Annotated in this window: 125 protein-coding genes, 1 other RNA gene, 2 pseudogenes and 2 riboswitches (1 of these 130 only partly in view); of the genes and pseudogenes, 25 read left to right on the forward strand and 103 right to left on the reverse strand. The window is 40.6% G+C overall.

All coding sequences use genetic code 11. The annotated features are described in order from the left end of the window. Positions 1–28: 28 nt before the first annotated feature. Entirely contained in the window at positions 29–346 is a 318-nt protein-coding gene (locus RYX56_RS07015) for a YuiB family protein (RefSeq protein ID WP_317121378.1), read from the reverse strand. Positions 347–508: 162 nt separating this feature from the next. On the opposite strand from RYX56_RS07015, the gene RYX56_RS07020 reads away from it, so the two are divergent. Continuing rightward, positions 509–1,240 (forward strand): DUF421 domain-containing protein, encoded by a 732-nt coding sequence (locus RYX56_RS07020; protein WP_317121379.1) that lies wholly within the window; start codon positions 509–511, stop codon positions 1,238–1,240. A gap of 40 nt (positions 1,241–1,280) precedes the next feature. Here RYX56_RS07020 and RYX56_RS07025 read toward each other — a convergent pair whose 3' ends face one another. Beyond that, positions 1,281–1,418, reverse strand: coding sequence for a YuiA family protein (locus RYX56_RS07025; RefSeq protein WP_317121380.1), 138 nt, complete (start codon positions 1,416–1,418; stop codon positions 1,281–1,283). A gap of 219 nt (positions 1,419–1,637) precedes the next feature. Next, complete coding sequence (locus RYX56_RS07030) at positions 1,638–2,840, reverse strand: NAD(P)/FAD-dependent oxidoreductase (RefSeq protein WP_317121381.1); 1,203 nt, start codon at positions 2,838–2,840, stop codon at positions 1,638–1,640. A 356-nt stretch (positions 2,841–3,196) separates the two neighbouring features. On the opposite strand from RYX56_RS07030, the gene RYX56_RS07035 reads away from it, so the two are divergent. Beyond that, a complete protein-coding gene (locus RYX56_RS07035; RefSeq protein ID WP_317121382.1) occupies positions 3,197–4,189 on the forward strand; it encodes an NAD(P)/FAD-dependent oxidoreductase in 993 nt (330 codons plus the stop codon). 42 nt (positions 4,190–4,231) lie between these two features. Here the strand turns inward: RYX56_RS07035 and RYX56_RS07040 are convergent, their stop codons facing one another. Together RYX56_RS07040 and RYX56_RS07045 are read right to left on the reverse strand one after the other, a co-directional pair. Continuing rightward, the gene (locus tag RYX56_RS07040) at positions 4,232–4,585 is read right to left on the reverse strand and encodes a HesB/IscA family protein (RefSeq protein WP_317121383.1); all 354 of its coding nucleotides are present in this window, start codon (positions 4,583–4,585) and stop codon (positions 4,232–4,234) included. 79 nt (positions 4,586–4,664) lie between these two features. After that, positions 4,665–4,868 (reverse strand): Spo0E family sporulation regulatory protein-aspartic acid phosphatase, encoded by a 204-nt coding sequence (locus tag RYX56_RS07045; protein WP_317121384.1) that lies wholly within the window; start codon positions 4,866–4,868, stop codon positions 4,665–4,667. Positions 4,869–5,210: 342 nt separating this feature from the next. Here RYX56_RS07045 and mqnE point away from each other — a divergent pair, with 342 nt between their 5' ends. Further along, on the forward strand, positions 5,211–6,305 hold the full coding sequence (gene mqnE, locus RYX56_RS07050; protein ID WP_317121385.1) for an aminofutalosine synthase MqnE: 1,095 nt from the start codon (positions 5,211–5,213) through the stop codon (positions 6,303–6,305). Positions 6,306–6,346: 41 nt separating this feature from the next. Here the strand turns inward: mqnE and RYX56_RS07055 are convergent, their stop codons facing one another. The 4 genes from RYX56_RS07055 to RYX56_RS07070 all read right to left on the reverse strand — a co-directional run bounded on the left by RYX56_RS07055 (position 6,347) and on the right by RYX56_RS07070 (position 8,876). Further along, positions 6,347–7,294, reverse strand: coding sequence for an L-lactate dehydrogenase (locus RYX56_RS07055; protein ID WP_317121386.1), 948 nt, complete (start codon positions 7,292–7,294; stop codon positions 6,347–6,349). A 171-nt stretch (positions 7,295–7,465) separates the two neighbouring features. Then, on the reverse strand, positions 7,466–8,299 hold the full coding sequence (gene dapF, locus RYX56_RS07060) for a diaminopimelate epimerase (protein WP_317121923.1): 834 nt from the start codon (positions 8,297–8,299) through the stop codon (positions 7,466–7,468). Between the two features lie 25 nt (positions 8,300–8,324). Beyond that, complete coding sequence (locus tag RYX56_RS07065; RefSeq protein ID WP_317121387.1) at positions 8,325–8,564, reverse strand: hypothetical protein; 240 nt, start codon at positions 8,562–8,564, stop codon at positions 8,325–8,327. Positions 8,565–8,639: 75 nt separating this feature from the next. Further along, positions 8,640–8,876 carry a YuzB family protein gene (locus tag RYX56_RS07070; RefSeq protein WP_317121924.1) on the reverse strand — a complete coding sequence of 79 codons (237 nt, stop codon included), beginning with the start codon at positions 8,874–8,876 and terminating at the stop codon, positions 8,640–8,642. A 188-nt stretch (positions 8,877–9,064) separates the two neighbouring features. Between RYX56_RS07070 and RYX56_RS07075 the strand changes: the two are divergent. From RYX56_RS07075 to RYX56_RS07085, 3 genes and pseudogenes are all read left to right on the forward strand, one after another. Beyond that, positions 9,065–9,178 (forward strand): annotated as a pseudogene (locus RYX56_RS07075) (TetR/AcrR family transcriptional regulator); the annotation flags it as partial. A 459-nt stretch (positions 9,179–9,637) separates the two neighbouring features. Then, on the forward strand, positions 9,638–10,708 hold the full coding sequence (locus tag RYX56_RS07080; protein WP_317121925.1) for an NAD(P)/FAD-dependent oxidoreductase: 1,071 nt from the start codon (positions 9,638–9,640) through the stop codon (positions 10,706–10,708). Positions 10,709–10,733: 25 nt separating this feature from the next. Beyond that, the gene (locus RYX56_RS07085) at positions 10,734–10,877 is read left to right on the forward strand and encodes a hypothetical protein (RefSeq protein ID WP_317121388.1); all 144 of its coding nucleotides are present in this window, start codon (positions 10,734–10,736) and stop codon (positions 10,875–10,877) included. 290 nt (positions 10,878–11,167) lie between these two features. On the opposite strand, the gene RYX56_RS07090 is transcribed toward RYX56_RS07085, so the two are convergent. From RYX56_RS07090 to RYX56_RS07095, 3 genes and pseudogenes are all read right to left on the reverse strand, one after another. After that, complete coding sequence (locus tag RYX56_RS07090; RefSeq protein ID WP_317121926.1) at positions 11,168–11,473, reverse strand: YuzD family protein; 306 nt, start codon at positions 11,471–11,473, stop codon at positions 11,168–11,170. A gap of 60 nt (positions 11,474–11,533) precedes the next feature. Continuing rightward, positions 11,534–11,816, reverse strand: a pseudogene (locus RYX56_RS25815) (SDR family oxidoreductase). Next, positions 11,767–12,297 (reverse strand): SDR family oxidoreductase, encoded by a 531-nt coding sequence (locus tag RYX56_RS07095; RefSeq protein WP_317121389.1) that lies wholly within the window; start codon positions 12,295–12,297, stop codon positions 11,767–11,769. Before RYX56_RS07095 ends, RYX56_RS25815 begins: the two are co-directional and overlap by 50 nt. Positions 12,298–12,453: 156 nt before the next feature. Here RYX56_RS07095 and RYX56_RS07100 point away from each other — a divergent pair, with 156 nt between their 5' ends. Further along, a complete protein-coding gene (locus tag RYX56_RS07100) occupies positions 12,454–12,693 on the forward strand; it encodes a NifU family protein (protein ID WP_047973180.1) in 240 nt (79 codons plus the stop codon). 78 nt (positions 12,694–12,771) lie between these two features. Here RYX56_RS07100 and RYX56_RS07105 read toward each other — a convergent pair whose 3' ends face one another. From RYX56_RS07105 to yutH, 5 genes are all read right to left on the reverse strand, one after another. Further along, positions 12,772–13,002 carry a transcriptional regulator SplA domain-containing protein gene (locus RYX56_RS07105; protein ID WP_317121390.1) on the reverse strand — a complete coding sequence of 77 codons (231 nt, stop codon included), beginning with the start codon at positions 13,000–13,002 and terminating at the stop codon, positions 12,772–12,774. 62 nt (positions 13,003–13,064) lie between these two features. Continuing rightward, a complete protein-coding gene (thrB, locus tag RYX56_RS07110) occupies positions 13,065–13,985 on the reverse strand; it encodes a homoserine kinase (protein WP_317121391.1) in 921 nt (306 codons plus the stop codon). Beyond that, entirely contained in the window at positions 13,982–15,046 is a 1,065-nt protein-coding gene (gene thrC / locus RYX56_RS07115; protein WP_317121392.1) for a threonine synthase, read from the reverse strand. The genes thrB and thrC overlap by 4 nt, the downstream gene beginning before the upstream one ends. Before the next feature lie 2 nt (positions 15,047–15,048). Continuing rightward, entirely contained in the window at positions 15,049–16,344 is a 1,296-nt protein-coding gene (locus tag RYX56_RS07120) for a homoserine dehydrogenase (RefSeq protein ID WP_317121393.1), read from the reverse strand. 218 nt (positions 16,345–16,562) lie between these two features. After that, complete coding sequence (gene yutH / locus RYX56_RS07125; protein ID WP_317121394.1) at positions 16,563–17,600, reverse strand: spore coat putative kinase YutH; 1,038 nt, start codon at positions 17,598–17,600, stop codon at positions 16,563–16,565. Between the two features lie 143 nt (positions 17,601–17,743). Between yutH and RYX56_RS07130 the strand changes: the two genes are divergently transcribed. After that, positions 17,744–18,253, forward strand: a complete 510-nt coding sequence (locus RYX56_RS07130; protein WP_047974106.1) for a phosphatidylglycerophosphatase A family protein — start codon at positions 17,744–17,746, stop codon at positions 18,251–18,253. 109 nt (positions 18,254–18,362) lie between these two features. Here RYX56_RS07130 and RYX56_RS07135 read toward each other — a convergent pair whose 3' ends face one another. From RYX56_RS07135 to RYX56_RS07145, 3 genes are all read right to left on the reverse strand, one after another. Then, a complete protein-coding gene (locus tag RYX56_RS07135) occupies positions 18,363–19,130 on the reverse strand; it encodes a TIGR01457 family HAD-type hydrolase (protein WP_317121395.1) in 768 nt (255 codons plus the stop codon). A 61-nt stretch (positions 19,131–19,191) separates the two neighbouring features. Beyond that, a complete protein-coding gene (locus RYX56_RS07140) occupies positions 19,192–19,824 on the reverse strand; it encodes a helix-turn-helix transcriptional regulator (RefSeq protein ID WP_317121396.1) in 633 nt (210 codons plus the stop codon). 68 nt (positions 19,825–19,892) lie between these two features. Then, positions 19,893–20,342, reverse strand: a complete 450-nt coding sequence (locus tag RYX56_RS07145) for a DUF86 domain-containing protein (protein WP_317121397.1) — start codon at positions 20,340–20,342, stop codon at positions 19,893–19,895. A gap of 198 nt (positions 20,343–20,540) precedes the next feature. On the opposite strand from RYX56_RS07145, the gene glpX reads away from it, so the two are divergent. The 3 genes from glpX (at position 20,541) to RYX56_RS07160 (ending at position 22,198) form a co-directional block, all read left to right on the forward strand. Next, entirely contained in the window at positions 20,541–21,512 is a 972-nt protein-coding gene (gene glpX, locus RYX56_RS07150; RefSeq protein ID WP_047973445.1) for a class II fructose-bisphosphatase, read from the forward strand. A gap of 69 nt (positions 21,513–21,581) precedes the next feature. Continuing rightward, complete coding sequence (locus tag RYX56_RS07155; RefSeq protein ID WP_317121398.1) at positions 21,582–21,848, forward strand: DUF3055 domain-containing protein; 267 nt, start codon at positions 21,582–21,584, stop codon at positions 21,846–21,848. 53 nt (positions 21,849–21,901) lie between these two features. Continuing rightward, positions 21,902–22,198 (forward strand): hypothetical protein, encoded by a 297-nt coding sequence (locus tag RYX56_RS07160; RefSeq protein ID WP_047973447.1) that lies wholly within the window; start codon positions 21,902–21,904, stop codon positions 22,196–22,198. A 32-nt stretch (positions 22,199–22,230) separates the two neighbouring features. On the opposite strand, the gene RYX56_RS07165 is transcribed toward RYX56_RS07160, so the two are convergent. Next, on the reverse strand, positions 22,231–22,572 hold the full coding sequence (locus tag RYX56_RS07165; protein WP_439108469.1) for a YutD family protein: 342 nt from the start codon (positions 22,570–22,572) through the stop codon (positions 22,231–22,233). 112 nt (positions 22,573–22,684) lie between these two features. On the opposite strand from RYX56_RS07165, the gene RYX56_RS07170 reads away from it, so the two are divergent. Next, positions 22,685–23,323 carry a YhcN/YlaJ family sporulation lipoprotein gene (locus tag RYX56_RS07170; RefSeq protein ID WP_317121400.1) on the forward strand — a complete coding sequence of 213 codons (639 nt, stop codon included), beginning with the start codon at positions 22,685–22,687 and terminating at the stop codon, positions 23,321–23,323. Between the two features lie 629 nt (positions 23,324–23,952). Here RYX56_RS07170 and RYX56_RS07175 read toward each other — a convergent pair. Next, positions 23,953–25,245 (reverse strand): homocysteine synthase, encoded by a 1,293-nt coding sequence (locus RYX56_RS07175; RefSeq protein WP_317121401.1) that lies wholly within the window; start codon positions 25,243–25,245, stop codon positions 23,953–23,955. A 149-nt stretch (positions 25,246–25,394) separates the two neighbouring features. Continuing rightward, entirely contained in the window at positions 25,395–26,303 is a 909-nt protein-coding gene (gene lipA / locus RYX56_RS07180; RefSeq protein ID WP_317121402.1) for a lipoyl synthase, read from the reverse strand. A 197-nt stretch (positions 26,304–26,500) separates the two neighbouring features. Here lipA and RYX56_RS07185 point away from each other — a divergent pair, with 197 nt between their 5' ends. After that, the gene (locus tag RYX56_RS07185; protein WP_317121403.1) at positions 26,501–27,508 is read left to right on the forward strand and encodes a M23 family metallopeptidase; all 1,008 of its coding nucleotides are present in this window, start codon (positions 26,501–26,503) and stop codon (positions 27,506–27,508) included. A 35-nt stretch (positions 27,509–27,543) separates the two neighbouring features. Here the strand turns inward: RYX56_RS07185 and RYX56_RS07190 are convergent, their stop codons facing one another. The 29 genes from RYX56_RS07190 to RYX56_RS07330 form a co-directional block, all read right to left on the reverse strand. Next, positions 27,544–27,660, reverse strand: a complete 117-nt coding sequence (locus RYX56_RS07190) for a methionine/alanine import family NSS transporter small subunit (protein WP_082153780.1) — start codon at positions 27,658–27,660, stop codon at positions 27,544–27,546. Further along, positions 27,660–29,189 (reverse strand): sodium-dependent transporter, encoded by a 1,530-nt coding sequence (locus RYX56_RS07195; protein WP_317121404.1) that lies wholly within the window; start codon positions 29,187–29,189, stop codon positions 27,660–27,662. Before RYX56_RS07195 ends, RYX56_RS07190 begins: the two co-directional genes overlap by 1 nt. Before the next feature lie 340 nt (positions 29,190–29,529). After that, entirely contained in the window at positions 29,530–31,077 is a 1,548-nt protein-coding gene (locus RYX56_RS07200; protein WP_317121405.1) for a Na+/H+ antiporter NhaC family protein, read from the reverse strand. Positions 31,078–31,204: 127 nt separating this feature from the next. Next, a riboswitch (Lysine riboswitch) is annotated at positions 31,205–31,381 on the reverse strand. A gap of 70 nt (positions 31,382–31,451) precedes the next feature. Then, positions 31,452–32,195, reverse strand: coding sequence for a sporulation protein YunB (gene yunB / locus RYX56_RS07205; RefSeq protein WP_047974008.1), 744 nt, complete (start codon positions 32,193–32,195; stop codon positions 31,452–31,454). Positions 32,196–32,267: 72 nt separating this feature from the next. Then, complete coding sequence (locus tag RYX56_RS07210; RefSeq protein WP_317121406.1) at positions 32,268–32,753, reverse strand: dihydrofolate reductase; 486 nt, start codon at positions 32,751–32,753, stop codon at positions 32,268–32,270. After that, entirely contained in the window at positions 32,750–33,544 is a 795-nt protein-coding gene (locus RYX56_RS07215; protein ID WP_047974006.1) for a thymidylate synthase, read from the reverse strand. Before RYX56_RS07215 ends, RYX56_RS07210 begins: the two co-directional genes overlap by 4 nt. A 16-nt stretch (positions 33,545–33,560) precedes the next feature. Next, complete coding sequence (locus RYX56_RS07220; RefSeq protein ID WP_317121407.1) at positions 33,561–34,661, reverse strand: HD-GYP domain-containing protein; 1,101 nt, start codon at positions 34,659–34,661, stop codon at positions 33,561–33,563. A gap of 165 nt (positions 34,662–34,826) precedes the next feature. Beyond that, complete coding sequence (locus tag RYX56_RS07225) at positions 34,827–35,135, reverse strand: YunC family protein (protein WP_317121408.1); 309 nt, start codon at positions 35,133–35,135, stop codon at positions 34,827–34,829. Positions 35,136–35,215: 80 nt separating this feature from the next. After that, entirely contained in the window at positions 35,216–36,586 is a 1,371-nt protein-coding gene (locus tag RYX56_RS07230; protein ID WP_317121409.1) for a bifunctional metallophosphatase/5'-nucleotidase, read from the reverse strand. A gap of 12 nt (positions 36,587–36,598) precedes the next feature. Further along, on the reverse strand, positions 36,599–37,423 hold the full coding sequence (locus tag RYX56_RS07235) for a sulfite exporter TauE/SafE family protein (protein ID WP_317121410.1): 825 nt from the start codon (positions 37,421–37,423) through the stop codon (positions 36,599–36,601). 29 nt (positions 37,424–37,452) lie between these two features. Next, on the reverse strand, positions 37,453–38,301 hold the full coding sequence (locus RYX56_RS07240; protein WP_317121411.1) for a DUF72 domain-containing protein: 849 nt from the start codon (positions 38,299–38,301) through the stop codon (positions 37,453–37,455). Positions 38,302–38,466: 165 nt separating this feature from the next. Next, positions 38,467–39,864, reverse strand: coding sequence for a Fe-S cluster assembly protein SufB (gene sufB, locus RYX56_RS07245; protein ID WP_317121412.1), 1,398 nt, complete (start codon positions 39,862–39,864; stop codon positions 38,467–38,469). 60 nt (positions 39,865–39,924) lie between these two features. Continuing rightward, the gene (gene sufU, locus RYX56_RS07250) at positions 39,925–40,362 is read right to left on the reverse strand and encodes a Fe-S cluster assembly sulfur transfer protein SufU (RefSeq protein ID WP_317121413.1); all 438 of its coding nucleotides are present in this window, start codon (positions 40,360–40,362) and stop codon (positions 39,925–39,927) included. Next, positions 40,352–41,572 carry a cysteine desulfurase gene (locus RYX56_RS07255; protein WP_317121414.1) on the reverse strand — a complete coding sequence of 407 codons (1,221 nt, stop codon included), beginning with the start codon at positions 41,570–41,572 and terminating at the stop codon, positions 40,352–40,354. Before RYX56_RS07255 ends, sufU begins: the two co-directional genes overlap by 11 nt. Next, the gene (sufD, locus tag RYX56_RS07260) at positions 41,572–42,879 is read right to left on the reverse strand and encodes a Fe-S cluster assembly protein SufD (protein ID WP_317121415.1); all 1,308 of its coding nucleotides are present in this window, start codon (positions 42,877–42,879) and stop codon (positions 41,572–41,574) included. The genes RYX56_RS07255 and sufD overlap by 1 nt, the downstream gene beginning before the upstream one ends. Before the next feature lie 68 nt (positions 42,880–42,947). Next, entirely contained in the window at positions 42,948–43,739 is a 792-nt protein-coding gene (gene sufC, locus RYX56_RS07265) for a Fe-S cluster assembly ATPase SufC (protein WP_317121416.1), read from the reverse strand. A 221-nt stretch (positions 43,740–43,960) separates the two neighbouring features. Continuing rightward, positions 43,961–44,098: a YuzK family famiily protein gene (locus RYX56_RS07270; protein ID WP_317121417.1), complete on the reverse strand. Its 138-nt coding sequence runs from the start codon at positions 44,096–44,098 to the stop codon at positions 43,961–43,963. Positions 44,099–44,317: 219 nt separating this feature from the next. Beyond that, positions 44,318–44,701, reverse strand: a complete 384-nt coding sequence (locus tag RYX56_RS07275) for a carboxymuconolactone decarboxylase family protein (RefSeq protein WP_317121418.1) — start codon at positions 44,699–44,701, stop codon at positions 44,318–44,320. Between the two features lie 102 nt (positions 44,702–44,803). Continuing rightward, complete coding sequence (locus RYX56_RS07280) at positions 44,804–45,649, reverse strand: MetQ/NlpA family ABC transporter substrate-binding protein (protein ID WP_317121419.1); 846 nt, start codon at positions 45,647–45,649, stop codon at positions 44,804–44,806. A 13-nt stretch (positions 45,650–45,662) separates the two neighbouring features. Then, positions 45,663–46,331, reverse strand: a complete 669-nt coding sequence (locus RYX56_RS07285; RefSeq protein ID WP_317121420.1) for a methionine ABC transporter permease — start codon at positions 46,329–46,331, stop codon at positions 45,663–45,665. Next, a complete protein-coding gene (locus RYX56_RS07290; RefSeq protein WP_317121421.1) occupies positions 46,324–47,349 on the reverse strand; it encodes a methionine ABC transporter ATP-binding protein in 1,026 nt (341 codons plus the stop codon). The genes RYX56_RS07285 and RYX56_RS07290 overlap by 8 nt, the downstream gene beginning before the upstream one ends. Before the next feature lie 176 nt (positions 47,350–47,525). After that, a riboswitch (SAM riboswitch) is annotated at positions 47,526–47,638 on the reverse strand. 68 nt (positions 47,639–47,706) lie between these two features. Then, on the reverse strand, positions 47,707–48,981 hold the full coding sequence (locus tag RYX56_RS07295; protein WP_317121422.1) for an MFS transporter: 1,275 nt from the start codon (positions 48,979–48,981) through the stop codon (positions 47,707–47,709). A gap of 107 nt (positions 48,982–49,088) precedes the next feature. After that, positions 49,089–49,325 carry a YusG family protein gene (locus RYX56_RS07300; RefSeq protein WP_317121423.1) on the reverse strand — a complete coding sequence of 79 codons (237 nt, stop codon included), beginning with the start codon at positions 49,323–49,325 and terminating at the stop codon, positions 49,089–49,091. Positions 49,326–49,433: 108 nt separating this feature from the next. Next, complete coding sequence (gcvH, locus tag RYX56_RS07305) at positions 49,434–49,823, reverse strand: glycine cleavage system protein GcvH (RefSeq protein WP_317121424.1); 390 nt, start codon at positions 49,821–49,823, stop codon at positions 49,434–49,436. A gap of 97 nt (positions 49,824–49,920) precedes the next feature. Then, complete coding sequence (locus RYX56_RS07310) at positions 49,921–50,277, reverse strand: arsenate reductase family protein (RefSeq protein WP_317121425.1); 357 nt, start codon at positions 50,275–50,277, stop codon at positions 49,921–49,923. A 40-nt stretch (positions 50,278–50,317) separates the two neighbouring features. After that, positions 50,318–50,479 carry a hypothetical protein gene (locus RYX56_RS07315; RefSeq protein ID WP_317121426.1) on the reverse strand — a complete coding sequence of 54 codons (162 nt, stop codon included), beginning with the start codon at positions 50,477–50,479 and terminating at the stop codon, positions 50,318–50,320. A gap of 400 nt (positions 50,480–50,879) precedes the next feature. Further along, entirely contained in the window at positions 50,880–52,664 is a 1,785-nt protein-coding gene (locus RYX56_RS07320) for an acyl-CoA dehydrogenase FadE (protein ID WP_317121427.1), read from the reverse strand. Positions 52,665–52,696: 32 nt separating this feature from the next. Further along, positions 52,697–53,878: an acetyl-CoA C-acetyltransferase gene (locus tag RYX56_RS07325; protein ID WP_317121428.1), complete on the reverse strand. Its 1,182-nt coding sequence runs from the start codon at positions 53,876–53,878 to the stop codon at positions 52,697–52,699. 26 nt (positions 53,879–53,904) lie between these two features. Further along, positions 53,905–56,286, reverse strand: coding sequence for a 3-hydroxyacyl-CoA dehydrogenase/enoyl-CoA hydratase family protein (locus tag RYX56_RS07330; protein ID WP_317121429.1), 2,382 nt, complete (start codon positions 56,284–56,286; stop codon positions 53,905–53,907). 421 nt (positions 56,287–56,707) lie between these two features. Between RYX56_RS07330 and RYX56_RS07335 the strand changes: the two genes are divergently transcribed. Together RYX56_RS07335 and RYX56_RS07340 are read left to right on the forward strand one after the other, a co-directional pair. Further along, the gene (locus RYX56_RS07335; RefSeq protein ID WP_439108470.1) at positions 56,708–56,998 is read left to right on the forward strand and encodes a hypothetical protein; all 291 of its coding nucleotides are present in this window, start codon (positions 56,708–56,710) and stop codon (positions 56,996–56,998) included. Positions 56,999–57,010: 12 nt separating this feature from the next. Further along, entirely contained in the window at positions 57,011–57,352 is a 342-nt protein-coding gene (locus RYX56_RS07340) for a spore coat protein (RefSeq protein WP_317121430.1), read from the forward strand. A 56-nt stretch (positions 57,353–57,408) separates the two neighbouring features. Here the strand turns inward: RYX56_RS07340 and RYX56_RS07345 are convergent, their stop codons facing one another. Genes RYX56_RS07345 through RYX56_RS07360 form a run of 4 tightly spaced genes read right to left on the reverse strand, consistent with a single transcriptional unit; the run spans position 57,409 to position 62,604 of the window. Further along, on the reverse strand, positions 57,409–58,557 hold the full coding sequence (locus RYX56_RS07345; RefSeq protein ID WP_317121431.1) for a mannitol-1-phosphate 5-dehydrogenase: 1,149 nt from the start codon (positions 58,555–58,557) through the stop codon (positions 57,409–57,411). Position 58,558: 1 nt separating this feature from the next. After that, on the reverse strand, positions 58,559–58,993 hold the full coding sequence (locus RYX56_RS07350) for a PTS mannitol transporter subunit IIA (RefSeq protein ID WP_317121432.1): 435 nt from the start codon (positions 58,991–58,993) through the stop codon (positions 58,559–58,561). A 12-nt stretch (positions 58,994–59,005) separates the two neighbouring features. Beyond that, a complete protein-coding gene (locus RYX56_RS07355; RefSeq protein WP_317121433.1) occupies positions 59,006–61,114 on the reverse strand; it encodes a BglG family transcription antiterminator in 2,109 nt (702 codons plus the stop codon). A gap of 32 nt (positions 61,115–61,146) precedes the next feature. Then, positions 61,147–62,604 carry a PTS mannitol transporter subunit IIBC gene (locus RYX56_RS07360; protein ID WP_317121434.1) on the reverse strand — a complete coding sequence of 486 codons (1,458 nt, stop codon included), beginning with the start codon at positions 62,602–62,604 and terminating at the stop codon, positions 61,147–61,149. A 232-nt stretch (positions 62,605–62,836) separates the two neighbouring features. On the opposite strand from RYX56_RS07360, the gene RYX56_RS07365 reads away from it, so the two are divergent. The 5 genes from RYX56_RS07365 to RYX56_RS07385 all read left to right on the forward strand — a co-directional run bounded on the left by RYX56_RS07365 (position 62,837) and on the right by RYX56_RS07385 (position 65,463). Beyond that, the gene (locus RYX56_RS07365) at positions 62,837–63,199 is read left to right on the forward strand and encodes a GntR family transcriptional regulator (protein WP_439108475.1); all 363 of its coding nucleotides are present in this window, start codon (positions 62,837–62,839) and stop codon (positions 63,197–63,199) included. A 1-nt stretch (position 63,200) separates the two neighbouring features. Continuing rightward, entirely contained in the window at positions 63,201–64,076 is an 876-nt protein-coding gene (locus RYX56_RS07370; protein WP_317121436.1) for an ABC transporter ATP-binding protein, read from the forward strand. Continuing rightward, positions 64,073–64,762, forward strand: a complete 690-nt coding sequence (locus RYX56_RS07375; protein ID WP_317121437.1) for a hypothetical protein — start codon at positions 64,073–64,075, stop codon at positions 64,760–64,762. Before RYX56_RS07370 ends, RYX56_RS07375 begins: the two co-directional genes overlap by 4 nt. A 93-nt stretch (positions 64,763–64,855) precedes the next feature. Further along, a complete protein-coding gene (locus tag RYX56_RS07380; RefSeq protein WP_317121438.1) occupies positions 64,856–65,164 on the forward strand; it encodes a DUF3243 domain-containing protein in 309 nt (102 codons plus the stop codon). 119 nt (positions 65,165–65,283) lie between these two features. Then, on the forward strand, positions 65,284–65,463 hold the full coding sequence (locus tag RYX56_RS07385; RefSeq protein ID WP_317121439.1) for a small acid-soluble spore protein H: 180 nt from the start codon (positions 65,284–65,286) through the stop codon (positions 65,461–65,463). 41 nt (positions 65,464–65,504) lie between these two features. On the opposite strand, the gene RYX56_RS07390 is transcribed toward RYX56_RS07385, so the two are convergent. After that, positions 65,505–66,731, reverse strand: a complete 1,227-nt coding sequence (locus tag RYX56_RS07390) for a dicarboxylate/amino acid:cation symporter (RefSeq protein WP_317121928.1) — start codon at positions 66,729–66,731, stop codon at positions 65,505–65,507. Positions 66,732–66,878: 147 nt separating this feature from the next. Between RYX56_RS07390 and RYX56_RS07395 the strand changes: the two genes are divergently transcribed. Then, entirely contained in the window at positions 66,879–67,514 is a 636-nt protein-coding gene (locus tag RYX56_RS07395; protein ID WP_317121440.1) for a hypothetical protein, read from the forward strand. Between the two features lie 132 nt (positions 67,515–67,646). Further along, positions 67,647–68,780, forward strand: coding sequence for a zinc-dependent alcohol dehydrogenase (locus RYX56_RS07400; protein ID WP_317121441.1), 1,134 nt, complete (start codon positions 67,647–67,649; stop codon positions 68,778–68,780). 24 nt (positions 68,781–68,804) lie between these two features. Here RYX56_RS07400 and RYX56_RS07405 read toward each other — a convergent pair whose 3' ends face one another. From RYX56_RS07405 to RYX56_RS07420, 4 genes are all read right to left on the reverse strand, one after another. After that, positions 68,805–70,502: a glycerol-3-phosphate dehydrogenase/oxidase gene (locus tag RYX56_RS07405; RefSeq protein WP_317121442.1), complete on the reverse strand. Its 1,698-nt coding sequence runs from the start codon at positions 70,500–70,502 to the stop codon at positions 68,805–68,807. 200 nt (positions 70,503–70,702) lie between these two features. Next, the gene (locus RYX56_RS07410) at positions 70,703–71,620 is read right to left on the reverse strand and encodes an LCP family glycopolymer transferase (protein ID WP_317121443.1); all 918 of its coding nucleotides are present in this window, start codon (positions 71,618–71,620) and stop codon (positions 70,703–70,705) included. 94 nt (positions 71,621–71,714) lie between these two features. Further along, positions 71,715–74,717 carry a gamma-glutamyltransferase gene (locus tag RYX56_RS07415; RefSeq protein ID WP_317121444.1) on the reverse strand — a complete coding sequence of 1,001 codons (3,003 nt, stop codon included), beginning with the start codon at positions 74,715–74,717 and terminating at the stop codon, positions 71,715–71,717. A 727-nt stretch (positions 74,718–75,444) separates the two neighbouring features. After that, on the reverse strand, positions 75,445–75,768 hold the full coding sequence (locus tag RYX56_RS07420; RefSeq protein WP_317121445.1) for a hypothetical protein: 324 nt from the start codon (positions 75,766–75,768) through the stop codon (positions 75,445–75,447). Positions 75,769–76,039: 271 nt separating this feature from the next. Between RYX56_RS07420 and RYX56_RS07425 the strand changes: the two genes are divergently transcribed. Then, complete coding sequence (locus tag RYX56_RS07425) at positions 76,040–76,414, forward strand: LAGLIDADG family homing endonuclease (RefSeq protein WP_317121446.1); 375 nt, start codon at positions 76,040–76,042, stop codon at positions 76,412–76,414. On the opposite strand, the gene RYX56_RS07430 is transcribed toward RYX56_RS07425, so the two are convergent. From RYX56_RS07430 to rpoN, 15 genes are all read right to left on the reverse strand, one after another. Continuing rightward, complete coding sequence (locus RYX56_RS07430; RefSeq protein ID WP_317121447.1) at positions 76,411–76,632, reverse strand: hypothetical protein; 222 nt, start codon at positions 76,630–76,632, stop codon at positions 76,411–76,413. The genes RYX56_RS07425 and RYX56_RS07430 overlap by 4 nt on opposite strands. Positions 76,633–76,793: 161 nt before the next feature. After that, positions 76,794–77,130: a transfer-messenger RNA gene (gene ssrA / locus RYX56_RS07435) on the reverse strand. A gap of 135 nt (positions 77,131–77,265) precedes the next feature. After that, the gene (gene smpB / locus RYX56_RS07440) at positions 77,266–77,733 is read right to left on the reverse strand and encodes an SsrA-binding protein SmpB (protein WP_047972981.1); all 468 of its coding nucleotides are present in this window, start codon (positions 77,731–77,733) and stop codon (positions 77,266–77,268) included. A gap of 125 nt (positions 77,734–77,858) precedes the next feature. Then, positions 77,859–80,246, reverse strand: a complete 2,388-nt coding sequence (gene rnr, locus RYX56_RS07445) for a ribonuclease R (protein ID WP_317121448.1) — start codon at positions 80,244–80,246, stop codon at positions 77,859–77,861. A gap of 43 nt (positions 80,247–80,289) precedes the next feature. Next, positions 80,290–81,030 (reverse strand): alpha/beta hydrolase, encoded by a 741-nt coding sequence (locus RYX56_RS07450; protein WP_317121449.1) that lies wholly within the window; start codon positions 81,028–81,030, stop codon positions 80,290–80,292. After that, a complete protein-coding gene (locus RYX56_RS07455; RefSeq protein WP_317121450.1) occupies positions 81,011–81,721 on the reverse strand; it encodes an alpha/beta hydrolase in 711 nt (236 codons plus the stop codon). Before RYX56_RS07455 ends, RYX56_RS07450 begins: the two co-directional genes overlap by 20 nt. A gap of 138 nt (positions 81,722–81,859) precedes the next feature. After that, positions 81,860–82,090 (reverse strand): preprotein translocase subunit SecG, encoded by a 231-nt coding sequence (gene secG / locus RYX56_RS07460; RefSeq protein ID WP_047973492.1) that lies wholly within the window; start codon positions 82,088–82,090, stop codon positions 81,860–81,862. A 330-nt stretch (positions 82,091–82,420) separates the two neighbouring features. Continuing rightward, positions 82,421–83,710, reverse strand: coding sequence for a phosphopyruvate hydratase (eno, locus tag RYX56_RS07465; RefSeq protein ID WP_047973494.1), 1,290 nt, complete (start codon positions 83,708–83,710; stop codon positions 82,421–82,423). A gap of 25 nt (positions 83,711–83,735) precedes the next feature. Then, on the reverse strand, positions 83,736–85,265 hold the full coding sequence (gpmI, locus tag RYX56_RS07470) for a 2,3-bisphosphoglycerate-independent phosphoglycerate mutase (RefSeq protein WP_317121451.1): 1,530 nt from the start codon (positions 85,263–85,265) through the stop codon (positions 83,736–83,738). Beyond that, positions 85,262–86,017: a triose-phosphate isomerase gene (gene tpiA / locus RYX56_RS07475; RefSeq protein ID WP_317121452.1), complete on the reverse strand. Its 756-nt coding sequence runs from the start codon at positions 86,015–86,017 to the stop codon at positions 85,262–85,264. Before tpiA ends, gpmI begins: the two co-directional genes overlap by 4 nt. Before the next feature lie 21 nt (positions 86,018–86,038). After that, complete coding sequence (locus RYX56_RS07480; protein WP_317121453.1) at positions 86,039–87,220, reverse strand: phosphoglycerate kinase; 1,182 nt, start codon at positions 87,218–87,220, stop codon at positions 86,039–86,041. Positions 87,221–87,316: 96 nt separating this feature from the next. Then, on the reverse strand, positions 87,317–88,324 hold the full coding sequence (gene gap, locus RYX56_RS07485) for a type I glyceraldehyde-3-phosphate dehydrogenase (protein WP_317121454.1): 1,008 nt from the start codon (positions 88,322–88,324) through the stop codon (positions 87,317–87,319). Between the two features lie 106 nt (positions 88,325–88,430). Then, positions 88,431–89,456 carry a sugar-binding transcriptional regulator gene (locus RYX56_RS07490; RefSeq protein WP_317121455.1) on the reverse strand — a complete coding sequence of 342 codons (1,026 nt, stop codon included), beginning with the start codon at positions 89,454–89,456 and terminating at the stop codon, positions 88,431–88,433. 159 nt (positions 89,457–89,615) lie between these two features. Beyond that, complete coding sequence (locus tag RYX56_RS07495; RefSeq protein ID WP_047973456.1) at positions 89,616–89,861, reverse strand: glutaredoxin family protein; 246 nt, start codon at positions 89,859–89,861, stop codon at positions 89,616–89,618. 17 nt (positions 89,862–89,878) lie between these two features. Then, complete coding sequence (gene rpoN / locus RYX56_RS07500; RefSeq protein WP_317121456.1) at positions 89,879–91,219, reverse strand: RNA polymerase factor sigma-54; 1,341 nt, start codon at positions 91,217–91,219, stop codon at positions 89,879–89,881. 828 nt (positions 91,220–92,047) lie between these two features. On the opposite strand from rpoN, the gene clpP reads away from it, so the two are divergent. Continuing rightward, positions 92,048–92,635, forward strand: a complete 588-nt coding sequence (gene clpP / locus RYX56_RS07505; RefSeq protein WP_317121457.1) for an ATP-dependent Clp endopeptidase proteolytic subunit ClpP — start codon at positions 92,048–92,050, stop codon at positions 92,633–92,635. A 280-nt stretch (positions 92,636–92,915) separates the two neighbouring features. On the opposite strand, the gene RYX56_RS07510 is transcribed toward clpP, so the two are convergent. The 9 genes from RYX56_RS07510 to RYX56_RS07550 all read right to left on the reverse strand — a co-directional run bounded on the left by RYX56_RS07510 (position 92,916) and on the right by RYX56_RS07550 (position 99,847). Beyond that, positions 92,916–93,173 (reverse strand): HPr family phosphocarrier protein, encoded by a 258-nt coding sequence (locus RYX56_RS07510; RefSeq protein WP_317121929.1) that lies wholly within the window; start codon positions 93,171–93,173, stop codon positions 92,916–92,918. Positions 93,174–93,201: 28 nt separating this feature from the next. Next, on the reverse strand, positions 93,202–94,158 hold the full coding sequence (gene whiA / locus RYX56_RS07515; protein WP_317121458.1) for a DNA-binding protein WhiA: 957 nt from the start codon (positions 94,156–94,158) through the stop codon (positions 93,202–93,204). A 107-nt stretch (positions 94,159–94,265) separates the two neighbouring features. Then, complete coding sequence (gene mgfK / locus RYX56_RS07520) at positions 94,266–95,213, reverse strand: gluconeogenesis morphogenetic factor MgfK (RefSeq protein ID WP_317121459.1); 948 nt, start codon at positions 95,211–95,213, stop codon at positions 94,266–94,268. Beyond that, the gene (rapZ, locus tag RYX56_RS07525; protein WP_317121460.1) at positions 95,210–96,103 is read right to left on the reverse strand and encodes an RNase adapter RapZ; all 894 of its coding nucleotides are present in this window, start codon (positions 96,101–96,103) and stop codon (positions 95,210–95,212) included. Before rapZ ends, mgfK begins: the two co-directional genes overlap by 4 nt. A gap of 52 nt (positions 96,104–96,155) precedes the next feature. Beyond that, a complete protein-coding gene (locus tag RYX56_RS07530; protein ID WP_317121461.1) occupies positions 96,156–96,650 on the reverse strand; it encodes an NUDIX hydrolase in 495 nt (164 codons plus the stop codon). Between the two features lie 236 nt (positions 96,651–96,886). Continuing rightward, positions 96,887–97,828, reverse strand: coding sequence for a thioredoxin-disulfide reductase (gene trxB, locus RYX56_RS07535; RefSeq protein WP_317121462.1), 942 nt, complete (start codon positions 97,826–97,828; stop codon positions 96,887–96,889). Positions 97,829–97,936: 108 nt separating this feature from the next. Next, the gene (locus RYX56_RS07540; protein WP_317121463.1) at positions 97,937–98,995 is read right to left on the reverse strand and encodes a tetratricopeptide repeat protein; all 1,059 of its coding nucleotides are present in this window, start codon (positions 98,993–98,995) and stop codon (positions 97,937–97,939) included. A gap of 92 nt (positions 98,996–99,087) precedes the next feature. Continuing rightward, entirely contained in the window at positions 99,088–99,456 is a 369-nt protein-coding gene (locus tag RYX56_RS07545) for a type II secretion system protein (protein WP_317121464.1), read from the reverse strand. A 4-nt stretch (positions 99,457–99,460) separates the two neighbouring features. Further along, the gene (locus tag RYX56_RS07550) at positions 99,461–99,847 is read right to left on the reverse strand and encodes a type IV pilus modification PilV family protein (RefSeq protein WP_317121465.1); all 387 of its coding nucleotides are present in this window, start codon (positions 99,845–99,847) and stop codon (positions 99,461–99,463) included. A 44-nt stretch (positions 99,848–99,891) separates the two neighbouring features. Here RYX56_RS07550 and RYX56_RS07555 point away from each other — a divergent pair, with 44 nt between their 5' ends. Continuing rightward, the gene (locus RYX56_RS07555; RefSeq protein WP_317121466.1) at positions 99,892–101,262 is read left to right on the forward strand and encodes a prepilin-type N-terminal cleavage/methylation domain-containing protein; all 1,371 of its coding nucleotides are present in this window, start codon (positions 99,892–99,894) and stop codon (positions 101,260–101,262) included. Positions 101,263–101,304: 42 nt separating this feature from the next. Here the strand turns inward: RYX56_RS07555 and RYX56_RS07560 are convergent, their stop codons facing one another. The 18 genes from RYX56_RS07560 to uvrA all read right to left on the reverse strand — a co-directional run. Next, entirely contained in the window at positions 101,305–101,823 is a 519-nt protein-coding gene (locus tag RYX56_RS07560) for a DoxX family protein (protein ID WP_317121930.1), read from the reverse strand. A gap of 255 nt (positions 101,824–102,078) precedes the next feature. Then, a complete protein-coding gene (gene hisIE, locus RYX56_RS07565; RefSeq protein ID WP_317121467.1) occupies positions 102,079–102,711 on the reverse strand; it encodes a bifunctional phosphoribosyl-AMP cyclohydrolase/phosphoribosyl-ATP diphosphatase HisIE in 633 nt (210 codons plus the stop codon). Further along, positions 102,708–103,466 (reverse strand): imidazole glycerol phosphate synthase subunit HisF, encoded by a 759-nt coding sequence (gene hisF / locus RYX56_RS07570; RefSeq protein ID WP_047973437.1) that lies wholly within the window; start codon positions 103,464–103,466, stop codon positions 102,708–102,710. The genes hisIE and hisF overlap by 4 nt, the downstream gene beginning before the upstream one ends. A 6-nt stretch (positions 103,467–103,472) precedes the next feature. Then, entirely contained in the window at positions 103,473–104,201 is a 729-nt protein-coding gene (gene hisA, locus RYX56_RS07575; protein WP_317121468.1) for a 1-(5-phosphoribosyl)-5-[(5-phosphoribosylamino)methylideneamino]imidazole-4-carboxamide isomerase, read from the reverse strand. Further along, positions 104,194–104,838 carry an imidazole glycerol phosphate synthase subunit HisH gene (hisH, locus tag RYX56_RS07580; protein ID WP_317121469.1) on the reverse strand — a complete coding sequence of 215 codons (645 nt, stop codon included), beginning with the start codon at positions 104,836–104,838 and terminating at the stop codon, positions 104,194–104,196. The genes hisA and hisH overlap by 8 nt, the downstream gene beginning before the upstream one ends. Further along, on the reverse strand, positions 104,839–105,423 hold the full coding sequence (hisB, locus tag RYX56_RS07585; protein ID WP_317121470.1) for an imidazoleglycerol-phosphate dehydratase HisB: 585 nt from the start codon (positions 105,421–105,423) through the stop codon (positions 104,839–104,841). A 2-nt stretch (positions 105,424–105,425) separates the two neighbouring features. Then, positions 105,426–106,697: a histidinol dehydrogenase gene (gene hisD / locus RYX56_RS07590; RefSeq protein ID WP_317121471.1), complete on the reverse strand. Its 1,272-nt coding sequence runs from the start codon at positions 106,695–106,697 to the stop codon at positions 105,426–105,428. Next, a complete protein-coding gene (gene hisG, locus RYX56_RS07595; protein ID WP_317121472.1) occupies positions 106,694–107,332 on the reverse strand; it encodes an ATP phosphoribosyltransferase in 639 nt (212 codons plus the stop codon). Before hisG ends, hisD begins: the two co-directional genes overlap by 4 nt. A 1-nt stretch (position 107,333) precedes the next feature. Beyond that, a complete protein-coding gene (locus tag RYX56_RS07600; protein ID WP_317121473.1) occupies positions 107,334–108,515 on the reverse strand; it encodes an ATP phosphoribosyltransferase regulatory subunit in 1,182 nt (393 codons plus the stop codon). Between the two features lie 514 nt (positions 108,516–109,029). After that, complete coding sequence (locus RYX56_RS07605) at positions 109,030–109,518, reverse strand: acyltransferase (protein WP_317121474.1); 489 nt, start codon at positions 109,516–109,518, stop codon at positions 109,030–109,032. After that, positions 109,515–110,159, reverse strand: a complete 645-nt coding sequence (ppaX, locus tag RYX56_RS07610; protein ID WP_317121475.1) for a pyrophosphatase PpaX — start codon at positions 110,157–110,159, stop codon at positions 109,515–109,517. Before ppaX ends, RYX56_RS07605 begins: the two co-directional genes overlap by 4 nt. Beyond that, positions 110,149–111,096, reverse strand: a complete 948-nt coding sequence (locus RYX56_RS07615; protein WP_317121476.1) for a nucleoside recognition domain-containing protein — start codon at positions 111,094–111,096, stop codon at positions 110,149–110,151. Before RYX56_RS07615 ends, ppaX begins: the two co-directional genes overlap by 11 nt. A gap of 25 nt (positions 111,097–111,121) precedes the next feature. Beyond that, entirely contained in the window at positions 111,122–111,991 is an 870-nt protein-coding gene (gene lgt / locus RYX56_RS07620) for a prolipoprotein diacylglyceryl transferase (protein ID WP_317121477.1), read from the reverse strand. A gap of 35 nt (positions 111,992–112,026) precedes the next feature. Beyond that, positions 112,027–112,965 carry an HPr(Ser) kinase/phosphatase gene (gene hprK, locus RYX56_RS07625; protein ID WP_317121478.1) on the reverse strand — a complete coding sequence of 313 codons (939 nt, stop codon included), beginning with the start codon at positions 112,963–112,965 and terminating at the stop codon, positions 112,027–112,029. Positions 112,966–113,170: 205 nt separating this feature from the next. Beyond that, complete coding sequence (locus RYX56_RS07630; protein WP_317121479.1) at positions 113,171–113,512, reverse strand: phage holin family protein; 342 nt, start codon at positions 113,510–113,512, stop codon at positions 113,171–113,173. 2 nt (positions 113,513–113,514) lie between these two features. Next, positions 113,515–113,712, reverse strand: coding sequence for a PspC domain-containing protein (locus tag RYX56_RS07635; protein WP_317121480.1), 198 nt, complete (start codon positions 113,710–113,712; stop codon positions 113,515–113,517). Positions 113,713–113,763: 51 nt separating this feature from the next. Continuing rightward, positions 113,764–114,861, reverse strand: a complete 1,098-nt coding sequence (locus RYX56_RS07640) for a DUF4097 family beta strand repeat-containing protein (protein ID WP_317121481.1) — start codon at positions 114,859–114,861, stop codon at positions 113,764–113,766. 135 nt (positions 114,862–114,996) lie between these two features. Then, a protein-coding gene (gene uvrA, locus RYX56_RS07645; RefSeq protein ID WP_317121482.1) for an excinuclease ABC subunit UvrA crosses the window boundary here: on the reverse strand, positions 114,997–115,343 show its 3' portion. Its footprint extends 2,527 nt past the window's final position; 347 of the gene's 2,874 nt are visible here — the last part of the coding sequence; its start codon lies beyond the right edge, outside the window; it ends in the stop codon at positions 114,997–114,999.

Raw genomic sequence — 115,343 nt, forward strand, 5'->3', positions numbered from 1 at the left:
TTCCCTTAAATAAAAGGAAGACTTTAACTTAAAACATTTGATAGCCTCGTACACGAAGCATTTTAATGACAATTCCAGCAATGATTGCCCCTGCAAATCCACTTAATAAGATCAAGATATCAACAAGCTTCAAGGCTATAAACGTTTGACCAAGCTCAGTAAATGACGCAGCCGGTGAAATAAAGTAATCAAAGAATCCTACGCTATCAATGATTAAAATGACAATAACTGGATAGGCGACCGCCATAATCCATGTTGATCGCAATACCATATTTAATAAAAAGCCAATTCCAAAAAACAAAATAAGGAACAGAACCATAGAAATTAATAATTGTGGTAAGCTCACTACTTGCACCCCCGTATCATAGTTAGTTTACTGAATACTAGGGGCGACCGTCAACTCTCCTTCTCTTATTCTTTGTGGCAATATCCGCACATCTTTCTAAATAATCCTCTTTGAAATAACACATACTTGTAGCGAGTCATTCCTAAAAAGGATGTGAAAAATGTGGAGCTCACAAAAGAACTTCTAATTTTACTAACAAGGGTTTTAACGATTATTCCATTGATGTTGTTTATTACTTTAAAAATGGGAAGGCGTTCGATTGCTGAATTACCTGTATTCGACTTTCTTATTATTATTACATTAGGAGCTGTAGTTGGAGCTGATTTAGCCGATCCGAATATTGGTCATCTACATACAGCTGTAGCAGTGGTTATGATTGGCTTTTTTCAAATGGGGGTCGCTACGTTTAAGCTCTCTAATCGTGCATTTGGTAAGCTGATTACGTTTGAACCGACTATAGTAGTTCATAACGGTATCTTCTTGAAAGAGAATTTAAAACAGATCAGGTATTCGATTGATAATGTATTAATGATGCTTAGAGAAAGCGAGATTTTTGATGTAGAGGATGTTGAGCTAGCCATAGTGGAGGCAAACGGAAACTTAACCGTTCATAAAAAAACTGCGAAAATGCCCATTACACGCGAGGATATGAAGGTAATTAATCCCTCATCAGGCCTTGCTTTTCCTGTCATCATAGATGGTCATCTGTATAAAGATGTACTTGAACACCTTGGTATAAGTGAGGATTGGTTGCACAGTCAGCTAGATACACTAGGTGTAGCTCGGATTGACACGATCTTTTTTGCATCGATAAACGAACATAAGCAATTGCATGTCTCAATGAAAAATGTACAACTATCCTTTCTCCAATCCATCCCTCCAATCTATCACTAAAAGAAGCAGACACCATATGTCTGCTTCTTCTCGTCATACATTATTTCTTTTTATGGCTCTTTCCGTTTCCGCCACAGTAATCACAGGTTTCGCTTCCACCTAATAAAAGTTGAAAGTAGCCTGCTCCGTTACAATAAGGACATGTTCCATTCTCTGTATACTTTAATGAGCGTTTCATTCTCCTACACCCCTTTGTCATTTTAAAATGATTGTTCATTTATATTATCAGAATATTTATATAATTAAAACTTCACTTTGAGAACCTAATCATTCATGTAAGCGCAATCAAAATGTTTTATCTCCTTTTATCTCATTCTGTAGTATTATTCCTCTTTTTTTCAAACATAAAAAAACAAGTGCACATCTAGGATGTACACTTGTTTCCGTTTGTTATGACTTACAAAGGGTTTTTCCCTTTTTTAAGTACTAGTGCTGGGCCACCTAATAAGAACAGGTAACGGTTGTCGATCATTTTCTTCATGAAGTTAGCTTGAGCACCAAATAATTTACGTGTTCCAACTACACCAATCGCTTCTTTACCGCCAAGTGAGGCAACAGTACCCTTAATGTCAGGTGTAAACGTCTTAAGTGAAGCTCCACCTTTCATTAGAAGCTTAATGTTTTCTGCACATACTTCAGCCATTTGCATCGCAATTTGAGCTGTTGGTGGGTATGGACGGTTAATTTCTTCATTGATAAGAAGTGCACAGTCACCAATGATGAAGATGTCTTCATGTCCAGGGGCACGAAGGTCTGGATTAACTTTAATACGACCACGCATTGCTTCAAAACCAGATTTTTCGATGATCGAGCTTCCACGTACACCAGTCGCCCAAACAACAGTCTCAGCTTTGATTTCATCTCCACTTGCAAGCGTTACGCCAGTTTCTGTCACTTCTTTAATTGGACAGTTGATTTTGAATTCAACCCCACGTGACTCGAGAAGATTCATCGCATACTCAACAAGCTCAGGATCAAAACCAGGTAGAGCTGTTGGAGCTGCTTCAATGACGTACATCTTTACTTTCTCACGTGGAATATCATAGTGGCTGCAAAGTTCTGGCAAACGTTCTGAAAGCTCACCAATGAACTCAATTCCTGTGAAGCCAGCACCCGCGACGATGAATGTTAATAACTCGTCACGCTTGTCTTCTGTGTTATTGTATTTAGCAAACATATACTCGATATGATCTTTTACTTCACGTGCACCATTCACTGTCCATTTGCTAAATGCATGCTCATGCACACCAGGAACACCAAATGTTTCAGCCTCAGAACCTAAACCTACAACAAGGTAATCAAAATCAATTACGCTATTTTCAAGAATGACTTTCTTGTCTTCACGCTTGATTTCCACTACTGAATCTTTAATGAAATTGATCTTGTTAAGATCTAGTACATTTTTAATTTCCATACGCGTACGTTCTGGTGAAAGCGTACCTGCAGCTGGCTCATGTAACCACGTTGTTTGGTAATGGTAATCATGCTTGTTCACCAACGTAATATTGGCCTCATTATGCCCTAATTGTTTTGTCAAACGAGTCGCTGTGATCATTCCACCGTAACCAGCACCCAAAATGACGATATTTGGCTTTTTCAAACTCATCACTTCCATTTTCATATTTTTTACTTACTATCATTATACGTTAAACGCTGACATTGTGATTATTTTCACGAACTAAATTATAAAGAACGAATAAATAAAAGTAAGAATGTCGCAAAATATTCACAAATACATTTCTATCATATTGGTTTTTTCGCCATTTTTCAACTGCCTTTTTACCTTTTCTTAGTTTTTCCATAAAATAAGAAAGCGTTTTATCCATATCCTTTAAACTGTGCGATTCTTTAGAAATTATTCGCCCCTACATCACGCACCAATCCTTTCTTTTTATAGGTGAATATGCATATAATGGGGGTTGAGACTACAAACTTTTTCGGGGGTGGCAATTGAAAATGACAAATGAAGAAAATATGTACGATATTACAATAATCGGTGGTGGCCCTACTGGGCTTTTTGCTGCTTTTTATGCAGGAATGAGACAAGCAAAAGTGAAAATCATTGAAAGTATGCCTCAATTAGGTGGACAATTATCTGCCCTTTATCCGGAAAAGTATATTTATGATGTAGCCGGATTCCCAAAAGTTAAAGCACAAGATTTAGTAGATGGGTTAGCTAAACAGGCAGAACAATTTAATCCTACAATTGTTTTAGAACAATCCGTAACAAATGTAGACAAACAAGAGGATGAGACGTTTACGATTGTTACGGATAAGGAAACTCATTACTCAAAAGCCATTATTATCACAGCTGGAGTTGGGGCCTTCCAACCTCGTCGCCTGGAAGTAGATGGCGCTACTCAATATGAAGGTAAAAATCTTCACTACTTTATTAATGACTTAAGCAGCTTCACAGGTAAGCGTGTACTCGTTTGTGGTGGTGGTGATTCAGCACTTGACTGGTCATTAATGCTTGAACCTTTAGCAAAAGAAGTGACTCTGATTCACCGTCGCAATAAGTTCCGTGCGCATGAGCATAGTGTCGAACTCCTTCATCAATCCGAAGTGAATGTAATGACTCCTTTTGAAATTAAGGAATTGCATGGCAATGGTGATGCCATTAACAAAGTGACATTGCAAGAAATCAAAGGAGAGAGGGTAGAAACGCTAGAGGTTGATGCAGTCATTGTTAACTTTGGCTTCGTTTCTTCACTCGGCCCAATTAAACAATGGGGTCTTGAAATTGAGAAGAATTCGATTGTGGTGAATTCTAAAATGGAGACAAACATTAAAGGGATCTACTCTGCAGGAGATGTTTGTACATATGATGGAAAAGTAAAGTTAATTGCAACAGGATTTGGCGAGGCACCTACAGCGGTCAATAATGCCAAAGCGTATATCGACCCGAACGCAAAGCTACACCCTGGACATAGTACAAGCTTATTTTAAAAAGAAAAGTGCCTTCGCTTGATAGCGAAGGCACTTTTTGGATTAGCAATCTTCTGGCGTTCCGGCATTCGTGGCTGTTCTAAAAGATGATCCACACCCACATGAGGCAATGGCATTAGGATTATCAATGGTAAAGCCGCCACCCATCATGTTTTGTTTGTAATCAATGACGACACCTTTAATAATTGCAACACTTTCATTGTCAATTAGAATGGGTAATCCACTAATTTCAATCTTTGTATCTTCATCCGTCTTCTCGGTATCAAATCCCATACCATATGAAAGGCCACTACAGCCGCCACCCTTTACTCCAACGCGTAGCATTAGACCTTCTTGGTCCTCTGCTTTCATCATTTCTTTAATCTGACTTACTGCCGCTTCCGTTAATGTAATCATTTTATCACTCCTATTAACGATTGCTCTCAGTATACATTTTGTGCTCCTGAACCTCAAGAGACATGCGCTGATCAACCCTTCAAAATTGAAATACTTCTTTATTCCAATTTGTTTTTTCAGCACTACGGTGCATCATAGCAATGTTATGTGCACGATCTAATTTTTGACTATAATCTAATACGAGAGGGTGAGTCATGCCATATTTTTTTGCTGCATTTATCATTTGCTCACGTAAGTATTCAATTTTTTCCAGGCAAGCATCGTAAGTTAATGCTGTAGTCATCCCAAATCACCCCTCAACACTAATTTATTCTATAGACGTACGTACTTCTAGATTTGTATATTACTTACATTTTAAATAATTAACGTAAGTAAATCAACTATGAAATTACTAAATATAGATGATTTTTATTGTTTTTTACATTTTCTACACAAGATATTCAAACTCCTGCTACTTTTCCAAAAAGGTGCACTTTGTTTTCATTATCTCAATCTGATAGTATAATAGTGATTATTGAGCTATGTTGTTTCAAAATAACTTTTCTAAGGTTTTACACCTTTTACTTAGAGTTACGAAAAATATGTACTGTACGTCTACTGTAGACGGAATGGAGGATAAGGAAAAATGACTACAATCCTTACTGATACAAAATTACAAGGAATTGCAGAAAAAGTTCAGCACGGTGAGCGCCTTTCAATTGAAGATGGTCTTTATTTATTCGATTCACCAGACCTACTAGGCATTGCTCAATTAGCAAACCAAGTCAACTATAATAAAAATGGGGACAATGTGTATTTCATTCAAAACATGTACATTAACCCGACAAACGTCTGTGAAGCGAATTGTGGCTTCTGTGGATTCAAGCGTAAACCTGGCGAAGAAGGTGCCTACACGATGGATAGCGCCGCTCTCTTGCAATATGTAGAAGAGCGCTGGAATGACAACATTCGTGAGTTCCATATCGTTGGTGGTCATAATCACGAGGTTCCTTTCGATTACTATTTAGATACGATTCGCACTCTGAAGAAACATTATCCGGATGTAACGGTAAAAGCCTATACAGGTGCAGAAATTGAGTTTTTCTCACGTATTTCTGGTTTATCAATGAAAGAAGTATTAGAGGAATTGATTAAAGCCGGACTAGATACGCTACCTGGTGGTGGTGCTGAGATTTTAACTGAGCGTTATCGCTTAAAGATGAGTCCAGATAAAGCTTCTACAGACCAATGGTTAGAAGCGCACGAAATTGCTCATAATCTCGGCCTTAAAACTCACGCAACGATGCTTTATGGTTCAATTGAAACAAAAGAAGAACGTTTGATTCATATGGATCGTCTTCGTCAGCTTCAAGATCGCACAAATGGTTACATGGTCTTTATTCCACTTGCGATGCAACCACGTAGTATCAATGCTGGTCTAAAACGTCGTACAACTGCTTACGATGATATGAGAACACTTGCAATCAGTCGTTTAATGCTAGATAACTTTGATCACATTAAAGCCTATTGGATCAACATTGGGGTGCAATTAACTCAAATGGCCCTTACATTTGGCTCTAGTGACATTCACGGTACATTAATTGAAGAGCGTATTTCTCATTCAGTAGGTGCGTTAACTTCACAAGGAATTACACGTGATGAGTTAATTTACTTAATTAAAAGTGCTAACAAAATCCCGGTTGAGCGTGACACGTTCTACAATACGATTAAAACGTACTAAAACTAGGAAAAGAGACATTCCAACATTGGAATGTCTCTTTTCTATTTAAAAATTTGATGAATAGATTGCTTTAAGACCTGAGCCGATTGATCAAATTGCTGTTGTTCTTTATCAGTTAAGTTTAGTTCTACTATCTCTCTTATACCACTTGAATTAATAATTGCCGGAACCCCTATACACACATCCTGTTGACCGTACTCTCCTTCAAGTAAAGATGAGACTGGTAACACAGCATTTTCATTTTTTATGATTGCCTTTGTGATTCTAGCAAGACCCATTGCAATTCCATAATACGTTGACCCTTTTTTCTGGATGATGTCGTAAGCCGCATCACGCACACTTACAAATAACTCATCTAGCTCTTTAACTTCTGGCTTATTTGGATCTTGATAATCTTTCAATGGTTTGCCACCTATCGTAACATGACTATACACCGGGAATGAAGAATCGCCATGCTCACCTAATATGTAGCCGTGTACATTTCTTGCATCCACTTGGAATTTATCAGCTAGAGCATAACGAAATCTTGCTGTATCAAGAACGGTTCCAGAGCCAATCACGCGATGAGCAGGAAGGCCTGAATATTTCCAAGTCGCATATGTTAACACATCAACAGGGTTTGTCGCAATTAAGAAAATCCCTTTAAATCCTGCTTTCATCACAGACTCGGTAATGATTTTAAAGGTTTTTGCATTTTTTTCTAATAAGTCTAGACGAGTTTCTCCAGGTCCTTGATTCGCTCCAGCACAATTTACTACAAGATCAGCATCCTTACAATCTTCATAGCTCCCAGCCCAAATGTTCATTGGTGAAGAGAATGGCATACCGTGTAGAAGGTCAATCGCATCCCCTTCTGCTTTACCGTGGTTCAAATCAATTATGACTAAATCTCTCACAAAGCCTTGATTCAATAAAGCGAAAGCATAACTTGCACCAACAGACCCTGCCCCAATTAAAACAACCTTCATGCTTTTTAATTCATTAATCATCTAAAAAACCTCCCAAGGAAAATCTACATCTACCTTATTTACATCTTAAGTTTATTCCAAATAATCTCCAATATCTACCTCATTCCACCATAAGTTAAGGCTTATTTGTGAAATTTTTCACAAAGTTATTTTAAAGAGAAACTGGTATGAGCGATACCAGTTCCTACCTTACTACTTTCTTTTATATAAACCTTCACAAATCACTTCTGCAGCTCCGGTCATTAATACATCGCCGTCTTCTCTCCACTCAATCTCTAAATCGCCACCGAGTAAATGAACGGTTACTGCTGTTCCTTTTTTGGCATGATGATTTAAAATAGATGCAACGACGGCTGCACAAGCACCTGTACCACAAGCTTGTGTAATGCCAGATCCACGTTCCCAAACACGGAAATGAAGCTCAGTTTCACTGACTACTTCCACAAACTCAACATTAATCCACTCTGGAAAACGTGGATCCTTCTCAATAATTGGTCCTAACGTATCGACCGGAGCTTGGTTAATATCTTCTATAAAAAAGACTCCATGTGGATTGCCCATTGATACAGCTGTTAATTCAAGTTCTGTGTTAGCAACGTCAAATGGCTCCGCTACCACTTGATGACTCGCCTCTCCTTGCATCGGAAGGCTTTCTCTAGATAAACGTGGCTGCCCCATGTTTACAGTGACTGTATGTACACGCTCATTTTCTACATGAACCGTTGCAGTTACAAGTCCACCTAATGTTTCGATTTGAAAAGTCTCCTCATTAACGTATCCATGTTCATAAGCAAATTTAGCGACGCAACGTAGACCGTTCCCGCAATTTTTCGCTTCTGAGCCATCATTGTTAAATACTCGCATCTTTACCGGAGCTTTATCTGATGGACAGACTAAAATCATTCCATCTGAGCCAATTCCTTTATTTTTATCAGCCACTTCAATAGCAAGAGGTGCTAACTGCTCTTCTGATAGCGTTTCTTTAAATAGATCAACATAAATGTAACTATTACCAAGACCGTGCATTTTTGTAAAATTCAATCCTTACGCCTCATTTCCTTAATTTTTCATCCGCCCAAAAATAGTCTTCATCTGCTTCTAAAATCGTAATCTTACTATGGCAACAAGGCATAATAAGATGAGTCTTCACGCCATCTTTTGCCTGTTTATAATCACGTGCTTTCATATTCGTTAACACTTGCTCAGAGTCACAGAACGGACATGTACTTATATAAATATCCTCATACTGCCGTTCATAAGGCAAGGTATTTTGAAACGGAATCACATCCATTCATCATCATCCTTTTTTATATAATAGAAGGTTATATGTACAAAAGAAGCTTCTAGAATGACTAGAAGCCTACTATTAGAACATTGGATTTTCTTCTAAGTAACTATAAATATTTTCGATTAATTCTTCATTTGTTTCACCTGATATATATTCTCCATTTACAAGGGCAAAAGGAGTAACAGCACAGCTTCCACAATTTCCGAGACAACCATACTCAATAATATCTAAATTGGGATCACGCTCTAGCTCTTCCATCGCTTTTTGCGTGCCACTCGCTAAGTTACTTAAACAAAATTCGATAATTGGACGCATCACTTTCACCTCAAATTTCTTGTCTATAATCCTACTCGCAAGCTCCTTATAAGTCAATCCTCTCCCCTTAGCAATCCCTAAGAAATTTACTTCCTTCTACCTCTAAAAAAATTCACAAATTTGTTGTTATTTATCGTATAAGTCGTTATAATCAAAACTGACCAGGGTCATTTTTAAGGAGCGACGACATGAGCGAAAAAGCAAAGAAAGAACAAACTAAGATAAGAATCGAACAGGCAGCCAGAGAATTATTTCTTGAAAAAGGGTTTTCCCATACGACTGTTTTAGAGATAACAAAAGCAGCTAATGTCGCTAAAGGTACGTTCTTTAACTATTTTCCTACAAAAGAATCGATCATGCACTCGCTTGCAAATGAGCGCATACAAGCTGTCCTTCCTTATATTGAACAAAATCATTTAAGAAGGCTTCCTTTAGTTGTGCGTATTCGCTCCTACCTACAATTTATTTTAAGCGATTATGACATACACCCTAAGCTTACAATTCAGATTTGGAAGCATGTCATTGAAGATGAGCAATCCCTTCTTCCTCATTGGGAAATACTATTGACACAAGCAGAGGAAAAAGGAGATATTCACTCACCGATCCCCAATAAGACATGGAGTCACATTATCAATAGCCATGTGTCATATGGTTTACAAACATTTGCTAACGAACCAACAAAGGCTCAGCTAGTCAATAAAGTCATGGCATTGATCCATGCAAGCTTAGAAGCTATTACGGAACAAAGGAGACATTCACTTATGAAAAAACTTGTCATTTTAGGTGCTGGTTACGGCGGAATGCGTATTATGCAACGCCTTTTACCTAACGACCTACCAGAAGACGTTGAGATTACGTTGATTGACCGACTACCTTATCACTGTTTAAAGACTGAATACTATGCACTCGCAGCAGGAACCGCTGCCGACCATCATTTACGTGTCCAATTCCCAGAAGACTCTCGTTTGAACATTAAATACGAGACGATCACTGAAATTCATTTAGAAGAAAAGACGGTTGAATTAAGCAATGGAGAATTCGTTCCTTATGATACGTTGATTATTGGTCTTGGTTGTGAAGATAAATACCATGGTGTGCCTGGTGCACCTGAGCATACGTATGGCATTCAAACAATGGGAGCTACAAGACGCACATATGAAGCTTTGAACAACGTTCGTCCTGAAGGAGTAGTCTCAATTGTTGGTGCAGGTCTAAGCGGAGTTGAACTTGCCAGTGAACTTCGTGAAAGCCGTCCTGATTTAACCATTAAATTATTTGACCGTGGCGAGATCATCCTTTCCATGTTTCCTCGTCGCTTAAGTACGTATGTACAAAATTGGTTCATTGACCACGGTGTCGAAGTGATTAACAAATCAAATATCACAAAAGTTGATGAAAGTGCTCTTTATAATCATGATCAACGTATTGAAAGTGATGCTGTTATTTGGACGGCCGGTATTCAACCCGTTGAAGTTGTACGGAACTTAGATGTTGAAAAGGATCAACAAGGCCGTGTTGTCTTAACACCTCAACACTTCCTACCAACCGATGAAAATGTTTTTGTCGTAGGTGACTGTGCGAGCCTTCCGCACGCTCCAAGTGCACAGCTGGCGGAAGGACAAGCGGAACAAATTGTAACGATCCTAAAGAAACAATGGAACAATGAACCACTTCCAGAAGAACTCCCACGCATCAAGCTAAAAGGCGTTCTTGGATCACTCGGTAAAAAACATGGCTTCGGACTTATGGGCGAGCGTACCCTGCTCGGCCGCGTACCACGCGTCCTAAAAAGCGGCGTATTATGGATGTACAAACACCACTCCGGGTCGTAAGAAAAGCGGAGGTGAGTGGGCTGGCATGCGGAAATATAAGGGGGAGCGATATGAAGGTGCTTTATACCTTCATTCGATGCACCGTTATTTCCCGCAGGACAACGAGCCGAAGCTAGACAAGAAAAGCGGAAAGGCTCGTTCAGGTATGAGGGCGGTGGAGCTTTGGTAATAAGAAGCGCTTTTTGCTTCGTTTGACAAAGTGAAGCGACCGATGACCTGAGCCCTGAAGCTAGACAGGAAAAGTGGAAGGGCTACTGCAATTGCAGTAGCCTTTTTTTCGATATGTGCGCAAAATCTGGGTTATGTGCGATATTGCCAGGGGTATGTGCGAAATAATCGAAATATGAGCGAAAAGCTGCCTTTTATGTGCGCCATTTGCAATAAATGTGCGAACGACCATGATCCTCTACTCTTATGTGCGAAACACGCCCCACCAGCTCCTCCTCCGATTCCAAAACCTCAAATACTCGCTTCAATTTTTTCGTAAATTGTCTTCAATCTAGGATTGCCTTCACCTACTACTTCATCATTGAACACAATCAGTGGATAAAAGTATTCATCATCAAGAATGCCTTGTACATAGGAGCGGTGAGATTCATCAAAGCTGCCATGAATGTCAACATAATCTACTTCTACTTTATTATCTTCAAACTTTCTCGATAAAGCAGCTTCTAACCATTCTTTTGTTTCATAAGCAGTCGGTAAATTAATGCAGCTTGCACATTTTTCCTCTGCTCCGTACACAACTAGCTTGATCTCTCTCATCAAAAACACCTCTCCTCATCTTTAAAACAAGCATATATGAAACCGTGCAATAAGATCAATCTACTTTAGAGAAAGACCGCCATCAGCAATCAGATTATGTCCAATTATATAGGAAGCATCTTTGGAAGCTAGAAAATAAATAATAGATGCTATTTCATCAGGTGCTGCGCCTATTCTGCTTAGAATTTGCGTATACAAAAGCCTTTTTCCCACCATAAAGCAAATGAGCAAGCGGGGTATCTATTAGTTCCGATGATATCGCATTTATTCGAATACCCTGTTTGGCGTACCGACTAGCTAATGATTTTGTTAATGACACAAGTGCTGCTTTTTTTTGAGGCACTATAAGCAGCCAATGTCGGCAGGTGAGTAGTGACGCCCGTTGTGGCAGCAAGGTTTATGATCGATGCTCCTTTTTTACGGTCCATATGTTTGATTCCATGCTTCATCATCCATAATGTCGCTTCTACATTCGTATTAAATAATTTATGCCACTCATCTTCTGTAATTCTCTCTAGTTCCCCAGCTGCAGGTGGAGCAATCTCGCCATTATTGACTAAGACATCGATTGAGCTAAATGTCATTGAAAGCTCTTTATAAAACTGAATGACTTCTGTTTCATTCGCTATATCCGCTTGAAAAAAATCAACACATCCTATGTAACCATTCGAATCACTTTCTTGAAATAATTGCATCCCCTTAGTTTGAGATCTTCCACCAGAAATGACGTGATCGCCTTCTTTTACAAATCGATGAACGGCTGCTCTTCCAATCCCTGAAGTGGCCCCATCCCTACCACACTCCCACACATTATGCAAATCCATTATACATAACTTAAACAAAATATACACTTATTGGAGTATCTCATGTAAAATAAAATAAAAATAAAATATTAAGCCTAGTTTTAAATGATCATTGCAGATTCATGGATTTTTTTTGCGTTGGCTATTATAATATAGAGTAGAAAGGGGTTGTTAATAATGGCAACAAGTACTGAAATGGTTGAGCAAGTACAGGAAGTATTAGAGAAGCTTCGTCCTTTCTTGCTTCGTGATGGCGGGGACGTTGAACTTGTAGATGTAGAGGATGGAATTGTTAAAGTTCGTCTTCTTGGTGCGTGTGGTTCTTGCCCAAGTTCGACTATTACGCTAAAAGCAGGGATTGAACGTGCTCTTCTTGAGGAAGTTCCTGGAGTTAAAGAGATCGAACAAGTATTTTAATTTTAGAAATGAGTACCGATAGCACTCGATACTGAACCATATTAAAAAGCCCGCTTACGCGGGCTTTTTTTCTTATTACTACATCATATATTCATCAAACGATGCCTCTGCTTCTTCATAAGAGGAGAAGATTGCATCATCTTCTTCAATCGGATGATAATAATCAAATAATACAAGCGACATTTGTCCAGGATTCATTGGATCAAATGCGATTGTGGCCTCTTGAATAGCTGAGACTGTTGGTGTATGTGGATTGCGATAAATCACATACACTTGTTGTCCCTCATGTAACTGATTGACATCAAGCATGTTCGGACACTCCTTTTTTACATGATGGTACTGGTTTGCCCGATATTGCTTGATCTATTCATTTAAGCTTCTTTTAAAAAGCTTGGTACTTTCACTTGGATGCCATGTTTAGCAGGCGCTAATACATCTACATCAAACTCTGGAAAACGGCTTTCAAGTACTTTTTTAACAGACCCACCTTGATGAAGAGGTGCAAGACAGAAGATGGTTGGACCTGCCCCACTTAAAGCTGCTCCATACGCTTGTGTCTCTTCATTCACTACATGGATCACTTCCTCTAGATGAGGAACGAGTTCACCACGATAAGGATGATGGAATACATCAGAACCCATCATTTCTCCTGCTAACTCAAAATCACCTTGTAACAATGCTGCGACAAGAACATTCGCTACCCCACTCCCTCTAACTGCTTGTTTAAAAGGAAGAGTTTCAGGTAAAACTCCTCTTGCCTTTTTAGTTAGCAATTCATGTCTAGGGATGACCAATACGAGATCTAGATTAGGAACACCGCCATATAAAACGTGAGTAGAATCCACAGTGTGAGTTCCAATGACAAGCCCCCCGTAAACCGACGCACCGACATTGTCAGGGTGACCTTCCCATAAGCTGGCTAGGCGAACTTTTTCTTGTGGAGATAGACGATTTCCCATTTGTTGATTAGCAAGTTCAATTCCAGCAACAATCGCAGCAGCACTGCTGCCAAGACCTCTTGTTAGTGGAATGTCACTTGTCATCTCTACTTTACAAGGAGAAAGCTGATAATCAAATGTCTTTGCAACATGATTAGCTACTCTGCAAATTAAGTTTTCCTCACCACTCGGTATCCCTACTAAATCTGGAGATTCGGAAGAAAAGGACCATACCTCAGCTGGTTTGACAACCAAGTTTAAATAGCAATCAACCGCAAGTCCCACAGAATCAAATCCTGGACCAAGGTTTGCTGTGCTGCCTGGTACAGTAATCATAAAAGGCTCTAAACTCACAGCGTAACCCCTCCCTTAATATGAGAAAGAAAGACATCTTTTTCATTCGGGAGAACTGTAGGTTTAACAGTCACTGTATCCATAGCTGTACTTGGATCTTTTAAGCCATTTCCAGTTAGAACACAGACAATTTTTGCGCCTTTCTTTAATTCCCCTGATGCCAATTGTTTTTTGACGCCAGCCAATGAGGCACATGAAGCAGGTTCTGCAAATACACCTTCACGCTGAGCCAATAATTGATAGGCTTCTAGGATTTCTTCATCTGTTACATAATCAATGGCACCATTGGAATCTTTGGCTGCGCTCACTGCCTGTGACCAGCTAGCTGGATTTCCAATACGGATCGCAGTGGCAATCGTTTCAGGATCCTCGATGATTTCATCGCGTACAATTGCCGCAGCACCTTCAGCTTCAAACCCACGCATTTCAGGAAGACCTGTACCTTTTTTCTCGTTATATTCGTTGAACCCTTTCCAATACGCTGTAATATTACCTGCATTACCTACAGGAATCGCCAGCACATCTGGAGCTTGCCCTAGCGCGTCACACACTTCAAATGCCGCCGTCTTTTGTCCTTCAATTCGATAAGGGTTAACAGAATTTACAAGGGTAATAGGCTCCGTTTCACTAATCGAACGAACGATTTCAAGCGCATGGTCAAAATTCCCTTGAATTTCTATTACCTCAGCACCATACATAACAGCCTGAGCCAGCTTTCCAAGGGCAATCTTCCCCTCTGGAATGACCACTATACACCTCATGCCAGCACGCGCTCCGTAAGCCGCCGCTGCTGCAGATGTATTACCAGTTGATGCACAAATGATTGTGTCACTGCCTTCTTCTTTCGCTTTAGCTACTGCCATCACCATGCCGCGATCTTTAAAAGAACCTGTAGGGTTTGCACCTTCTACTTTTACATAGAGATCGACTCCCCACTCTTTTGAAAGATGTTCAAGAGGGATCAATGGTGTGTTGCCTTCTTGTAGTGATAATAGCGGTGTTTTTTCATTCACCGGTAAAAATTCTTTATATTCATGAAGTAATCCGTTCCATTTACTCATTTTTATTGTCCCCCTTCGACACGGTAACTGCTCTCTACGTTTTCTACTACTTCTAATGCTTGCAATCGGTCATATAATTCTTGGTAATTTTCTTTGCTTGTATGATGTGTAATCACAATAACTTCTGCTTCCTCTACACCTTCAAGCGGTAGTTGTAATAGCTTTTCAAAACTCACTTCATATTCCGCAAATAAAGAAGTGATCGCTGAGAATGTCCCTGCTTTATCGGTTACTCTCATTCGCAAAAAGTATTTAGAATCAATCTCTTTGTTCTCTTTTAACACCTTCTCATGAAGCGGTGCGTTAACAGCATGACCATTTACACCAAGGCGCATATTTTTCATGATCGTCACTAAATCCGATACAACCGCTGTGGCTGTAGGAAGAGAACCCGCACCTGGTCCATAAAACATCGTTTCTCCAACTGCTTCCCCATACACATATACTGCATTGTACTCATTATGGACGGACGCTAGAGGGTGTTCATTAGGTAATAATGTTGGCCCTACACTCACTTCAATTCGATCATCATCTCGCTTAGCTAAGCCGATCAGCTTCATCGTATATCCTAGCTGCTCACAATAATGTAAATCACGGTCTGTTACAGAAGAGATCCCTTTAACCGACACGTCATCTAGCTTTACATCCATCGAAAAGCCGAGTGTCGCTAAAATAGCCATTTTACGAGCAGCATCTAGACCTTCGACATCCGAGGTAGGATCGCTTTCTGCAAATCCTAAGTCTTGAGCCTGTGCTAGCACATCTAAGTATGAGCTACCTTCTTGAGACATTTTTGTAAGAATATAATTAGTAGTTCCATTGACGATCCCCATCATTTTAGTGATTCGATCAGAAGCCAAACCGTCGACTAAGCTTCGTAAAATCGGAATCCCACCCGCTACACTTGCTTCATAAAATAAATCACAGCCGTTTTTGGAGGCAAGATGTAGAAGTTCTGCCCCGTGCAATGCCATTAAATCTTTATTGGCTGTCACGACATGCTTCTTATGCTCTAGCGCTTGGATGAGTTGTTCTTTGGTTTCATCCACTCCACCCCTTACTTCAATGACTACATCAATATCAGGGTTCGCGCACACATCTTCAGGGTTTGTTGTTAATATGTCGTTATCTACAGTCACGCCTCGCTTTTTATCAAGATCACGAACAAGCACCTTAGTCACGTTAACTGAGCAGCCTACTTGATGCTTCAGCTCTTGTTGGTGCTGTTCAATAATTGAGATGACACCAGTACCTACCGTTCCGAGTCCTAGCAGTCCCACGTTGATTCCTTGTTTCATTTTTCTCCACTCCAATCCATCTATCTGGTTCTGTATCTCTAAAAAGAACATTTGTATTTGTATAAAGGACATTATAAGATGGATTACCAGATAAAACAAGGGGTATTTTGTAAATGTTCTAACAATTCTCATACATCATAACATAAGCACGAGTTACAGAGATTTTCTAAATAAAAACAAGATCACCTCAAGTTGTGAGATGATCTTGTTTAGTTCATTTATAACCATTCCACACTAGGGGTGCGTGATGATGTTTTTGGAATTCGTACCATCTCAGAAAATCCTTTTAAAAACTCTTCATTTGCTCCTTCGTGTTCAATTAAAGAAAAGAAGGTTTGACCATGCTCTTGTTTTTCTTCATTAATTTGAGATCGATAGTAATTTTCGATTGTTTCAAAGTAGTGGACTGGAAAGAGTAATCGAGCATAAGTAAGTCTCCACGCGTACGAGGAAAGAGGTTCATATTGCTCATACCCTTCAATAAATGAGTGAATATCATCCCACTGGCTACTCCTTGATTCCGTTAAATCGTAGCGCCTTTGTCTGACCCACTCAGCAATATCTCGACAAGGATGGTCATACACAAATTCAGTAGGACGTTTTATGATCCCCCCACGAGTAGAGGTAACTAACCATGTCTGATCCGTAAATCGTCTATGACAAACCGTCCCTTTTTCTTGGTCATGTGTTGGATCATCTAACCGAGCGTCCACTGCATATTGGATCGCATTTTCACTCAACCCCATAAAATAAGGATACGAATACAAAAAAGCCTCATCTACATAGGACCTTGGCTTCTCGTAATTAATCTGTTGATACCAACCCTCTAGCTGCTCAAGTCGTTTTTCCCACAATTTATGCCACTGGCCAAAATAATCATGAGACCGTTTTGTTAGCGGCATTTGTTTGCCATAATAATGAATGGTCGCCAAATGCTCTCCTACTTCATAATTGCTCTCTAAGTGAAGGCCTCCATTTCTTTCTTGAGGGGGTAATTCAAACAAATAAACTTCCTGCCCTTCTATTAATCCTACATTTCCACCTTGCTTTGTTTTTGTCACATTCAACATCGTGGAATCACCGATTGAACGATAATAATCTGCATAATCAAGCATCTCTTGTTCATTTGAAGCACATTCTTCTTTTGGAAAAAAAACAAAGGATTTTCCTCCAGCTTCAAGTCCTTCATAGTCACCTAAGGCAAACCGAGAATCACAATATAATCCATATTGATCATACACATTCCGCTCAAACACAGTCTTCCCTCCCTACCTACAGCTTCTTTTATCTAGTCTATGACCCATTTGCATAAAATGTGTATCTTTCCCGTAGACTAGTAATAATCATTTTGTCTCCACGCCAAGTGTTGATAAGGTGAATGAACGCTGGAGGGGATTTTATGTCAGAGAAGCAAGAGAAGAAAAATTACGATGAAGTAGAAGAAAGAGCACGACAGGCCTTAATAGAGCGCGGCGTAACCATTCAGGATATTGCTGACCTCGTTTACTTCCTTCAAGAAAAGTATCACCCACATTTATCCATGGATGATTGTATTCATAATGTCAACCGAGTGATCAGAAAGCGAGAAATTCAGAATGCGATTTTAACGGGTATTCAGCTCGATGTGTTAACAGAACAAAAAAAATTAGAAGAACCGCTTCAAGGAATTATCGCTCGTGACGAAGGCTTATACGGTGTTGATGAGATTATTGCGCTATCGATTGTTAATGTGTATGGATCGATTGGCTTTACCAACTACGGATACATCGATAAATTAAAACCAGGAATCTTAAAGGATTTAAATGATAAATCAAGTGGAAAATGCCACACATTCCTTGATGATATTGTAGGGGCAATCGCAGCTGCAGCTTCAAGTCGTTTAGCACACCGGGCCGCTAACGTTGAGTAACCACTCTTAACCTTTAGATTCGACTCCAATTCGGTTGGGGCAGTCGAATCTAGTACATATTGCCAAAAAAAAGATTCATGCAATCGCATGAATCTTGTTAAACAAACGTTTAATTAATCTCCCATTCAGCCAACGACTGAATGACATACGTTGGCTTTTCATCAACATCATTTAAATGTTTTTCTTCCGTTACACCTGTAAGCACCATCAGCGAATCAACATTCGCACGGATCCCCGCCAATATATCAGTATCATAATTATCACCAATCATTAAAGCCTCTTCTTTTCTAACACCGATACGCTCAAGTGCTTGTTCAATCATAATGGACTCAGGCTTTCCAATAAACGTTGGCTTAATCCCAGTAGATGTCGTGACTACTGAGATCAACGAGCCTGCTCCTGGCATTAACCCTCCTTCTGTAGGAAGTGCACGGTCCCCATTCGTTGCGATAAAAGTAGCTCCATTTCGAACAGCAAGTGTTGCTCTTGCTAATTTATCATACGTAATCTCACGGTCTAACCCCATCACCACATAATCAGGATCTGCTTCTACAATTTGATGACCATAGTCAAGCAAACTTTGTCTTAGCCCTTCTTCTCCTACCATCAAGACGCGAGCCTTTTGTTTTTCTTCTGTAATGACACTTGCAGAAGCCATACTAGTTGTGTAAATATGTTCGGTCGTTGCAGGAACTCCCATCTTCACTAAGACGTCTGCCACCTGATCAGGTGTTTTTGTTGAGTTATTGGTAACAAATAAATATGGATATCCTTTTTCCTCTAGCTTCTTCACAAAATCAATCGCTTCAGGAATCGGTTCAGTCCCTCGATACATTGTGCCGTCTAAATCAATTAAAAACCCTTTATACGTCTTCACTTTGCCCTCATTTCTAAACAAACAACCACCTTATTAGAAGGTGGCTATTGCTTTACGATTTTCACTTCGTTTCTTTCAGCCGATACACACAACTTGGTGTATTTTCTTTTGCCATACACTCTTCTCGCTCGATATCATCTGTGTTAAGCAATGTTTTGAAAAGTTTTTGTTCACAATTGCAAGCAACGGGATAAGCGGAAGCCACTTTTGCGATCGGGCAATTATATTCAATAAAACGGTAGGTGCCGTCATCATCTTTTTCAACTTCCACCATATAGCCATTTTCATTTTGAATACGTGCAAGTGTTTCCACCCGTTCATCAAAGTCTCCGTTGACCGACGATCCGTATTTTTGTTGCAATCGCTCCCGACGCTGTTCAAATAACTTCTCAATCACTTCCGTTCCACTTATCCTTTCAAGATCATGTAAGAATTCAAGCGAGAGATTTCCGTAGTTCCTCGGAAAGCTTTCATCTCCCTGAAGTGTTAAAAAATATTTATGTGTAGGACGTCCCATCGGCTGTCTTTCAAGCTTGGAATGGATCAACCCTTCTTTTTCTAACCCTTGTAGGTGTCTACGCACAGCCATCTCAGTAATCTCTAATTGCTGAGCCATCTCTGAAACAGTTAGTTCATGGCTCTTTTTAAGCATAACTAAAATGACTTGCCTTGTGGAGTTGGTATTATTACTCATGACCATCACCATCCTTCACCTTATTGTAAGCGATGATTCAGTCGTTGTAAATTTATGTGATAAGGACGCTATTTTTCTGATTCCGGTAAAAAGGCAGATACCGGTCCAAGTTCTTCTACTAAATACCGTCTAACATTAGCAGAAAAATGTGTTAGTGCGTTTATCTCTTGGTTCAGAACCAATGCGACTTCCTCATGTTTTATAGCCGTATAGTGGGTAACTAAAGGCTTTCTCAGACTAACAACTTTCTTTAATGATAAAGCATCCTCTTCCGTAATGACTTTTTCATCAAAAAGAATTTCTACAATATCTTCATAGCTGCCAGGATCACGCATGATAAACCCATCAATCATGCTATTTCCGACATCAATAATGGACTCGATAACAACGGTAGCCAATCTTTCAAAGGCAAGCTTGTCCTTAAGTGTCTCTAGTGCCCACTTTTGATCTAACTCGCCCACCATTAATTCCATATATGTAAGTGTTTCTTCAATTTTTTCGCGATTTACAAAATACATCTGAAGCACCTTCTTTTTTCAATTAGTATAACACATTAGATCGTTTTCAAAGATAAAGACAAACACATCAAAAGAAATGATTTATTCTTGACCTCATTTTTGTTATGATAAAGGACGTACATGATTCGACAAGGGCCTGAATGATTGTCGAACAAACGTAATACCCATATTATGATACACAATTGGAGGAGAAACAACTTGGATCGTGAACTAGCCTTAGAAATCGTCCGTGTAACGGAAGCCGCAGCCTTAGCCTCATCTCAATGGATGGGACGTGGCAAAAAAAATGAAGCAGATGATGCTGCCACAAGCGCAATGCGCACCATGTTTGATTCAGTAAACTGCAGAGGGACCGTCGTCATTGGTGAGGGAGAACTTGATGAAGCACCAATGCTCTACATTGGCGAAGAAGTCGGTAGTGGACATGGTCCTGAAGTTGACATCGCTGTAGATCCTCTTGAAGGAACGAGTATTGTAGCAAAAGGACACCCAAATGCGATGGCGGTTATTGCCGTTGCAGATAAGGGAACTCTCCTACATGCACCAGATATGTATATGGAAAAAATCGCTGTTGGACCGGAAGCAGCTGGCCTTGTTCGTTTAGATGACCCGATTGAAAAAACAATCGACATCATCGCTAAAATGACAAATAAACGAGTTCGTGATGTAACCGTCATTATTCAAGAACGTGAGCGTCACGCGGAACTTATTGAACGCGTTCGTCAAAAAGGTGCTCGTGTCACACTTTTTGGGGATGGTGATGTAGGTGCTTCGATCGCTACAGCCCTTCCTCAAACAGGCATTGATCTTTTTGTAGGTACAGGTGGTGCTCCAGAAGGTGTCATTTCAGCTGCTGCACTTAAAGCTTTAGGTGGCGACATGCAAGCCCGTCTTGTTCCTATGAATGACGAAGAATTTGAACGCTGCAAGAAAATGGGACTAGAAGATCCAAGGCAAGTACTGCAATTAAATGATCTTGTACGTGGTGACGATGCAATCTTCGCTGCAACAGGCGTTTCTTCAGGCGAACTTGTTGAAGGCGTACGCTTTTTAGGCGGCGACTTAGCTGAAACGGATTCAATCGTTATGCGCGCTAAAACAAGAACAGTTCGCTACATTAAAACTCATCATCATCTAGACCATAAACCACATCTTGTTATGAACGACTAACAATCGCGTTCCCTTTTCAGTCATGGTATGATTAGATAATAAAACTCATGTACTAAAGGGGGTTCATAGATGTCTGAGCGATTTTATTTATATAATGACGTGGAAGAAACACGCACTCGTTTCGTTAGCTTTATGGGCGAATCACAGCGTTTTGATTTAGCCATTATTAATTCTTCTCGCTACTACGGAAAACAACTTGTCCTAGATGTTCAATCTAATCGCTTCGCCATAATTGGAGCAGATGACTTGGAAGAACCTGGTTATCTAGAGCATGCTTATCAAATAAGTGAAGAGGATGCGAGTGAATTACGATCATTTTTATACGAAGTGGTCTAATAGTAAAAACCATCTCTTTTGGGGAAAGCTAATCCATAGGAGGTGGTTTTTTTATGCCAAATTCACGTGATAAAGAAACAGAAAATTATACTGATTTCTCTAACGTTGAGTCAATGCGTAACTTCATTTTGCCGGAAATTACACCAGAAGGACCATATGGCTCTCCGATCAATAAAGATACTCCAGTTGTAAATAAGAGTACACCATGGAAGCCAGGACAACGCTATTACAGCGCTTTCAATTATGAGTTTAAATCACTGCACCAGAACCTTCCTCGTAAATACCCAGGTGCTCATCCTACACACGATGACCCTAATAAAAATGAGGAACCACCTTATACGACGACTTAAACTAGAGAGCCCTTCCCATGAGGGCTCTCCATTTACTCTTCACCCTCTGCTTGTACAGATGAAGACTTTTCTTTGTCTTTTTCCTTTACTTTCCTTAAAACAAAATAAGCACAACCGAAATTACAGTATTCATAGAGATAATCAGGTAACGTACTTATCTTCGTATCAAACGTAGATTTTTTATGGCGGTCGCTAAAGAAACCGCGTAAACGCAACTGGTTGTAACCCCAGTCACCTACAATGTAATCATATTTGTTTAAAACATCACTGTAACGAGCCTTAAAGGCTTCTTCGTTCCAGCCTTCCTTTACATCATCAACAATCTCATATTGCATTCCTTGAATGCGAACCACTGGGCTCACCTCTCTTTTCATACCTTATTATACCACATCCATGCCTGCCAACAGTATCCTTTGTGCTCATCATTTTCTATCAGTAAAAAGTTCCTCTTTGGGTCATTCTGTAGATAGAGGGGGAATGAAAATTATGATAAAAAAATCAATGATGGTTACCGGTGTCGCAGCGTTAATGCTTATGACTGGCTGTCAAATGAATGATGTAGGGCAGCAATCGTTGCAACGTACTTCTAATCCAAATTACGGTCCAATGCAAACAAATCAAGGTTATTATCCGATGGGAATGGGACAAAATCAATCCACAGAATATAACAGCTATGGCTATACAAGATACCAAAAAGAACAAGTCGAAGCCAACGGAAAACAGCAATCTACTCCAATGTTTGACCGGACTGAACTTGCCGATACTGTATCTCGTATGGTTTTAACAAATGAAACGGTAAGCGAGGCAGCAACATTAGTTACTGATAAATATGTGCTTGTTGCTTATGATTGCGATACAAACGACCGTGATTATGTAGCAGACCAAGTAAAACGAAGTGCAATCTCCGTTGTGCCTCGTTACTACGAAGTGTATATTACTGATGACCATGAGCACTTTGCAGAAATCGAACGCTTCCAAAATGGCTCCACTACAGCCGGAAACCAAGAAGGGTCACTAAAGCAAACTATCCAAGAAATGCGCCAATCACCACAAGGAGCATACAACGAATCAACCGACGATAACATGAACGTCATGGAACAAAAACAAAAGAAACTGATGGATTAAACAGAAAGGCGGAGGCGAGTGGTTTGGCATGCGGAAGAATAAAGGGAAGCAATATGAAGTCGCCTTTTGACTTCATTTGATTCACTGTTTCTTCCCGCAGGACAACGAGCCGAAGCTAGACAAGAAAAGTGGAATTGGCTCGTTTAGGTACGAGGACGGTGGAGGTTTGACAATTAGAAGCGCTTTTTGCTTCGTTTGTCAAAGTGAAGCGGCCCGACTAACTGAGCCAATAAAGCTAGACACGGAAAAGCGGAAAGGCATGTTCTGGCATTCGAAAACTTAGGGGAGGCAATTAGAAGTCGTTCTTTGACTTCGTTTGACTCACAAAAGTTTCTCGAAGGACAATGCCGTGAAGCTAGACACTGAAAGGCTGAGGTGAGTGGTTTGGCATGCGGATGAATTATTAGGAATTTCGCTCATAAAAAATCGGATCGCTCATATATTAGAAATTACGCTCTTATATAAGATATAGCGCACATATCCATCCATATTTCGCACATAATGCCGCTACATTCGCTCAAAAATGGTAAATTCCGCACATACCGCCATACCGCCACAAACAACAAAACACCACCACTAAAAAAGGAGCAGCCACAAGGTCAATGACCTGATCGGCAGCTCCTTCTTTTTTATTCTTGGCTTTTTCCAATTGCTTGGCCAAGATCTTCTAAAATGTCTTCTATTGCTTCTGTTCCAATGGATAAACGGATCATACCAGGTGTAACCCCTGCAGCTAGTTGATCTTCTTCTGTTAATTGCTGATGAGTTGTACTCGCAGGGTGGATAATAAGTGATTTTGAATCGCCCACATTAGCGAGGTGTGAAAATAATTCAACAGAATGAATCAGCTTTTTACCAGCTTCTAACCCACCTTTTAATCCAAACGTCAAAATGGCCCCTTGCCCTTTTGGCAAGTATTTTTGAGCTAAGTCATAGGAAGAATGAGACTTTAAACCTGAGTAGGATACCCAATCTACAGACTGATGAGCCTCTAAAAACTTTGCGACTTCAAGTGCATTTTCACTATGCTGCTTCATACGAAGATGCAACGTTTCTAACCCTTGCAACAATAAGAAAGAATTAAATGGTGAAATGGTGGCTCCTAAATCTCGTAAAAGTTGAACGCGTGCTTTTATAATGTAGGCAATTGGTCCAACTGCTTCTGTATAAACGACCCCGTTATAGCTGGGATCTGGTGTAGTCAGACCAGGATATTTATCCGTTTTCGTCCAATCAAACTTCCCACCATCGACAATCACACCGCCAATTGATGTCCCGTGACCACCAATAAATTTCGTGGCTGAGTGAACAACTATATCAGCACCATGTTTAAATGGTTGTAGTAAGTAAGGACTTGGGAAGGTGTTGTCGACAATTAGAGGTAGGTCGTGATCATGAGCGATCGCTGCTACAGCTTCAATATCTAATACATCGCCCTTAGGATTCCCCACTGTTTCTGCATAGATCGCTTTTGTTTTATCAGTAATGGCAGCCTTGAAATTAGCAGGGTCTGTTGGGTCGACAAAATGCACTTTAATCCCAAGCTTTGGCAAAGTAGTTGAAAATAAATTATATGTACCCCCGTAAAGACTTGCTGCAGAAACAATTTCATCTCCTGCTTCGGCAATATTTAAAATGGAATATGTAATAGCAGCTTGTCCAGAAGCTGTAGCAAGAGCCGCTGCCCCACCTTCAAGTGCTGCCACACGTTTTTCAAATACATCCGTCGTTGGGTTCATCAGGCGAGTATAAATATTTCCAAATTCACTTAATGAAAATAAATTAGCCGCATGATCTGTATCTTTAAATCCATATGAGGTTGTTTGATACAAAGGAACGGCACGTGAAAATGTTGTAGGATCAATTTCTTGGCCAGCATGTATCGCTAATGTTTCAGGACGAAAGTGGTTCTCTTCACTCATCTTAATTCCCCCAAGTATTGTATATATTTATGAATAGATCATATTGATTCAATAATATTCACACTATTCCGACTTGTCAAGTTAGAGTAGTATTCCGCAATGTTCATTCTAGTCTCACAAAAGAAAAAAGAGCGCCGCGGCGCTCTTTTTTATGATTTAGCTACTTTATTAGCTTCTTCCCTTACTTGTGCTGCGTTTACTTGCTCATCAGCATGATAAGATGAACGAACTAGTGGACCAGACTCACAGTGGCTGAAGCCTTTTTCAAGAGCAATCTCCTTAAATTCAGCAAACTCTTCTGGTGTGTAGTATTTTAGAACCTTTAAGTGCTTCTTCGTTGGTTGTAAATACTGACCGATCGTCATGATATCGACGTTATTTGCACGTAGATCATCCATTGTTTCAATAATCTCTTCTCTTGTCTCTCCAAGTCCAATCATTAAGCTTGATTTCGTTGGAATCTCTGGGTTCATTTCTTTAGCACGACGTAAGAATTCTAATGTACGCTCATACGTTGCACGTGCACGAACTCTCGGTGAAAGACGACGAACGGTTTCAATATTGTGGTTCATAATATTTGGTTTGGCATCCATTAATGTTTTTAAGCTATCAAAATTACCTAGCATATCAGATGGTAAAACTTCAATTGTACAGAACGGACTTTTACGACGAATAGCACGAACAGTTTCAGCAAATACAGCCGCACCACCATCCTTTAAGTCATCACGTGCAACCGCTGTAATAACAGCATGCTTTAACCCCATCATTTCAACAGAGTCCGCTACACGTTCTGGCTCTTGTAGGTCAAGTTCAGTTGGAAGACCTGTCTTAACAGCACAGAAACGACATGCGCGTGTACAAACGTCACCTAGAATCATGAAGGTTGCCGTTTTTCTTACTGCCCAGCACTCATGAATGTTAGGACAGCGCGCTTCTTCACAAACTGTATGTAGATTCTTCTCGCGCATCATTTTCTTTAATCCTGTGTACGTTTCATTCGTATTTAACTTTATTTTTAGCCACTCCGGCTTGCGTAAATGTTCTTCTTTTTTTGCCACGCTACATCACTCCATCCGCTTTCCCATATTCTGCATACGAAAATCGACAAACCTCGCTGCATTTATCTTTCTATACTTTATCATGATTATTCGTAAATGACCAAACTCTCGCTCGAAATTTCCATTGATTCACTCATATTTTTCTCTAAAAACTTTGCACACTAGAGAAGAAGGGAATTCCTAGAGGAGGGAATAAAGTGAAGCGAGCAATACAACTATTATTATTGACCTTAATTATTATCAGTTCCACTCCACAACATACTCATGCTAACAATGAAGAACTGAGCCAAGAAGAGATTTTTAAAGGACGGATGGAGCTTTATCAAAAAATGGAGACAGTGACTCAAGTACCTTGGTATTACTTAGCTGCCGCTGACACATACGAGAGAGGCTTACGTCGAGCTCAACGAGATCGTCCAAGAGAAGAAGGATTAATCTCTATTTATTATGAGCCAGAAGTGTGGGCTGGACCAATTAACCCCAATAAAGAAGATACGGATCCTTTGTCCATTAGCCTCTTTAATGGAGTCGGGCTTGATGGGAACGGTGATGGGATCGCAAGTTTAAGCGATGATGAAGATGTACTCTATACATTTGCCAACTATTTAGAACAGTACGGATTTGATGAAGAAGATTTTAGGATTGCCCTTTGGGATTATTACCAACGCGAGCAATCTGTCTCGATCATCCACGGACACGCTACCGTTTATGAGCATTTTGGAAATCTTGATTTAGATGATCATGCCTTCCCTATTCCACTTAACCATAATTACAGTTATAAGAACACATGGGGAGACCGTCGTGGTTGGGGAGGCAGACGTATACATGAAGGTACGGATATTTTCGCTGGTTACAATGTACCTGTCCGGGCAACGGCTTATGGAAAAGTTGAGGTTAAAGGCTGGAATATGTACGGAGGATGGCGTATTGGAATTCGTGACTTAGATAATATTTACCATTATTATGCTCATTTAAGTGGCTTCGAAAAAGGAATTGAAGAAGGAAGCATCGTCTCACCTGGTGATGTGATTGGGTATTGTGGGAGTTCAGGATACGGAAAGCCTGGCACACAAGGTAAGTTCCCACCTCACCTCCACTATGGCATGTACAGAGATAATGGATATACAGAATGGTCATTTGATCCGTTTCCATCATTAAAGTCATGGGAACGAAAAGCCTATCAGGATCGCAAAAAGAAAAAATAAAGGAGTCAGCATTATGCTGACTCCTTGTTTGTGCCTTAAGATGATGCTTTCTTTTGTTTTGCTACTCTGACTGCATTTAAAATACTTAGAGCCATTCCGCCCCAAATGATTAGTATGCCAATAACCATCATGACAATTGCGCTTCCACTCATTATAGATCAGCTCCTTTATCATTTGAATCTGCTGGTACATCTAAGTCGTTCTTTTGCCATTTAAAGGATGCAAACACAAACCCGATCACAATGGCTCCAATTGCAACAACCCAGCCCCAGCTTACGACTAACGATGTTGGGTAGTCTTCATAATTAGAAGTAATATTGGTAATCGTATTCTGAATCGCCATGTACCCAAGAACAATTGGTGTAATGATGCTCAAGCAAACCTTCCACCATAGACCTGTTTTAAAGTCTGATACACCATTTGCATGACCTTGTAGTTCAGGAAGCTTACGAATGAACCAAGAAACAGCGATAACAGATACTAGACCTGCTAATGCTACACCAAACTGGTTGATGAAGTAATCAGCTGTATCTAAGAAGAAAAGTCCGCCCTGTGTAGCAAATAGTAAAGAAATAACGGCTGATAACCCTCCACCAAAGGCAACAGCTTTTGTACGAGAAAGCTTGAATTTGTCTTGAATGCCTGCAACAAATGTTTCAACAATTGAAATAAGTGAGGATAGACCAGCAAGCACTAATGATCCGAAGAATAAGACCCCGAAGAATCCATTCATACCTGGGAATGTATTAATGATTTCCGGGAAGACGACAAAGGCTAAGCCAATACCTGCGCTTGCTACCTCGTCTACACCAACCCCAGATGCTGTTGCCATAAACCCAAGTGCTGCGAATACCCCAATACCTGCTAACAACTCAAAACTCGAGTTACTAAAACCTGTAATAAAGGCATTGTTGTTAATATCCGATTTTTTCCCAAGGTAACTTGAGTAGGTGATCATGATTGCAAAGGCAATCGATAAACTGAAGAATATCTGACCGTATGCGGCTACCCACACCCCCGGCGACATAATCTCACTCCAGTTAGGAGCAAAGAATGCATCTAGACCAACTAATGCCCCTTCAAGTGTTATTGCACGAATAACAATTAATAAGAACATAACGACTAAAAGTGGGATGAAGATACGGTTAGCCATCTCAATTCCGCGTTTAACCCCTTTAAATAAAACTCCTAGCGTAACTGCCCAGACAACTAATAAAGGAATGAATACACCTGGTACAAGTGAGCCGACTTCACCAAGCGCTCCACCTGATAGATCAATGCGTTGAAGGTATTCTCCCATTAAGAATCCACCAGTGTCCTCACCCCAACTTTGATTGAATGCAAAGTACGTATAAGCAATCGCCCACGCAATAATAACGGCGTAGTAAGTTGAGATAACAAAGGCAATCGCTACCTGCCACCAACCAATCCATTCTGCTTTTTTGTGTAAACGAGCATAAGAAAGTGGTGCAGATCCACGGTATTTATGACCTAATGTAAACTCCATAATAAGTAACGGAATCCCCGCTGTTAATAGTGCAAAAAGATAAGGTAAAAAGAATGCTCCTCCACCGTTTTCATATGCAACATATGGAAAGCGCCAAATGTTACCTAAACCGACCGCTGACCCAATTGCTGCTAAAATAAATCCTGCTCTAGTCCCCCATTGCTCTCTAGCCATTTTCGTTAACTCCCCTCTGTTATGTGCTGTGTTCTTTAAATAGTATTCTAAAAATTCTGTAAATAGTATCCGCACAAAAATATTTTTTGTCAAAATTATTTGACAATTATTTCGACAAGTCAATTTAGCGCATCAACGTATGGTAGTATCGTTTTTTTTCAACCCCTCCACCTTTAGAGTTATCAGACTATTCATTTTTTTATTATAATGATTACCCTGGGGTTTGTCAAAATAAATTTAAGAAAAATGTCACATTTATTAAAGGTTTTATTAAATTAATCCATAAAAGAAGGTAATAAGACCCAAAAAAGGCTTCTGCTAGGATGCAGAAGCCACTTTGCTACGCTTCAATTGGCGTAGAGAGCTTTTTCAATATAAGAACGGTAATCACAAGTAAGACGAATGCCGTCAGCAATGTTAAGATCACACTTCCAGTTGCACCAAGTACAAGATAGGAAAGTAACGTAATTACAGCTGCCACAATCGCATACGGAAGCTGAGTAACTACATGGTCAATATGATGACTTCCTGCTCCTGTAGAAGAGAGGATTGTCGTATCTGAGATAGGTGAGCAATGATCTCCGAAAATCGCTCCAGCAAGAACTGCTGCAAGCATCGGAAGCATCATCGTAATATCAATAACGGCAGCCATTTCTCCTGCAATCGGAAGTAGCAAACCGAACGTTCCCCAAGATGTTCCAGTTGAGAATGCAGCAAAACCGGCAATTAAGAATAAAATCGCTGGCAAGAACATTGGGTGGATGTTTCCATCTACTAGAGAAGCAAGATATTGCCCTGTTCCTAAATCACCAATAATCGCAATAATCGTCCAAGCGAATAGTAAGATATAAATAGCTGGAAGCATGGACTTAATCCCAGCCCAGATTGTTGCGCCAAAATCACGTGCTTCAGTCTTCTTCATGAGATTAAGCACTAAAGCAACAGCAAAACCAATTAATCCACCATATAATAGTGATGTTGCGACATCTGTATTTTCAAACGTCGAAAGGATTGTCGCCGCACCTTCACTAGCTTGAATACCTGTAATAATCATGAATGCAACGGTCCCAACAACCAAAGCAACGATTGGCCACACAAGATCGCCTACACGTCCTTTGTCACTAACTTTCAGATCCTCTTGGTCCCCTGGGATTGCACCTGATTCAGGATCAACAAGCTCTCCTGTTTTTATAGCACGTTCCTCATGGACTCGCATTGCGCCAAAGTCCAATTTAAATAAGACGACTGCTAATACTAAACCAATGGCCACTAGTGCATAAATGTTCATCGGAACCATTAGCATAAAGGCTTGCAGACCTTCGTATTGCGTCACACCATGTGTAGTTAGAATCCCTGCAATAATCGTAATGATATAAGCACCCCAGCTCGATACAGGTGCAATAACACACATCGGAGCAGCCGTTGAATCGACTAGATAAGCAAGTTTAGCACGGGATACACGGTGACGGTCGGTTAGCGGACGACTGACATTACCTACTGTTAAACTGTTAAAGTAATCATCAATAAAGATTAAAATCCCCAAAATAACCGAAACCATTTGAGCGCCTACTCGTGTTTTTACACGTTTCATTGCCCATTCACCAAATGCACGGCTACCTCCAGAACGAGTAACAAGTGCTGCCATCATTCCAAGTAACAATAGGAAAAAGATAATATAAAGTTCCCAATCATTGATGGCCCCATCTACAACAAATATAGCTCCTACAATTGAAGCAATTTCAACTACACTATCGACTGGATTGTATCCATTTAGCATCAGTGCGCCAACAATAATACCGACACCTAGTGACAATAGAACTCGTCTCGTTAAAATAACCATAACAAGCGCTAGCACTGGTGGCAGTAACGATAAAATTGAACCTTCCATTCGGTCCATCCCCCTTTGATATAATATGTTGATACAGGGATGTTTCCTATACTCATCTGTATGAGAGTATAAAAAAAGCCAATAACGGTTACCCATTATTGGCTTTAATAAGCACAGGTATCCCCATCACAACAGTAGTTCTCCACAGCTAATCAGCTGTGACAGTGTTACATTTCTTCAATGCAACCCCAGCAGAAAAGTTCTGACTCCTCTTTCCCACTTCGGCAAATGAACCTTTTCACACTTCTCTACGTTGTCATCCTCCAAGTGCGTACTCTTTTACATTCGCGCCTCTACCCCACCATGTTGATGAGGCAACTCACATTATTAAGTTTGCCGAATTATCTTATCATAGTTTTACATGGTTGACAATGTTAATTATCGCCACCTCCTAAGGAAGAACCAGGTGCAGGTACAATCATTCCTCCCCCTTCAGAATAATATTCAGGTACGTCTCCTTGAATATTAATCAAACCAACAGGGATGGTCGTTTTAATCGCTTCTGTATTCGTTGCAAACGGGATAACAATTTTAACGTCGACTACTACATCAAAATTGACTGACATGGTCGTGTTATTAATGCCAGTATTAAATGTTTTCATATTAAGATCCGTCTTCACATCCCCAATCGCTGAGAATCGGACTGGAACTTGCGGACCGAGATGAGCGAGTAGAGCATTATTGGTTGCTTGCCCTAAAGGAATCGTGTAAATAATGCCTCCATCAGAGGTGAAAGCTTCCTCGTTCTCAAATGACACATCAAATGTTTCCCCTTGCTCAATCGCCTTTAAATGACGTTGAACTCGATTGGTGGCTTCTGACAAGATTCTATTATACATCTGCGTATTAAATTGAAGCGTATTATCAGCATCCCTTATAAATAATTCTCCTTGATCAAGATCCGATGCGATTTTTTTCGATACAGCATCATTAATCGCGCGAGTTGCGATGACTCTCGTTTCTGTTGTTGCAATGTGGACAAGTGTGGGTCTAATTCCTTTCTCAATAATCCAAAGTCCTTGCACAGTAAGGATCACAAATATTAAGAAGGATAAGAGCAGCACATACCGAAATGGTAAAGGACCTTTCCGGGGTCTCGATGGTTTACCGAATCTCACGTTGAAAACCCCCTTTGCCTAATGTATATGCAAAGGGGGTGGACAATTTGACTTGTATTTCTTTACAAACGATTACTTTTTTCTCTCATACACACAGAAAGTATGTGGGTAACGGTTCTTTTCATCTACAATGCCTTCATCTGCTGAGAGGAGTTTCCATTCTTCTTCCTTGATTTCAGGAAAGAACGTATCACCATCAAATGTTTCATCAATATGGGTGACGTATAAACGATCGACCTCATCCCAAAATAACGTAAAGAGCTCAGCTCCACCAATAATGAAGCATTCATCCTCTTCCTTGGCAAGCTTCACAACATCAGCGACTTGATGCACAACGTCGCATCCATCAGCTGTATATGCTGTATTCCTAGTAAGGATCACGTTTCGACGTTTAGGTAGTGGTCGTCCAATTGATTCATACGTTTTGCGTCCCATCACAATCGTATGCCCTGATGTGACTCGTTTAAAATGAGCTAAGTCTGCTGGCAAATGCCATGGCAAATCATTGTCTCGTCCGATTGTGCGTTCTTTATCCATTGCGACGATATAGGAGATCATACAGATACCTCACCTTTGATATGTGGATGAGGATCATATTCAGTAAGCTCAAAGTCATCGATGGTAAAGTCAAAAATAGATGTAACTTCCTTATTTATTTTCATTTTCGGCAGTGATCTTGGCTCTCTTGTAAGCTGTAGCTTCACTTGTTCCATATGGTTCGAATAAATATGTGCATCTCCAAATGTATGAACAAACTCACCAGGCTCAAGGTCTGTTACTTGAGCGATCATCATCGTTAAAAGAGCATAGGAAGCAATATTAAATGGAACACCGAGGAAGATATCAGCACTACGTTGATAGAGCTGACATGATAACTTACCATCATTTACGTAAAATTGAAACAAGCAATGACATGGTGCAAGTGCCATCTCATCAATTTCAGCAGGATTCCAAGCACTCACAATCAATCTTCTAGAGTCAGGATTCGTTTTGATCTGCTCCACCACTTCTGAAATTTGGTCTATTACTTTCCCATTTGCGCCTTCCCATGAACGCCATTGTTTACCGTATACAGGACCAAGATCTCCAGATTCGTCTGCCCACTCGTTCCAAATACGCACATTGTTTTCTTTTAAGTAAGCAATATTGGTCTCACCCTTTAAAAACCATAAAAGCTCATGGATGATGGAACGTAGATGTAGTTTCTTTGTTGTAAGAGCAGGAAAACCATCTCCTAAATCAAATCGCATTTGATAACCAAAGGTACTAATTGTACCTGTTCCTGTTCGATCTGACTTTTCTTCCCCTTCATTGAGTACATGCTCACATAGCGTAAGATACTGTTTCACTCTCGCTCATCCCCTTTTAATTTGCAGTTGCTAATGTAGTTTCCGTTTCAATAATAGTCGTATCCAAATACTCCATTAAGTCGATATCATACGTAAGTTTAAGTTTTCTTCCACTTTCGCTAAATACACGAATCACAGGTCTGGTACTCATTTGTTTATTTTGCCTAATCACTATCGCCAGGCGACCATCATTTAACTTTACGGTTAAACCGACTGGATAGAGCGCAATGGTTTCTCGAAATGTCTCGACAAGTCCTTTATCAAAAAGAATGCCTGCACCTGAATAAAGCAATTCAAGTCCTTCATGAGGGAGCATCGGCTTCCTGTATACCCGATGAGATGTAACCGCATCAAAGACATCCGCTATCCCAATAATTTTAGCATAAGGATGAATGAGATTGTCTGTTAGGCCTCTAGGGTAGCCATTTCCATCAAGTCGTTCATGATGCTGAAATGCGCAATGAGCGGCTAGCAGCGGGATATTAGGTACATCTCGTAGAAGATCAAATCCTGCTTTAGGATGTGTTTTGATCAGTTCAAATTCTTCCTTATTTAAGCGTCCTGGCTTATTCAACACTTCAATTGGAACGGCGATTTTCCCTACGTCATGCAATAGGGCTCCAAGTCCGATCTCATTTAATTGTTTTGAGGAATAGCCCAGCTTCGTCGCAAGTCCTAATGTGTAAATCGTTACATTGAGTGAGTGGGTGAATATGTAATGATCATAAACATACGTTTCTGAAAGCATAGCTAAAGCGTCTGGATTATGTTTAATGTCTGCTAGAATCGAATGAACAACCGTAGAGAAATTTTGGCTTAATTGATCAAAATTCACTGTCTTTTTTAAAATAACTTCTTCACTAATTATTTTAAACTCTTCTTTAATCGTTTTAATCGCCCGCTTCTTTGTCTCGTCACGTATAACCGAATCAACCATAATATCATTCGTCAATTCGTCCTCAATATAGATATAATGGATGCCCATTTCAACTAAACGAGTTAATAACCGCCCAGTTAATACCGCTCCCCTAAAAAGTAAAATTTGACTATTATCGTTATAAATATCTCGTCCTAACTTTGCCCCAGGCTCAACACTTTTAACAGCAACCAATCGCATCTAGCTCACCCTAATCCTCGTGTCATTTACACTTTTCTCTTACAAAGTGTAACGCAACTACGGGATAAGGTGAAGGGGATTTTATATGAATTAGCTTATATTTTATGAACAAAAAAGCCTCCGATACGCAACCAACAGTAGATTGTGCATCTAAGGCTTCATTTATTACTTGTACTTCATTTTTAAAAGAGCGTCTTTTCCCTTCATCCCAACCGTTATGCCCAACTCTTCAGCTTCAAGTGTCACCGACTCAAGCGGAGCCTCTAGCAGCTGCTCAATCGTTCTTACACCCACTGCACGCCCTGCAACAATCTTTCGTTCTTTAAGCTTTGCGTTTAGTAGACCAACATCAAGAGCACCGCACATAATATAACCAACATCATTCGTAACAGCCATAAAATTCGTTTTAGGCAGTTTTAACGTAACTGCTATAAACGTTTCATTTTTAATGGTAATAGGTGTCATTTCAAGCATGTTCTCTCACACTCCCCTTCTAGCAATCATCCGTATTCATTACTACGATATGACCTAGAAAAGAAATGAGTGAACATCCACTATGCCCAAATTTGTCCTAGCTTCCACCTGAGCACATCTCGTAACAATTCAGGCATGTAATAGGTCTTCTTTTTGGAATCGGCAATCGCTGGGTATAGATGGCCGAATGTATACATATCAAGTGTGGCAATCGTATAAATCTTGGTTAACTCAATTGGTCTTCCTTCAATCAAAATGTCGAGAACCTGCTCATTTTGATCCAGCTCCACTTCAATACCAGTGAAGATCATTCTCCCTAAAATCTTCCCGCGAAATCCAAAACCCTTTAATGCCAGAGTTCTCATCTCAGAAGAAAATGCTCGAATGATCGTCTTACGTAACGCTTCACCTGATAGTTCCACCACACATGGATTAATCGGGTGCGGGCATGATTTGTGAATATCACGTTTTGTTACAGGTCCTTTTTCAAACGTATCAAGAAGTACACCGGCATTCATCATTCCGATGCTCTCTTTGCACCATTCCGTCAAGGCATCACAAAGTAATTGAGGAGCTTCTGATTCGTCTTGCCAGGATACACGCAATGAAGTTGGTAAGGTCGCTACTTTTTCATTTAAAACCTTTTGAGCATCTATTAAGAGCTGCTCTAGCAACTCTACCGTTTGCGGGTCTTCTACTTCTAAACTCCTCGGGTCAATCAACTCTGCTTTATCTGCTACAACAGAGTGAGTCGTCATATCGACGTCAATGGTGATCTTCCCAAGAAAGGCCCCATGCTTTCCGGCTTGAGCAATTAACGTCCCATAACGTCTCTTCCCTTTTTCTAACACATGATGGGTATGGGCTCCTAAGATGACATCGATTCCTTCCACCTTCTCTGCTAACTCTTCATCTCGAAACAATCCAAGATGAGAAAGGACGACAACAACATCTACTTTGTTTCGAACCTCTCCGACCCATTCTTTAATGGCATCTATCGGCGGGGTAATCTCCCAGTTAAGCTGCTTATAAAATTGACTAAAAGGTGCCGTAGCTCCAATAAAGGCGATCTTCACTCCATTATCCGTATGATGGATTTCATATGGTTTTGCCCATTTCGGACGCTCGCCATTCCTTTTGAAGAGATTAGAGACCAATACAGAAAAGTTCGCTTGATCGTACAACGTGTCTAACTCCTCATGAGAAAAAGTAATACCTTCATTGTTACCAATCGTAGCATAATCGACGTTTGCTTCGTTTAAAAGCAACGTATTTCCCTTTCCTGCTGTAGCCTCCGTCATGAGATGGCTGCGGTCTGCATGGTCTCCTAATTCGAGATACACACTATTTGGATCTCGATGTTTTTTTATGTAGGCAACAAGCTTTGCCCATGTTTCAAATCCACTATGAATATCATTCGTGTGAAATAATGTAACTCTTTCTATAGACATTGTTGCTCCTCCCTATGCCCCGCTCATTCCTTGATAAATCAAACGTATTGCAGCAATAATTAAAAAGATTCGTAGTGCAAGTAATAATGCATTGCCAGATAAGCGTCTGTTAATCGCTGCTCCTGCTATTCCTCCGATGTACGCACCAGGAATTAAAGCTAGTGCATATAGCCAGTTCACATTCCCAAGTACAATATGCGAAATTGAACTCGTTAAAGCCGAAAGTAAAATCATAAACATCGATGTCGCAACTGCCATATGAGGAGGAAAATGAAAGAGAATGATCATCGCAGGCACCATTAGAGAGCCTCCTCCAATCCCAAATAGACCAGATAACATCCCTACAAAAAAAGCGATCATAATGGCAAGAACAGGACGGTAGCCATATACACGCTCCACCCCAAGCTCGTCTGTGTATGGATATTTCATTCCCTTTTCAGACAAGGGCCTTGGCTTTAAATAAGGACGAATAAAGAGCACTGCGGAAACGATAATCATAAAGATCCCAAAATAGATCATAAAAGGCTCGACTTCTAAAAAGCGATTCAACCATACTCCAACAAGCGCACCTGGACCACTTCCACAAAAAAAGAGTAATCCGCTTTTATAATCTACTTTCCCTTGTTTCATATACGCTAAGGTTGAAGATAACCCTGTGAAAATCATAATTAATAATGATGTACCAACAGCGACTTGCGGGGTAATGCCAGCTAATATACCAAGAGTGGTGCTTAAAATTAAGAGTGCTGGCACGACAATAATTCCACCACCCAATCCCAGTAAACTTCCAAATGTACCTGCTATAAGGCCGACAATGATGAGTACTATCCACTCCATAAAAAGGACCGTCCTTTATTTTTCTTTTATCATTCCGAAAATAAATCAAGTTGCCTAGGAGCAAGCCCTGTGTATTCAATGTCCATTAAAGAAATCATCTCTTGGGCATTGCCAGCAGCATCTCCCCCTGAGTTATTATTAAAAATCATGTAGATCGTTTTCGACTCGTTTTTAAGTTGTTCTAGGTTTCTCTTCCATTCCTCAAGTTCATGCTTTTTATACTGATATAAATAGCGTACATCTCGCCACTTTCCGTTCCCAGGATCATTCCAACCATGACGATTTCGACCGTGCATTCGAATTAATGTCTTTTCTTCATTAGTCGCATGCAACACGGTTGGAATTGAACCGATACCTGCCTGTGGCTCATCGCAAATGCTATGAATCCAATTTTCTTCTTTCATAAAGGAAAGGGTTCGTTCTCTCATGTCTGTTGTAAACCAAGTCTGGTTGCGGAATTCAAGTGCACAAGGGATATCCTTTAATTGTTCTTTGACATAACGTATGTAATCAACATGCTCTTTCTTGCAATCAAACCAAGGTGGGAATTGGCATAGAACCATCGCAAGTTTTCCAGCTGTTAGAAGAGGTTGAAGTGACGCGATAAAAGCTTGAAACATCTCTTCTCTTGTATCAAATGGGGCTGAGCCTTTCTGGTGTCCGGTCATTCCTTGATACGCTTTCACAATAAATTGAAAACCAGGTGGTGTCTCTCTTGCCCATTTTTCCATGTTACGCAATGGTTGAACAGCATAAAAAGAAGAATCTAATTCAACAATCGGAAAAAAACCTGAATACGTCTCAAGCTTAGCATGACTTGGTGTCCCCTCATATAAATCATCATGATCTCCCCAACCCGCTAATCCAATATATATCAACGAACTCACCTTTCCTTTTTGAAGAAGATAAAGTGTAATAATTGTGTTGCTGCTAGTAAATGACGTTTAATCGCCAAAGGCTGTAATATGTAGAAAAGAAAAGCGAATCCATTATGGACCCGCTTTTCATACGTGCAAAGCACGTTCTCAATCATAATCCAATCCTTAACCGATTGAACCTTCCATCTCGAACTTGATAAGACGGTTCATTTCAACGGCATACTCCATTGGAAGTTCTTTTGTAAATGGCTCAATGAAGCCCATTACGATCATTTCTGTTGCTTCTTGCTCAGAAATACCACGGCTCATTAAGTAGAAGAGTTGATCTTCAGATACTTTTGAAACCGTCGCTTCATGCTCAAGTGTAATATTGTTATTTAAGATCTCATTGTATGGGATCGTATCAGATGTTGATTCGTTATCCATAATCAATGTATCACACTCAATTTTCGATTTAGACCCTTCAGATTTACGACCGAAGTGACAAATACCACGGTATGTTACTTTACCACCGTGCTTTGAAATTGATTTTGAAACGATGGTTGAAGAACAGTTCGGCGCCAAGTGATGAACCTTTGCACCAGCATCTTGGTGTTGTCCTTTACCCGCGATAGCGATTGAAAGGATCGTACCTTTTGCTCCTTCACCACGCATAACAACTGCTGGGTATTTCATCGTAAGTTTTGAACCGATGTTACCATCAACCCATTCCATTGTTGCACCAGCATCTGCAACGGCACGCTTTGTCACGAGGTTGAAGATGTTTGGAGCCCAGTTTTGGATCGTAGTGTAACGGCAATATGCGTTTTTCTTAACGATGATTTCAACAACCGCACTGTGTAGTGAGTTTGTTGAATAAACAGGAGCTGTACAACCTTCTACGTAGTGTACAGAACTATCTTCATCCGCAATGATTAGCGTACGCTCAAACTGACCCATGTTCTCAGAGTTAATACGGAAGTATGCTTGAAGTGGCGTATCCGATTTAATCCCTTTTGGCACATAGATGAAAGATCCACCTGACCATACAGCAGAGTTTAATGCTGCGAATTTGTTGTCAGTTGGAGGAATAATTGTACCAAAATGTTCTTTGAAAATTTCTTCATGCTCGCGTAGAGCTGTATCTGTATCAGTGAAGAGAATACCTTGTTCAGTAAGCTCTTCTTTCATGCTGTGGTAAACAACCTCTGATTCATACTGAGCCGATACACCTGCAAGGTACTTTTGCTCAGCTTCAGGGATTCCAAGCTTATCAAATGTGTTTTTGATTTCTTCAGGAACTTCATCCCATGACTTCTCCGACTTCTCAGATGGCTTTACGTAGTACGTAATGTCATCAAAGTGAAGTTCTGATAGATCGCCACCCCATTGAGGCATAGGCATTTTATAAAATTGCTCTAACGATTTCAAGCGGAAATTAAGCATCCATTCAGGCTCGCTTTTCATACGTGAAATTTCTTCCACGATCTCACGAGTTAAACCACGTTTTGAACGGAAGATTGATACGTCACGATCCGAGAACCCGTATTTGTATTCACCGATTTCAGGCATTTTTTTAGCCATTTCGGAAAACCTCCTTTGATTGGTGCTTACTCTCACTATAACAAAAGCGAGAGTAAACCTCTATTCTTTTTCGTTTAGGCCTTTCTCCATTGCTTTCCATGCGAGTGTTGCACATTTGATACGCGCTGGAAATTTCGAAACCCCTTGAAGTGCTTCAATATCGCCTAAATCAAAACGATCTTCATCATACTCTTTTCCAAGCATCATGTTGGAGAAGATCTCAGACATTCCGATCGCCTCCTCAGCTGTTAACCCTTTTACGGCTTGAGTCATCATTGATGCAGAAGCTAGGCTGATTGAACAGCCCTCTCCTACAAACTTTGCTTCAGAGATACGATCGCCTTCTAGTTTCATTTGAATCTGTATACGATCACCACATGTCGGGTTGTTCATGTTGACTGTTAATGTGTCTCCATCAAACTCGCCACGATTTCGTGGATTTTTATAATGATCCATAATCACCTGTCGATACAAGGTATCAAGGTTATTAAAAGACATCGCCAAAGTACTCCTTTGTTTTTACTAAGCTCTCTTTGAGGGTATCTACATCTTCTTTTGAATTGTAAATGTAGAAGCTAGCTCGAGCCGTTGCTGTTACGTCAAGCCATTTCATGAGTGGCTGAGCACAGTGGTGACCTGCTCGAACCGCAATTCCCTCTGCATCAAGGACAGTTGCCACATCATGAGGATGAACATCATCTAAATTGAATGTCACAACGCCTGCACGATGCTTTGGTCCATAAATTGTCATTCCATCAATCTCGGAAAGACGCTCCATTGCATAGAGAGCTAGCTCATGTTCATGCTTTTCAACTTCATCTAGACCAATCTCATTGAGAAAATCGATGGCAGCACCTAGACCAATTGCTCCTGCAATAATCGGTGTACCGCCTTCAAATTTCCAAGGTAACTCTTTCCATGTTGATTCTTGAAGACCAACGAAGTCAATCATCTCGCCACCAAACTCAATTGGTTCCATCTTGTTTAGTAACTCTTTCTTACCATACAAGGCACCAATTCCAGTCGGCCCACCCATCTTATGACCTGAGAATGCGAAGAAATCACAATCTAAATCACGTACATCGACCTTCATATGAGGGGCACTTTGCGCTCCATCAACAACCATAATCGCACCATTACGATGAGCAATCTCTGCAATTTCTTTAACAGGATTAATCGTACCAAGTACGTTTGACACTTGCATCACTGAGACAATCTTTGTTTTTTCACTGATTGTCTCTTCTACATCTTTAAGATCAATCGTACCGTCGGGTTGAAGTGGCAAATACGTTAATGTTGCACCAGTCGCGCGCGCTACCTGTTGCCACGGGATGATATTGCTGTGATGCTCCATCGGCGTGATGACAATTTCATCACCTGCCGAAAGATTAGCACGACCATAGCTTCCTGCTACAAGATTTAGTGCAGTTGTGGTACCACGAGTAAAGATAATCTCTTCAGCTGATGTTGCATTAATAAACGTACGAACCTTCTCACGAGCTCCTTCATATTCATCGGTCGCCATTGTTCCTAGTGTATGAACACCACGGTGCACATTAGAATTATAACGACGATAATAATCATCAAGCTTCTCAATGACGGATGCAGGCTTTTGTGAAGTCGCTGCACTATCAAGATAGACAAGAGGATGTCCGTTTACATGTTGGTCAAGAAGCGGAAAGTGTTTCTTGATCTCAGCTACGTTCATTACAGAACTTTCCTTTCAATTGCTTCACGCAATTGCTCTTTTACTGACTCGATCGGTAATTGAGTGACAACAGGAGCTAAGAAACCATGAATAACAAGTCTTTCCGCTTCTTTACGAGAGATACCACGGCTCATTAGGTAGAACATTTGAAGTGGATCAATACGACCTACAGAAGCAGCATGACCTGCTGTTACATCATCTTCATCAATAAGAAGAATTGGGTTCGCATCTCCACGCGCTTTTTCACTTAGCATAAGAACGCGCTCCGTTTGTTCACCATTTGATTTCGTAGCACCATGCTCAATCTTTGTAATCCCGTTAAAGATTGCTGTTGCGGAATCACGCATAACACCATGCTTTAAAATATATCCTTCAGAATTCTTCCCGTGATGGAAGATCTGTGTTGTGAAATTTTGTTTTTGGTTGCCGCGACCAATGGTAACAGTTTTCGTATCAGCCCAAGAACCATCCCCTACTAGATGAGTTGTGTTCTCAGACACTGTGTTTCCATCGTTCATTTGACCAAGCGCCCACTCTAGACGTGCATCACGGTCAACATGTCCACGACGTACAACATACGTAGTCACATTGCTTGAAAGATTGTCCACTGCTCCAAATGCTACTTTAGCTCCTGGTGCTGCATATACTTCAGCGACAATGTTTGCTACTGTTGCCTCTTCACTAAGTGATACATAGTTTTCGACGTATGTGACAGAGCTATTCTCTTCTGCTACAACGATTACATGGTTGAATAAACCAGCATCCTTTGCACCAATCGCATAAACCGCTTGAAGAGGTACTTCTACTTCTACATTACGTGGCACATAGATAAATGCTCCTCCATTAAGTAACGCAGCGTGTAGAGCCGTTAGACGGTTCTCATCAACTTGAACAGCTTCACCGAAAAGATATTTCTTCACAAGGTCCTCATGCTTAGCTACAGCCGTTGCAAGATCTGTGAAAATAACACCTTTGTCCGTCAATTTTTTAGAAGTCTTCGTGTATACAGTTGAACCATCTTGTTGAGCGAGAAGGGTTTCTACTTTATCTTCTTCACCAACAAGGTTACGAATTCCCTCAGCAAGAGAAGCGATATTATCTGCTGCTTTTACTTCAGCAAGGTTATAGCTACCAGCTGTGAAATTCCATTTATCTATTTTCGTTTTTTCAGGTTTCGGAAGAGCAAGCGTATCAAAAAGCTCTGCTCCTTTTAAACGGATGTCTTTAAGCCATGTTGGCTCATTGCGTCCATCCGAGAATGCTTGAATTTGTTCTTTATCGAACGTTACTTTTGTCTCGATTGACATACATACCCACCCTTTACTGTTGATTCATTGATTTGCATCAATTCTTGATCGTACAGATGAAACTAGACTTAAGCTTCTTGGTTTACGTTTACACGCTCATCTTCAATGCCAAGCTCTTCTTTAATCCAATCGTAACCTTCTGCCTCAAGACGTTGAGCTAACTCAGAACCACCAGATTTAACGATACGACCTTGCATCATAACGTGTACTTTATCAGGCTTGATGTAATCAAGTAGACGTTGGTAGTGAGTAATGATTAAGCAACCAAATTCAGAACCACGCATTGCATTTACACCTTTAGATACAACTTTTAGTGCGTCAATATCAAGACCAGAATCGATCTCATCAAGGATTGCAAGTTTTGGCTCAAGCATCATTAGTTGAAGAATTTCATTACGTTTCTTCTCTCCACCAGAAAATCCTTCGTTCAGGTAACGTTGTGCAAACTGTTGATCCATTTCAAGAAGATCCATTTTCTCATCTAGCTTACGGATGAATTTCATTAAAGAAAGTTCTTCGCCTTCTTCACGACCTGCATTAATAGCAGAGCGTAAGAAATCTGCATTCGTAATACCACTAATTTCAGAAGGGTATTGCATTGCTAGGAAAAGACCAGCTTGTGCACGCTCGTCCACTTCCATTTCAAGTACATCTTCACCGTTCATTGTTACAGATCCACTTGTGATTTCATATTTAGGGTGTCCCATAATTGCAGATGCTAGTGTTGATTTACCTGTACCATTTGGTCCCATGATTGCGTGAATTTCTCCACCGTTAATTTCAATACTGAAGTCTTTAAGAATTTCCTTTCCTTCAATTGAAACGTGTAAGTTCTCGATTTTTAAGAATGGTGCTGACATCTCTATGACCTCCAATTTATTTTGCTTTATCTAAAAGCAGTGTGATTTCGAGTTATATCGAATTATTCTCAATCTATTCTCATTACAATCTTATAACAAATCCAACGTAAGTTCAAGGTAACAAGACTGTCATCTCTTCATTATATAGTAGAGTGATTTATACAGAAAGAGAGTGGCACCTATTTGGTACCACTCTCCTTATATAATTTTCTTCTTCTATTCTATGCGTGTTGTTGATTGAATTCTTTCGCAATCTGGTTGCAGCGTTTGTAATCTTCCTCACGAGCTTTTTCAATTTCCATTCTTTTGTCTAGACTTCGGTTGTACTCAGCATAACCTATTCCATGTGCAGAATGCATTGCTTTTTCCATATCACTCGTATACGCAGCGTCTAATGATTGGATAGTAAATCAATCCCTTCTCTTTTGATACACGTATCTTAACATGATCGCTTTAATTGACCAAAGTGCAAAAAAGAGCTTAAGACCCCTTAAATGGGATTCAGTTCACCTGCGACATTGTCAGAAAACTTACCATTACGATAACTCCGGATTACGTCATTTTTCAGCTCATCCCAATTATTGCTGCATTTGACTACCTTTGCCACTAAGGTCGGTCATCGCTTCTTGCACAAGGGTTACAGCCTGACTCATGGCAGCTCCACCACCAAAAGCCGCGGTCACACCTAGTGCTTCTAAGATCTCATCTTCTGTGCACCCTTGATCCAGACAGCCTTTTGTATGATAAATAATGCAATATTCATCTTGAGCAAACACACTAATACCTAACGCAATCATTTGCTTTTCTTTTTGCGAAAGCTTTCCTTTGGCAAAACAGGCCTCAGTGAACGCATTGTATTTCTTTGCAATGTCAGGCATTTTTTCAGTGAAGTGCCCTAAGCCTTCTTTATACTCATGTAGCGCCATTTGAATGGCACTTGATTGTTGTTGCTGCTGATCCATCTACAATCCCTCCTTAAGTTGATTCCATTTCAATGGTAGTATTCGAATCAATGCGTTCATTTATACAAAAAAAGAGCACCACTAAGGGCACTCTTTACTGTTCTATTCTTCAGTTAATGGAATAACAGCACCATCATACTCTTCATTAATGAAGTCTTGAATTTCTTGCGATTGTAGAACTTCAACAAGCTTCAGTACTTCAGGACGCTCTTGATCTTCAGCACGAACAACGATTAAGTTTGGCTGAAGAACTTCTTCGTCTTCAAAAGCAATTCCATATTGCTCAACATCTACTCCGCCTTCAAGTGCATAGTTCGTGTTAATCACCACTGCATCACCTTCGCCACTTTCAAATGAAGGAGCAAGCATACGCGCTTCAACTTGAGTTGATCCAAATTGAAGATTTTTAGGGTTTGATGAAATATCTTCAATTGTTGCTAATTGACCTTCTTCAACGTCTAACTCAATTAAGCCAGCACGCTCAAAAATCGGAAGGATACGACCGTGATCACTAATTGAATCACTCATAATGATGGTTGCACCTTCAGGAAGCTCATCTAAGCTTGCGTACTCTTGTGAATACACACCAATTGGTTCAGCGTGAATAGCACCCGCGCTAACGAAATCATAATCATTTTCTTCAATTTGCATATCTAGGTAACCAGGCGTTTGGAAGTAGTTCACATCGATATCTCCATCACGCAATGTTTGGTTTGGTAAAATATAATCTTGGAATACTTGTACTTGAAGGTCAATTCCTTCTTCAGCAAGCAATGGTTGTGCCGCTTCTAAGATTTCTGCATGTGGTACAGCAGAAGCCCCCACTACTAATGTTGATGATTCACCTTCTCCTGCATCTCCTTCAGTTGTTTCTTCCTCAGCACCACCACATGCTACAAGTGATACCGATAATGCTGCAGCTGCTACTACGCTTAAAAACTTTTTCATCTTTCTTTTCCCCCTACCTTTTATCTGTTTTATTTGTAAAATAATCACCTATCCATTGAATAACAAATACTACCAACAGAATAGCGATCGTTGCTACTAAAGTAATTTGACTATTGTTTCGTTGGAATCCTTCTAAGTAAGCGAAGTGACCAAGACCACCCGCTCCAATGACACCCGCCATCGCTGTGTAACTGACTAAAGCAATCGCTGTAACTGTAATACCAGAAATAAGGGCTGGTAAGGATTCTGGAATTAATACTTTGCGAATGATTGTCCAATTGCTTGCCCCCATTGATTGAGAAGCTTCAATAACTCCTTTATCAATTTCACGAAGGGCAATCTCGACCATACGTGCATAAAACGGTGCAGCTCCAATAATCAAAGCTGGTAGGGCTGCATTTGCCCCTAGCATCGAACCCGTTAATGCTCGTGTAAATGGAATGAGTAAGACGATCAGAATAATAAATGGAATCGATCTGAAAATATTTACAATAAAACCGGTAATCCCATTGACCACTGAATTTTCCCAAAGGTTACCTTTGCTTGTTAAATATAAAACCAGTCCTAGGATAATCCCTATAATAAATGTCGCTAATACAGAGATGGATGTCATGTAAATGGTCTCAAGTGTAGCATCCCACAGTCGATCCCCTTTTACATCAGCTAGAAATTGATCAAGCATACGTGATCACCTCCACTTCCACTTTCTTGCTTTGGATAAAGGCAATGGCACGTTCCACTTCTTCTTTTTGGCCATTTAAGGCAACAAATAATGTTCCATATGACCCTTCATGAATCTTGGTAATTTTTCCTTGAACAATATTAACTTCAACATCGAACGTACGGATAAGCTGAGTAATCAATGGACTCTCTGCTTCTTCCCCAACAAATGTTAATTGCACAATGTGTCCTTCTGGGTGATCAGCCAACATTTGCTTAATCGCATCCGTCGTTTCCTCAGGTTCCGTAATCTGTTTCACAAACTCTTTTGTCATTTCTTCTTTTGGCTTACGGAAAACATCAAGCACTGGACCTTGCTCAACGACTTTTCCAGCCTCCATTACAGCAACTTGATGACAAATTTTGCGGATGACATGCATTTCATGCGTGATGAGAACGATCGTTAATCCTAACTTCTCATTAATATCTACAAGCAAGTCCAAAATCGAATCAGTTGTCTTTGGATCAAGAGCTGATGTTGCTTCATCACAAAGTAAAACTTTCGGATTGTTTGCAAGAGCTCTTGCAATCCCAACACGCTGCTTTTGACCACCACTTAATTGCGATGGATAGCTATCTCCGCGTCCTTTTAAACCGACTAGTTCGATTAATTCATTGACACGCTTTTCACGTTCACGCTTTGCTACTCCTGCTATCTCCAAAGGAAAAGCAATATTATCGCGAACAGTACGAGACCAAAGTAAGTTAAAGTGTTGGAATATCATGCCGATCTCCTGACGTGCTCGTCTTAGCTCCTTTGTTGATAGAGCCGATAGCTTTTTACCGGCTACAGTAACGTCTCCCTCGGTCGGTCTTTCTAACATATTTAACATACGAATCAACGTACTTTTACCTGCACCACTATATCCAATGACCCCAAAAATCTCACCTTCAGCAATCGTTAAATCCACACCGTCAACTGCGTGAACCGGGCCATTTTTCGTTTCGAATCGTTTACGAATCGATTGTAACGAAATCATATTTAATCCCTACTTTCCTTCTATCCTTTCAATTCTACTCACCTCAATTAGTAGAATTGAAAGACGTTGATGCTCATCTATTCAGTGACAATTTGCCCTGTTGTCGTTCAAAAAATAACCATAAAAAAACCCTTCTGTTTTAAGATGAACAGAAAGGTGTATGTTAGATATCCTCTGTCTCATCTATCAAAGCTTATGCTTTGCAGGAATTAGCACCTTCTAAATCAAGCGTTGATTTAGTGGTTGCTGGGTTTCATCGGGCCAGTCCCTCCACCTCTCTGGATAAGAGATATAAAGTTGTTGTTTGCTTTTGCATGAGTGCATCATAGCATGGCGGATTTTTTGCTGTCAACGATTTTATGCTGAAAGATGAGATGAAGATTTTTCCGTTGCTTTTTTCTCTCTAAATACAAGGAAGAAATAGATCGAACCAATCAGATAAAGACTAGCCGTAATCGTAAACACGTAGGCATAACCATAGTAAGAACCATAGATCATAACAAGCGTGGTCGACACCGGTCCCATAACAGCCCACCCTAATTGAAAGACCATTTGCCCTACTGAATTCGCAAGACCTTTCATGGAATCATCGACTTTTCTCATCATTAAAGCCATTTGAATCGGATTCCCCGCATTCATTAACGCTTGCCTAAATAAAAATCCGATCACAGCGAGCCAGAGCACTTCTGTATAAGCCGTCAGGAGGAGAAACGGAAGGGATGAGAGCTGCAGAATCACTACAGCTTTCACTTCACCTACTTTTCGTACTACGGTTGGGCCGATCATTAAAGCGATCGCCGTCATCGCTTGACCTAAAGATAAGATAATGCCCACCACTGAATAACTTACGTCAAATCGATCTGTAAAATATAAGTTCAAATAAGGAATGACTAGACCAGACCCAAAACCAATTAATAAATTGGCTACGGCGAAAAGTCCAATAACCTTTAGACTTGAGCGATGGGTCGTAAACAATTTACCAAGAGAGCTAGCCCCTGTTTTCTGTTTGCGCACCTTTTGTTCCTCGCGAATCTTTATAATTGGGATTAAGGCGAGGAAAAATAAGCAAGCTCCAAACAGCAAGGTGATTCGCACACTCGTCAACATTGTTAATCCAAATACAGTATGAAAGAGGTCGGATAGCGTCCCACCAAGTGTATTCCCAATGACATTAGCAACCATAATAAGCGCAAAGTTAAAGCTAAATAGATGCACTCGCTCTTTTTCCGAGGAATTCTCAGCAAGCAAAGGGATAGAGGATACTTGAATAAAGGCCATAAACAATCCCGTCATAAAAGCTGTCGCAAGTAACATCGTCTCAGCTACCAGCACACCACGTAAAAGAAGGCTACATGCTGCAAAAATAGCCCCAACAAAGATCATTTTCTTCCTGCCTACTTTGTCACTCAGTAAACCAGCTGGTAAAAGTGCAATCGCACTTGCCATCGCCTGCATCGCTATGATTCTGCCGTTCACTTGATCTACATATCCTAATTCACGAATATAATAATTATAAATGACCATAAAAATACCCATGCCGATGTTGGCAAGGATAGATGCTATTAAAAATAAACGCACATTTCGATTATACGATTTCAGTTGCCCCGTCCAATCCTGAATGAGCTGAGCCATGTGACCAACACCTTGTTATTATTTCGGTACCCTAAATATAATAAATCATTTCCATATAAATAAAAAGCCTTTCGTCAAAGTTTTCAGACGAAAGGTAATAATAACTTTCAGCACCAGCCCTCTTCGCAGCTATCTACATACGAAGTGACTTGATTCGGATTGGCATTTTCATAACGATATACTTTATCTTCTTCAAAAACATACCCTGCACTCATTAAATGCTGGAGGCCAGATGCCGTTTCAGTTACTTGTCCTACGTGGGCATCATCTACATAAAGGTTCATATGGCCATTCTCATACTTACCCTTCACTTTGCTTGTTACATCTACTTTGACTAAGTCCAAACGAATCTCCTCCATCTTGTAGGATGTAGGTATAGTATTTGCTAATCCAACGTTCCTAGCCGAGGCAAATAAAAGAGAAGGAGGTAAAGTCCCCCTTCTCAACATTGATTAATCTTCGCTAATCATTTCAGCATATTGTGAATCGGTCATAAGCTTGTCCACTTCTGATGAGTCAGAAGGCTCGACAACAATCATCCACGCTTTTTCATAAGGTGATTCGTTTACAAACTCTGGAGAATCATCAAGCTCTTCGTTTATTTCAACCACTTTACCGCTGATTGGCGCATAAAGTTCTGATACAGTTTTAACTGACTCAACGCTACCAAAAGGCTCGTCTGCTTCGATGTCATCTCCAACTTCAGGAAGCTCAACGAAAACGATGTCCCCTAATTCTGATTGAGCAAAGTCGGTAATACCGATGCGAACTTTCTCACCTTCTACTTTTACCCACTCATGTTCTTCTGAATACTTTAATTCCTTTGGTAAATTTGCACTCATTTGGTAATCCCTCCATCAATTTGGTACATACTCACTTCATTATACCTTTTTTGCCATCCAAACTAAACGTTTCAAGCGACAATTTGTCTTCTTTTGTCTATTTCCACGTTTGTTCGAATTGTTCTTCCTTAAAGCCAACCGTTACTTGATTGCCATCTGTCGTAATCGGACGTTTAATTAACATCCCATCAGAAGCTAATAATTCCAGCTTTTCATCTTCAGACATATCAGCTAGCTTGTCTTTTAATCCGAGCTCGCGGTATTTCTGCCCACTTGTATTAAAGAATTTCTTTAAATCAAGTTCACTCTTCTTGTAAAAAGCTTTAAGCTCTTCTTTAGTAGGTGGTGATTCGACAATATGTACTTCATTTAACTCAACACCATTATCTTCTAACCATTTTTTCGCTTTGCGACATGTGCCACATTTAGGATAGTGGTAAAAGGTTACTAACATCCAAACACTCCTCTCCTATTGTTGATCTTTAACGCCATTATTACGTATTTTTTCTATTCCGACAACTAATACGCTCGCTTTTCGTATCACTTTCCCAGATTTGTTGAATGGCAGCTTGTGTTGAGTCCTCTGTTAACTCTTTTGAGAATTCTTCTACTCCTGTTAACGGAGCTGTATATTCAACCTTTTGCTGTTTCTTCATCTTTACGCACTCCCTTTTTATGATTAATGATCATAGGATGCTTCGGATCAAGAGAAACCATTCGCGTGGGGACAGCACTTGGGCGGTATGTGCGAAATATCAGTGGGTATGTGCGAGGGCAAGCAGGATATGAGCGAAATCTCTGATTTAGGTGCGTAATGTAGCGACTTATGTGCGCAATTTTTTAATTATGAGCGAACGACCATTATTTGTCCCTTTTATGTGCGAGATGTCAACTACGATTCGTCCCGGCCAATAAGCCGCACCAACGACAAAAAAGCCCTACCTTAGGGCTTTTTTGTACTAGAGAGGAGAATGCTTCATAAGAAAGGAGTTATATAATTTTTGGGGCGATTAAGCCCCAAAATTGGTAAACGTAATTAGATAATAAATTTAGCTATTAAACAACGTAACGCTCTTCTTTAAGAACTTCAGCTGCAATTTCACGCTTAATGCTTACTACATTAATTGGCGTGTGACGCGTTAATTTGCGTAGAATGGAAAGCATCGTACGAAGTGTATCTCCACTTTCCATAGCCACTAGAGACTCTTTAGCATGAGCCTCGATGCGGTTGAATGCTTCTTGGCAATAAACTTGTGTCATACGAAGCTTTTGAGCAGCTTTGTCTGCACCAGTCTTATTCATTTGCTTTTCAGTACGTAAGATCACTGACTCCATGTTGAAGACTTCACTTACGATATCAGCTACATTTGAAAGAAGCTCTTGCTCGTGCTGAAGTTTTTCACCATATTTTTGAGCGCCTGTTCCAGCAACCATTAAGAAGATTTTCTTTGCCATACCAAGCAAGTATTTTTCTTGCTCAAGTGGCTCTTCACCAACTTCTTGTGGCATCATCATCATTAATTCTTCTTGTAGAGCTGTAGCTTTTTGAAGAAGTGGAAGCTCACCCTTCATTGCTTTACGCATGATCGTACCAGGCACTAGAAGGCGGTTAATTTCATTTGTTCCTTCAAAGATACGGTTAATACGAGAATCACGGTAAATGCGCTCTACTTCATATTCAGCCATGAAGCCATATCCACCATGGATTTGAACAGCTTCATCTGCTACGTAATCAAGTGTTTCTGAACCAGATACTTTATTTAGTGAGCACTCGATTGCATATTCAGCAATCGCATTCGCTACAGCGCGACCATCTTTTTGATCTTCATCAGATAATCCACCAAGACGCTCTTCAAACAATCCACCTGTACGGTAAATAGAGCTCTCAGAAGCGAATGTCGCTGTTGCCATGTTTGCAAGCTTCTCTTGGATCAATGAGAACTTTGCAATTGGTGTTTTAAATTGCTTACGCTCATTTGCATACTTTGCAGCAAGTTCTAGTGCGCGTTTTGAACTACCAATACAACCTACTCCAAGTTTGTAACGTCCTACATTTAGGATGTTGAATGCAATAACGTGGCCTTTGCCAATCTCACCTAAGACATTTTCTTTAGGAACAAGAGCATCTTCTAAAATTAATGTTCTTGTAGAAGAGCCTTTGATACCCATTTTCTTTTCTTCTGGACCAGTTGATACGCCTTCGTAGTCTTTTTCTACGATAAATGCTGTGAATTTCTCGCCATCAATTTTTGCATAAACAACAAATACATCAGCAAATGCAGAGTTCGTAATCCATTGCTTCTCTCCATTTAATACATAGTGCGTACCAGCTTCGTTTAGAACAGCTGTTGTTTTTGCACCTAAAGCATCTGAACCTGAACTTGGCTCTGTTAATGCGTAAGCAGCAATACGCTCACCTGATGCTAAGTCAGGAAGATACTGTGATTTTTGCTCGTGGTTACCGAAAAATACGATTGGTAGTGAACCGATCCCAACGTGAGCACCGTGGCTAAGCCCGAATGCTCCGCCGCGAACAAACTTCTCAGAGATAAGTGACGAGCTGATTTTATCAAGGCCTAATCCGCCGTACTCTTCAGGTACATCTGCTCCAAGTAGTCCAATTTCCCCTGCTTGCTTTAAAAGCTTCACTGTATACTCAAATTCATGGTTTTCGATCTTCTCAAGAACCGGTGAAACTTCTTTCACTGCAAACTCTTCTGTTGTACGGCCAATCATGATTTGCTCGTCTGAGAAATCCTCAGGTGTAAATACCTTATCTGCCTCAATATCTTCTACTAAGAAGCTACCACCTTTAACAACACGCTCTGCTGTATTACTCATCGTAATTCCCCCTTTTAATTGGTTGATTCTTATTAACCGATTAGTTCAAACACACCAGCAGCACCCATACCGCCACCGATACACATTGTTACGACACCAAATTGCTCACCGCGACGCTTCATTTCATGCATAAGCGATAGTGTCAACTTTGTACCTGAACAACCTAGTGGGTGACCAAGTGCAATCGCTCCACCATTTACATTGACTTTATCAACATCAAGTTCTAAATGACGAATCACTTGAAGAGATTGAGAAGCAAATGCCTCATTTAATTCAAATAATCCGATATCAGATAAATCAAGACCTGCTAATTTAAGTGCTTTTGGAATCGCCTCAACTGGGCCAATTCCCATAATTTCTGGTGCAACCCCAGCTACTGCAAAGCTACGGAATTTAAGAAGTGGCGTCAGACCTGTAGCTAAAGCTTCCTCGCGATCCATTAAGAGAACAGATGCGGCACCATCACTCATTTGAGATGAGTTACCTGCTGTTACTGAACCTTTGGGATGGAATGCCGGACGAAGCTTTGCTAGCCCTTCAACGGTTGTATCTGTACGAACCCCTTCGTCTGTATCAAAAACAATCTTTTTCTCTTTTAATTTATGGTCAGCTCCAACTGAACGAAGTGTTACATCAACTGGAACAATCTCATCAGCAAAACGCTTAGACTCGATCGCAGCAGCTGCACGCTTATGACTTTCTACCGCAAACGCATCTTGGTCGGCACGGCTAATGCCAAAACGATTTGCCACCTCTTCTGCTGTATAACCCATTCCCATGTAATACTCTGGTTGCTCTTCAACAAGAGTTGGGTTTGGTGCGATGACATGACCACCCATTGGGATCATGCTCATTGACTCTGCTCCACCTGCAACGACTGCTTTTGAATGACCAAGCATAATGCGCTCAGCCCCATAAGCGATACTTTGCAAACCAGACGAACAGTAGCGGTTGATCGTAATCGCAGGTACTGTGTTTGGTAGGCCTGCAAGAGCAGAGATGCTACGAGCGACATTCATCCCTTGCTCTGCCTCAGGCATTGAACATCCAATAATGACATCATCAATGGCAGCAGGATCAAATCCTTCAGCACGTCTTAAAGTTTCTCTAATCGTGAGTGCTCCTAAATCATCTGGTCTCACGTTTGCTAATGTTCCACGTTTCGCTTTTCCCACTGGCGTACGTGCGCCAGCAACGATTACTGCTTCTCTCATTGTCGTATCCCTCCTACCTGTTTGAATTAGTTGCGTAATGGCTTTCCTTTTGTCAGCATGTATTGCATCCGTTGTTGTGATTTCGGTTCACTAACAAGGCTTAAGAACGCCTCACGCTCTAAATCAAGCAAGTATTGCTCATCTACAAGCGTTCCTTTAGGGACGCGACCACCTGCTAATACGAATGCAAGTTTTTCAGCTATTTTTAAATCATGATCAGAAATCATGCCACCAAATTTCATCGTTTTGGCACCAAGTAATAACGTTGCGTAACCCGTTTCACCAACAACAGGAATCTTCTTGCGCTCTGGCGGTCGATAGCCTGATTCTTCTAAATGAATGACTTGTTGTTTTGCACGATTAATGACATGTTCACCGTTTATGACAATGCCGTCACGCTCGCTTAAGAAACCATTTTCTTTTGCTTCATGAGCAGATGTTGCTACCTTTGCCATCGCAATTGTTTCAAATGTTTTGTTAGCAACGGCTTGAAGGTCAATCTGTGCACCTTGTGGCAGACTTTCTAAATTGCGAAGGTAAAGCTCTTTGTTACCTCCACCACCTGGAATTAGACCAACACCCACTTCAACTAGTCCCATATAGGTTTCATGTGCAGCTTGAATGCTCGCAGACGGAAGACAAATTTCTGCACCTCCACCAAGAGACATTCCAAACGGTCCTGTTACAACTGGTTTTGCTGAGTAACGTACATTTGCCATTGCTTGTTGGAACTGACGAACAACCATATCAACCTCAAAGAAGTTATCATCTTGCGCTTCCATTAAGATCATCATCAAGTTCGCACCAACACAGAAGTTCTTCCCTTGGTTACTAATGACAAGACCTTTAAAGTTCTTCTCTACTTCTGTAATCGATTTATTTATCATTTGAATCACATCAAGACCAATCGAATTATTTGGCGAGTGGAATTCAAGTAGTGCAACATCATCACCGATATCGATTAACGACGCACCACTATTTTTCATCACAACATTGTCTGGCTTAAGTGATTTCAAATGAATATTTTTTGGATTTGTTTCAATCGCTTTGTATTCACCTTCATGATAGAAGCTTGATCCTTTATAGAAGGTTTCATTTCCAGTTGATAGCATCTCTCTTACCCAACCAGGAACATTTTCCCCTTCAGCTTCCATACGCTCAACCGACTTTGCAACTCCGATTGCATCCCACATTTCAAATGGTCCTAATTCCCATCCAAAGCCCCAACGCATTGCTTCATCAACTGCTTTGATGTCATTAGCAATTTCGTAAGCCTTCTCAGCAGAATACAGAAGGACAGGCTTTACAAGGCTCCAAATGAGTTGTCCTGCACGATCATCTGCATAAGCGAGCGCTTTCAACTTATCACCAGGCTTCTTTGCTTGTTTCGCTTGCTCTGTAGAAGCTGTACGCAATTTCTTGCGTTCTTGGTACTCAAGCGTATTCGGATTAAGCTCCAAAATTTCGCTTCCTTTTTCGGTACGTTGTTTCACGAAGAAACCTTTACCAGTCTTACTACCAAGCCAACCTTTTTCAGCCATCTCTTTCATGAAGGATGGAGGATCAAAAACATCTTTCTCTGCTCCTTCCACTTCATCATAGACATTCTTTGCTACATGTAAGAACGTATCAAGTCCTACAACATCAAGCGTGCGGAAAGTTGCGCTTTTCGGTCTGCCAATTAACGGACCTGTTACAGAATCAATTTCTCCAACAGAGAATTCACCTTTTAACATTTCATTAGCAGTAACAAGTAGACCGTATGTGCCGATGCGGTTTGCGATAAAGTTAGGAGTATCCTTACACTCAACTACACCTTTTCCAAGTGCATCTTCAGCAAACGCTTTCACAAATGACAGCACATCTTGATCTGTTTTTTCAGTTGGAATCACTTCAAGAAGCTTCAAATAGCGTGGCGGGTTAAAAAAGTGTGTTCCAAGAAAATGAGCTTGGAAGTCCTCTGAACGCCCTTTGGCCATTGCTTCAATCGAGATACCCGATGTATTTGAGCTAATAATCGTACCTGGCTTGCGTACCGCATCAATTTTTTCAAATAGTTGACGTTTGATATCTAAATTTTCAACAATAACTTCGATAATCCAGTCCACTTCACCAAGGCGCTCTAAGTCGTCTTCTAGGTTACCTGGCTCAATGTATGTAGCTTTTGATTTCGCCGCAAGTGGTGCTGGCTTTTGCTTTGCAAGACGTTTGATTGAATCAGTGCTGATTCGATTACGAACCGCCTTGCTTTCAAGCGTTAATCCTTTAGCTTCTTCAGCAGGAGTCAATTCTTTTGGAACAATATCTAGTAACAATGATGGAATTCCGATATTTGCAAGGTGCGCCGCAATCCCTGAACCCATAACACCTGATCCAATTACTGCTGCTTTTTTAATTTGTCTGGTCATCGTTCTCCCCCTTAATCCTTAAATCATTTCACTCGTAGGTCATTCATTTGCTTATTACATTTCTACAGGACAACGAATTTGTCCAAGCCATACCTTATATATGTTCACAAGCTGTTCAGTATGCCTATTTTCTACCGAATGAATACTCATTCATTATTTCCCCAAAAAAAAGGCGACGAACAATTTGTCGTAACTTCTATCTTTACTATAAAGGAATTATGCTCCAGTTGCAACACATAATTCTGAAAATTATCATCTTTCTTATTTTTTAATGAAACGTTTGTTTAATTCATCTACCTTCCATTGATTTGTAAACTCTCCTAGTTGTTCATAGGATACATTTAGTCTAACTCCCTCAAACTAAAGCTGTATCACTAAACTTGATACATCCGTACTTTTATGATTACAAGGAGGTTTCAGCATGCAACAACAACCGATGCAACAAACGAATATGCCACCCCAACAAACGGGTCAAATGCAGTATCCAGAACCACCACAGATTATTACGACAAAAGATGCTCTTTACTTAAATGATATGCTATCTTGGAATTTGCTTGCCATGAAAAAAGCCCATTTTTTTGCTGAGCAATGTCAAGATCAAGAAATTAAGCAAGTATTAGAAAAAGCAGGCATGATGCATCAACAGCATTACGAGAAGATCTTAACGCACTTGCAACCAACACAAGCTCAAACTACGATGCCTGTACAATAGGAGGAATTTGATATGAACCAGCAAAATAAAATCCAAAACCCAGAACTACAAGTTCCTAAAACACCTCAAATGTCTGAGCGTGATTTTATTAATGATCAGCTTGCAACGGAAAAGTACATGACGTCCTCATATAGCATCGCATTGAATGAAGCGAGCCACACTGCCCTTTATCAAGACTTAGCTGGCATTTGCGAACAAACACAAAACTGCCAACGTGATCTATATAATGTCATGTTCCGCAAAGGTTTCTATGCCCTAGAAGCAGCCGATGCCCAAAAGATGCAACAAAGTTATCAACAATTCCAAGGGTACACCAATCAATTTCCTTACGGGAATGGAAATGGCCCTCAATGAACTAACCAATGAACTAAAAAATCCCTTGCCCTGTGATTAGGGCAAGGGATTTTCACTTATTGGTTTAAAAGTTCCGCTACTGCCCGTTCAATCTCTTCTGCTAAAGGATGATCTGGTGAAAGAGAGGTGACCTCGGCAATCGTTTCTAGCAAGCCACGCTCTTTAATCAAACGCTGAATTTGCACGCTTTCTTCATCCTGTGCTACATCAAATAAAAAGGCAGCGGCAGTTACTTTTAGTAAGTGTTGAGTGTTGATCTTACGTTCATGTAATTGTACAAGAGGACCTATAAGTCGATCATTTGCACTTAACTTCCGCATTGGGTTCCGACCAACACGTTCAACTGGATCAGATAAATGACTATTTTCGAAACGACCAATTATTTTTTGATGATACGCTTTAAGCTCCTCTCGTTCAAAGTGGTACTTCACTTCTAACAAGCGACCAGTCTCTTCTAATACACCTTCAAGTTCGCGACGAATGGTAGGATTTTTGACCGCCTCAGCAATAGAATCAATTTCATGAACAAACCCTAGATAGGCTATGCACGCATGACCTGTGTTTACTGTATACAGCTTACGTTCAATATAAGGTGTGAGCTCATCGACATAGCTAACACCATCTAAACGCTTCTCAATCTTCAACCCTTCTGTGTGAACGACCCATTCAAAGAAAGGTTCAACCATTACATCAAGTCCTTCACGGCTTTGATTTGGAACAATCCGATCAACAGCTGCATCCGGAAATCCTGTGTTAGACAAAATGCCTTCCCAGATCGTAGCGTCGTCAACTTGATCTTTTATATGGCCTTTTAGTGCGGTGGTCGCTCCAATTGCATTCTCACAAGCAATTACATCAATCGGTCTTGCTCCTACTTCTAGCCGTTTCTTTAAGCCTGCGGCAAGTACCGGAGCAATAAGGGGTAAAATATTGACGCCAACAGAAACCGTAACAAGGTCTGCTTGTGCAATGGTCTCTATCACCTTCGACTCTTCAGTTTGACTATTTAATCCGTAGACGTTATTAATTTCGATCGTTTCTTCTTCTTCTTGAGCTAAACGGATCGAATAAGCTCTTTTTTCGTTTAACTGATCAATTAATGGTTGCGAGACATCAATAAAACAAATCTCATATCCATTTGAGTGTAATACCTCAGCAATAAAGCCTCTCCCAATATTACCAGCTCCAAAATGAACGGCTAACATGTTACTCTACCTCTTGAAAGAAATTCATTAATGTTTCTTTTGAATCAGCTGAGAGGATTTGTTCAAGTGTCTCTTCATCTGAGCATGTAATCGCAATATTAGAAAGGATCGATAAATGCTCATCTCCCTTACCAGCAATTCCAATCACTAATTTTACTTCGTTCCCATCCCAATCAATTGGTTTATCTAACAACATAATCGTAATTCCAGATTCTACGACTTCTTTTTTCGCTTCTTCCGTACCATGTGGAATCGCTAAGAAATTGCCCATATACGTAGTTGTGAGTGCTTCACGGTCCATCATTTTATTGACATATTCTTCATTCACATAACCATTTTCAATAAGTAGCCCCCCTACTTTGCGAATTGCTTCCTCTTTAGATTGTACCTGTTCATCGAAAAGGATATTGTCTAGTTGTAATACTGCTTTAGCCATGTTGAATCACTCCTATTTTTGTAGTTTCGTAATTAAATACTCTTTTAAATTTCTCTCTAATAATGTGAATATGGCTTGTTCATCCCCTGTTTCAAATCGCTGAATCGATTCGTCACTTTCAATAATGGAAGCACTAATGAAACTCATGAGTTCCAGTCCTTGCTTGTTCCATATCTCTGGAGCTAGCATAAGTAGAATTCGACTCACTTCATATTCTTCATTATCCATGCCTCTCATCTGCATCGGCTCTGGTAACTCATGTACAGTAAAGGTGGCTACTTTCACATCATCACTGCGGGTATGAAAGAGTGCCAACCGCGTACCCGGGATAGCCAGGCCACCTAATTGCTCTCTTTCTATTAATGCTTCTGCTACGCGTTCACTATTTTCTACTAAATGCTTTTCCTCTTGATATTGCGCTAATTGTTGAATGAAGGCATTGGTATTTAAGAGATGTGACCATGCTTTCAATTCAAACTGAGTTAAAATTGAATTGATAAGGTTGCTAATTTGTTGAATGCTCTCTAGTTTAGTTAAAGCATCTTCCTTCAACCACTCTTTAACCTCATCATGTTGCCCCACTATTTCAGCTTTTCGTTCACTGTTATCAGCCTTCACCCAATTCTTCGTATGAATAGAATGACGTATTCGATCCACTTCTTTTTTGGATAAGAATGGATTAACTAGAAAATAAGACTCTATAGAAGGAAGAGGTACAGTGGAGATGACGATCGTCTGCTCTAATACTTTATCTTGACTCATATCAAAGGCTGACATATGAGTTAACTCACGAATTTCAGGTATCTCTTTTTCAAGTCGTGTTGCTAACAACTTTGATGTTCCAATTCCACTCGAACAGACTACAATTGCCTTCAAACCTCGTTTATGCTTCGCTCCCTCAATCGAAGAACCAAAATGCATGACCAGAAAGCCAATTTCTTCTTCGGGGAACTCCCATTTCGGAAAAATTTCCGGAACTTTCTTTTGGAGAAGCAAGAACAATTCTTTGTAATCTTTTTTTATTTTAGGAAGCAAAGCGTTATAAATCGTCATGCCTTGTTCCATTCGAAATAAAGCAGGTTTTAAGTGACTGACCAAGCCTTCTAATAAAGATTGATCACCTCTAAGCGTCACACCTGTGGCCTCTCCGACTTCATCGATTAAATGCTTCGTCCGAATCGCCAAATCGAGAGACGTTTCTTGTAGAAGTAGACCACCTTCATCTCCTTGTTTAGCACCTAAGAGATGCATGGTGACATAGACGATTTCAATCGGTGGAATCTCAATAGAAAATTTCTCTTCTAAAAGAAGGACTAGCTTTTTAGCGACTTGATATTCTTTTGTTTGAGTAATCTTCTCTATCTTATTGAGGTGACCTTCAATCCTTTCACCTCGATTAATTCGATCTACTGCCAAACTTAAGTGAACAGCTAACCCTATAAACGAAACATCGGCAATCGACTCGCCTCGTTCCCTTAATTCATGGAGTGTCGCTAACACATCTAGAATAATTTTCACATCAATGAGATGGAGTAACTTCTCTGAGGTTTGGTCTTTAAGTTCACTTTTCGCCCGGTGAACCTCTAATAAAGACAGAAGTTCTTCTTCACTCACTTTTTCAGTAATGAGACGCCTTAACGCTCTACGCTTATTAGGCTCATCCCCTTGTATCTCAATCCCATAGCTTCGCTTTCGGACCATCTCTAATTGAAAGGCTTCAAGCCAATCGCTCACTTTATTCAAATCATTGCTTATCGTCGCGATGGTCACACCAATTTCCTTGGCCAATGTAAACAATTTCACTGGCTCCCGCTTTTGAAGAAGAATGGAGAGGAGCAATTGTTGTCGCTCCTCCGGGGTATACTCATCTCTCTTTATCTCATTTACCATATCTCTTAACTCGTTACGTTTATCTACGCTACCGATTAGTTTTAATCCGACACCTGTTTGTTTTTCAAGTCTCAATTCAAATTGGTGAAGGGTAGGTTCAACGCCTTGTATATCACGATGAATCGTACGTGAACTCACGTTAAGCTTATCAGCTATTTCTTTAATCGTCAGACCTTCTTCATTAGCTAACAAATAGTCAATAATATGTTTTTCTCGTGCTGACAAATACATCTCATCACCCCCGTTTATTCGGGCGAGGTATTTTAGTCGTCGCCTTTTAATTCATTAACGATTTCATCATACTTTGCACCATTCATAAAGTTTTCAACTGAAATATGAGCCTTATTCGGTTGTTTTGCCCTAGCACGATCTGTTAAATCTTTATGTGTGATAATGAGATCAGCATCATCAGGAATTTGGTTAATAGCTTTATTTGTTACTTCGATTGAAAGTCCTGCTTTCGTTACCTTGTTCTTTAAAATCGAAGCCCCCATCGCACTTGATCCCATTCCAGCATCGCAAGCAAAGACAATCTTTTTGACTTGATCTCGATCAATCGTACCTACTTGGTAAGGAGTTATCGTAGCTTCTTCTGAATCAGACTTTAATGCTCCAGCAACACTGCTTCTCTTCCCTTTCATTGCTTCCATTTTAGAAGTAGCTTCTTCTAATTCTTGATCCTCATCTGTTGATCTTTTTAAGATGAGAGATGCTACTGCAAATGAAACTGCTGTGGCAACAATAATTCCTAAAATGACTCCAAGGTGATCCCCACGTGGTGTCATAAGCATATATGCAACGATACTACCAGGTGATGGCACTGCAACCAGCCCTACATTAAAGAGTAGGAATGTAAAAACTCCACTCATTCCTCCAGCGATAGCTGCTAATAATAGCATCGGTTTCATTAAAACATAAGGGAAGTAAATTTCATGAATCCCTCCAACGAAGTGAATAACTGCCGCTCCCCCAGAAGAGTATTTAGCAGCCCCTTTTCCAAAAACCATGAATGCTAATAGAATTCCAAGGCCAGGACCAGGGTTGGACTCGAGCATGAAGAGAATGGACTTACCTGTCTCAGTCGCTTCTTGAATACCTAAAGGTCCAAGAATTCCGTGATTAATCGCATTGTTTAAAAATAAAATTTTAGCTGGCTCTACAAAAATACTTGCAAGTGGTAACATTCCAGCATCTACAATGACACGCACACCAGCAGCTAGCACACCGTTAAATGCTAAAACAACAGGTCCAATCCCTACATAAGCTAGTATGGTTAGAATTAATCCAACAAATCCTGCTGTGAAATTATTAACCAACATTTCAAACCCTGAACGTACTTTTCCTTCGAAAAGTTGATCGACTTTTTTAATCGCATATCCACCTAGTGGTCCCATAATCATCGCTCCGATAAACATCGGAATATCTGCACCGACGATGACACCCATGGCAGCTGTGGCCCCAACTACTCCACCTCGAATATCATAAACCATTCGCCCCCCTGTAAAGGCGATCAATAAAGGTAATAGGTAAATAATCATTGGATCAACGAGTTGAACTAAATTCTCATTCGGCAGCCATCCCGTTTCAATAAATAACGCTGTAATAATCCCCCAAGCAATAAATGCTCCAATATTAGGCATGATCATTCCGCTTAAGTAACTACCAAAGCGTTGAATCTTTGCTTTCACACTTGAATTGGCTTTTGTATTTTCATTTGGCATCGTATTTCCCCCCAAAAAAGTAATGAACTTATACTTTAATAGTAAAGCGCTATCATGCTGTTCTCAATCATATCTAAATGCAATTTCGTCACTCGACATGTTGACAAATTTAAAAACAACTTCTGGAAAACTATTATTTGCTAGGCAAATACACATTTTTCCTTTTATTATTGACAATAATTTGTAACTGTAATATGGTTAGTTACATAAGTAATTAACCAAGGAGGTAATGATGGAGCGTTTTGATGATAGCAGGCCTATCTTTTTACAAATTGCCGAACAAATATCAGATCATATTATTCATAACGAGCTTCCAGAGGGCACACAAGCTCCTTCAACGAACCAATTTGCAAAACATTATCAAATAAATCCGGCTACTGCAGCTAAAGGCATTAATCTTTTAGTAGACAAAGGCATTTTATTTAAACGAAGAGGTGTTGGAATGTTTGTAGCAGAAGGCGCACGTGAGCAATTGCTCGAAGAACGACGCCAAAAGTTCAATGAGGATTACATCGTGCCCTTGCTGCACGAAGCGGAGAAACTCCAACTTTCAAAAGAAGCTATCATTGAGATGATTTCAAAGGGAGGCAACTAAAATGACATGTTTAATAGATGTAGATACGGTTTCAAAGGTAATAAAAAAAGAGAAAATCATTGATTCAATCTCCTGCTCATTTGAAGAAAATCGGATATACGGATTACTCGGAAGAAACGGAGCAGGTAAAACGACGCTTATGAAAATGATGACCGGACAGTCCTTGCCAACAGAAGGAGACATTCTTATTAATGGCCAGTCCCCTTTTGATAACCCTACTGTTCAATCTCAGATTTGCTTTATTAAAGAGAGTGGCAATTTTAAAGAAACAATGAAAATAAAAGATATTATTAAATTTGCACCTGCTTATTACCCGAACTTGAATAAAGACTTTGCATTAGAGTTAATTGAGACCTTCAAGCTTCCTGCTCACAAAAAAGTGTCTCAGCTATCAAAAGGAATGGTGTCAGCACTTGGTATTTCCATTGGGATTGCCAGTAGAGCACCCTTAACGATCTTTGATGAACCATACATTGGTATGGACGCTGCCGCCAGACAAACCTTCTATGACCTTCTTCTAGAGGACTATACCATTCACCCAAGAACGATCATCCTTTCTACTCATTTAATTGATGAGGTCAGTAATTTATTTCAAGATGTTTACCTTATCGATGAGGGAAAACTTACACTATCTGAAAATATCGACAATTTAAAAGAAAGATCATTCGCTTTAAAAGGTAAAAAAGAAGAAATCTTACCTCTATTACAGCATGTTCAAGTTCTTAAAGAAACAGCCTTCATCGGTGAATACACAGCCACTATTTACGACAAAGACATGCAGTTACCTTCTTTACCACCAACAATCGAGAAAAAATCACTATCTTTACAAAACTTAATGGTTTTATTAACCGATCAAAAAAAGGAGGAGAGAGTATGAGTCAGTTCACTGCTCAAAGCATCATGATCTTTTCTGAACTCAAGAATAGTCTCATTACATTTTGGAGCATTTTAACAGGGTTTATCTTGTTTTTCTTTTTACTGGTCATCTTTCTAGAAATACCTACAATGTTTGTATTGACGACTCCACCTATGTATGTATTTATTGCTATTTTCTGTTATCGCTTAATGAGTGCAGGGGACTTTTCTCATTCCATTCATCTTGGTGTGACCAGAAAAGCATTTGTCCTGATGATAACGTTATTTACCCTCCTCCTAAGTCTGTCATTTGCTCTATTGAATCAACTATATATTTTCATCATGAACTTCATTCAACCATTCGTGATAGAAAATGAGGTTACCTTTTTCATGTGGAGTACTATTTTATCAACAGAAAACGAATTTATGATCAACATTTTGGCTGATAGTTTGATCATGAGCACGCTTGGCATGTTATTATTTTTGCTCGCATCGCTTTCCTTTCGTTTTGGGCAATGGGCGATGTTATCACCTCTTACAATCGTTGTGCTCCTATTATTCATCCCCGCCATCCATACACCCATCATAGACTGGATCATAGCACTACCAGGGAGTACTCAATACGTTGCTGAATTATTTGCCTTACTATTAATAACGATCACTTTGGGCGTTTTAAGTTACTTCACTCTCTCAAAAGCATCGGTTTGATGAAACCCTTTTTTTTCAAGTTCATGTTTAGCTTCTAAATATACGGGAACAGACCACTATACACCAAATACAGATATCAGGAGGTTTTATAACATGAACGAGAACAAAATTGAAAGTGAAGTTCAACAAGCTGTTCCTGAACAAAAAGAAGAAATTCTTGAGAACTTTGATAGGTTCAAGGATTACTTAGGTGACAAAGTAGCAAAAGGTGAAAAATTAGGTTTAAGTGAAGAAACGTTAGCTAAGTATGCTGAGAAAGTAGGCGACTATTTATCGGCAAAAGAAGAACCTAGAAACCGTGAAGAGAAATTACTTCAAGAACTATGGTTATTAGGTGACCAGGACCAACGTCACCACCTAGCACATATGCTAGTAAGACTTGCCCAAACAACAAATAAATAATGACGATATCCCTTCGTTTAGTGCGGAGGGATTTTTGTTGGTGAAAATCGGACTACATCAAAGAATAATAACTGTTGATCTAACACATCCTATACCTGACAAAAAAGGAGGATGTAACGATGAACTCACTTCGCGCACAAGAAATCGCATCATCACCCGTCATGGCTAATGTGACGTACAACGACAAGTCGATCTATATTCAACATGTGGACGAAACCACTCAAATGGCAAGAATCTATCCGCTTGATCAGCCCGATTCTGAACAAGAGGTGCCCCTTTCACAGTTAAATGAGCACTAAAAAAAAGAAGCTTTGGCTCCAAGCCAAAGCTTCTTTTCTCGTTAACTTGCCGGACGTTCGGCTTCCTCCATCCACTCGTCACCTTCCACTGCTCTTGAAACAAGCATACTTGAGACAGCGTCTCCTGATGCATTAACCATCGTGGCCGGTGGGTCAACTAGTGTTCCAAGAATAGCCAGGATTGGTAGAGCTTCGATAGGAAATCCGTACATTGTAATAATCAACATTTCCCCAATGAAACCGCCACCCGGTACCCCACTCATCACCGTTCCGACAAGTAGTGAAATTCCGACTGCGATCGCAAATGTTTGGAAGCTAAAGAAATCCATTTGGAAAATACCAAATAAGAAGGCAATTTTCAAAATCGCCGCAAGGGCAGAACCATCCATGTGAATGGAAGCACCCAGTGGAATCACCACATCGCGAACATCTTTATGGACACCCATCTTTTCAGTTGCTTGTAAATTTGCGGGGATTGTTGCTACACTACTACCCGTCGAGAGAGCCGTAATTGAAGGCGTGAGAATATTTTTCCAGAACACCTTGATTCCCGTCTTACCTCCAGCAATAAAAGCATAAAGAGTGAAGCCAATTAAGAAATACAGAATAGCAACAGGATAATAAACAATCATTGCTTTTACATAACTCCCTAATAACTCTGGCCCGAATACCCCTACTAAAGCAGCAAAATACGCGCCAAGACCAATAGGGGCGTAATACATAATGATCCCAACTAACCTCCGCATGACTGCAGCACCGCTCTTTAGAAACTGAGCAAAGATCCGCCCTTCCTGACCAGCAAGATTCGTTGCAAATCCTACGAGTACACTCATAATAATAAGAGCAAGCATGCTTGTCCTAGAGAAAATCTCTACGAAATCAGGCACGGTGATTGCTTTTACGATCTGTTCACCAAGACTGATCGATTCATCAATATTTTCTGGGGTTTCAAGCTGGATTTGTACCCCTTGTGCTGGTGGAGTTATTGTAACGGCCGCAATCATCACAATAGAAGCAATGATGCCCGTCACAATAAAAACGACCATCATCCATGTCATGATCGTCCCTAGACGCTTTAAATTAGACATGTTCGCAATAACGGCACTAATCGAGAAGAAGACAAGCGGGACCACAATGGTGAACATTAGATTTAAGAAGATATCCCCCAATGGTTTTAATACTTCTGCTTGTTCACCTAGTACAATACCTAAAATACTACCTATTATAATGGCTGCAATTAAAAATAATGGAAAACGATACGCTTTCAGTGTCAACAGCTCCTTTCCTCATATATCCTAAGTCATTTCTTTCCAAATGAATAGATACATAAGTCGCCACTTGAAAAAAATATCCTTATTTTGTTACCATTTTCCTTTAAGAGACGTTTCATTAGTAGAGAATAGGAGTGATGTGACGTGAAGATTATAAAGCTAGCGGCTCTAGCGGCTCTTGTTAGTGCTCTTATCTTTAGTGGAATATTGGTGCTAGCAAGTGAGGACGATGCCATGGAAGAATCAAATTCAATAGGTCATACAGAAGATGAAGGTACCTCTCAGTACATGAAATACGAAGGAGAAATTGATTCAATTGAAGAGGTTGATGGAGTCACACGACTGATCGTAAAAAATAAAGAGGAAGACTCAGAGATGATCCTCCCTTTAACGGAGGAAGACCTCATTTTACTAAACACAGATACAGTTGATATCAAGTACGAGGACCTACATGTGGGACAACAACTTGCTGCGTATTACCACAAAGAGAAACCGGTTACGATGATCTATCCTCCCACTATTCCACCTGATATTTTGGTTATAAATGGCCTCAATGATATGGGAGAGATAAAGGTTTCAACATTTGATGAACAGCTTATTAGTCTTGATAACGAGCTAGCGTTAACGATTGATCATGAAACATTGATCGTTAATCAAGAAGGTGAGCTACTAGATGCTTCAACTCTTTCAGGTCGTGAGCTAGTCGTATTCTACACTTCGACCACAAAAAGCATCCCAGCCCAAACAACCCCTTATAAAATTATAGTATTAGACTTTTGAGTGAAAAAGGAGCCAGAAGCAACTATGCCTGGCTCCTACTTTTTTTGATTAGCGACCATTCTGCCTTATGAATAAGACTACCTCCTTACCAAATACTAATGAAGACCATAATCGTTAGGAGTGAGTCAGAACATGAAAGCTGTAACCTATCAAGGAAACCACCATGTTGAAGTAAAAGAAGTTCCAGACGCTAAGCTTGAAAAGAAAGATGATGTGATAGTTAGGATAACCTCTACGGCCATTTGCGGGTCTGACCTTCATTTGTATCAAGGAAACATGCCTCTTCCCAAAGGTTATATAATCGGTCATGAACCGATGGGAATCGTAGAAGAAGTTGGGCCTGATGTAGAAAGGGTTAAAAAAGGAGATCGTGTCGTGATACCGTTTAATGTATCATGTGGGGAATGTATTTACTGTCAACACGATTTAACGAGTCAATGTGATAATTCTAACCCTCATTATGATTCTGGTGGCTATTTTGGTTACACTGAAAAGTTTGGGAACCATCCAGGAGGACAAGCTGAATACTTAAAGGTGCCTTTTGGTAATTACACCCCCTTTGTTATTCCTGAATCATGCGAACTAGAGGATGAATCATTACTATTTTTAAGTGATGTTCTCCCCACTGCCTATTGGAGCGTTGTCCACGCAGGCGTTAAAAAAGGAGATACTGTTATCGTCTTAGGCTGTGGTCCAGTTGGGCTAATGACTCAAAAGTTTGCTTGGATGCATGGAGCAAAGAGAGTAATTGCAGTTGATTACCTAGATTACCGATTACGACGAGCTAAAGCAATGAACCAAGTCGAAGTCTTTGATTTCGCAGCTTTTGAAGACATGGGTGAATATTTAAAAGAAATTACTCATGGTGGAGCTGATGTAGTCATCGATTGCGTTGGAATGGATGGGAAGAAATCACCCTTAGAATTTCTTGAACAGAAATTAAAACTACAAGGGGGCACCCTCGGCCCTATTCAAATAGCAACAAAAGCAGTTCGAAAAGCGGGAACGGTTCAAATCACTGGAGTGTATGGAAGCCTCTATAACTCTTTTCCACTTGGCGCCTTTTTCGCTCGGAACATTACACTTAAAATGGGGCAGGCACCTGTTATCCCTTTTATGCCTATATTGCTAGACAAAATTAACAATAACGAGTTTGATCCAAAAGAAATTATTACGCATTCCCTCCCCCTTCAAGATGCAAATAAAGGGTATGAGTTGTTTAATAATCATGAAGATGATTGCATAAAAGTCGTGTTAAAACCGTAAATACAAGCAAAAAACGCTCTCCGATTAGGAAGAGCGTTTTGCTGTTGTCTTATTTGTTTGAAGATCAACAGGGATCACCGCATCACAGATTTCTTTTTCTAACTCTGCACGGTAGTATGAAAATTCTTTTTCCGTCCAAGCAAGTTCATTTTTCATATATGAAAAGATCTGTTCCTTCCACGTACGTACCCATTCAATATCAAAGAATAGCGCTCCTGTCCTACGGATGAAGAAATCACTAGGTTTTACCGTCATCTCTTCATGGATAGCGTAATTGATTTTTGCATAGACATAACGACTAAGGTTCGTACTTTTTTCCATATCGAACGCTTTTGCATAATGGAACAGTTTATCAACATTCGATCCGTACATCCCTGCTAGCTTTCGTCCCTCTTCTTTCGTTAGACCGTGTTGGGGAGCTTCTTCTGCTTTTGTTTCGATGAATGGCTCTAGTCCCTTCGATCCACCAACATCGCCACCTGAGATCGGAAAATTCTTGGTTTGACAATCACTGAACACTTTATATTGGTCTTCTTTAAAACGTTTTGCGATTAAATTAACCACCGATTCCGCCATTTTACGATACCCTGTCAACTTACCACCAGCCATTGTTAAAAGGCCACTTTCTCCTTCCCAAATCTCATCTTTTCTTGAGATTTCAGAAGGATCTTTTCCTTTTTCATAAATAAGCGGACGGACACCGGCCCAGCTTGACTCAACATCATCTTCTGTTACTAATACGTCAGGGAACATATAGTGAATGGCATTTAGAATGTATTCACGATCCTCTGAAGTCATTTTCGGATGAGCAAGGTCTTGATCAAAGAATGTGTCGGTTGTTCCAACATATGTTTTCCCATCGCGTGGAATAGCAAACACCATACGTTTATCTGGTGTATCAAAATAAATGGCCTGACGAAGTGGGAAGACGGATTGATCGATGACCAGGTGAACCCCTTTTGTTAAACGTAATTGTTTATTTGTTTTCGAGTAATCTTTTTCTATCATTTGATCGACCCAAGGCCCAGCAGCATTAATCACTTTACGCGCATGAAGATGATACGTTTTGTTTGTCAGGCAATCACCTGCAACAATGCCAGAAACCTTTTTATTTTCATCATATAAAAATTCTTCTGCTTTCGTGTAATTGATAATATCAGCACCATGCTCGGCTGCTGCTTTGATCACTTCAATTGTTAACCTAGCATCATCTGTACGATACTCAACATAGTACCCACCGCCTGTTAAACCATCTTTTTTAACAAGTGGTTCTCTCTCAGACGTTTCATTAGCCGATAACATTTTACGACGCTCAGATTTTTTGACACCTGCTAGCATGTCATACACAAACAGCCCAAGAGATGCACTTCTTTTACCGAAAGTTCCGCCCTTATGCATCGGTAACATCATCCACTCTGGTGTTGTTACATGTGGCCCGTTCTCATAAACAATTGCTCGCTCTTTCCCTACTTCTGCCACCATACCAACTTGAAATTGCTTTAAATAACGTAATCCACCGTGAACAAGCTTTGTTGAACGACTCGATGTACCTGCTGCAAAGTCTTGCATCTCAACAAGCGCCACTTTCATTCCACGAAGCGTCGCATCAAGGGCAATTCCGGCCCCTGTAATTCCGCCACCAATGACTAAGACATCATACTTTTCGTCCATCATCTTGCTTAACTGCTCTTCTCTTGAACTCGCTGAAAAATGAGTACTCATCGTAAAACCTCCATTATATTTTTATATACAAAAAAGACACGAAGAAACGACAACAAGCATAATAACAGGTTCGTTATTACGCAAATTGGTTCTCCGTGTCTCCTACCGTCTATTAACTTATTTTTATCTTAACATAGATCACTTGAGTTGGATAGAGAGATGCCTGGAGAAAGAAAAAAAGCTGATTGAAGACCAATCAGCTAGTTCTCTAACTCAAGATGTTCTTTTAGCACGTTTGATAACTGCTCTAGTTTTTCTTCATCAGGAGAGAAATAATAAATTCCATCTTTCGTTATATCTTCCCCTTCAATTTGATGTTGCTCGATTTCATCAATGGCCGCATTATAGGTCGAATAAATGTCCCACAATTCTCCTAATGATAAATTCGTTGTGACATTGTCTTCAACTACATTTAAAATATCAGTAAAGTTGGCAAGTGAAGAGATGCTTGCTCCCTTCTCCATAACAGCTTCCATCACTTGACGCTGTCTTTCTTGGCGGCCAAAATCATCATCAGGGTCTAGATGCCTCATACGTGAGTAACCAAGAGCTTTTTCACCATCGAGCTTAATCGTCCCTTTAGGATAATGCATCTCATGAAATGTAAACTCTTGATCATTTTCTACCTCGATTCCCCCAACAGCATCGACGGTATCTTTAAAACTTTCCATATTGACCGTGACATAATAATCCACTGGAATATCTAAGAAATGCTCAACTGTATAAATTGCTGTTTCTCTGCCTCCCAATGCATGTGCGTGACTAATCTTATCTGTCGTTGCTTGACCTCTAATACTTGTTAACGTATCACGTGGAATGCTGACCATATTAACCGATTCTACACTAGGATTAATCGTTAATAGAATCATGGTATCAGTACGGCCAAGGTCATCTCGGCTTTCAAGTTCATCTACCCCCATTAATAAAACCGAAATGGGATCACCCTCATCTAAATTAAGCTCTTCTAGCCGCTTTTCTGACTTTGATCGATCCAAGCTTTCTTGAATACTACCGAAAGCAGACGTCGCTGCATTCCATACGTAACTCCCCGCTCCAACAACAAGCACTAAACATGCAGTAATAATAATAAGCACAAACTTCTTTACCTTATCAGACATAATGACACCTCCGTTCTCTACAGCATAAAATACGTAAATGCCCAAATAAAGATTGAGCATTTACGATTTATGACATGTATGACCACTGCCTTATTTAAGCAGCAGGGCTTGTATCTGGCTTTGTTTCAGTTTGATAGTTCCGTCCTGTGCGAGATACTTTGTTCCAATCTGTGTTAAAGAAATACTCTATTGTCCCGTGCATCACGATATACATTAATGCAAAACGATAGACAAACACATCTAAGAGAATCGTTATACATAAGGAAGGAATATCCCTCCATTGAAACCTAAATCCATGATATCGATTCATTATCAGCGCTGCTATATCATATACGACCCCGAAGATAAAGAGGAACGTGAGATAGTACAGCATATAAGATAGATACGATTCAGGAGGAGAAACGATCGCATTAACAATAAAGAAGCCAGTCATAATAAATGCTGATATAATCCCCACTAAAAATGATTCAAAAATGTAAAAGAAAGAAACGGCCTTTCTAAATAATGTTTTTCTAAAGAAGGAGTGGAAATGAATCACACAATCAATATATGCCTTCTGCCAGCGCACACGTTGTTTGAAAAAGTCATTCCATGTTTCAGGCATTTCCGTATAGGAGATGGCATCTTTTATATGGACAACCTTTTTGCTTATATGTTTAGCGATGTACTCATGCATTTTTAAAGTGATGTCAATATCCTCACCAATTGTTGACCTGTACCCTCCAACCTCAAGCAATGCTTCTTTTCTAAATATCCCAAATGCCCCGGAAATAACAGCTAATGCATGAAAACGAGCTAATGAGACCTTTGTAATATAGAATGCTTTTAGAAAATCAAACATTTGCAAGCGGACAAGGAAGTTTGCATGACGCAAGGATAAGCGTTTTAATGGGTTCGATGTTTTCGTTTGTAGGACATGTACCATGCCTCCTGCAGCGACCACATCCTCATCTTCAAATGTTTCATTCACTTTAGGCAAAGCATTTTCCGTTAAAACCGTATCAGCATCTAAGGAAACGACAATATCCTCGCTTGCATATTCAATGCCGGCATTTAAGGCATCTGCTTTTCCACCGTTTACTTTATCAACCACGTAGATAAAAGGATACAGTTCCGATTGATAGAAATTCTTCACGCTCTTATGTGATAATTTTTTTAAAGGAGCTTTATTACTCGGTTTGAGCTTTAAGTAAGTGTGTAAAAGAGAGAACGTCTGATCATTAGAGCCGTCATTAATATAGATGACTTCCACGTTTTTATAAGGTAAGGAACTCATATTTTTTAACGAGGTTTCTATAATTCCTTGCTCATTATAACAAGGAACCAAAACGCTAATTCCTTTTTCCTCTTCAAGCTTCTTTTTAATACTTTCTTCCTTTGAACGGAACCAAGGCAGCGAATGCAGTAGGTGAAGAGATGGGAAAATAATACCTAATATAAAGAAGACAAAGAACAGATTTTCAAAAAACTCATTCCATTTAAATAGATCCTTCGCATCCCATAACCCGCTTCGTCTCATATCGGCAATCCCATTAATGGTTCCATCTGCTTTGTTTAGCTCAAGTGCTTGAATTCCGCCGAAATATACGGCAAGTCTCTTATTTTCAAATTGATAACCAGCTCTTGCCATATCGCCTAGAACTTCCTCAGAATAGCCTTCTTCTACGTACAAGACATCATCTTCTCCGTAAAACCGTTTCGCTTCTACTGCATTTTCAAGAGGCTCACCAAAATATAAGTGCCTTGATAATACTTGGGCCATTACTGAGGGTATTCGGTTCCCTCCGGGTGTCCCAATTCCAATTACTCGCTCATCATCGACATATATAGTCGGTGCTGATAAACTTCTTGAGCGTTTATTTGGCTCATATTTATTTGGAGAATCACCAAATTCGCTGAATTGCTCCGTTGAATTATTTAGAAAGAACCCTGAAGTATACTCTCCGGACCCAAAGAAATTACTGAGTGTATCGGTTGCTGATACAACCATTCCATCCGGGTCAACCACGACAAAGTGTGTCGTATCTGTCTTTTCATCATGTTCTCTCTCTTCATCAAATATCGTTTCTTTTGATGGTTCAGAAAGTGAAACTTGACCTGCTAACTCTTTGATATGCTCGTCATTTGTGAGCACGTCCACATCAACATCAGTAAATTCCGGATCCCCTACTTTCGTAATCCGCTCATTCTTTGTGATCTTAGATATTTCATTCATAATATGAACAAATTCAAATTCATTCTCTTTTGTTTCCGCTATATTCAATTCTTCAGCAAGCAGCATGGACTGAACAACAGAGACCCCAGCTAAAGGAGCACTCGCGGAATAAAGCGTCCCACTCTCCAGCTCGCCTTTTACAGCTTCCGTAATTTCCACTTCATAAGTCGCTAACTCTTCAGCGTCTAAATAAGGAATCGTTTCTGTTAATTTCCCACCAATTTCTCCGGCATAAAATGCTCTTGGTCCGTCTTCTTGAATGGCCGTCAATGTCTCTGCTAACTCTGGCTGTTTTAATGTCTTTCCCGGCTCGATTGTTTTACCGTCAGGAAAGAAATGCGGCAGCTCCTCGACAGGCAGACGCGGTGAGGCAGCTTCAAGACGTTCCCATAAGAGGTAATCGACTTCGAACCCTTCTTCTGCAAGAGAAACAGCAGGTGAAATAAGATGCTCCATCGGCGTTAACCCAAAATCCTCATGAATGATAGCAAGTCCTCTCACTATTCCAGGTACGCCTGAAACCTGTTGATTCCATTCTTCATCTGACGTTGCACTTGCCCGGTAATCATAAACCACCGGCTCTTCTTTATCAGGAGGTAAAATCAGCATTTGACCACCGCCGCCAATCCCTGATCCATAAGGCTCTACAACCCCTAGTGCATAGGAAACAGCAATTGCAGCATCAACGGCATTTCCTCCGTTTTCAAGAACCTCCATCCCTGCCTCAACAGCAGCAGGATGAGATGCACTTACACCGTAATTATCATATTTACTCTCTTTGTTTAACCCTTGTTCTTCAGCCGATGCTGTATTTAAGGGGATAACACTACCTAAAACAAGACTATTTATAATCAACAGGATTGATAGTTTCTTAATAAACAAACAACAGATCACCTCCACCTTCAAAATGAACAAAATACATTCGTATCCTATATCAATACGCGTATCCCTGCAATTGCCCTCTGCAGAATGTGATGAGGTGATTTCCGTTCTCCTTAGGACTATTTCATTACGGTTAATTATGCTTTTTTCCCCTTAGGCGCGCATATATTCTTATCTAAATAAGCACAATGATACCTATATGTCGCAATATCCAATCTTAATATTAGCAAATTAGTAGCTATATTCTCATGCCGATATGTTAATTAAACTTCTATATATTCCTACTTTCTATCTTTTTATAAGCCTTTCAACATTCATTAGTTCATTTTTTTTACAAATAAGTGAACAATGACTAATATATCTCAATTTGTATATTTTATTTAGACAATATGCTTCTCTTTCCCGTATGAAAAAGGTATTATTTTTTTCGACAATTTTTTAACAATATTCATTAATTTTGCATGATTAGGATGTGAAGAAAGGGTTTATTACTATGTCTTATTATTAATTCTATACTGATACATTTGCAGCATAATAATAAAAGGACGACCCTCTAAGATACGGTCGCCCTTTATTATTATGAAAAGGCTTCTAAGCCAAATACAAAATGGACTACAAGAAAAACAACAATCATTAACACGATACCGACAACTAATCCTGTAATCGGTTCCTTTAATTCATTATTCAACGTTTTCATCTCCTTTTTGTTAGTAACTATGTGAATAACTCAAAGAGAGAAGAATGTACTTTTGAATTTAATGGTCATAAGAAACGTTTTTACTTTAAGTAAAGGAATATAAGAAGTAAGATAGCTTCTTTCACTAGACGAATAACGATTCAGGTTAGGAAAAGGGGTTGATATTGAGCCAAATTCGATAAATTCGACAGCTGGAGAATAAGTTAAACCGCCTATATTCTCTAAGCCGTCTAACTCAGCGGTGATATAGGATGGGAAATGATCGTTTTGACTGTTTAAGTGTAAGTGACTAAAAGAAGTAGCAATAAAAGTAAGCAATAAACAGCATACAATAGAGCCCTTTAGCACCATCATTCCCTCCTTCATCAACACTGTGGATAAATTGTGGATTTTTTTTACTATATAGTAGTTTTCACGAACTGGCTATTGATTATGTATACGGTCCTAAAGATTGAAAAAGACTATGGCAATAAAACTGCTAATAGAAGGATCGTAAGCTGTATGAGAAAGTCTTAACCACGGTCTACATCTTTTGTTTTAAAATAGGGGTTTCTCTTTTATCTTCTTCGGGTATTGAAAGTGAAAAAAGAAGGAACGAGCAGTAATAGGATATGGGGGTGAGAGCATGTTAACTAGTACTACATCTGCATATATTGCACGTATTATTGATGGTGAGGGTTCTATTACTTTAACAAGAATGCATATGTCCGAACATAGGAGACCTATTATTTCATTTCCTAGTACAGACTTGGAATTATTAGAGTACATTCAAAGCTTAATTGGAGGTTACATCACTTCTAAGAAAAATTACAAACCAAGCGTTCATAAGAATTTCTATGTTCTAACCATAAAAAACAAACAAAGCAGTATGCATATCCTTAGTTGTATTTCTCCTTATTTAAGAATTAAACAAAAAAGAATACGAGCAGTTTTCATTTTGGATCATTATAATTCTGTTACTTGTCGCAATGGTAAATACTCAAATGAAAATTCCTTTTAAAACAAAATTTCGAGAAAGAATTTTTCTCTTTGTAACAAAACAACCCGATCACCTGTTGCAGTGATCGGGTTGACGGTATAAGTATGGTGGAGACGGTGGGACATGTTATTCCAAGCTTTCGCAATGGCACTGACTATATCTTGAACTTGAACATTATTCAAGTCCCTTGGCGTATTATGAAGCATGTATTTTTTGCACGATTGTGCAGGATGCTCCATCCTAGTACTACCTTGTAGGCAGCCTATAAGTCGATACACGGCTGTTGGATTGCTCCACATACCGCTCGGCATCACCTTATCACAAACTATATTGTGACGTAGACTTCACCGATAAAGCCAAGTTATCACTCATGCGTCACCACATGAGGCGACTATTTCCATAATCGAACCCACGTCCAGAAACAACGACACTTATGCTTCTACGAGTGTAGTTACTGAATTAGCATTTCGCCAATTCTTCTGCCCAGTAACAGGCGTCCGAACGGCTAGTCTGATCAATCTCTTCCTTCGCTCACAGACGGAGAGCAACCGGCGTAGCCCACTTAGAGTGAGTTCCAGTACCTACCACATGGGCGATGGAGGGTGGAACCGCAGAGTGCTATTAGGCAGCTACTGCGAAGTTGTTGTTTTCTTTGCCAGTTATAGGCTTTGGCGTTTTAACGAGGCCGACCCCCTCGACTCGCAACATAAGCACGACCTATCCCTGTCGAATCCTAAACGTCCCCATGTTATAAAACTATGTGGAAGTACCTCGTATTACCGAAGGCATCCTTTGTGAATCACAAGCCCAGAACATTTGTGCTCTGGACTTCTTATTATAGCAGTTCTTACTTTTTCTTGCAACTGGAAGTGTTACCCTCTCATCCGATCCTTTAAGGCACGTTCCACTTCTCGTTTTGCATCTTTACGTCTCAATGTTTCACGCTTATCAAAATTCTTCTTACCTTTAGCAAGTCCAATTAAGATCTTCGCATAGCCATTTTTAATATACACTTTAAGCGGAACAAGCGAATAACCTTGCTGCTTCGTTAAACCAATAAGTTGATTGATTTGCTTTTTATGAAGCAATAGCTTACGTGCACGTTCTGGTTCATGGTTATAACGATTCCCTTGTTCGTACTCACTAATGTGCGCATTATGAAGATACATCTCTCCATTTTTAATGCGAGCAAATGAATCTTTTAAGTTCATTCTGCCTGCACGCATCGACTTTATTTCTGTACCTTGTAAAACCATGCCTGCTTCATACGTTTCTTCAATAAAATAATCATGTCTTGCTTTTTTGTTTTGGGCAATTACTTTTCCTTGTGTTCCAGCCATTGTCCGACACCTCGTGCTTTCCTTCGTTCTTCCATCTTAGCAAAAAGGAGAGGAATGCGTCAATTAGAGAGTGCACCCTATTCAACAAGAAAGCTGTCCACCTAAGCAGACAGCCTATAATCGTATTAACGCTTCTTCTTACGACCTTTATTCCGTTTCACGCTTGGTGCATTTTCATAAAAAGCTTTCTTCTTTTTCTTTTTACGAGAGCCTTCGCCACTTCCGCCCTCACTTAAATTTATGCCTTGACCTTGACTGTTGCCTTTTTTACTACTTCCACCACGTCTGCGGTCAAATTCTCCTCCGCCTTGACCAGCACGCTTCTTACGCTTGCCGCCTTCTATTACTTTCGGACGACTTCTGTGTTCACGAGGCTGTCGCGGCTTCATACCAACGACCTCAAAGTCAATCGAAGCTTCATCTACATTAACGTTGACAACGCGGACTTCGATTTCATCGCCGATACGGAAGACTTGAGCGGTACGTTCACCAATCATCGCATATTGCTTCTCATCATAATGATAGTAATCATCCGTTAAGTAGCTTACATGCACAAGTCCTTCGATCGTATTTTCTAGCTCGACAAACAATCCAAAGTTGGTCACACCACTAATCATCCCTTGGAACGTCTCCCCAATCTTATCTTCCATGTATTGAGCTTTCTTCACGCTATCCGTATCACGCTCAGCGTCAACGGCACGTCGCTCCATTTCAGACGAATGACGAGTTAAATCTGGTAACTTTTCACGCCAATGATCTTGTGTTTGTGGATCTACATTTCCTTTGATTAAGTAGGTGCGAATTAACCTGTGGACAAGTAAATCCGGATAACGACGTATTGGTGATGTGAAATGGGTGTAAAACTCTGTTGATAACCCAAAGTGTCCTAAACTATTCGGATCATACTTTGCCTGCTGCATCGAGCGTAGCATAACCGTACTAATAACGGTTTCCTCAGGCTCTCCACGTACTTCCTCAAGCAACTTTTGCAGAGCACGAGGATGCACAGTATTGGCATTTCCGCGCACAACATAACCAAAGTTCGTTATAAACTCTAAGAATTTTGTCAGCTTATCAGCATCCGGATCCTCATGAATACGATACACAAACGGTAGCTTCAACCAGTGGAAGTGCTCCGCAATCGTTTCATTGGCCGCTAACATAAATTCCTCAATTAAACGCTCAGCTACTGATCGTGTACGAAGCACAATATCATTCGCTTTACCTTCTTCATCAACAAGAACTTTCGCTTCTTTAAAATCAAAGTCAATTGCACCACGTTCGAAACGCTTATTACGTAAAATCGACGCAAGTTTCTCCATATCTTGAAAATGAGGCACGAGTGATTCATAACGAGCTTTTACTTCTTCGTCATCATCAACTAAAATCTTATTCACATCTGTATAAGTCATGCGCTCAGTCGTTTTAATCACACTTTGGAAAATATCATGCTTAACAACTTGACCATCCGGTGTAATTTCCATTTCACAAGATAATGTTAAACGGTCCACTTGTGGATTCAAACTACAGATCCCGTTTGAAAGACGATGCGGAATCATTGGAATGACTCGGTCGACTAAATAGACACTTGTCGCACGATCTGCCGCTTCTTTATCAATCGGAGAGCCTTCTGTAACGTAATGACTGACATCTGCAATATGGACACCTAAAAGGTAGTTTCCATTGTTTAGTTTCTTCACATGAACAGCATCATCAAGGTCCTTCGCATCGGCACCGTCAATGGTAACGATCACTTCATCTCGTAAATCACGACGGCCTTCAATATCATTCGGGTCAATTTCATCACTAATTGAATTAGCATGTTGAAGTACTTCATCTGTAAATTCAAGCGGAATACCGTGTTTGTAAATAATCGAGAGAATATCCATACCCGGGTCATTTTTATGACCGAGAATTTTCGTTACTTCTCCTTCTGCACTCATTCTGCCCTCAGGGTACTTTGTAATCGAGACGACTACTTTATGTCCATCTACAGCCCCTTTTTTTGCTGTACTTGGAATTAAAATATCATTTGGAATACGCTTATCGTCCGCTACAACCATTCCATACGATTCATGGTCTAGATACGTGCCGACGACATCTTTTACACCACGCTCAAGAATTCGAACGACTTTCCCTTCAGGTCTAGCCCCTTTAGAGTGTTGATGCAAGCGAACTAAAACGGTATCTCCATTCATCGCACTTTCAAGGTCCGCATGAGAAACGTAGACATCTTTCTCCCCTTCAACTTCAGGAATAATAAACGCAAATCCCTTCGCATGACCTTGCACACGGCCTCTAACGAGATTCATTTTCTCCGGAACACCGTAACGATCACTTCTCGTACGTACGACAAGTCCACGAGTTTCCATTTCATTTAATGACTTCACCAGTTCTTTAAAATTTTCACTACCTTGAACTTGTAAAACCTCTTCAAGTTCAGCTACAGAAACGGGCTTTTCGGCTTCGTTGCGAAAGTAGGTAAGTAGTTGCTGGATTTGTTCTTCATTCATAGTAAAATCTCCTTTCGTTTCAAACAGCCTCGCCTGTTCTGTTCTATACAGTCCAGTCTAATCCTTCTAAAAATTGAAGAATATCTGCATGAAGCTGTTCTTTCTCTTTGTCTAATGTAATAACATGGCCTGATTCCTCATACCATTTTAATGATTTTTCATCTGATTCAACCTGATCGTGAATAATGTTAGCACTTTCAATATCAATCATATGATCTTTCCTTGCTTGAACAACAAAGGTAGGTGAGTAAACATGATCAAGGTGATGATGGACATCTGTAATGAGCTCACGTAACGCACTAAGTGTGTCCATCGGTTGAAAATGTTCCATTTCTCGATTAATCTCATCCGAGGTCTTTTGTTCCCGCTTTTTATATTCACGCGCATAAGCGAGCACGCCTTTATACATCGCGTCTTCTGTTTTAGGGCGAACTGGAGCACACATTGGCACAATTCCCTTTACAGGTAAAGTGTACCCGATTTTCAAAGAGAATACCCCACCTAGAGAGAGTCCACATACTGCTATTTCATCATGGCCTTTCTCTTTTAAATAATTGTAGCCAGCTTGGACATCATCCCACCAATCACTTGGACCTGTTTGAACAAGTTCCTCTGGAGGGACACCATGACCTTTATAAAGCGGGGCATGACATGTGTACCCTTCCTTTTGCAAATGGCGTCCAATCATTCTTACATCGGCCGTCGTTCCGGTAAAACCATGTAATAATAATACCGCACGATCGCCTCCCTCAAATGTAAATGGCTTAGGTGCTACTACTTTCATGTTCGTCTTCCTCTCTTGATTCATTTCGTTCCATTAAAAAGTTTTCAATAACTTCAATTAACATATCTTTTTCAAATCCGTGACAGATCATGTGATTTGATTTTTCTAAAAAACGGATCTCTTTTTCGTCTGAGGTGATCATATCAAATAAATACTCAGCACTCTTTTTGGGGACCACACCGTCTTTCCCACCTTGAATAATGAGTGTTGGTATTTTCACTTTTGCTAAATAAGGCCTAATAAGCTTAACGGCTTGCATAAACTGAAACACAGCCGCCATCGGAGTTTCGATCACTTTTTTACGATATAGGTTGTAAGTGAAGTCGTCTTTAAGCTCACCACGAAACCTCATCCGAACAGCTTCTTTAAGATCTTGTAACAGCTGCAATGGATTTAAATAATACGCTGCAGCACTAAGAAGCACAAGCTTTGAAACAGGATATTTAGAAGCTATATAACAGGCTAACATACCACCCATCGAAAAACCAATCACATACACTTTCTCGCATCGCTCTAACAATTCCTTTGTAGCTACTTCGGCCATATACACCCATTCTTTATAGGTTACATCTTTTAAATTACCTTCCGGACCGTGCCCCGGAAGTGTAGGAGTATAAACGAGCCAACCTTGCTTTTGTAAATGAGTAGCCACAGGTTCGACTTCCCAAGGTTCACCTGTAAAACCGTGCAAACAGAGGCATCCAATCATCTCGTGTCACCTTTCTTTGCTGTTACTATGATTGTACCCGAAAACATAATAGTACAATCTTCTTTTTATTTATCAACAAGAACAAATAAAGCAGTAGGTGCACGACCCACTGCTTAAAGCCTACATGAAATATGCGACGGCAATTGTTAAGACAAAGAACAATACCGCAAGAACAACTGTCGCTTGACTTAACACTGCATCGATTCCACGTGCTTTTTGTTTACCTACTAATTGTTCAGCTCCACCTGAGATTGCACCGGATAAACCAGCACTACGTCCAGATTGGAGTAAAACAACAGCAATCAACGCGATCGATACGATAATCAATGAAACAAAAGCAACTGTTTGCACCCCTTCTACACCTCCAAGCACAATATGCGCTTCTATAACTTTACCACAAATTGAGACATTGCTACAACCATAAATAATCATGATTAATGTAGGTGAGGCTTGTTGTTATGAGCGAAATATAAGTTGTTATGTGCGAAATTTCTTGGATATGTGCGATATTTCCCAACTTATGTGCGCTATCACCGATATATGTGCGCCATTCTCGATTTATGTGCGCACTCGCTTTTTTGAGCTTTTTATGAGCGAAACCCGCTCATAAAAAGCTCCGCCGCGAACTCAAAAACCAAAAAAGAAGAGCGCATCGTCATGCACTCCTCCTCAGTTAATCAATTACTGCTTTAAGTTATAGAATGCACTGCGGCCGCTGTATTGCGCCACGTTAGCAAGCTCGTCTTCGATGCGAAGAAGTTGGTTGTACTTCGCCACACGGTCCGTACGAGACGGGGCACCAGTCTTAATTTGACCAGCATTTGTTGCAACTGCGATATCAGCGATTGTTGCATCTTCTGTTTCACCAGAACGGTGAGAGATAACAGCTGTGTAACCAGCGCGCTTCGCCATTTCGATTGCTTCAAATGTTTCTGTAAGTGTACCAATTTGGTTTACTTTGATTAGGATTGAGTTACCGATTCCTTTTTCAATTCCTTCAGAAAGCTTTGTTGTGTTTGTAACAAATAGATCGTCACCAACAAGTTGTACTTTATCACCAAGACGATCTGTTAATAGCTTGAAGCCATCCCAGTCGTTTTCGTCAAGACCATCTTCAATTGAGATGATTGGGTATTTAGAAACAAGCTCTTCGTAGAATGTAACCATTTCCTCAGAAGATAATACTTTACCTTCTCCAGCAAGATGGTATTTACCGTCTTCTTTGTTGAAGATTTCAGAAGCAGCAACATCCATTGCAAGAACAACTTCTTCACCTGGCTTGTAGCCAGCTTTTTCGATTGCTTCAATGATTGTTGAAAGTGCTTCTTCATTTGAAGATAAGTTAGGAGCGAATCCACCTTCGTCACCTACAGCTGTGTTATAGCCTTTGCCTTTAAGAACAGCTTTTAAGTTGTGGAAGATCTCTGCGCCCATGCGTACTGCTTCTTTAAAGTCAGCAGCACCGATAGGCATTACCATGAATTCTTGAATATCAACGTTATTATCAGCATGCTCTCCACCGTTGATGATGTTCATCATTGGTACAGGAAGTTGCTTCGCATTGAATCCGCCAAGGTATACGTATAAAGGTACACCTAGTGCTTCAGCAGCAGCATGAGCTACAGCCATAGATACACCAAGAATAGCGTTTGCACCTAATTTAGATTTGTTTTCCGTTCCATCAAGTTCGATCATTAATTGGTCAATACCAAGTTGATCTAGAGCGTCAATGCCAATAAGCTCAGGAGCAATCACGTCATTCACGTTCTCAACTGCTTGAAGAACTCCTTTACCCATGTAGCGCTCTCCGCCATCACGTAATTCAACTGCTTCGTATTCACCAGTAGATGCGCCACTTGGAACAAGAGCGCGACCCATAGCACCAGACTCAAGATATACTTCTACTTCAACTGTAGGGTTACCACGAGAATCAAGGACTTCGCGTGCGTAAACATCTGTAATCATTGTCATATTATAGTCACTCCTTAAGATTATATTAAAATAGTTTCTTTCCAGTCATTTCATTCGGCTGAGATCCACCAAGGAGGGCAAGTACCGTTGGCGCTAAATCAGCTAAAATTCCATCCTCACGTAAAGTGAGTCCTTCTTGTGTCACGATAACAGGTACTCGGTTTGTTGTGTGTGCTGTCATTGGCTTATTATCAAGCGTCATCACTTCGTCTGCATTACCGTGGTCCGCGGTAATAACAGCAGCTCCGCCTTTTGCAATGATGGCATCAACAATCTTACCTAAGCATTCATCAACGACTTCAACTGCCTTAATCGTTGGCTCAAGCATACCTGAGTGTCCAACCATATCAGGGTTTGCAAAGTTTAAGATGATAGCATCGTGTTTATCTGCTTCAATGTCTGCTAAAAGGGCACCCGTTAATTCATAGGCACTCATTTCAGGTTGAAGATCATACGTCGCCACTTTTGGAGAGTCGATTAAAATACGCTCTTCTCCTTCAAATGGCTCTTCACGACCGCCACTAAAGAAAAATGTCACATGGGGATATTTTTCTGTTTCTGCGATGCGTAATTGCTTGTAGTTTTGTTGCGCTAAAACTTCGCCTAATGTGTTATCTAGGTTAGAAGGCTTAAACGCCACATAGCCATCAACGGTTTCACTAAAGTGGGTCATACACACATAGTGAACATCAGTAGGGTGAGCGGGTCCGCGCTCAAAACCACGGAAGTCTTCGTTTGTAAAAACTTGTGACATTTGGATTGCACGGTCTGGACGGAAATTAAAGAAAATCACCGCATCATCATCTTGAACTGTACCGACTGGCGTTCCGTCTTGCTTTGTCATCACGGATGGAATGACGAACTCATCATGGATTCCATTTTCATAGCTATCTTTTAATAGCTCAATTGGATCTTGATAAGTTGGTCCTTCGCCATAAACCATTGCACGATATGACTTTTCAACACGATCCCAACGACGGTCACGGTCCATTGCATAATAACGCCCGTGTAGGCTGGCAAGTTCACCCACACCAAGCTCGGCTAATTTCTTTTGTAAGGCCTCAACATAAATTTCAGCTGAAGTTGGTCCTACATCGCGTCCATCTAGGAAACCATGAACGTACACTTTCTCTACTTGTTCACTCTTTGCTAGTTCAAGTAGGGCAAATAGATGATCGATATGACTGTGAATACCTCCATCTGATAATAACCCATATACATGAAGTGCGCTATTTTTTGTTTTAACATGATGAATCGCTTCATGGAAGGTTTGATTTTCAAAGAAATCTCCTTCACGAATCGATAAGTTCACACGAGTTAAACTTTGATACACAATACGACCAGCGCCAATATTTAAATGGCCTACTTCCGAGTTACCCATTTGGCCGTCCGGAAGACCTACTGCTTCACCAGCAGCTTCTAGTGTCGCATGCGGGTACTTGTCCCAATAGCGATCAAAATTTGGTTTTTTTGCTTGTGCCACTGCGTTTCCATTTACTTCATCACGCATTGCGAATCCGTCAAGGATAATCAGTGCTACTGGCTTCTTGCTCATTTACCTGCCTCCAAAAGCTCAAGAAATGATTGTGGATCAAGACTTGCACCACCAACAAGGGCACCATCAATGTCTGTTTGTGCCATGTACTCTGCAATATTTGCAGGTTTTACACTACCGCCGTATTGAATACGAACAGCAGCTGCTGCTGACTCGCTGAAGGTAGTTGCTACTACATCACGGATATAGGCACATACTTCGTTTGCATCAGCTGCCGTTGAAGATTTCCCTGTTCCGATCGCCCAGATTGGCTCATAAGCAATGACTGTTTCTTTTACTTGCTCTTCGCTTAAACCAGCAAGACCTTTAACTACTTGCTCGCTTACAACATTATTTGTTTTACCAGCTTCACGCTCTGCATCTGTTTCACCACAGCACATGATTGGTACAAGATTATGCTTGAAGGCAGCATGGACTTTCTTGTTTACCGTTTCATCTGTTTCAGCAAACATTTCACGACGCTCAGAGTGACCAATGATCACATAAGGAACGTTCATGTCTTGTAGAGCGACAGGGCTAATTTCACCTGTGAATGCACCATTTTCTTCAAAATGAACATTTTGAGCTCCTACTTTAAGGTCTGTACCGTTTGTCTCAGATACAAGACTTTCGAGAAACAATGCAGGAGAACAAACAACTGCATCTACTTCGCTACTTGCTGGAACGTTTGATTTTACTTCTTGGACAAATTGTTTCGCTTCGCCAAGTGTTTTATTCATTTTCCAGTTACCTGCGATAATTGGCTTACGCATGTGAACCACCTCGTCCTCGTATTATTTTTCGTTTAATGCAACGACGCCTGGAAGTTGTTTTCCTTCCATGAACTCAAGTGATGCTCCGCCACCTGTGGAAATATGACTCATCTTATCCGCTAAGTCGAACTTCTCAACAGCTGCAGCAGAATCTCCACCACCGATAACTGAGTAAGCTTCACTTGTAGAAAGAGCTTCAGCTACGGCTTTCGTACCGTTAGCAAATACTTGCAATTCAAATACACCCATTGGTCCATTCCAGATCACAAGCTTCGATTCCTCGATTACGCTGCGATATGTATCACGTGTTTTTGGTCCGATATCAAGCGCTTCCCAATCAGATGGAATCGAATCAATATCTACAACCTTCGTATTAGCATCCTCAGAAAAGTCATCGGCTACAACAACATCTTCTGGCATGTAAAACTTAACACCTTTTTCCTTTGCCTTATCCATGAACGATTTTGCTAGATCGACCTTGTCTTCTTCTAGAAGAGACTTCCCTACTTCGTGGCCCTGTGCTTTTACAAATGTATAAGCAAGTCCTCCACCAATAATTAAGTTGTCCACTTTTTCTAGTAAGTTTTCAATAACACCGATCTTATCTTTTACCTTCGCTCCACCAATAATGGCAGTGAAAGGACGCTCAGGATTAGATAGCGCTTTTCCAAGAACATCAAGCTCTTTTTCCATTAGAAGTCCAGCTACAGCAGGAATATGTTGTGCAATTCCTTCCGTTGAAGCGTGTGCACGGTGAGCTGCGCCAAATGCATCGTTTACGTACACATCAGCAAGACTTGCAAATGCCTTCGCTAATTCAGGATCATTTTTCTCTTCACCTGCATAAAAGCGTACATTTTCAAGAAGTAACACGTCACCATCACTTAAACTGTTAGCTGCCGCTTCCGCTTCTTCCCCATAAGCTTCATCAACTTTTTTAACATCTTTCCCTAAAAGTTCACTTAGGCGAGTTGCAATAGGCGTAAGGCGAAGTTCTTCAACCACTTCTCCTTTAGGACGGCCAAGGTGGCTAGCTAATAGAACTTTAGCTCCTTGATCTGCAAGGAATTCAATCGTAGGTAGTGCTGCACGAATACGAGTTTCATCCGTGATTTCACCATTTTTCATCGGCACGTTAAAGTCGACGCGGCAAAATACTTTTTTTCCTTTAAGATCAATGTCTCGAACGGTTTTCTTGTTCATTAGATCGAACCTCCAGTCACATTCTACTCTCTAAAGTTGACAGCGGAAAGGGGAGATAGTACTCATACTCTCCTCCCCCAATACTATCTTATCTGATTATAGTCCTTGTTTAGCGATGTATTCAACAAGATCTACTACGCGGTGAGAATAACCTGATTCATTGTCATACCAAGAGATGACTTTAACCATGTTACCTTCCATAACCATTGTTGATAGTGCATCAATTGTAGAAGAAGATGGGTTACCATTGTAATCACCAGATACTAATGGCTCTTCGCTGTAAGCAAGAACTCCGTTAAGAGCACCTTCACTAGCTTCTTTGAATGCTGCATTTACATCTTCAGCTGTTACTTCATTATCAAGTTCAGCTACAAGGTCAACTAGTGATACGTTAGGTGTTGGAACACGCATAGCACCACCGTTTAATTTACCTTTAAGCTCAGGTAATACTAATGCAACGGCTTTAGCAGCACCTGTTGTTGTAGGAATGATATTCTCTGCAGCCGCACGAGCACGACGGTAATCTTTGTGCGGAAGGTCAAGAATTTGTTGGTCGTTTGTGTATGAGTGAACAGTTGTCATCATACCACGACGGATACCGAACTTATCGTTTAATACTTTTGCAAATGGTGCAAGACAGTTTGTTGTACAAGATGCATTAGAGATTACGTGGTGGCTAGCAGCATCGTACTTGTCTTCGTTAACACCCATAACAACTGTGATATCTTCATCAGATGCAGGAGCAGAAATGATTACTTTCTTAGCGCCAGCTTCGATGTGTTTTGCAGCATCTTCACGCTTTGTGAAGAAACCAGTTGATTCTACAACTACTTCTACTCCACGATCTCCCCAAGCAAGGTCAGCTGGGTTTCGTTCTGCAGAAACGTTGATTTCTTTTCCGTTCACAACTAACGCGTTGTCTTTTACTTCGATATCTACATCAAGTACACCGTGTACTGAATCATACTTTAGAAGGTGTGCAAGCATGTTTGCATCTGTAAGGTCATTGATTGCTACAACCTCAACGTTCGGATTATTTAATGCTGCACGAAATACGTTACGTCCAATACGTCCAAAACCGTTAATACCAATTTTTGTTGCCATGATAAAATTCCTCCTAGTAGTAAGTAAGTTTTGATAAGAAGTACTAAAGTAAATAGAATTCCTATCTATTATCAAAAAGGGCTAAACCCTTTTATCTACCAATTTCTCATTGTTCAATCTCAAGTAACCTTCTAGCTGCTGACTCATCTGTAATTAGTACATCACTTGGGCGATATTTCATATAAGCGGAAATCGCTTCTGCCTTAGATTCTCCCCCAGCAACTGAAATCACATACTTATCTTTGTCCAACTCATCAAGCTGTAAACCAATCGTACGCTGTTTATGAATAATCATTCCTTCACGGTTAAAGTAGTAACCAAATGCTTCTGCTACCGCTTGTTCCCGCTCAATCTTTTCCATAAACGTGTCCTTTGATCTACGTCGGGTGGCCATTGTGTTCGCCTCACCAATTCCGTGAATCACTACTCTAGCTGATTTGATCAGCTTTAGGATATCCTGGATTGACGGCTCTAATACAAGAGATGAGTAAGCTTCTTCGCTTAATTGATCTGGAACGTGAAGCAACCGGTACTGTGCCCCTGCTCTTGTTGCCAGTTCAGCACTAATCGTATTCGCTTGATTTTCAACTTTCTCTCCAAGACCACCACGAGCTGGGACAAATATCACATCCCGCATACTAGCATCAGGAGTCATCATTTCAGCAACAGCAGCAAGTGTTGTGCCACCCATAACCGCAATAACATCATTTGGCTCTCGTTTGGTCTTTAGTTCACTGATACTAGCACGACCAAGCTCATGTTTCACCCAATGATCCTCATCACTATTTCCGGCCACAACTAACACTTTTTTAACCCCAAGCTTTTGTTCTACCTGTTCTTCAAGAGTGCGAAGTCCAAGTAACTCTTTCATGACATCTTCTAATTGATAAAAGAGCGCTTCTCCAGCTGGAGTAACAGTCATGCCGGCTGTTGCAAAAGAAACAAGTCCCTGATCTTTTAAAAAAGTAACCTCTGTGCGCAAAACTCGCTCAGACATTTGCAAGTTAGAAGATAAATTCCTTCTCCCTATCGGTTGCATTAAGCGAATGTACTGAAGTATTTTGTAACGTTTCACCATTACATCAAGCATGTCTGGTAATAATTTTTGCTGAATATCTAACAATACTCGCATAGAACAAAAAACTCCTTACTCGTCACTCTTACACAAATCGCCCCGTGGGGTAAAATGTGTCCCGCGCAGTCATTTCGCGTCCCGATATGGGTAAAAAAAGATCAAATCCTTATCTTCACGTTCATTTTAACAAGGAAATGATCTACTTACAAGCGATATCTACCCAATTATCTGAAGTAAACGTTTTCTTATTTTTTCTTTTGACAATTGTCCGAAATCAATTTCTTCTTCCGCAACTGCCACTACTGGAATCATCACTTGATACTTTAAAAGCAACTCATCATCTTCATAAATATCAATCACTGATAGCTCAAATGGAATTTCTTTTTGAAGTTCTTTCATCATTTCTACCCCGTGATCACATAGTGGGCAGTGGTGCTTCGAATAAACATCTACGTGTAGCATATGCCAACATTCATCCCCTATTCATATCTCTTACGTTTGGCAGAAGACGGAATTCCAAGTTCATCTCTATATTTGGCAATGGCACGGCGAGAAACCGTAATTCCCTTTTCACTCTCAAGCCACGTCACAATCTTCTGATCAGATAGCGGCTTAGCTTTTGATTCATTTGCCACTAGTTCTTTAATTAACTCTTTAATGGACTGGCTTGAAGTGGATTCTCCAAATCCGTTCTTCACACTCGATGTAAAGAAAGCCTTCAGCTCATATAATCCACGAGGTGTTTGTGCATATTTGTGTGTCGTTGCCCGGCTCACAGTTGACTCATGCATCTCAATCTCTTCAGCAATATCTTTTAATGTTAGGGGCTTTAAAACTCCATTTTTCGATTCAAAAAAGGCGCGTTGATGTCTAACAATTGCTTCCGCTACTTTTTTGATCGTTTGTTGACGTTGTTCAATGCTTTTAAGTAACCATTGTATTTGTTGATACTTTTGTTTCGCATATTCACTCGCTTCAGCCTGGTTTGGCTGCTTTAAGAGTTTTTCGTAATCACGATTCAAGCGAATCGGTGGCAATGAGTCGTCTATTAATTGCACAACTAACTCGCTATCCTTCCACGTAATCGAAAGGTCGGGAATCAAATAGTTTGTCGGCTCACCTGAGAACTGTGTGCCAGGACGTGGATCTAGCGTTTGAATCAAGTCATTTACATCTTGAATATCGGCTAAGGTAACATCTAGTTCTGCTGCGAGAGCTTTCCACTTTTTCGATGCTAAATCCTCCATATGATGCATGACAATCATTTCTGCTAAAGGAGCTTTATTAGAAAGACGTTTTAGTTGTAAATAGAGGCATTCTTGCAAAGACCTCGCTCCAACTCCTGCGGGATCAAAGCTTTGTAAGATCCGTAAAACATCTTCGCCTTCTTCCTCACTGATCATTAAATCATTGCATACTTCTGTAAAGGAACGACAGAAATAACCATCCTCACGTAAGCTAAAAATGAAATAATGAAGTTGCTTCTCACGTTCTTTCGATAACGCAATCTCCCCTGCTTGAGAAATAAGATGCTCGCTCAAACTCACTTGATCAATAAGCGCATAATCAATCGGCGATGCCTCATCTTCACTTTTTTGATATGATTTCGTTTTAGAAATAGACCCCTCTATATATGAAGATTCGCTTCCCGTTTGAATAGAAGCTTGATCTTGTAAGTCCATCAATGGATTTTCAAGTGCCTGTTCGTGTATGAAGGCGGACAAGTCTGTTGTGGAGTACTGCAACAAATTAATCGCTTGGCGCAACTCCTGCGTCATGATTAACGTTGTCGTCTGCTGTTGAAAAAGACCAAACTGCATAACCTTCCTCCTCCCATTTAATATCATACCATATTTTAAACCTTTTACGATGAATTGAAAGCGCTTACTAAATAGTATGAAACCAATTCTGTTTCAGACCAACTAAACATATTATACTATAGAAAAGTGGAGTTGAGTGGTCTGGCATGGAGAAAAATTAGGGGAAACAATAAGAAGTCGGCTTTTGGCTTCGTTTGATTCACCGATTTTTTCTCGCAGGGCAAGGAATCGGAACTAGACAAGAAAAGTGAAGATGACTGCTTTGATATGCGAAAAAATACAGGGGGAGCAATATGAAGTCGCTTTTAGACTTCATTTGATTCACCGATTTTTTCTCGCAGGGCACGGAATCGGAACTAGACAAGAAAAGTGAAGATGACTGCTTTGACATGCGAAAAAATACAGGGGGAGCAATATGAAGTCGCTTTTTGACTTCATTTGATTCACCGATTTTTTTCTCGCAGGGCAAGGAATCGGAACTAGACAAGAAAAGTGAAAGTGGCTCGTTTAGGTACGAAGGCACTGGAGCTTGGGCAATGAGAAGCGCCCTTTGCTTCGTTTGACTAAGTGAAGCGTCACTGATTGACCTTTTACGTTTGAACTACTTTAAAATCGGCTATGATGTAAGAAGGGTTTAGGCACCATGATAGGGAATAGTATGTAATAGAGGAGGCAAATTATTTGACCTTCTTTGACCTATTAGGTATGATGTACATAAGTTATGAAAGTCGTCCGTACATAAGAGAATCAAACGTGTTGGCGGATGCGAAGCAACAAGGATCATCCTAATAATTTTGAAACAATCCATTTATAAGGAGGAAAATGAACATGAACTTAATTCCTACAGTTATTGAGCAAACAAACCGAGGTGAGCGTGCTTATGACATTTACTCTCGCCTGTTAAAAGATCGTATCATTATGCTTGGTAGTGCAATTGACGACAACGTAGCTAACTCCATTGTGGCTCAACTTTTATTCCTGCAAGCAGAAGATCCTGAGAAAGATATTTCTCTTTATATTAATAGTCCAGGCGGTTCCATCACAGCGGGTATGGCTATTTACGATACGATGAACTTTATTAAGCCTAAAGTATCTACAATCTGCATCGGTATGGCTGCTTCAATGGGTGCATTCCTACTTGCTGCGGGTGAGCCTGGTAAACGTCTTGCTCTACCAAACAGTGAAGTGATGATTCACCAACCATTAGGCGGAACACAAGGTCAAGCATCTGACATTGAAATTCACGCTCGTCGTATTATTGAAATGCGCGCGACACTTAACAAGATTCTTGCAGAGCGTACTGGTCAACCTCTTGAAGTCGTTGCACGCGATACAGATCGTGACAACTTCATGACTGCTACTAGAGCAAAAGAATATGGCCTTATTGATGAAGTAATCTCTTCTCCATCTAAATAAGGAACTCAGACACCTAGCATGATGCTAGGTGTCTTTTTTTCACTCAAATGATTCGCGATATGAGCGAGAAATCGGATTTATGTGCGAGTTGTACTCGGATATGAGCGAGCTGCATCATATATGTGCGCAAAATCTGATTTATGTGCGCTATTTTGGCTTTATGTGCGAACGCCCCATTTGGATGCAATTTATGAGCGAACGGCAGACATGCTTCCCCATCTCCGACTCCCCAACTCAAAAAAAAGATGCAGTCCCCGCCGGAGGACCGCATCACTTCTTTTTATGCTTCTTTTTCAACATATTTTGCTAAAGCGTCGAGCGCTTCTTGTTCATCATGACCTTCTGTAATCAAGGTAATCGTTGTTCCTTGGCTAAGTGCTAGGCTCATTAGCCCCATGATGCTTTTTGCGTTTACTTTTTTATCGCCTTTTTCAATGAAGACATCCGCTGAAAAACGGTTTGCTTCTTGAACGAATAGAGCAGCTGGTCTTGCTTGTAGACCCGTTTTTAATTTCACTTGAACTTCTTTTTGTGCCATCATTAATCCCTCCTCTTTTTTACTCTTTCTAAAAATTCGCTTCAATTGATTGGCCGGAACGAATTCGATCAGCAATTTGGTCAATTTTACGTAAGCGGTGATTGATACCTGACTTACTCACAACCCCACTCTCGACCATTTCCCCAAGTTCTTTTAACGTGACATCTTGGTGCTTCATTCTGAGTTCTGCAATTTCTCTTAATTTCGGAGGTAATTGCTCAAGACCGAGTTCACGCTCGACAAGGCGAATATTCTCTACTTGTCTAAGAGCAGCTCCGACCGTCTTATTAAGATTTGCGGTCTCACAGTTTACTAGACGATTGACTGAGTTACGCATATCTTTCATAATCCGAACATCCTCAAAATAGAGAAGCGCTTGATGGGCACCAATGATGTTTAAGAACTCCGTGATCTTCTCACTCTCTTTCATATACGTGATGAACCCCTTCTTACGTTCCAATGTTTTTGCATTTAGATCGTATTCGTTCATCAATTCACATAAAGATTGATTATGTTCTTCATATAATGAAAAAACCTCAAGATGATAAGAAGAGGTTTCAGGGTGATTAATAGACCCGCCGGCTAAAAATGCACCTCGTAAGTAAGCTCTTTTGCAACATGATTCTTTAATCAAATCATGAGAGATTGTACGAATAAACGTAAAACCCTCACCTAAAATGCCTAATTGTTCAAGCAGCATTTTCGCTTCATGAGAGATCCGCACAAGATAAACATTGTTTTTCTTTAAACGCATCTTTTTACGAACAAGAAGTTCTACGAAAATTTCTGGGTATAACTTCTTAATTAATGTATAAATCCGACGAGCAATTGCCGCATTTTCAGTCGTCACATCAAGCCCTAATTGTCTATTTCCTAACGACATCGAGCCATTCATTCGAATAAGAGCAGCAAGTTCTGCTTTTGCACAACAGTCCTCTTGTTCAAACTGAGTAAGTTCTTTTTTTGTAGTGGCTGCGAAGGACATTCTCATTACTCCTTTCAGCCGTGTAGCACGCATTCATGATCTTTGCATCTATCTGTTCTGTTCATCTTTTGCTAAACCACACGCCAGTTTTCTCATGACCTTATTTATTATTTCAATGTATCAATTAATGCTTTCGACACTTTAGCAGCATCGTGTCTGACCATTCGTCCGTATTCTAAAACGAAGTGATCACAGATGATGCCCACCCCTTGATCATGCAGTTTATCGAAGTCAACTACTACAGGTACAGCATCCTCTTTTGCATAATGATCTCTTACTTCCTGGGACATAGGTGATCCATGAACTAGGATCTCATCTATCATACCTTTTCCACAATGAGAAAACAACGCATCGAGGTGTTCCGAGGCGGAATAATCGTCGGTTTCCCCGCTTTGTGTCATTACATTACAAATATATACCTTTTTAGCCTTCGATTCCGAAACCGCTTCACTAATACCCGGTACAAGCAAGTTCGGTAACACACTTGTATATAGACTCCCAGGCCCAAGGACAATTAAGTCAGCATTGCGAATTTCACGCAAGCTCTCTGGAAGTGGTTCGACATCATCAGGCGTTAAAAACACTCGCTTAATTCGCTTCTGTTCAAGAGGTATTTTCGATTCCCCAGTAACAATCGTACCATCCTCCATCTCTCCGTGAAGAACAACACTGCGATTGGCAGCTGGAAGGACTTTACCCCTTACGTTAAGAACCTTACTCAGCTCTGTTATCCCTCTCGCAAAATCACCAGTGATGGAGGTCATGCCAGCAAGAAGTAAATTGCCTAGAGAGTGACCTGATAGGCCATTTCCATTGGCAAAACGATGTTGAAATAATTCTTCTACTAACGGTTCCACTTCCGCCAAAGCGACAAGGACATTTCGTACATCCCCAGGTGGCGGAATATTTAGTTCTTGCCTGAGACGACCAGAACTCCCCCCATCATCAGCCACTGTTACAATCGCCGTGATGGAAACAGGAAATGTCTTTAATCCTCGAAGTAATACAGATAGTCCTGTTCCTCCGCCGATTACAACAATTTTTTTTTGTTTCACGTTGATTTTTCCTTCCCCTTCTCAATATCTCTATGACTGACATGCATCACATACTCACTCGAAAAAGCCTCTCCAAAATATTCTGCTAGCGTAACGGAACGGTGTTTACCACCTGTACATCCGATTCCAATGACTACTTGGCTTTTCCCTTCACGCTTATATTGAGGAAGCATATATGTTAATAGATCGCGCAGCTTTTCAATAAATGTTTGCGTCTCACTCCACTTTAAAACATAGGAGGAAACTTCCTCATTCAATCCCGTTTTAGGTCGAAGATGATCCACGTAGTGAGGGTTTGGTAAGAACCTCACATCAAATACGAGATCAGCATCAATCGGAATCCCATATTTAAAGCCGAAGGACATTAAATTTATCGAGAATGGATGACGATCCGTTGTTTTAAAACGTTGGATGATCCGCTCTCTTAATTGAATCGGCTTCATTTCCGTTGTATCAATAATTTGTTGGGCACGGCCTTTTAATTCTTCTAATAACTCTCGCTCTTTTTTAATTCCCTCAAGAGGCAAACCATTTTTGGCGAGCGGATGAGAACGTCTTGTTTCCTTGTAACGTTGAACAAGCTTGGCATCCTTCGCATCTAAAAATAAGATCTGCATTTCAAGTTGAATGTTTGTTGTGTTGCTAATAATATCAATTGCTTCAAACAAATGATCAAAGAAGGCTTTTCCTCTTAGATCAATAACAAGTGCCACTTTATTCATTGTCCCATTGGAACCTTTTAAGAGATCAACAAACTTTGGTATTAAAGCAGGCGGCAGATTATCTACACAGAAATATCCTAAGTCTTCAAAACTTTGTACGGCAACGGTTTTACCAGCCCCTGACATTCCTGTTATAATCACAATTTGAATTTCTTCCTTGTTGGTCATAACCTTCTCACCTGCTCTTCTATAAGATCATTTTATTTAGTAAGTATATGTTTTAAGCTGATGGATCCGGATCTAGTCGGTAAGAAAGTAACTTAAAATCTGGTGTGTAATGAAACGTACCATACATAATATCGTCACGTTCTAGCACATGGCGAAAAAGTTGTTTATCTCCTTCAGCCATAGGTAATCCACTAATTTGGTCAAGGGCTTGCCAAGCTAGTTCTCCCTCTGGTGACTGATCAAGCTGTTCACCTTCAAACTGTGTCGCTTGAAATGTAAACATCATCCACTCAGACTTTATCGCATCATTTTCTATAATGACCATTGAAAAAACCGCACGTAGCTCTGCATCCTTCACAAGAAGCCCCGTTTCTTCACGGAATTCTCTTGTTACAGTTTCTTTAATTGATTCTCCTGACTCCATCTTTCCGCCTGGTGCCACCCACCAGCCTCTACGGGGTTTCTGGAGTAATAACGCTTTATCATCATTTACGAGTACACAGTTTGTAACCCTTTGCAACAGCTTCACCTCACGTTCTATCTCCATTTTATTATACATTCATTTTGATATCGTCACAATTACTTGAATTAGGGAAAATTTACATAAAGGAACTTTTTACAAAAACGTTTAAAAAAAGACAAAAAAAGGGCACGGACAAGATGTCCGTGCAAATTATATAAAAAAGGGGGTCAATTACTTATTTATATGATACCCCATATTTATTTCATACTTGTTACAAACTCATTAAGACCGAATTACGTTTTTTTCTGTAGTTTTTTGAATTATTTTGTTCCTTCTGCGAGACTTTCAAGATAATGTTGCACATTTTGGGCTGCCAGACTTCCATCTCCAGTTGCTGTTACAATTTGACGCAGAGATTTTTCACGAATATCCCCTGCTGCATAAATGCCAGGAACTTTCGTTTCCATCTCCTCATTTGTGACAACATACCCTTCTTCATTTAAAATACCAAGGTCTTTGACACTTGCATTAAGTGGAAGCATCCCGATATAGATGAAGACACCGTCTGTTTTAAAGTCTTTCTTCTCACCTGTCTCAGTGTTCTCAATTGATACGCTGCCTACTTTTCCACCATCTGCGTTGATTTCATTGACGACATGATTCCAAATGAATTCAATCTTATCGTTGTTAAACGCACGATCTTGAAGGATTTTTTGGGCACGTAATTGATCACGACGGTGAATAACCGTTACTTTTGAAGCAAATCGTGTTAGGTAAACCGCTTCTTCAACAGCAGAGTCACCTCCACCAATAACGACAAGCTCTTTCCCTTTAAAGAAAGCACCGTCACATACTGCACAGTAAGATACACCGCGACCACTTAATTCTTTTTCCCCAGGAATTCCTAGCTTCTTGTACTCAGCACCAGTTGCCACAATCACAGAACGCGCTTTGTACTCTTTGCTGCCTGCTTTCACTACTTTATAGTCGCTATGATCAACAATTTCTTTTACATCACCATATCCATATTCAGCACCAAATTTCTTTGCGTGCTCAAACATTTTTGTTGATAATTCAGGCCCTAGAATGTGATCAAAACCTGGGTAGTTCTCAACATCTTCAGTATTTGCCATTTGTCCACCAGGAACCCCACGCTCAAGCATAATCGTGCTAAGGTTTGCACGAGATGTATATACAGCCGCAGTCATACCTGCTGGACCTGCCCCTGCAATAATTACATCATACATTTTTTCTTCACTCATCCTGATCCACTCCTTGATTCACTACTAATTAATAGATTATATCCCCATCGTAAACAAGTAACATATAAGTGTCTACTTATATGCTCAAACTACATAATTTCTTAACAATTACCATAGACGGTATGATAGTTCGTTATCCTGTAGCTGTTTTTGTTCTATCTTCAGAAGGAGGTCTCCGGCGATTGTATTCCCTAATCGTTCTGCTCGTCTCCAATAAAACAAAGCCTTTTCTTGTTGATCGGTTTGATAATAAGCCACTGCAAGACAGTGAAAAAGATCCGGTTCGCGCTCAAGTAAGAATGGTTCGACACGAATAATTCGACTAATGACTTGCTCATAATCACCTACTGCCGCTAACACTTGTGCTACCTTCATATGATGTTCGATATCTAGCGGATAAATGCGTTTAATAGCATTTATAAATGGAGCAGCTTTCTCTTTTTCCTGTTGCAACGTAAAGAAGACAGCTAAATTGCATAAGGCAAAAAGATTCCCCTCATCTTCTTCTAGCACGTTTTGACTAATTTCAAACGCCGAATCATCACCTAACCGAAATAAAGCTTCGGCTAAATGATTATGCGCTGCCCAGCAGGTGGGATGCTCTTCGATAATATGTTGCAAAATGGGAATGGCCTCTTCGGGCTTTCCCTTTTTTAATAACGTCCGAGCACGGTCGTGTTCAATAATGTATTCATCAGAAGATAAGTCGAGTTCATCCCACTCTTCTTCGTCTTCATCCTTCTCATTTTGTTCAACTTGCATAAGCTCCAACAAGTCCCCTGCATCACGAAAGAATTCGCCACCTGGTGTTAGAACCATATAACGTTTAGCAGCCTCTTCAGCTTTTTCAAATAAACCAAGATACGCATAGTTATTAGCCATAAAGAAATAACATTCCGATTGCACATCTCCGTGTTTAGCTAGAACCATTGAAAGAATATCATTTGAACGTTCATACTGTCCGATCTCTGAGAGAACCGCAGCCAATTGAACATGAAAGACTGGCTCTTTATCTGTAAGCTTCACAGCACGCTCAAATAACTTCACTGCTCGCTTTAAATGGTTTTTTCGATAAGCAATAATGCCTCTATGAAAGAAATAATCGCCACTTCTATAAAAAGGGACAACATTTCGGTTTTCTTGTTCATTTTCAGGTGTGAAATTCATGAAGTTCGATTCCTCCAGCTTTGCATTCATACGCTTAAGTATACAATAAATGGAGTGATCGTGGGGAAGGGGAATTAAGGTAGATCACTTTTTCAAGGTTCGACATATGGAGTGACGGTAATATTGGGTGTTCCATTGATATTTTCGATCAAAATATGAAATCTCGTTGTAGGGTCCAAGTCGATCGTCATGCTGGCCTGGTCACTGCCCTCAGACACATCAAAGCCGTATCCCCTAAGCTCTTGATTGGAACTAGCATTGACTAGTGCTCGTTCAGCATACATCTCCCCCATTTCTTTCACTTTTTGCAATTGTATATCTTGTTCTGCCTTTTCAAATTGGATCGAGCTGTTCATTAGATTTGAAATTAGAATAGGAGCAAATATTCCTATTACTGTTATGATGAGAAGGACGATTAAAAGTGCATAGCCACGTTGATTTTTGATCATCTTCATCTTCATCTTTTTAATCCTCCTGCTCGATATAGCCATATATTTCGGATTCAACTTTTGAACACGGTAATTCATCACAAATCTTCACATGTATTCGAGTTAACCCTAAGCTTTCTTCTAGATCGATAACATCACTAACAGGATAATCTATTTCAAAGTAATAGTTTTTTCCATTCAAAGTGATTGGTTGAGTAGGTACCGAATCAGTTCGAGCCTCATACAATACTCTTTCTGCTAGATTCACAGCGGTTAGACGGTCTTCTACCTTTGAAGACCAAATCATAGATTGAGAGAAAATACTGAGGAAAATAATGATGACAATACTAAGCAAGGTGATGGAAGCAAGTAGTTCTATTAGTGTTAATCCTGTATTATTAACATATCGATTAAAATATTTCATCTAGAATACTCCTTCCTATCATTACAATTTGAGGTGGACCATCTATGTTTAAAAAATATCTTTCCAAACAATCTGGGTTTACCTTACTTGAAGTGTTAGCCACTTTGGTTATCTCTTCTATACTTATCGGTATTACATACGGTGTATTAACAACCACTGTGACATTTAATGAAAACACAACCTCACATATTAACTTAAGACAGGAAGCAAACATCATTATCACTCAACTGAGGCAGAAACATCAAGATGATGAGGGGATTAATTCAGAGGACTTACTATCACTTATACCAGACGATACCCAATTAACACAATTCGAATTAAGAAATGGTGGAGTTACGTGGTCTCTATCTGATAATGGCACTTCAATAAACTGTGACCTTTGCGAAACAGACCCTAATGAAACCCTTTATATTGCATTCACGATTGAAGATAAGGTTCATTCCTATGATTTTGAAGTGAATACTGCTATTGAGAAGATTGCTTCATATGAGCCACCTGAAGCAGACCCCGAAGATCCTGATCCACCTGAGAATGATTTCTTTGATTATATTTCTGACCCGAATAGAAATGTGTTTGTTTACGGAAGCCAATTTTCATTTAGCGGCAATCAGGTAAATGGACCAAATGCGACAATGGTTATTCAAGGAAACCTATCTGGTAGTCAACTAAATGGCGGAGCATTCAATAATGTCTCCAATATCTATATTGGCGGGATTGTAGACATCGATGGTGGAAGCGCTGGACTTGGATCAAGAACACAGCCGGGAAACATTTACGTGAATAATAATCTTTCGCTATGGAGAGGCTCTCGCAATATTTACGGTGATGTGTACGTAAATGGAAACTTCCGCTTAAAAGATGCAAATATATTTGGAAATGTCTATGTAAATGGAGATGTGGAATTAGGGTGGACACCTACCTTATCTCCCAATTCTACTATTTATTATACAGGTACACTCACTCATCCAGATGATTACAGACAATCAATATTAGACAAAGTCATCCGTGTATCTGATGTCCCTAGCTTTGAGATGCCTGACTTTCCTATTCCATCATTGCGTGAGGATGAGTGGTATGTAACGAAGGGCTACGACCAGACCGTTCGACCAAGTGGCATGAAAGTATTCGGGGGGAATATCTCGATTCAAAGTTATACCTCTAGCTCTGGTCAGTTTATCAGCTCTTTTACAAATGCTATTGTTGTCAGTACTGGCGATATCAACATTTCTGGTGGTAGTTTGCAAATGACTGGCGTTTTATTTGCACCGAATGGAAAAGTGACCTTTAATGGTCAATCTTTTGAAGGGCTTGTGATTGCACGAGATGGATTCCACGTAACGAGTGGTGGCTCCACCGTTACATTTAGAAATATTACCGATTATATTAGCACCCCTGAAGACTTCCCACTCCAATAAATACGAAAGGACGCTTGAATATCAAGCGTCCTTTCTATTACTCTATGCTACCTTCACCCGTTCTTCCCTAACACCATTATCTCTTCTCTCGTCTCTCTTAAACATTCCTTTCACATACGGCACTACCCAACGGTCACCACCAAATCGTCCTGTATTGGCTCCTGCAGCTAAGAGGAAGATACTAAATAAGATCATCCATGGATTAGTTGAAATGGTTCCAGCAAATAAGAAGGCAAAGTTCATCATTACTCCAAAGAATGCAGCAGCAGTGGTAAAGACGCCTAAGATTAATCCAAGCCCGACAAGGAACTCTCCCCAAGCGACCATGAAGCTAAAAACCTCTGCATTCGGTACAGCAAATCCTTCAATGAAGGCGAAGTAATTGGGATATTGTTCGAGAACGGCTTCGTTATTCACCACCCCCATTAAATACCCTTCCGCATTAAACCCACCAGTGATTTTTCCAAATCCAGCAGTTAGCCACATCCACCCAATATACAACCTAATTACAGTTAAAGCTCCTGCAGCATAACGATTCTTACGCAAAAAGTTCATAAACATCATATATTCCTCCTCAATAAATTAGATACCATTTTCATTTTTAATAGTTTGTGAAAACATTCACATATATACGTAAAAAAATCAATTTGGGTTAGCGATCACTAACTTCCTTACACTCATAGTATACTATCAAAAGTTTGTGAATTTAATCACAATCCCGCATCTTTTGTGGCCGGTTTGTGAAATGTTGAGCAAATTATATCTAATAGAACAAAAATGAAGACCTACTTGATTCCAAATAGGCCTTCTTCTAGTTTATGATTTTGGTTTATGACGCTCTTCAAGTACCGATAGTACTTCATCAAGCGGAAGTTTTTGCTCTCGTAATAGGACTAACACGTGATAAAGCAAGTCGGCCACTTCCCATTTTAATTCTTCTGGGTCACGGTTTTTCGCAGCGATAATGACTTCGCCTGCTTCCTCGCCAACTTTCTTCAAAATCTTATCGACCCCTTTTTCAAATAGATAGGTCGTGTACGCTCCTTCTGGCATTTCTGCTTCGCGTTGGGCAATCACTTGCTCAAGCTCATCAATAATTGCAAATCTTGTTGGATTTATGCGTACATTTTCCCCAAACAATGAATCACTAAAGCACGTGTAATCCCCTTTATGACATGCAGGACCTGCTGGTGTCACGAGAACAACTAATGCATCAGCATCACAATCGTAGCGCATATCAGCGATTGTTTGTGTGTTACCTGAAGTGGCTCCTTTATGCCAAAGCTCTTCACGAGAACGGCTATAGAACCATGTTTCTCTTGTTTCCATTGATTTTTCAAGGGATTCCTTGTTCATATAAGCAAGTGTCAGCACTTCTTTACTCGTTGCATCTTGAACAATCGCTGGCACTAGTCCGCGTTCGTCAAATTTAATTTTGTCTACACTCATCGAACGAGCACCCCTTCCTCTTTTAAATACGTCTTCACTTCTTCAACAGATGTTTCTTTGTAATGAAAAATGGAAGCAGCAAGTGCAGCATCAGCGTTTGCTTCTTTAAACACATCAGCAAAATCTTCCTTCTTTCCTGCTCCACCTGAGGCAATCACAGGTACGGTAACGACTTCATTAACAGCTTTAGTTAACGCGAGATCAAACCCCGTTTTTGCCCCATCTTGATCCATACTCGTCAGCAAGATCTCACCTGCACCAAGTCGCGTCGCTTCCTTCGCCCAGTCACGCACTTCCCATTCAGTCGCTTGGCGTCCACCATGCGTGTAAATACGCCATGAACCAAGTTCCTCGTCATATTTCGCATCAATCGCCACGACAATGCATTGCGATCCAAAGAAATCCGCCCCTTCACGAATCAGTTCAGGACGCTTCACAGCTGCTGTGTTCAAAGACACCTTGTCAGCTCCAGCACGCAAGACTCGCTTCATATCTTCAAGCGTATTGATCCCACCGCCTACCGTAAATGGAATCGCAAGCTTACCAGCTACTTCTTCCACGACTTCAACCATCGTCTCGCGGCCTTCATGCGAAGCAGAAATATCTAAGAAGACCAGTTCATCAGCGCCTTGCTCATCATAGAAAGCGGCCAATTCAACCGGATCTCCAGCATCACGAAGGTCAACAAATTGAATCCCTTTGACAACACGGCCTTCTTTTACATCCAAACACGGAATCATTCGTTTTGTCAGCACGTGTTATCACTCTCCTTTTAGGGCTTCTTCAAGCGTGAACTGATTCGTATAAAGAGCTTTTCCAACGATTGCTCCACCGATCTTACTTGGATGTTCACGAAGGTCTTTAAGATCTGATAAATTACTAACGCCGCCTGAAGCAATCACTTCTTTCCCTGTTGCTTCGCTTAGCTTGGCAATCGCTTCTGTATTTGGACCAGATAACATTCCGTCTCGTGAAATATCGGTAAAGATAAACACTTCAGCCCCGTGTCTTGCAAGCTCATTAGCAAGGTCAACCGCTTGGACAGACGATGTTTCAAGCCAGCCGTCTGTTGCGACATATCCATCACGAGCATCTAGACCAATGGCTATTTTTTCGCCACCATATGTAGAGAGCATTTCTTTTGTAAAGGCTGGGTTGTTTACCGCCACACTTCCTAAAATAACACGATCCACCCCGCGCTCTAAGTAATAAGCAATGTCTTCAGCTGTGCGGATACCTCCACCAACTTGAACAGACACATCTAATTCCTTTGCCACCTTGACGACATGCTCGTGATTAATGCGTGTCTTTGCTCTCGCTCCGTCTAAATCCACCATATGAATCCATTTAGCACCAGCGTCTGCAAACGCCCTTGCCATATCAAACGGGGAATCTCCGTATATCGTCTCTTGATTGTAATCTCCTTGCACTAACCTCACACATTTTCCGTCTCGCATATCAATTGCTGGATAAATCTCAAACTTAGCCACGTGCAACCGCTCCCCTCTCGACAAATGCTACATAGTTTTTCAAAATAGACATGCCGACTGAACTACTTTTTTCTGGATGGAACTGTGTACCTAGGACATTGTCACGTCCGACAACGGCTGGTACGACTCGTCCATACTCACTTGTTGCCAGTAAAACGTCTGTGTCGTCTGTTTTCACGACATATGAATGAACAAAATACACATACCCTTCTTCCACATTTTTCAGTAAAAGGTGATCAGGCTTTTGGAACATCAGTTTATTCCAGCCCATATGAGGGACTTTGTAGAGGTTACCCGCTTCATCCTTGCCACTAAAACGCTCGACCCGTCCCGGAAGCAACCCAAGACCAGCCGTTAAGCCATGTTCTTCACTTTCCTCAAAAAGAAGCTGCATTCCAAGACAAATCCCTAGAAGTGGCTTGCCCTCTTTGGCCCAATTACTCAAGAAGATCGATAAGCCCGTTTCCTTTAAGATACTTGCCCCATCACGAAAGGCTCCTACTCCTGGCAAGATCAAGCCATCAGCTTTTTCCAGTTCAGCCGTTTGATCGGAGAGGAAATAAGGGATATCCAAACGCTCAAGCGCTTTACTCACACTATGTAAATTCCCCATACCATAATCGACAATGCCAATCATTTACAACATTCCTTTCGTTGATGGAACCCCTTTAACACGGTTATCAATCGTTGTTGCTTCATCTAATGCACGTGCAAGGGCTTTAAAGATCGCTTCTATGATGTGGTGGGTGTTGTGTCCATAATGAACAATCACATGTAAATTCATTCTTGCTTCAAGAGCGAACTTCCATAAGAATTCATGAACAAGCTCCGTATCAAAGGTTCCGACCTTTTGACTTGGAAACTCAGCACGGAATTCAAGATGCGGACGGTTGCTTAAGTCTACGACGACTTGAGCGAGTGTTTCATCCATTGGTACAAAGGCACTACCATAACGTTTAATCCCTTTTTTATCTCCTAAAGCTTCCTTTAAAGCTAAGCCAAGACAAATACCGATGTCCTCCGTTGTGTGATGATCATCTACTTCTGTGTCACCATTCGCATCAACCGTTAAATCGAAATGGCCGTGCTTCGTAAACAAATCAAGCATATGAGTGAGAAATGGAACGCCTGTCTCAAGCTTAGAAGTACCTTCCCCATCAATTGAAAAATCAAGAACAATATCTGTTTCTCCAGTCTTTCTTGCCAGTCTAGCTTGTCTCATCTCTATTCATCCTCCAACCTAATATCGATTGCTCTTGCATGTGCTTCTAATCCTTCTAATCTAGCAAGGGCTGAAATGCTTGCTCCGTTCTGCTTCATTGCCTGTTTGCTGTAGCTAATCACACTTGATTTCTTGACAAAATCATCGACACTTAATGGGCTTGAAAAGCGTGCGGTGCCATTTGTCGGTAACACATGGTTCGGTCCGGCAAAGTAATCACCCACTGGCTCTGAGCTGTATGGTCCAACGAAAATCGCTCCCGCATGGCGGATACGACCAACAAGTGACATCGCATCCTCTGTAAGGATCTCCAGATGTTCTGGTGCCAGTTCATTAGTTACATTCACGGCTTCTTCTAAATCCTTCGTCACATAAATGGCTCCATAATCTTGAATCGATGCTTGGGCAATTTCTCGCTTCGGCAAGGTTTCAAGCTGACGAATGACCTCCGCTTTCACTTCATCAGCAAGGTCCTGACTTGGTGTCACAAGTACGGCCGATGCTCGTTCATCATGCTCTGCTTGACTCAACAGATCTGCTGCGATGTATCGCGCATTGGCATTCTCATCTGCCAACACGACAATTTCACTCGGTCCTGCAATCATGTCAATATCAACTCGTCCAAATACCGCGCGTTTTGCCAAAGCGACATAGATGTTGCCTGGTCCAGTGATTTTATCGACAGCTTGAATCGTCTCTGTTCCGTATGCGAGTGCTGCTACGGCTTGGGCGCCTCCAACTTTGTAAATCGTCGTGATGCCTAGTTCATTGGCTGTAACAAGAACACTTGCTGGGATGCTGCCGTCTTTTTGTGGGGGTGAGACGATCGTAATTTGTTTCACTCCTGCCACTTGAGCTGGAATCACATTCATCATAATCGAGGAGGGGTATGCTGCTTTCCCGCCTGGTACATAGAGTCCGACTGAATCAAGTGGTGTTACTTTTTGTCCAAGGATCGTGCCATCTTCTTTTGTTGTCATCCATGATTGTTGAACTTGACGTTGGTGGAAGTCATGGATATTGACGATTGCCGCTCGGATCGCGTTTAATACACCAGGGTCGATTTGTTCATACGCCGCGTTGACCTCCGCTTTCTCGACGAGTAAACTGTCTAATGTCGCACCATCAAATTTCTCGGTGTAGGACAAAAGGGCAGCGTCCCCTTTTTCACGAACGTCTTGAATGATCTTCTCAACCGCTTCCCGCTGTTCACTTGTTCCTGCATCAAGATCACGCTTTAAGCTGACTTCGTCGGTTACTTGCACAATTTTCATGCTTGTTCCCCCTCCACGACGCCTGATAAGCGCTCGACCATTTGATCGATTTGTTCATCTTTCATGCGGTAACTGACAGGATTCACGATCAGCCTCGATGTGATCGGCACAATCGTTTCAAGCTCTACCAGACCATTTTCTTTAAGGGTGCGACCTGTTGAAACGATATCGACAATACGATCTGCTAAGCCGATGAGTGGGGCTAATTCGATCGAGCCATTCAATTTAATCATCTCGACTTGCTCGCCTTGTTCTTTAAAATATTGAGCTGCAAGATTCGGATACTTTGAAGCTACTTTAGGATTGATATCTTTTTTCTCATACCCCGGAAGGCCGGCAACCGCTAAATAGCAGGCACTAATTTTCAAATCAAGCACTTCATACACATCACGCTCTTCTTCAATCATGACATCTTTTCCAGCCACTCCGATGTCAGCCACCCCATGCTCGACATAGGTCGGTACATCCATTGGTTTTGCTAAAATGAAGCGTAGATTTTCTTCTTCAACATCTAATATCAATTTCCGCGAATCATCAAATTCTTCTGGGAGGCGGTAGCCGGCTCTGCGTAAAAGCTCAACGGCCTCTTCAAATATTCTTCCTTTAGGCATCGCCACTGTTAATACTTCGCTCATCCTACTCGCCTCCTTTTTTTGACTTACCAATGCAATAAATCACATCATCATACTGCTCGCTCATTTGATCAACATCCCCTACACCTGAGAGGTCTTGAAGAACGACTGAGATGCCTTCTTCACGCTTTTCCCGTGCAAGTTTCGTTGCTTCCACACGACGTTCTTTGCTGAAGATCACGCAAACATTTTCTTCAGGTTGCGCTGTTTTTCCGATTGCTTCTACGAGTAGATCAAGACGCACACCAAACCCTGTTGCTGGAGCTGGGCGATCAAACTTTTCAAGCAATTGATCGTAACGCCCGCCACTGCTTAAAGGAACACCGAGGTCATTTCCATACCCTTCAAACACAACACCTGTGTAATAGCTCAAGTGCAGCACCAGGTTCAAATCAAGCTTCACATATGAATCAATGCCGTAGCTCTCAAGAACGTCCCATAATTGAGTCAATTCAGCAAGGGCCTGCTCTCCTTTTCCCGTCTGGATAAGCTCTGCTGCTTGATTCAGGGCTTCTTTTCCACCACGAAGCTTGAGGAGCTTCATAAGACGACCTTTATCAATCGAGGACAAACTCAGTTCTTTAACATGCTCCTTAAAGCCTACATAGTTCTTCTCATATAAATAGCGGCGTAATACAAGTGCGCGCTCTTCATTTCCAACGACGTCCAGTAAAAGCGCATCTACATAGCCAACATGACCGATCGCTACTTTAAAGCCTGAGAGACCAGCACGCTTTAAGCTTGCGATCATAAGCGCAATCACTTCTCCGTCCGCACTAACTGTTCCATCGCCAATTAACTCGACTCCAACTTGTTCAAATTCAGCTGGCTTGCCGCCTTCATGCTGCTGGGCGCGATAGACATTCGATTGGTAATTAAGACGTACTGGGAAAGTTGATTCTTTTAAACTAGATGCGACAAGTCTGGCAATCGGTGCAGTCATATCCGGACGTAGCACCAATGTATGTCCTTTTGAATCAAGTAATTTAAAAAGCTGTTGATCGAGGATAGCAGATGCTTCTCCGACCGTATCGTAAAATTCAAGGGTCGGTGTATCAATCGTTTGATAGCCCCACAAGGACATCTCTGTTACGAGCTGGTCCCGTATTTGTTTTTTCGTTCTATAAAGAGCTGGTAAGGTATCTCTCATTCCAATTGGCTTCTCAAACATAAATGGCTTTGACATCACGATCCACTCCTTGTTATCTCTATCTTGTAGTAAGTCCTAAGAGTAAGCGACCTATTCATCTATCCGAACACCTTTGCTTTAGTTCGCTAATATAGTACCGAAATAAAGAATTTATATGTAGTCTACACGAGGTCATTCAACCCGTCAACAGAAAAGACTGATTTTTTTGAGAGTATGTGTGGAGGTGATTAGAGTGGTGACGCTATTAAATAGTAGGAGGAGGCTCAATCCTCTCACCATCTTCTTATTATTCGACTTTTTCATCTATAAATCCTCTTGGAGTAAACGTTAATGATTGGTATGAGCGGAATTGGGGCTGGTATGAGCGAACGTTTCGCCTTTATGAGCGGTATTTCTGATATAGGAGCGAGTTGGCGGCATATATGTGCGCGATTCGCGATATATGTGCGAACCACCTATTCCCACCTCATATATGAGCGAAACCACCACCGCATCCCCTCAAAGGCGACAAACTAAAAACCGCTTAGCACAAAATTGTGCCGAAGCGGTTTTACACACGTTCTTTTATGATTTGCATCGGGTTGCCTCCGACAAAGGCGCCGGCCGGAACATCGCGGTGGACGAGGGTGCCAGCTGATACAATCGCTCCGTCACCGATTGTTACACCTGGTAGGATCGTCGTGTTAGCACCGATCATCACTTCGTCGCCAATGATCACATCGCCAAGTCGATACTCTTTAATCAAGTATTCGTGCGCAAGGATCGTCGTATTGTAGCCGATAATCGAGTTTCGTCCAATCGATATACGCTCTGGGAACATAATATCCATCATCACCATTAAAGCAACGGCCGTCTCATCGCCTACTTTCATTCGCAGGAACGTCCGATATAGCCAGTTTTTCGCCTTTAAAAAAGGTGTGTACCTGGCGACTTGGATAACGATGAAATTTTTAACGACTTTCAAAAACGGAACTGTACGGTAAATTTGCCAAAGAGAATTCGCTGTACTCACCGGGTAGCTCTCTGTTTTTCGACTCACTTTCTTCCCTCCACAATATCAAGAAGGTCGCTCATCTCAGCAAGGATATAATCAGGTTCTAACGCGCGCATTGCCTCTTCCCCTTTAATCGACCAACTCACGGCTGCTGTTGGGACGCCAAGATTTTTCCCGGCACCAATATCATGTGGGCTATCACCGATCATCATTGCACCTTCTTTTGATACACCGAGTGCCGTTAGCGCTTTTTCAAGCGGCTCTGTATGAGGCTTCGCATTCTGAACATCATCTAAACCAACAACAACGTCAAAAAATTCATCTAACTTCATTAACTTCAGACCCATTAATGCCGTTTTACGAATTTTTGTGGTCACAATGGCAAGGTTATAGCCTTTTTCGTGAAGCTCTTTAATCGTTTCATAGACCCCTTCATACTCTCTCACCAATTCATCATGAAACGAGTGGTTGTGAGTACGGTAGACATCAATCATTTCCTCGTAACGCTCAGGATCCACCTGCTTGAAGCTATCTATTAGTGGTGGTCCAATAAAGGAAATGACTTTCTCACGATCATATTCACCTGGCTTAAACTGCTCTAGTGTATGCATGAAGGATGCAATGATTAAATCGTTTGTATTAATTAACGTACCATCAAGGTCAAATAATAATGTTTTAATGCTCATAAGTCGCTTCCTTTCTATCTACCTTTTGATCTTTTTCAAGACGGTTCCAAATAAATGCCACAGCAACGGTCAAGACAATCGCCGTCACTAACCGGATAAGTAAGAGCGGCCAGACTGGGATACCAAGTGGGATAAAGATTAACGTATCTTCAATCACCGCATGACAGGCAACGAGGAAAATAAAGACTAAATAAAGATCCTTTTTAGAGACATTATCTTCTTTAACCGCTTGAATCATCACACCCGCACCGTATGCCAAGCCAAAAGCTAAGCCTGATGCAAGAGTCGTTGATGTATTTTCACGAATACCGAGTAAACGGGTAAAAGGAGCCATCCAACGTGCCATCACCTGTAACCAGTTTAACTCTTTCATGATTTGAACAAACACCATGAGCGGAATCACAATCATCGCTAACTGTAAAATGCCAAGTGTTGCACTTTCTACTCCTGACCAAGCAATCCCAAGCCAAGTCGTTGGTTCTGCACTAGGTGTGGTAGAAACAAAGCCATACTGTGCCGTCTCTTGTCCTCCACTCCAAAACCAATGAATCACGAATGCGGAGAATAACGCCAGACCGACACGGACAGCTAAAACTACACTCATCCTGATGCCTACCTTTGTCGCTACCGCTGACTCAACAAAAAGATTATGAGAAAACGATAGCATCACAGCTAGAATGAACACTTCTTTTACTGATAGGTCGAGCGTTAAAATCGCGCCAATCCCGGCATATAAGTTCAACACATTACCTAGTACTAACGGAATGGCCGCTTCCCCTGGTAGCCCGATGAACCCCATCAATGGTGCGAGAAGGGCAGCCAACCAATCAAGAACAGGAGTGTGCCCTAATATCGTTACAATTAACGTAATCGGAAAAATGATTTTACCAAGTGTCCACGTTGTTTGAAGTCCAACCAGCAATCCTCTTTTTAGCATGATGCGTCTCTCCCCCACTCACGACTTACTTCTTCTTTTTCTTTGTCGCTTTTTTAGGATTGGTCTTTGTTTTATTAGGTGGTAATGCTGGATCTAAATACCTCTTCGTATTAGGTTGCTTACGGCGGTAAATCCAAAGAATAACCGCGCCAATAACTAATACAATTGAGATCACTTGAGCCGTTTTTAATACGCCAAAGATCAACAAGTAATCTAGACGAATCGCTTCAAGAAAGAATCGACCAACTGAATACCAAATTAGATACGTAAAGAAAATTTCCCCTTGCTTTAAGTTCAACTTACGTAAATAAAGCAATAAAGCGACACCGATTAAATTCCAAATCGATTCATATAAGAACGTCGGATGGTAATACGTTCCGTTAATAAACATTTGATTAATAATAAAATCAGGCAGCATCATATTTTCTAGAAACTCCCGTGTAACAGGTCCACCATACACTTCTTGGTTCATAAAATTTCCCCAACGACCAATCGCTTGCCCGAGCAAAAGACTAGGCGCTGCTACATCGATAAGCTGCCAGAAAGTGAGATTATGTCTTCTTGCAAATACATAAGTGGTTAAAACTCCCCCTATAATAGCTCCGTGAATCGCAAGCCCACCTTCCCAAATATAGAAGGCACGGATTGGGTCATCAGCAAATTGTTCCCATCTAAAGGTTACATAGTAAATACGAGCTGAGATAATGGAGATCGGCAGCGCAAATAACAACAAGTCTGCGAAGGTCTCTTTTGGCATCCCAAGCCGTACCGACTCACGCGATGCAAGCATATACCCCAAAAATACTCCAAGACCAATAATGGCCCCGTACCAATAAATTGTAAAAGGACCTATTTCTAAAAAGATTCGACTAAATGGTTCAATGGTTTCTTCCAACTTCTACACTTCCTCTCGATCTCTATAACTATTATTTAATGAAATTCGTCACGATCTCCTTCTTCAATTACATCTGTTAAACGCTCTGAAAATTCCTCAGCAGCGTTATACCCTAAACGCTTCAGTCGGAAATTCATCGCTGCCACTTCAATAATAACGGCTAAGTTTCGACCAGGACGGACTGGCACTGTTAATTTCTGAATCTCAGAGTCAATAATCTTCATCGTTTCCTCTTCTAAGCCAAGGCGATCGTATGCTTTCTTTTGATCCCATAGCTCTAAATGAATACATAACGCAATGCGTTTAAATGGACGAACAGCTCCTGCACCAAATAGTGTCATCACATTAATAATCCCTAGTCCACGAATTTCTAATAAATGTTGAATTAACTCAGGTGAACGGCCGACTAATGTATTTTCATTTTCTTGACGAATTTCAACCGAATCATCTGCTACCAGTCGGTGACCACGACGCACTAAATCAAGCGCCGTTTCACTTTTCCCCACACCACTGTTTCCAGTGATTAATACACCAATCCCGTAGATATCGACAAGTACTCCATGGACAGCCGTCATAGGAGACATTTCGCTCTCTAAATAGTTCGTCAGTTTACTACTTAAACGAGTGGTCGTCTGTTTCGAGCGCATGAGAGGGACACCATTTTTCTCAGCCGCAGCTAATAGCTCAGGAGGTGCCTCATTATCACGCGAAATGATAATCCCAGGAGTATCATATGTACATAATTTCAGCATTCTTTCTTCTTTAACTTCTTGAGTCAACTGCTCAAAAAACGTTAACTCAGTACGACCGAGCAATTGCAGACGCTTTGCAGGATAGTAGGTAAAGAAACCAGCCATCTCCATCCCTGGTCTTGAAATATCACTTGTCGTAATCGGACGATAGATGCCTTCTTCACCCGCCAGTAATTCTAGCTGAAAATTCTCTAGTAAATCATTTGCCGTCACTTTAGCCATTGTTTTCCCACCTTATATGAATACACGAATTTATCTACTTCTTTAAAATCCTAATTTTCATTTTAGCATGTTTTGATTAGCAAGACGAACAACTCTAATGCCTAAGGGGGTCGAATAGTGACAAATGAAGAGCATTTTTAGCTAGAATTATCTAATTTGACACAAGGAAAAGGCCTAGTTCGATCGACTAGACCTCCACCTATCCTTATTTACGAAGTGGCTTTACAACAAACGTTTGAATCAAAGCGATTAAAATCGATGCCAGTAAAGCCATTCCAAATCCATTAATCACAAACGCATCTCCCATAAGAGCTGCCGTTAGCAATAAGGTTAATGCACTGACTACAAATAAGAATAAACCAAGTGTTAATATCGTAATCGGCAGTGTTAACACAACCAAAATGGGTTTCACAATGGCATTTACAATCGTTAATAACAAGCTGGCAATAAGAGCAGCCCCAATACCGGATAGTTCAAAACCGTCAAATACATACGCTATTAACAGTAAGATGGCTGCATTTATGACTAATCCAACAATCCATCTCATTGCTATTGCACATCCTCTTCATTTGGAATGAGGAAGACAGCAATGAAATAAGCGAGTAAAACTGGAAAACCGGTTGTGATAAAGAATAAAATCACAGTGGCTATTCGTACAATGGTCGAATCCACTCCAAAATACTTGGCGATCCCTCCACAAATACCTGCTAACTTACGATCATGTTGAGTACGAACTAGTTTCTTCATTGATGATCACCTCAATTAGTAGAATCGTGTTGCATTCATTAGTAAGTCGTTTTAACGATCTTTCACTAAAATAGAACCAGTATAGGTAATCGCGTTCACTTTTACACGAGGTGAAGCTTGCTGATTCCCTACAAAGCTCGTGCTTTTTTGAGCGAATTCTTTTTTCTCATCTAAAATTTCATGATTAGCTAGATCAACTGTAAATCCGCCCACATTCGTTTTCAACTTTCCTTCTACACGCATCTCTTGTGGTACATGGAGATGGATGCTGCCAGTCGTTGCTTTTAAATCGGCATAACCGGATTCATTTAGCGATTCTAACTCGTACGTAATGCCGCCATTCACCGTTTCTGCATCGACATCTTGAGCTTTACCAGATAACGTAATGCTGCCATTGACCGTTTTCACATCAACAAGATCTGCTTCTTGATGCTTCAATTCAATCGCTCCATTCACGGTTTCAGCCATAATCTTTTTAGCTTTAATCGATTGAAACGAAATGGGTCCATTTAATGTGTTCACATCTAAAGTGTCGACATCAATCTGTTCCCCTTTTACCGTTCCATTAAACGTATAGAGCTTTAAGTGATCAAAGGTTGTTTTAGGCACATATACCGTCGCTTGCACCTTCATTGACTTTACTTTCGTATGGAAAAGGAGCTTCTGATCATTGACCCGGAATGTTGCTTCCTGTAAGAAGACACGGCGAGCTTCTTCTGCATCCTTTACACGATACACACGCGCCTGACACTCGATCCGAATATCTGACTCTTCCCATGGCACAAACGTGATCGAGCCATTTTCAAGTGAAACGTCGACGTTCGTTGGCGTAAGATCACGATGTTGAAAAATATGATCAACGACAACAGAAGAACCAAAGTTAAAGTCTAGGTCAAAGTCTTTAATTTTTTGGAAAGCCGTATCAATAAAGCTTGCAAAACGTTTTTCAGCCGATGAACCAGACGGACGATTACGCTTCTTGTACTCTTCTCCCTCATCCCAATTCACTTCTGTGGAAAGAGAACTTGGCTCTTGCTGTTGGCTCGTTGTTTCTTTTTTTGTATCCATTGCCTCTAGAAGTTTAATCCCTTCTTCAGCGGTAATCTTGCCATCTTCAATCATTTTTAATATCATTTTACGTTCTTCCATCTTAAAAGCCTCCTTTAAGTATCAAAGCGTAAACCGATTATCCTTTAGAAAAGGTACGCACACATTTGCACGTACCTCTTTGGTTGTGATCTTCTATTGTATTACGGATGACATGGTAAAGATGTTTCATTCTTTTTAGCTTTTTTGTAATTCTTTTTCTTTAATTTGGTTTTCCATGCGTTTACGATCTCGCTCTAAAATGGGTTTCAAGTATTGTCCTGTATAGGATGCTTTTGTTTCCGCGACTTGTTCAGGTGTTCCTTCTGCCACAATCTGACCACCTTTATCGCCACCTTCAGGACCAAGATCAATAATATGATCGACTGTTTTAATGACATCTAAGTTATGCTCAATCACAAGTACTGTCTCACCATTATCAACAAGGCGCTGCAACACTTTTAATAATCGATCAATATCATCAACATGAAGGCCAGTTGTCGGTTCATCGAGAATATAAAGTGTTCTTCCAGTTGCCCGCTTGT

Origin of the sequence: Alkalihalophilus lindianensis, assembly GCF_032843265.1 — a bacterium.
Classification (GTDB): domain Bacteria; phylum Bacillota; class Bacilli; order Bacillales; family Bacillaceae_D; genus Alkalihalophilus; species Alkalihalophilus lindianensis.

What these genes read in the sequence shown, in the direction of transcription:
- RYX56_RS07025 (WP_317121380.1), bottom strand. Translation starts at nt 1,418, where the DNA reads ATGAAACGCTCATTAAAGTATACAGAGAATGGAACATGTCCTTATTGT.
- RYX56_RS07035 (WP_317121382.1), top strand. Translation starts at nt 3,197, where the DNA reads ATGACAAATGAAGAAAATATGTACGATATTACAATAATCGGTGGTGGC.
- RYX56_RS07040 (WP_317121383.1), bottom strand. Translation starts at nt 4,585, where the DNA reads ATGATTACATTAACGGAAGCGGCAGTAAGTCAGATTAAAGAAATGATG.
- RYX56_RS07045 (WP_317121384.1), bottom strand. Translation starts at nt 4,868, where the DNA reads ATGACTACAGCATTAACTTACGATGCTTGCCTGGAAAAAATTGAATAC.
- mqnE (WP_317121385.1), top strand. Translation starts at nt 5,211, where the DNA reads ATGACTACAATCCTTACTGATACAAAATTACAAGGAATTGCAGAAAAA.
- RYX56_RS07055 (WP_317121386.1), bottom strand. Translation starts at nt 7,294, where the DNA reads ATGATTAATGAATTAAAAAGCATGAAGGTTGTTTTAATTGGGGCAGGG.
- dapF (WP_317121923.1), bottom strand. Translation starts at nt 8,299, where the DNA reads ATGCACGGTCTTGGTAATAGTTACATTTATGTTGATCTATTTAAAGAA.
- RYX56_RS07065 (WP_317121387.1), bottom strand. Translation starts at nt 8,564, where the DNA reads ATGGATGTGATTCCGTTTCAAAATACCTTGCCTTATGAACGGCAGTAT.
- RYX56_RS07070 (WP_317121924.1), bottom strand. Translation starts at nt 8,876, where the DNA reads ATGCGTCCAATTATCGAATTTTGTTTAAGTAACTTAGCGAGTGGCACG.
- RYX56_RS07080 (WP_317121925.1), top strand. Translation starts at nt 9,638, where the DNA reads ATGAAAAAACTTGTCATTTTAGGTGCTGGTTACGGCGGAATGCGTATT.
- RYX56_RS07085 (WP_317121388.1), top strand. Translation starts at nt 10,734, where the DNA reads ATGCGGAAATATAAGGGGGAGCGATATGAAGGTGCTTTATACCTTCAT.
- RYX56_RS07090 (WP_317121926.1), bottom strand. Translation starts at nt 11,473, where the DNA reads ATGAGAGAGATCAAGCTAGTTGTGTACGGAGCAGAGGAAAAATGTGCA.
- RYX56_RS07095 (WP_317121389.1), bottom strand. Translation starts at nt 12,297, where the DNA reads ATGGATTTGCATAATGTGTGGGAGTGTGGTAGGGATGGGGCCACTTCA.
- RYX56_RS07100 (WP_047973180.1), top strand. Translation starts at nt 12,454, where the DNA reads ATGGCAACAAGTACTGAAATGGTTGAGCAAGTACAGGAAGTATTAGAG.
- RYX56_RS07105 (WP_317121390.1), bottom strand. Translation starts at nt 13,002, where the DNA reads ATGCTTGATGTCAATCAGTTACATGAGGGACAACAAGTGTATGTGATT.
- thrC (WP_317121392.1), bottom strand. Translation starts at nt 15,046, where the DNA reads ATGAGTAAATGGAACGGATTACTTCATGAATATAAAGAATTTTTACCG.
- RYX56_RS07120 (WP_317121393.1), bottom strand. Translation starts at nt 16,344, where the DNA reads ATGAAACAAGGAATCAACGTGGGACTGCTAGGACTCGGAACGGTAGGT.
- RYX56_RS07130 (WP_047974106.1), top strand. Translation starts at nt 17,744, where the DNA reads ATGTCAGAGAAGCAAGAGAAGAAAAATTACGATGAAGTAGAAGAAAGA.
- RYX56_RS07140 (WP_317121396.1), bottom strand. Translation starts at nt 19,824, where the DNA reads ATGAGTAATAATACCAACTCCACAAGGCAAGTCATTTTAGTTATGCTT.
- RYX56_RS07145 (WP_317121397.1), bottom strand. Translation starts at nt 20,342, where the DNA reads ATGTATTTTGTAAATCGCGAAAAAATTGAAGAAACACTTACATATATG.
- RYX56_RS07155 (WP_317121398.1), top strand. Translation starts at nt 21,582, where the DNA reads ATGTCTGAGCGATTTTATTTATATAATGACGTGGAAGAAACACGCACT.
- RYX56_RS07160 (WP_047973447.1), top strand. Translation starts at nt 21,902, where the DNA reads ATGCCAAATTCACGTGATAAAGAAACAGAAAATTATACTGATTTCTCT.
- RYX56_RS07165 (WP_439108469.1), bottom strand. Translation starts at nt 22,572, where the DNA reads ATGAAAAGAGAGGTGAGCCCAGTGGTTCGCATTCAAGGAATGCAATAT.
- RYX56_RS07170 (WP_317121400.1), top strand. Translation starts at nt 22,685, where the DNA reads ATGATAAAAAAATCAATGATGGTTACCGGTGTCGCAGCGTTAATGCTT.
- RYX56_RS07175 (WP_317121401.1), bottom strand. Translation starts at nt 25,245, where the DNA reads ATGAGTGAAGAGAACCACTTTCGTCCTGAAACATTAGCGATACATGCT.
- RYX56_RS07190 (WP_082153780.1), bottom strand. Translation starts at nt 27,660, where the DNA reads ATGAGTGGAAGCGCAATTGTCATGATGGTTATTGGCATACTAATCATT.
- RYX56_RS07195 (WP_317121404.1), bottom strand. Translation starts at nt 29,189, where the DNA reads ATGGCTAGAGAGCAATGGGGGACTAGAGCAGGATTTATTTTAGCAGCA.
- RYX56_RS07200 (WP_317121405.1), bottom strand. Translation starts at nt 31,077, where the DNA reads ATGGAAGGTTCAATTTTATCGTTACTGCCACCAGTGCTAGCGCTTGTT.
- RYX56_RS07210 (WP_317121406.1), bottom strand. Translation starts at nt 32,753, where the DNA reads ATGATCTCCTATATCGTCGCAATGGATAAAGAACGCACAATCGGACGA.
- RYX56_RS07220 (WP_317121407.1), bottom strand. Translation starts at nt 34,661, where the DNA reads ATGCGATTGGTTGCTGTTAAAAGTGTTGAGCCTGGGGCAAAGTTAGGA.
- RYX56_RS07225 (WP_317121408.1), bottom strand. Translation starts at nt 35,135, where the DNA reads ATGCTTGAAATGACACCTATTACCATTAAAAATGAAACGTTTATAGCA.
- RYX56_RS07230 (WP_317121409.1), bottom strand. Translation starts at nt 36,586, where the DNA reads ATGTCTATAGAAAGAGTTACATTATTTCACACGAATGATATTCATAGT.
- RYX56_RS07235 (WP_317121410.1), bottom strand. Translation starts at nt 37,423, where the DNA reads ATGGAGTGGATAGTACTCATCATTGTCGGCCTTATAGCAGGTACATTT.
- sufB (WP_317121412.1), bottom strand. Translation starts at nt 39,864, where the DNA reads ATGGCTAAAAAAATGCCTGAAATCGGTGAATACAAATACGGGTTCTCG.
- sufU (WP_317121413.1), bottom strand. Translation starts at nt 40,362, where the DNA reads ATGTCTTTTAATAACCTTGATACCTTGTATCGACAGGTGATTATGGAT.
- RYX56_RS07255 (WP_317121414.1), bottom strand. Translation starts at nt 41,572, where the DNA reads ATGAACGTAGCTGAGATCAAGAAACACTTTCCGCTTCTTGACCAACAT.
- sufD (WP_317121415.1), bottom strand. Translation starts at nt 42,879, where the DNA reads ATGTCAATCGAGACAAAAGTAACGTTCGATAAAGAACAAATTCAAGCA.
- sufC (WP_317121416.1), bottom strand. Translation starts at nt 43,739, where the DNA reads ATGTCAGCACCATTCTTAAAAATCGAGAACTTACACGTTTCAATTGAA.
- RYX56_RS07270 (WP_317121417.1), bottom strand. Translation starts at nt 44,098, where the DNA reads ATGCATTCTGCACATGGAATAGGTTATGCTGAGTACAACCGAAGTCTA.
- RYX56_RS07275 (WP_317121418.1), bottom strand. Translation starts at nt 44,701, where the DNA reads ATGGATCAGCAGCAACAACAATCAAGTGCCATTCAAATGGCGCTACAT.
- RYX56_RS07280 (WP_317121419.1), bottom strand. Translation starts at nt 45,649, where the DNA reads ATGAAAAAGTTTTTAAGCGTAGTAGCAGCTGCAGCATTATCGGTATCA.
- RYX56_RS07285 (WP_317121420.1), bottom strand. Translation starts at nt 46,331, where the DNA reads ATGCTTGATCAATTTCTAGCTGATGTAAAAGGGGATCGACTGTGGGAT.
- RYX56_RS07290 (WP_317121421.1), bottom strand. Translation starts at nt 47,349, where the DNA reads ATGATTTCGTTACAATCGATTCGTAAACGATTCGAAACGAAAAATGGC.
- RYX56_RS07295 (WP_317121422.1), bottom strand. Translation starts at nt 48,981, where the DNA reads ATGGCTCAGCTCATTCAGGATTGGACGGGGCAACTGAAATCGTATAAT.
- gcvH (WP_317121424.1), bottom strand. Translation starts at nt 49,823, where the DNA reads ATGAGTGCAAATTTACCAAAGGAATTAAAGTATTCAGAAGAACATGAG.
- RYX56_RS07310 (WP_317121425.1), bottom strand. Translation starts at nt 50,277, where the DNA reads ATGTTAGTAACCTTTTACCACTATCCTAAATGTGGCACATGTCGCAAA.
- RYX56_RS07315 (WP_317121426.1), bottom strand. Translation starts at nt 50,479, where the DNA reads ATGAAGAAACAGCAAAAGGTTGAATATACAGCTCCGTTAACAGGAGTA.
- RYX56_RS07320 (WP_317121427.1), bottom strand. Translation starts at nt 52,664, where the DNA reads ATGAGTAATACAGCAGAGCGTGTTGTTAAAGGTGGTAGCTTCTTAGTA.
- RYX56_RS07325 (WP_317121428.1), bottom strand. Translation starts at nt 53,878, where the DNA reads ATGAGAGAAGCAGTAATCGTTGCTGGCGCACGTACGCCAGTGGGAAAA.
- RYX56_RS07330 (WP_317121429.1), bottom strand. Translation starts at nt 56,286, where the DNA reads ATGACCAGACAAATTAAAAAAGCAGCAGTAATTGGATCAGGTGTTATG.
- RYX56_RS07335 (WP_439108470.1), top strand. Translation starts at nt 56,708, where the DNA reads ATGCAACAACAACCGATGCAACAAACGAATATGCCACCCCAACAAACG.
- RYX56_RS07340 (WP_317121430.1), top strand. Translation starts at nt 57,011, where the DNA reads ATGAACCAGCAAAATAAAATCCAAAACCCAGAACTACAAGTTCCTAAA.
- RYX56_RS07345 (WP_317121431.1), bottom strand. Translation starts at nt 58,557, where the DNA reads ATGTTAGCCGTTCATTTTGGAGCTGGTAATATTGGGAGAGGCTTTATT.
- RYX56_RS07350 (WP_317121432.1), bottom strand. Translation starts at nt 58,993, where the DNA reads ATGGCTAAAGCAGTATTACAACTAGACAATATCCTTTTCGATGAACAG.
- RYX56_RS07355 (WP_317121433.1), bottom strand. Translation starts at nt 61,114, where the DNA reads ATGTATTTGTCAGCACGAGAAAAACATATTATTGACTATTTGTTAGCT.
- RYX56_RS07360 (WP_317121434.1), bottom strand. Translation starts at nt 62,604, where the DNA reads ATGCCAAATGAAAATACAAAAGCCAATTCAAGTGTGAAAGCAAAGATT.
- RYX56_RS07365 (WP_439108475.1), top strand. Translation starts at nt 62,837, where the DNA reads ATGGAGCGTTTTGATGATAGCAGGCCTATCTTTTTACAAATTGCCGAA.
- RYX56_RS07370 (WP_317121436.1), top strand. Translation starts at nt 63,201, where the DNA reads ATGACATGTTTAATAGATGTAGATACGGTTTCAAAGGTAATAAAAAAA.
- RYX56_RS07375 (WP_317121437.1), top strand. Translation starts at nt 64,073, where the DNA reads ATGAGTCAGTTCACTGCTCAAAGCATCATGATCTTTTCTGAACTCAAG.
- RYX56_RS07380 (WP_317121438.1), top strand. Translation starts at nt 64,856, where the DNA reads ATGAACGAGAACAAAATTGAAAGTGAAGTTCAACAAGCTGTTCCTGAA.
- RYX56_RS07385 (WP_317121439.1), top strand. Translation starts at nt 65,284, where the DNA reads ATGAACTCACTTCGCGCACAAGAAATCGCATCATCACCCGTCATGGCT.
- RYX56_RS07400 (WP_317121441.1), top strand. Translation starts at nt 67,647, where the DNA reads ATGAAAGCTGTAACCTATCAAGGAAACCACCATGTTGAAGTAAAAGAA.
- RYX56_RS07405 (WP_317121442.1), bottom strand. Translation starts at nt 70,502, where the DNA reads ATGAGTACTCATTTTTCAGCGAGTTCAAGAGAAGAGCAGTTAAGCAAG.
- RYX56_RS07410 (WP_317121443.1), bottom strand. Translation starts at nt 71,620, where the DNA reads ATGTCTGATAAGGTAAAGAAGTTTGTGCTTATTATTATTACTGCATGT.
- RYX56_RS07420 (WP_317121445.1), bottom strand. Translation starts at nt 75,768, where the DNA reads ATGATGGTGCTAAAGGGCTCTATTGTATGCTGTTTATTGCTTACTTTT.
- RYX56_RS07425 (WP_317121446.1), top strand. Translation starts at nt 76,040, where the DNA reads ATGTTAACTAGTACTACATCTGCATATATTGCACGTATTATTGATGGT.
- RYX56_RS07430 (WP_317121447.1), bottom strand. Translation starts at nt 76,632, where the DNA reads ATGGAGCATCCTGCACAATCGTGCAAAAAATACATGCTTCATAATACG.
- smpB (WP_047972981.1), bottom strand. Translation starts at nt 77,733, where the DNA reads ATGGCTGGAACACAAGGAAAAGTAATTGCCCAAAACAAAAAAGCAAGA.
- rnr (WP_317121448.1), bottom strand. Translation starts at nt 80,246, where the DNA reads ATGAATGAAGAACAAATCCAGCAACTACTTACCTACTTTCGCAACGAA.
- RYX56_RS07450 (WP_317121449.1), bottom strand. Translation starts at nt 81,030, where the DNA reads ATGAAAGTAGTAGCACCTAAGCCATTTACATTTGAGGGAGGCGATCGT.
- eno (WP_047973494.1), bottom strand. Translation starts at nt 83,710, where the DNA reads ATGACAATGATTACAGATGTTTACGCACGCGAAGTCCTTGATTCTCGT.
- gpmI (WP_317121451.1), bottom strand. Translation starts at nt 85,265, where the DNA reads ATGAGCAAGAAGCCAGTAGCACTGATTATCCTTGACGGATTCGCAATG.
- tpiA (WP_317121452.1), bottom strand. Translation starts at nt 86,017, where the DNA reads ATGCGTAAGCCAATTATCGCAGGTAACTGGAAAATGAATAAAACACTT.
- RYX56_RS07480 (WP_317121453.1), bottom strand. Translation starts at nt 87,220, where the DNA reads ATGAACAAGAAAACCGTTCGAGACATTGATCTTAAAGGAAAAAAAGTA.
- gap (WP_317121454.1), bottom strand. Translation starts at nt 88,324, where the DNA reads ATGGCAACAAAAATTGGTATTAACGGTTTTGGACGTATTGGACGTAAC.
- RYX56_RS07490 (WP_317121455.1), bottom strand. Translation starts at nt 89,456, where the DNA reads ATGCGAGTATTGTTAGATATTCAGCAAAAATTATTACCAGACATGCTT.
- RYX56_RS07495 (WP_047973456.1), bottom strand. Translation starts at nt 89,861, where the DNA reads ATGCTACACGTAGATGTTTATTCGAAGCACCACTGCCCACTATGTGAT.
- rpoN (WP_317121456.1), bottom strand. Translation starts at nt 91,219, where the DNA reads ATGCAGTTTGGTCTTTTTCAACAGCAGACGACAACGTTAATCATGACG.
- clpP (WP_317121457.1), top strand. Translation starts at nt 92,048, where the DNA reads ATGAACTTAATTCCTACAGTTATTGAGCAAACAAACCGAGGTGAGCGT.
- RYX56_RS07510 (WP_317121929.1), bottom strand. Translation starts at nt 93,173, where the DNA reads ATGGCACAAAAAGAAGTTCAAGTGAAATTAAAAACGGGTCTACAAGCA.
- whiA (WP_317121458.1), bottom strand. Translation starts at nt 94,158, where the DNA reads ATGTCCTTCGCAGCCACTACAAAAAAAGAACTTACTCAGTTTGAACAA.
- rapZ (WP_317121460.1), bottom strand. Translation starts at nt 96,103, where the DNA reads ATGACCAACAAGGAAGAAATTCAAATTGTGATTATAACAGGAATGTCA.
- RYX56_RS07530 (WP_317121461.1), bottom strand. Translation starts at nt 96,650, where the DNA reads ATGGAGATAGAACGTGAGGTGAAGCTGTTGCAAAGGGTTACAAACTGT.
- trxB (WP_317121462.1), bottom strand. Translation starts at nt 97,828, where the DNA reads ATGAGTGAAGAAAAAATGTATGATGTAATTATTGCAGGGGCAGGTCCA.
- RYX56_RS07540 (WP_317121463.1), bottom strand. Translation starts at nt 98,995, where the DNA reads ATGAATTTCACACCTGAAAATGAACAAGAAAACCGAAATGTTGTCCCT.
- RYX56_RS07545 (WP_317121464.1), bottom strand. Translation starts at nt 99,456, where the DNA reads ATGAAGATGAAGATGATCAAAAATCAACGTGGCTATGCACTTTTAATC.
- RYX56_RS07550 (WP_317121465.1), bottom strand. Translation starts at nt 99,847, where the DNA reads ATGAAATATTTTAATCGATATGTTAATAATACAGGATTAACACTAATA.
- RYX56_RS07555 (WP_317121466.1), top strand. Translation starts at nt 99,892, where the DNA reads ATGTTTAAAAAATATCTTTCCAAACAATCTGGGTTTACCTTACTTGAA.
- RYX56_RS07560 (WP_317121930.1), bottom strand. Translation starts at nt 101,823, where the DNA reads ATGTTTATGAACTTTTTGCGTAAGAATCGTTATGCTGCAGGAGCTTTA.
- hisIE (WP_317121467.1), bottom strand. Translation starts at nt 102,711, where the DNA reads ATGAGTGTAGACAAAATTAAATTTGACGAACGCGGACTAGTGCCAGCG.
- hisH (WP_317121469.1), bottom strand. Translation starts at nt 104,838, where the DNA reads ATGATTGGCATTGTCGATTATGGTATGGGGAATTTACATAGTGTGAGT.
- hisB (WP_317121470.1), bottom strand. Translation starts at nt 105,423, where the DNA reads ATGAGACAAGCTAGACTGGCAAGAAAGACTGGAGAAACAGATATTGTT.
- hisD (WP_317121471.1), bottom strand. Translation starts at nt 106,697, where the DNA reads ATGAAAATTGTGCAAGTAACCGACGAAGTCAGCTTAAAGCGTGATCTT.
- hisG (WP_317121472.1), bottom strand. Translation starts at nt 107,332, where the DNA reads ATGAGCGAAGTATTAACAGTGGCGATGCCTAAAGGAAGAATATTTGAA.
- RYX56_RS07600 (WP_317121473.1), bottom strand. Translation starts at nt 108,515, where the DNA reads ATGTCAAAGCCATTTATGTTTGAGAAGCCAATTGGAATGAGAGATACC.
- ppaX (WP_317121475.1), bottom strand. Translation starts at nt 110,159, where the DNA reads ATGAGCATTAAAACATTATTATTTGACCTTGATGGTACGTTAATTAAT.
- RYX56_RS07615 (WP_317121476.1), bottom strand. Translation starts at nt 111,096, where the DNA reads ATGCTAAAAAGAGGATTGCTGGTTGGACTTCAAACAACGTGGACACTT.
- hprK (WP_317121478.1), bottom strand. Translation starts at nt 112,965, where the DNA reads ATGGCTAAAGTGACGGCAAATGATTTACTAGAGAATTTTCAGCTAGAA.
- RYX56_RS07630 (WP_317121479.1), bottom strand. Translation starts at nt 113,512, where the DNA reads ATGAGATGGATTGTTGGATTAGTCATAAATGCAGCCATCTTACTGTTA.
- RYX56_RS07635 (WP_317121480.1), bottom strand. Translation starts at nt 113,712, where the DNA reads ATGAAGAAACTAGTTCGTACTCAACATGATCGTAAGTTAGCAGGTATT.
- RYX56_RS07640 (WP_317121481.1), bottom strand. Translation starts at nt 114,861, where the DNA reads ATGGAAGAACGTAAAATGATATTAAAAATGATTGAAGATGGCAAGATT.